The 115,343-nt window shown below is 33.7% G+C and carries 107 protein-coding genes and 1 tRNA gene (2 of these 108 running past the window's edge); 51 read left to right on the top strand and 57 right to left on the bottom strand.

The genetic code is table 11. The annotated features are described in order from the left end of the window. Nucleotides 1-951, top strand: the 3' portion of a protein-coding gene (locus tag GQ47_RS07020) for a glycosyltransferase family 9 protein (RefSeq protein WP_035646886.1). The gene continues 57 nt to the left of window position 1, outside the view; only the last 951 of its 1,008 coding nucleotides appear in the window; the start codon falls outside the window, past its left edge; it ends in the stop codon at nucleotides 949-951. Nucleotides 952-1,037: 86 nt separating this feature from the next. Here GQ47_RS07020 and GQ47_RS07015 read toward each other — a convergent pair whose 3' ends face one another. Next, a complete protein-coding gene (locus GQ47_RS07015; RefSeq protein ID WP_035646642.1) occupies nucleotides 1,038-1,433 on the bottom strand; it encodes a hypothetical protein in 396 nt (131 codons plus the stop codon). Between the two features lie 289 nt (nucleotides 1,434-1,722). Further along, entirely contained in the window at nucleotides 1,723-2,775 is a 1,053-nt protein-coding gene (locus GQ47_RS07010; protein ID WP_035646640.1) for a 2Fe-2S iron-sulfur cluster-binding protein, read from the bottom strand. Between the two features lie 126 nt (nucleotides 2,776-2,901). Here GQ47_RS07010 and GQ47_RS07005 point away from each other — a divergent pair, with 126 nt between their 5' ends. From GQ47_RS07005 to GQ47_RS06915, 19 genes are all read left to right on the top strand, one after another. Next, nucleotides 2,902-4,362 (top strand): DUF5687 family protein, encoded by a 1,461-nt coding sequence (locus GQ47_RS07005; RefSeq protein ID WP_035646638.1) that lies wholly within the window; start codon nucleotides 2,902-2,904, stop codon nucleotides 4,360-4,362. An 81-nt stretch (nucleotides 4,363-4,443) separates the two neighbouring features. After that, a complete protein-coding gene (locus GQ47_RS07000) occupies nucleotides 4,444-5,139 on the top strand; it encodes an ABC transporter ATP-binding protein (RefSeq protein WP_035646635.1) in 696 nt (231 codons plus the stop codon). Between the two features lie 87 nt (nucleotides 5,140-5,226). After that, the gene (locus GQ47_RS06995; protein WP_035646632.1) at nucleotides 5,227-7,836 is read left to right on the top strand and encodes a type IX secretion system periplasmic lipoprotein PorW/SprE; all 2,610 of its coding nucleotides are present in this window, start codon (nucleotides 5,227-5,229) and stop codon (nucleotides 7,834-7,836) included. A 4-nt stretch (nucleotides 7,837-7,840) separates the two neighbouring features. After that, nucleotides 7,841-8,236, top strand: coding sequence for a bactofilin family protein (locus GQ47_RS06990; protein ID WP_035646629.1), 396 nt, complete (start codon nucleotides 7,841-7,843; stop codon nucleotides 8,234-8,236). Further along, the gene (locus tag GQ47_RS06985) at nucleotides 8,217-8,438 is read left to right on the top strand and encodes an AtpZ/AtpI family protein (protein WP_035646626.1); all 222 of its coding nucleotides are present in this window, start codon (nucleotides 8,217-8,219) and stop codon (nucleotides 8,436-8,438) included. Before GQ47_RS06990 ends, GQ47_RS06985 begins: the two co-directional genes overlap by 20 nt. Before the next feature lie 63 nt (nucleotides 8,439-8,501). Further along, entirely contained in the window at nucleotides 8,502-8,894 is a 393-nt protein-coding gene (locus tag GQ47_RS06980) for a hypothetical protein (RefSeq protein ID WP_035646622.1), read from the top strand. A gap of 118 nt (nucleotides 8,895-9,012) precedes the next feature. Beyond that, entirely contained in the window at nucleotides 9,013-10,191 is a 1,179-nt protein-coding gene (gene atpB, locus GQ47_RS06975) for a F0F1 ATP synthase subunit A (RefSeq protein ID WP_035646620.1), read from the top strand. Nucleotides 10,192-10,224: 33 nt separating this feature from the next. Further along, nucleotides 10,225-10,422, top strand: a complete 198-nt coding sequence (gene atpE, locus GQ47_RS06970; RefSeq protein ID WP_008465835.1) for an ATP synthase F0 subunit C — start codon at nucleotides 10,225-10,227, stop codon at nucleotides 10,420-10,422. 88 nt (nucleotides 10,423-10,510) lie between these two features. After that, a complete protein-coding gene (locus GQ47_RS06965; protein WP_026727280.1) occupies nucleotides 10,511-11,011 on the top strand; it encodes a F0F1 ATP synthase subunit B in 501 nt (166 codons plus the stop codon). 4 nt (nucleotides 11,012-11,015) lie between these two features. Then, on the top strand, nucleotides 11,016-11,549 hold the full coding sequence (gene atpH, locus GQ47_RS06960; protein WP_035646619.1) for an ATP synthase F1 subunit delta: 534 nt from the start codon (nucleotides 11,016-11,018) through the stop codon (nucleotides 11,547-11,549). A gap of 38 nt (nucleotides 11,550-11,587) precedes the next feature. After that, nucleotides 11,588-13,165, top strand: coding sequence for a F0F1 ATP synthase subunit alpha (gene atpA, locus GQ47_RS06955; RefSeq protein ID WP_035646617.1), 1,578 nt, complete (start codon nucleotides 11,588-11,590; stop codon nucleotides 13,163-13,165). Between the two features lie 83 nt (nucleotides 13,166-13,248). Next, nucleotides 13,249-14,109, top strand: a complete 861-nt coding sequence (atpG, locus tag GQ47_RS06950) for an ATP synthase F1 subunit gamma (protein ID WP_035646614.1) — start codon at nucleotides 13,249-13,251, stop codon at nucleotides 14,107-14,109. Nucleotides 14,110-14,644: 535 nt separating this feature from the next. Next, the gene (locus tag GQ47_RS06945; RefSeq protein WP_035646611.1) at nucleotides 14,645-15,091 is read left to right on the top strand and encodes a GNAT family N-acetyltransferase; all 447 of its coding nucleotides are present in this window, start codon (nucleotides 14,645-14,647) and stop codon (nucleotides 15,089-15,091) included. Between the two features lie 93 nt (nucleotides 15,092-15,184). Then, entirely contained in the window at nucleotides 15,185-16,645 is a 1,461-nt protein-coding gene (locus tag GQ47_RS06940) for a lipopolysaccharide biosynthesis protein (RefSeq protein WP_035646884.1), read from the top strand. A 25-nt stretch (nucleotides 16,646-16,670) separates the two neighbouring features. Then, nucleotides 16,671-17,105, top strand: a complete 435-nt coding sequence (dut, locus tag GQ47_RS06935; RefSeq protein WP_035646609.1) for a dUTP diphosphatase — start codon at nucleotides 16,671-16,673, stop codon at nucleotides 17,103-17,105. Nucleotides 17,106-17,193: 88 nt separating this feature from the next. Then, complete coding sequence (locus GQ47_RS06930; protein WP_035646607.1) at nucleotides 17,194-18,210, top strand: sugar phosphate nucleotidyltransferase; 1,017 nt, start codon at nucleotides 17,194-17,196, stop codon at nucleotides 18,208-18,210. Nucleotides 18,211-18,261: 51 nt separating this feature from the next. Further along, nucleotides 18,262-19,611 (top strand): tetratricopeptide repeat protein, encoded by a 1,350-nt coding sequence (locus GQ47_RS06925; protein WP_035646605.1) that lies wholly within the window; start codon nucleotides 18,262-18,264, stop codon nucleotides 19,609-19,611. A 6-nt stretch (nucleotides 19,612-19,617) separates the two neighbouring features. Beyond that, nucleotides 19,618-20,400, top strand: coding sequence for a lipoprotein insertase outer membrane protein LolB1 (locus GQ47_RS06920; RefSeq protein WP_035646604.1), 783 nt, complete (start codon nucleotides 19,618-19,620; stop codon nucleotides 20,398-20,400). A gap of 23 nt (nucleotides 20,401-20,423) precedes the next feature. Next, a complete protein-coding gene (locus GQ47_RS06915) occupies nucleotides 20,424-21,677 on the top strand; it encodes a murein hydrolase activator EnvC family protein (protein ID WP_035646602.1) in 1,254 nt (417 codons plus the stop codon). A gap of 46 nt (nucleotides 21,678-21,723) precedes the next feature. On the opposite strand, the gene GQ47_RS06910 is transcribed toward GQ47_RS06915, so the two are convergent. Then, nucleotides 21,724-22,143: a CBS domain-containing protein gene (locus GQ47_RS06910; RefSeq protein ID WP_035646601.1), complete on the bottom strand. Its 420-nt coding sequence runs from the start codon at nucleotides 22,141-22,143 to the stop codon at nucleotides 21,724-21,726. Nucleotides 22,144-22,361: 218 nt separating this feature from the next. Here GQ47_RS06910 and rbfA point away from each other — a divergent pair, with 218 nt between their 5' ends. From rbfA to GQ47_RS06895, 3 genes are all read left to right on the top strand, one after another. After that, nucleotides 22,362-22,754: a 30S ribosome-binding factor RbfA gene (gene rbfA, locus GQ47_RS06905; protein WP_035646598.1), complete on the top strand. Its 393-nt coding sequence runs from the start codon at nucleotides 22,362-22,364 to the stop codon at nucleotides 22,752-22,754. A gap of 1 nt (nucleotide 22,755) precedes the next feature. Then, nucleotides 22,756-23,955 (top strand): ABC transporter permease, encoded by a 1,200-nt coding sequence (locus GQ47_RS06900; RefSeq protein WP_035646596.1) that lies wholly within the window; start codon nucleotides 22,756-22,758, stop codon nucleotides 23,953-23,955. Between the two features lie 167 nt (nucleotides 23,956-24,122). After that, nucleotides 24,123-25,550 carry an MATE family efflux transporter gene (locus tag GQ47_RS06895; protein ID WP_035646593.1) on the top strand — a complete coding sequence of 476 codons (1,428 nt, stop codon included), beginning with the start codon at nucleotides 24,123-24,125 and terminating at the stop codon, nucleotides 25,548-25,550. 42 nt (nucleotides 25,551-25,592) lie between these two features. Here GQ47_RS06895 and dusB read toward each other — a convergent pair whose 3' ends face one another. The 35 genes from dusB to hutH all read right to left on the bottom strand — a co-directional run bounded on the left by dusB (nucleotide 25,593) and on the right by hutH (nucleotide 59,386). Further along, nucleotides 25,593-26,585 carry a tRNA dihydrouridine synthase DusB gene (gene dusB / locus GQ47_RS06890; protein ID WP_035646589.1) on the bottom strand — a complete coding sequence of 331 codons (993 nt, stop codon included), beginning with the start codon at nucleotides 26,583-26,585 and terminating at the stop codon, nucleotides 25,593-25,595. A gap of 150 nt (nucleotides 26,586-26,735) precedes the next feature. Beyond that, nucleotides 26,736-28,025, bottom strand: coding sequence for a flexirubin biosynthesis putative acyl-CoA ligase FlxY (locus GQ47_RS06885; RefSeq protein ID WP_035646587.1), 1,290 nt, complete (start codon nucleotides 28,023-28,025; stop codon nucleotides 26,736-26,738). Continuing rightward, nucleotides 28,022-29,689, bottom strand: coding sequence for an acyl-CoA--6-aminopenicillanic acid acyl-transferase (locus GQ47_RS06880; protein WP_035646586.1), 1,668 nt, complete (start codon nucleotides 29,687-29,689; stop codon nucleotides 28,022-28,024). The genes GQ47_RS06885 and GQ47_RS06880 overlap by 4 nt, the downstream gene beginning before the upstream one ends. A 7-nt stretch (nucleotides 29,690-29,696) precedes the next feature. Then, nucleotides 29,697-31,211: a phytoene desaturase family protein gene (locus GQ47_RS06875; protein WP_035646584.1), complete on the bottom strand. Its 1,515-nt coding sequence runs from the start codon at nucleotides 31,209-31,211 to the stop codon at nucleotides 29,697-29,699. 1 nt (nucleotide 31,212) lies between these two features. Continuing rightward, nucleotides 31,213-34,893, bottom strand: a complete 3,681-nt coding sequence (locus GQ47_RS06870) for a 1-acyl-sn-glycerol-3-phosphate acyltransferase (protein ID WP_035646582.1) — start codon at nucleotides 34,891-34,893, stop codon at nucleotides 31,213-31,215. Between the two features lie 85 nt (nucleotides 34,894-34,978). Then, entirely contained in the window at nucleotides 34,979-36,157 is a 1,179-nt protein-coding gene (locus GQ47_RS06865) for a DUF2062 domain-containing protein (RefSeq protein WP_035646579.1), read from the bottom strand. A gap of 18 nt (nucleotides 36,158-36,175) precedes the next feature. Further along, the gene (locus GQ47_RS06860; RefSeq protein ID WP_035646577.1) at nucleotides 36,176-36,661 is read right to left on the bottom strand and encodes a hypothetical protein; all 486 of its coding nucleotides are present in this window, start codon (nucleotides 36,659-36,661) and stop codon (nucleotides 36,176-36,178) included. A gap of 2 nt (nucleotides 36,662-36,663) precedes the next feature. Continuing rightward, a complete protein-coding gene (locus GQ47_RS06855) occupies nucleotides 36,664-37,035 on the bottom strand; it encodes a hotdog family protein (RefSeq protein WP_035646575.1) in 372 nt (123 codons plus the stop codon). Between the two features lie 3 nt (nucleotides 37,036-37,038). After that, complete coding sequence (locus tag GQ47_RS06850) at nucleotides 37,039-37,644, bottom strand: porin family protein (RefSeq protein ID WP_035646573.1); 606 nt, start codon at nucleotides 37,642-37,644, stop codon at nucleotides 37,039-37,041. A gap of 20 nt (nucleotides 37,645-37,664) precedes the next feature. Next, on the bottom strand, nucleotides 37,665-38,300 hold the full coding sequence (locus GQ47_RS06845; RefSeq protein WP_035646572.1) for a flexirubin biosynthesis protein LolB2: 636 nt from the start codon (nucleotides 38,298-38,300) through the stop codon (nucleotides 37,665-37,667). Beyond that, nucleotides 38,266-38,898, bottom strand: a complete 633-nt coding sequence (locus GQ47_RS06840; RefSeq protein ID WP_035646570.1) for a flexirubin biosynthesis/transport protein LolA2 — start codon at nucleotides 38,896-38,898, stop codon at nucleotides 38,266-38,268. The genes GQ47_RS06845 and GQ47_RS06840 overlap by 35 nt, the downstream gene beginning before the upstream one ends. Then, nucleotides 38,888-39,604 carry a polysaccharide deacetylase family protein gene (locus GQ47_RS06835; protein ID WP_238567954.1) on the bottom strand — a complete coding sequence of 239 codons (717 nt, stop codon included), beginning with the start codon at nucleotides 39,602-39,604 and terminating at the stop codon, nucleotides 38,888-38,890. Before GQ47_RS06835 ends, GQ47_RS06840 begins: the two co-directional genes overlap by 11 nt. A gap of 56 nt (nucleotides 39,605-39,660) precedes the next feature. Further along, entirely contained in the window at nucleotides 39,661-40,725 is a 1,065-nt protein-coding gene (locus GQ47_RS06830) for a beta-ketoacyl synthase N-terminal-like domain-containing protein (RefSeq protein WP_035646564.1), read from the bottom strand. Beyond that, nucleotides 40,725-41,924 carry a beta-ketoacyl-[acyl-carrier-protein] synthase family protein gene (locus GQ47_RS06825; protein ID WP_035646883.1) on the bottom strand — a complete coding sequence of 400 codons (1,200 nt, stop codon included), beginning with the start codon at nucleotides 41,922-41,924 and terminating at the stop codon, nucleotides 40,725-40,727. The genes GQ47_RS06830 and GQ47_RS06825 overlap by 1 nt, the downstream gene beginning before the upstream one ends. 99 nt (nucleotides 41,925-42,023) lie before the next feature. Then, nucleotides 42,024-42,281, bottom strand: coding sequence for a phosphopantetheine-binding protein (locus GQ47_RS06820; RefSeq protein ID WP_035646561.1), 258 nt, complete (start codon nucleotides 42,279-42,281; stop codon nucleotides 42,024-42,026). Between the two features lie 2 nt (nucleotides 42,282-42,283). Beyond that, nucleotides 42,284-42,901, bottom strand: coding sequence for a 3-oxoacyl-ACP synthase (locus GQ47_RS06815; protein WP_035646558.1), 618 nt, complete (start codon nucleotides 42,899-42,901; stop codon nucleotides 42,284-42,286). Between the two features lie 7 nt (nucleotides 42,902-42,908). Next, on the bottom strand, nucleotides 42,909-43,445 hold the full coding sequence (locus GQ47_RS06810; protein ID WP_035646556.1) for a hypothetical protein: 537 nt from the start codon (nucleotides 43,443-43,445) through the stop codon (nucleotides 42,909-42,911). Beyond that, nucleotides 43,442-44,581, bottom strand: coding sequence for a beta-ketoacyl-[acyl-carrier-protein] synthase family protein (locus GQ47_RS06805; protein WP_035646553.1), 1,140 nt, complete (start codon nucleotides 44,579-44,581; stop codon nucleotides 43,442-43,444). The genes GQ47_RS06810 and GQ47_RS06805 overlap by 4 nt, the downstream gene beginning before the upstream one ends. A gap of 101 nt (nucleotides 44,582-44,682) precedes the next feature. Further along, the gene (locus GQ47_RS06800; protein WP_035646549.1) at nucleotides 44,683-45,132 is read right to left on the bottom strand and encodes an acyl-CoA thioesterase; all 450 of its coding nucleotides are present in this window, start codon (nucleotides 45,130-45,132) and stop codon (nucleotides 44,683-44,685) included. Then, nucleotides 45,107-46,390, bottom strand: coding sequence for an ABC transporter permease (locus tag GQ47_RS06795; protein ID WP_035646546.1), 1,284 nt, complete (start codon nucleotides 46,388-46,390; stop codon nucleotides 45,107-45,109). Before GQ47_RS06795 ends, GQ47_RS06800 begins: the two co-directional genes overlap by 26 nt. After that, nucleotides 46,380-47,132, bottom strand: a complete 753-nt coding sequence (locus tag GQ47_RS06790) for an ABC transporter ATP-binding protein (protein WP_051951397.1) — start codon at nucleotides 47,130-47,132, stop codon at nucleotides 46,380-46,382. The genes GQ47_RS06795 and GQ47_RS06790 overlap by 11 nt, the downstream gene beginning before the upstream one ends. A gap of 5 nt (nucleotides 47,133-47,137) precedes the next feature. Next, nucleotides 47,138-48,136, bottom strand: a complete 999-nt coding sequence (locus GQ47_RS06785; protein ID WP_035646544.1) for a BtrH-related acyltransferase DarH — start codon at nucleotides 48,134-48,136, stop codon at nucleotides 47,138-47,140. Beyond that, complete coding sequence (locus GQ47_RS06780) at nucleotides 48,136-48,540, bottom strand: flexirubin biosynthesis protein DarG (RefSeq protein WP_035646542.1); 405 nt, start codon at nucleotides 48,538-48,540, stop codon at nucleotides 48,136-48,138. Before GQ47_RS06780 ends, GQ47_RS06785 begins: the two co-directional genes overlap by 1 nt. 11 nt (nucleotides 48,541-48,551) lie before the next feature. Continuing rightward, nucleotides 48,552-48,800, bottom strand: coding sequence for a hypothetical protein (locus GQ47_RS06775; protein ID WP_035646539.1), 249 nt, complete (start codon nucleotides 48,798-48,800; stop codon nucleotides 48,552-48,554). A 316-nt stretch (nucleotides 48,801-49,116) separates the two neighbouring features. Next, the gene (locus GQ47_RS06765) at nucleotides 49,117-49,581 is read right to left on the bottom strand and encodes a hotdog family protein (RefSeq protein ID WP_152561004.1); all 465 of its coding nucleotides are present in this window, start codon (nucleotides 49,579-49,581) and stop codon (nucleotides 49,117-49,119) included. 7 nt (nucleotides 49,582-49,588) lie between these two features. Then, on the bottom strand, nucleotides 49,589-50,020 hold the full coding sequence (locus GQ47_RS06760; protein ID WP_035646527.1) for a hotdog family protein: 432 nt from the start codon (nucleotides 50,018-50,020) through the stop codon (nucleotides 49,589-49,591). Continuing rightward, complete coding sequence (locus tag GQ47_RS06755; RefSeq protein ID WP_035646525.1) at nucleotides 50,021-51,154, bottom strand: dialkylresorcinol biosynthesis protein DarB; 1,134 nt, start codon at nucleotides 51,152-51,154, stop codon at nucleotides 50,021-50,023. Between the two features lie 19 nt (nucleotides 51,155-51,173). Beyond that, nucleotides 51,174-52,076 carry an NADPH-dependent FMN reductase family protein gene (locus tag GQ47_RS06750; RefSeq protein WP_035646879.1) on the bottom strand — a complete coding sequence of 301 codons (903 nt, stop codon included), beginning with the start codon at nucleotides 52,074-52,076 and terminating at the stop codon, nucleotides 51,174-51,176. Nucleotides 52,077-52,246: 170 nt separating this feature from the next. Next, nucleotides 52,247-53,125, bottom strand: a complete 879-nt coding sequence (locus tag GQ47_RS06745; protein ID WP_035646522.1) for an LpxL/LpxP family acyltransferase — start codon at nucleotides 53,123-53,125, stop codon at nucleotides 52,247-52,249. Further along, nucleotides 53,125-53,379 (bottom strand): acyl carrier protein, encoded by a 255-nt coding sequence (locus tag GQ47_RS06740; RefSeq protein ID WP_035646520.1) that lies wholly within the window; start codon nucleotides 53,377-53,379, stop codon nucleotides 53,125-53,127. Before GQ47_RS06740 ends, GQ47_RS06745 begins: the two co-directional genes overlap by 1 nt. Then, nucleotides 53,372-54,607, bottom strand: a complete 1,236-nt coding sequence (locus GQ47_RS06735; RefSeq protein WP_035646517.1) for a beta-ketoacyl-[acyl-carrier-protein] synthase family protein — start codon at nucleotides 54,605-54,607, stop codon at nucleotides 53,372-53,374. The genes GQ47_RS06740 and GQ47_RS06735 overlap by 8 nt, the downstream gene beginning before the upstream one ends. Before the next feature lie 83 nt (nucleotides 54,608-54,690). After that, nucleotides 54,691-55,422 (bottom strand): flexirubin biosynthesis SDR family reductase FlxB, encoded by a 732-nt coding sequence (fabG, locus tag GQ47_RS06730; protein WP_035646515.1) that lies wholly within the window; start codon nucleotides 55,420-55,422, stop codon nucleotides 54,691-54,693. Nucleotides 55,423-55,459: 37 nt separating this feature from the next. Then, nucleotides 55,460-56,683, bottom strand: coding sequence for a WG repeat-containing protein (locus GQ47_RS06725; protein ID WP_035646513.1), 1,224 nt, complete (start codon nucleotides 56,681-56,683; stop codon nucleotides 55,460-55,462). Nucleotides 56,684-56,725: 42 nt separating this feature from the next. Beyond that, a complete protein-coding gene (locus GQ47_RS06720) occupies nucleotides 56,726-57,835 on the bottom strand; it encodes a WG repeat-containing protein (protein ID WP_035646511.1) in 1,110 nt (369 codons plus the stop codon). Between the two features lie 30 nt (nucleotides 57,836-57,865). Further along, entirely contained in the window at nucleotides 57,866-59,386 is a 1,521-nt protein-coding gene (gene hutH / locus GQ47_RS06715) for a flexirubin biosynthesis tyrosine ammonia-lyase FlxA (protein ID WP_035646509.1), read from the bottom strand. 101 nt (nucleotides 59,387-59,487) lie between these two features. Between hutH and GQ47_RS06710 the strand changes: the two genes are divergently transcribed. After that, nucleotides 59,488-60,738, top strand: coding sequence for an NAD(P)/FAD-dependent oxidoreductase (locus GQ47_RS06710; RefSeq protein ID WP_035646507.1), 1,251 nt, complete (start codon nucleotides 59,488-59,490; stop codon nucleotides 60,736-60,738). A 20-nt stretch (nucleotides 60,739-60,758) separates the two neighbouring features. On the opposite strand, the gene GQ47_RS06705 is transcribed toward GQ47_RS06710, so the two are convergent. The 7 genes from GQ47_RS06705 to GQ47_RS06675 form a co-directional block, all read right to left on the bottom strand. Then, complete coding sequence (locus tag GQ47_RS06705; protein WP_035646504.1) at nucleotides 60,759-61,364, bottom strand: hypothetical protein; 606 nt, start codon at nucleotides 61,362-61,364, stop codon at nucleotides 60,759-60,761. Nucleotides 61,365-61,516: 152 nt separating this feature from the next. Continuing rightward, on the bottom strand, nucleotides 61,517-63,202 hold the full coding sequence (locus GQ47_RS06700) for a sodium/sugar symporter (RefSeq protein ID WP_035646502.1): 1,686 nt from the start codon (nucleotides 63,200-63,202) through the stop codon (nucleotides 61,517-61,519). 288 nt (nucleotides 63,203-63,490) lie between these two features. After that, nucleotides 63,491-64,540, bottom strand: a complete 1,050-nt coding sequence (locus GQ47_RS06695) for a UDP-glucose--hexose-1-phosphate uridylyltransferase (RefSeq protein WP_035646500.1) — start codon at nucleotides 64,538-64,540, stop codon at nucleotides 63,491-63,493. A 17-nt stretch (nucleotides 64,541-64,557) separates the two neighbouring features. Beyond that, nucleotides 64,558-65,718 carry a galactokinase gene (gene galK / locus GQ47_RS06690; RefSeq protein ID WP_035646497.1) on the bottom strand — a complete coding sequence of 387 codons (1,161 nt, stop codon included), beginning with the start codon at nucleotides 65,716-65,718 and terminating at the stop codon, nucleotides 64,558-64,560. Continuing rightward, nucleotides 65,718-68,060: a glycoside hydrolase family 2 protein gene (locus GQ47_RS06685; protein WP_035646495.1), complete on the bottom strand. Its 2,343-nt coding sequence runs from the start codon at nucleotides 68,058-68,060 to the stop codon at nucleotides 65,718-65,720. The genes galK and GQ47_RS06685 overlap by 1 nt, the downstream gene beginning before the upstream one ends. Nucleotides 68,061-68,231: 171 nt before the next feature. After that, nucleotides 68,232-69,269: a glycoside hydrolase family 53 protein gene (locus GQ47_RS06680; RefSeq protein ID WP_035646492.1), complete on the bottom strand. Its 1,038-nt coding sequence runs from the start codon at nucleotides 69,267-69,269 to the stop codon at nucleotides 68,232-68,234. 5 nt (nucleotides 69,270-69,274) lie between these two features. After that, entirely contained in the window at nucleotides 69,275-70,327 is a 1,053-nt protein-coding gene (locus tag GQ47_RS06675; RefSeq protein ID WP_035646490.1) for an aldose epimerase family protein, read from the bottom strand. A gap of 102 nt (nucleotides 70,328-70,429) precedes the next feature. On the opposite strand from GQ47_RS06675, the gene GQ47_RS06670 reads away from it, so the two are divergent. Both GQ47_RS06670 and fsa read left to right on the top strand, forming a co-directional pair. Continuing rightward, complete coding sequence (locus tag GQ47_RS06670) at nucleotides 70,430-71,428, top strand: GntR family transcriptional regulator (RefSeq protein WP_035646488.1); 999 nt, start codon at nucleotides 70,430-70,432, stop codon at nucleotides 71,426-71,428. Between the two features lie 307 nt (nucleotides 71,429-71,735). Beyond that, a complete protein-coding gene (gene fsa, locus GQ47_RS06660; protein ID WP_035646483.1) occupies nucleotides 71,736-72,392 on the top strand; it encodes a fructose-6-phosphate aldolase in 657 nt (218 codons plus the stop codon). Nucleotides 72,393-72,647: 255 nt separating this feature from the next. Here fsa and GQ47_RS06655 read toward each other — a convergent pair whose 3' ends face one another. Then, nucleotides 72,648-73,337, bottom strand: a complete 690-nt coding sequence (locus tag GQ47_RS06655) for an NUDIX hydrolase (RefSeq protein ID WP_035646480.1) — start codon at nucleotides 73,335-73,337, stop codon at nucleotides 72,648-72,650. 558 nt (nucleotides 73,338-73,895) lie between these two features. Between GQ47_RS06655 and GQ47_RS06650 the strand changes: the two genes are divergently transcribed. The 14 genes from GQ47_RS06650 to GQ47_RS06585 all read left to right on the top strand — a co-directional run bounded on the left by GQ47_RS06650 (nucleotide 73,896) and on the right by GQ47_RS06585 (nucleotide 95,836). Beyond that, nucleotides 73,896-76,940, top strand: coding sequence for a SusC/RagA family TonB-linked outer membrane protein (locus GQ47_RS06650; protein WP_081909322.1), 3,045 nt, complete (start codon nucleotides 73,896-73,898; stop codon nucleotides 76,938-76,940). Nucleotides 76,941-76,970: 30 nt separating this feature from the next. After that, nucleotides 76,971-78,533 carry a RagB/SusD family nutrient uptake outer membrane protein gene (locus GQ47_RS06645; RefSeq protein WP_035646475.1) on the top strand — a complete coding sequence of 521 codons (1,563 nt, stop codon included), beginning with the start codon at nucleotides 76,971-76,973 and terminating at the stop codon, nucleotides 78,531-78,533. 132 nt (nucleotides 78,534-78,665) lie between these two features. Then, nucleotides 78,666-79,676 (top strand): arabinan endo-1,5-alpha-L-arabinosidase, encoded by a 1,011-nt coding sequence (locus GQ47_RS06640; RefSeq protein WP_051951395.1) that lies wholly within the window; start codon nucleotides 78,666-78,668, stop codon nucleotides 79,674-79,676. A gap of 61 nt (nucleotides 79,677-79,737) precedes the next feature. After that, nucleotides 79,738-81,285 (top strand): alpha-N-arabinofuranosidase, encoded by a 1,548-nt coding sequence (locus GQ47_RS06635; protein WP_035646472.1) that lies wholly within the window; start codon nucleotides 79,738-79,740, stop codon nucleotides 81,283-81,285. A 12-nt stretch (nucleotides 81,286-81,297) separates the two neighbouring features. Beyond that, nucleotides 81,298-82,923, top strand: coding sequence for an arabinan endo-1,5-alpha-L-arabinosidase (locus GQ47_RS06630; RefSeq protein WP_051951393.1), 1,626 nt, complete (start codon nucleotides 81,298-81,300; stop codon nucleotides 82,921-82,923). Nucleotides 82,924-83,099: 176 nt separating this feature from the next. After that, complete coding sequence (locus GQ47_RS06625; RefSeq protein ID WP_035646469.1) at nucleotides 83,100-84,047, top strand: glycoside hydrolase family 43 protein; 948 nt, start codon at nucleotides 83,100-83,102, stop codon at nucleotides 84,045-84,047. A 54-nt stretch (nucleotides 84,048-84,101) separates the two neighbouring features. Continuing rightward, nucleotides 84,102-86,417, top strand: coding sequence for a glycoside hydrolase family 127 protein (locus GQ47_RS06620; protein ID WP_202965014.1), 2,316 nt, complete (start codon nucleotides 84,102-84,104; stop codon nucleotides 86,415-86,417). A 9-nt stretch (nucleotides 86,418-86,426) separates the two neighbouring features. Beyond that, complete coding sequence (locus GQ47_RS06615) at nucleotides 86,427-87,410, top strand: arabinan endo-1,5-alpha-L-arabinosidase (protein ID WP_035646466.1); 984 nt, start codon at nucleotides 86,427-86,429, stop codon at nucleotides 87,408-87,410. A 259-nt stretch (nucleotides 87,411-87,669) separates the two neighbouring features. Continuing rightward, nucleotides 87,670-89,655 carry an alpha-L-arabinofuranosidase C-terminal domain-containing protein gene (locus GQ47_RS06610; RefSeq protein WP_035646463.1) on the top strand — a complete coding sequence of 662 codons (1,986 nt, stop codon included), beginning with the start codon at nucleotides 87,670-87,672 and terminating at the stop codon, nucleotides 89,653-89,655. Between the two features lie 167 nt (nucleotides 89,656-89,822). Further along, on the top strand, nucleotides 89,823-91,514 hold the full coding sequence (locus GQ47_RS06605; protein WP_035646461.1) for a ribulokinase: 1,692 nt from the start codon (nucleotides 89,823-89,825) through the stop codon (nucleotides 91,512-91,514). Further along, a complete protein-coding gene (locus tag GQ47_RS06600; RefSeq protein ID WP_035646460.1) occupies nucleotides 91,498-92,199 on the top strand; it encodes an L-ribulose-5-phosphate 4-epimerase in 702 nt (233 codons plus the stop codon). The genes GQ47_RS06605 and GQ47_RS06600 overlap by 17 nt, the downstream gene beginning before the upstream one ends. 164 nt (nucleotides 92,200-92,363) lie before the next feature. Then, complete coding sequence (gene araA / locus GQ47_RS06595) at nucleotides 92,364-93,872, top strand: L-arabinose isomerase (protein WP_035646457.1); 1,509 nt, start codon at nucleotides 92,364-92,366, stop codon at nucleotides 93,870-93,872. 105 nt (nucleotides 93,873-93,977) lie between these two features. Next, complete coding sequence (locus GQ47_RS06590; protein WP_035646455.1) at nucleotides 93,978-95,162, top strand: aldose epimerase family protein; 1,185 nt, start codon at nucleotides 93,978-93,980, stop codon at nucleotides 95,160-95,162. A gap of 209 nt (nucleotides 95,163-95,371) precedes the next feature. Next, the gene (locus tag GQ47_RS06585; RefSeq protein WP_035646452.1) at nucleotides 95,372-95,836 is read left to right on the top strand and encodes an OsmC family protein; all 465 of its coding nucleotides are present in this window, start codon (nucleotides 95,372-95,374) and stop codon (nucleotides 95,834-95,836) included. 45 nt (nucleotides 95,837-95,881) lie between these two features. Here GQ47_RS06585 and GQ47_RS06580 read toward each other — a convergent pair whose 3' ends face one another. The 4 genes from GQ47_RS06580 to GQ47_RS06565 all read right to left on the bottom strand — a co-directional run bounded on the left by GQ47_RS06580 (nucleotide 95,882) and on the right by GQ47_RS06565 (nucleotide 97,523). Then, nucleotides 95,882-96,301 carry an arsenate reductase ArsC gene (locus tag GQ47_RS06580; RefSeq protein WP_035646449.1) on the bottom strand — a complete coding sequence of 140 codons (420 nt, stop codon included), beginning with the start codon at nucleotides 96,299-96,301 and terminating at the stop codon, nucleotides 95,882-95,884. 131 nt (nucleotides 96,302-96,432) lie between these two features. Further along, nucleotides 96,433-96,906 (bottom strand): DUF6428 family protein, encoded by a 474-nt coding sequence (locus GQ47_RS06575; protein ID WP_035646447.1) that lies wholly within the window; start codon nucleotides 96,904-96,906, stop codon nucleotides 96,433-96,435. 58 nt (nucleotides 96,907-96,964) lie between these two features. Beyond that, entirely contained in the window at nucleotides 96,965-97,291 is a 327-nt protein-coding gene (locus GQ47_RS06570) for an ArsR/SmtB family transcription factor (protein ID WP_035646444.1), read from the bottom strand. 152 nt (nucleotides 97,292-97,443) lie between these two features. Continuing rightward, a tRNA-Leu gene (locus GQ47_RS06565) sits at nucleotides 97,444-97,523 on the bottom strand. 291 nt (nucleotides 97,524-97,814) lie between these two features. Between GQ47_RS06565 and GQ47_RS06560 the strand changes: the two genes are divergently transcribed. From GQ47_RS06560 to GQ47_RS06545, 4 genes are all read left to right on the top strand, one after another. Then, complete coding sequence (locus tag GQ47_RS06560) at nucleotides 97,815-98,756, top strand: ribose-phosphate pyrophosphokinase (protein WP_035646441.1); 942 nt, start codon at nucleotides 97,815-97,817, stop codon at nucleotides 98,754-98,756. A 51-nt stretch (nucleotides 98,757-98,807) separates the two neighbouring features. Further along, nucleotides 98,808-99,419: a 50S ribosomal protein L25/general stress protein Ctc gene (locus GQ47_RS06555; protein WP_035646439.1), complete on the top strand. Its 612-nt coding sequence runs from the start codon at nucleotides 98,808-98,810 to the stop codon at nucleotides 99,417-99,419. A gap of 430 nt (nucleotides 99,420-99,849) precedes the next feature. Beyond that, nucleotides 99,850-100,479 (top strand): aminoacyl-tRNA hydrolase, encoded by a 630-nt coding sequence (gene pth, locus GQ47_RS06550; RefSeq protein WP_035646437.1) that lies wholly within the window; start codon nucleotides 99,850-99,852, stop codon nucleotides 100,477-100,479. Between the two features lie 140 nt (nucleotides 100,480-100,619). Beyond that, a complete protein-coding gene (locus GQ47_RS06545; RefSeq protein WP_035646435.1) occupies nucleotides 100,620-101,231 on the top strand; it encodes a superoxide dismutase in 612 nt (203 codons plus the stop codon). 774 nt (nucleotides 101,232-102,005) lie between these two features. On the opposite strand, the gene GQ47_RS06535 is transcribed toward GQ47_RS06545, so the two are convergent. From GQ47_RS06535 to GQ47_RS06515, 5 genes are all read right to left on the bottom strand, one after another. Continuing rightward, nucleotides 102,006-103,904, bottom strand: coding sequence for an amidophosphoribosyltransferase (locus tag GQ47_RS06535; protein ID WP_035646430.1), 1,899 nt, complete (start codon nucleotides 103,902-103,904; stop codon nucleotides 102,006-102,008). A gap of 79 nt (nucleotides 103,905-103,983) precedes the next feature. After that, entirely contained in the window at nucleotides 103,984-104,907 is a 924-nt protein-coding gene (locus GQ47_RS06530) for a PfkB family carbohydrate kinase (protein ID WP_035646428.1), read from the bottom strand. 293 nt (nucleotides 104,908-105,200) lie between these two features. Continuing rightward, nucleotides 105,201-106,130: an alpha/beta hydrolase family protein gene (locus GQ47_RS06525; RefSeq protein ID WP_051951392.1), complete on the bottom strand. Its 930-nt coding sequence runs from the start codon at nucleotides 106,128-106,130 to the stop codon at nucleotides 105,201-105,203. A gap of 15 nt (nucleotides 106,131-106,145) precedes the next feature. Next, nucleotides 106,146-106,541: a hypothetical protein gene (locus tag GQ47_RS06520; protein ID WP_035646425.1), complete on the bottom strand. Its 396-nt coding sequence runs from the start codon at nucleotides 106,539-106,541 to the stop codon at nucleotides 106,146-106,148. After that, entirely contained in the window at nucleotides 106,525-107,112 is a 588-nt protein-coding gene (locus GQ47_RS06515) for an RNA polymerase sigma factor (RefSeq protein WP_035646423.1), read from the bottom strand. The genes GQ47_RS06520 and GQ47_RS06515 overlap by 17 nt, the downstream gene beginning before the upstream one ends. A gap of 323 nt (nucleotides 107,113-107,435) precedes the next feature. Between GQ47_RS06515 and GQ47_RS06510 the strand changes: the two genes are divergently transcribed. Further along, nucleotides 107,436-107,783, top strand: coding sequence for a DUF6249 domain-containing protein (locus GQ47_RS06510; protein ID WP_035646420.1), 348 nt, complete (start codon nucleotides 107,436-107,438; stop codon nucleotides 107,781-107,783). A 59-nt stretch (nucleotides 107,784-107,842) separates the two neighbouring features. On the opposite strand, the gene rnhA is transcribed toward GQ47_RS06510, so the two are convergent. Both rnhA and purN read right to left on the bottom strand, forming a co-directional pair. Continuing rightward, complete coding sequence (gene rnhA, locus GQ47_RS06505) at nucleotides 107,843-108,319, bottom strand: ribonuclease HI (protein ID WP_035646417.1); 477 nt, start codon at nucleotides 108,317-108,319, stop codon at nucleotides 107,843-107,845. 154 nt (nucleotides 108,320-108,473) lie between these two features. Next, entirely contained in the window at nucleotides 108,474-109,037 is a 564-nt protein-coding gene (gene purN / locus GQ47_RS06500; RefSeq protein ID WP_035646415.1) for a phosphoribosylglycinamide formyltransferase, read from the bottom strand. Between the two features lie 175 nt (nucleotides 109,038-109,212). Here purN and GQ47_RS06495 point away from each other — a divergent pair, with 175 nt between their 5' ends. The 6 genes from GQ47_RS06495 to GQ47_RS06470 all read left to right on the top strand — a co-directional run. Next, nucleotides 109,213-109,449, top strand: coding sequence for an acyl carrier protein (locus GQ47_RS06495; protein ID WP_007137004.1), 237 nt, complete (start codon nucleotides 109,213-109,215; stop codon nucleotides 109,447-109,449). A gap of 185 nt (nucleotides 109,450-109,634) precedes the next feature. After that, entirely contained in the window at nucleotides 109,635-110,888 is a 1,254-nt protein-coding gene (gene fabF / locus GQ47_RS06490) for a beta-ketoacyl-ACP synthase II (RefSeq protein ID WP_035646414.1), read from the top strand. Between the two features lie 9 nt (nucleotides 110,889-110,897). Continuing rightward, nucleotides 110,898-111,638 (top strand): ribonuclease III, encoded by a 741-nt coding sequence (rnc, locus tag GQ47_RS06485; protein ID WP_035646411.1) that lies wholly within the window; start codon nucleotides 110,898-110,900, stop codon nucleotides 111,636-111,638. 125 nt (nucleotides 111,639-111,763) lie between these two features. Further along, a complete protein-coding gene (locus GQ47_RS06480) occupies nucleotides 111,764-112,252 on the top strand; it encodes an IPExxxVDY family protein (protein ID WP_026727192.1) in 489 nt (162 codons plus the stop codon). Nucleotides 112,253-112,257: 5 nt separating this feature from the next. Next, nucleotides 112,258-113,691, top strand: coding sequence for a pyruvate kinase (gene pyk, locus GQ47_RS06475; RefSeq protein WP_035646408.1), 1,434 nt, complete (start codon nucleotides 112,258-112,260; stop codon nucleotides 113,689-113,691). Between the two features lie 554 nt (nucleotides 113,692-114,245). Next, a protein-coding gene (locus GQ47_RS06470) for an arylsulfatase (RefSeq protein ID WP_238567953.1) crosses the window boundary here: on the top strand, nucleotides 114,246-115,343 show its 5' portion. Its footprint extends 477 nt past the window's final position; only the first 1,098 of its 1,575 coding nucleotides appear in the window; its start codon is at nucleotides 114,246-114,248; the stop codon falls past the right edge of the window.

The raw sequence follows: 115,343 nt of genomic DNA, 5'->3' as shown, positions 1-115,343 counted from the left end.
GTAAAACAATATCCTGAGATAAAAATGACGGTTATTTCTCGTCCATTTTTCAAACCTTTTTTTGACGGAATTCCGAATCTTGAATTTTTTGCTTTTGATGAAAAAGAAAGACATAAAGGTTTTCCTGGGCTTTTGCGATTGTTTAAAGATTTAAAAAAGCTTGAAATTGATGCTTTTGCAGATCTTCATAATGTTTTAAGATCCAAAGTTGTGAGTTTGCTTTTCGCTTTAAGCGGAAAAAAAAGAGCAACTGTTGATAAAGGCCGAGAAGGAAAAAAAGAATTAACTCGTGCTGAAAATAAGATTTTCAAGCAATTGCCAACGATGTTTGAAAGACACGCCAAAGTGTTTGAAGAATTGGGTTTTCCGGTAGATTTATCAAATTCCGAATTTCCTAAAAAAGCAGTTTTAAGTGCTGAAATCACGGATTTAATCGGCGAGAATTATCAAAAATTAATCGGGATTGCGCCTTTTGCTCAATATGATTCTAAGGTTTATCCTTTAGATTTAATGAAGGAAGTAATTGAAAAATTAGCCGAAAACAAAGACCAAACTATTTTGCTTTTTGGGGGCGGAAAAAAAGAAATCGAAATTTTAGATTCGCTTTCTGAGCCTTTTAAAAATGTAATAAATGTTGCCGGGAAAATTAAATTTCAGCAGGAATTAAAATTGATAAGTAATCTGGATGTAATGCTTTCAATGGATTCCGGAAACGCACATATTGCTGCAATGTTGGGCGTAAAAGTAATTACGCTTTGGGGAGCAACACATCCATATGCTGGATTTTTGCCTTTTAATCAGAGTTTGGAAAACGCTTTAACTTCTGATAGAAATAAATATCCAAAACTACCAACATCTGTTTATGGAAATAAAATTGTTGAAGGTTATGAAGATGCGATGCGAACGATTTCTCCAAAGAAAATAGTTAATACTATTCAGTCTCAGTTATAGTAGAAATTCCAATAAATAGAAAATCCAAATTCCAATTACAAAGTTGAAATTTGGATTTTTTTATTTTGATAAAGGTTATGGATGTCTTATAAATTCAGAAAAAGATAGCCCATTGCTTTCTTTTTCTTTCTGTCAACTACAATTTCAACAAAGCGGTTTTCTTGTTCAGTAACAAGTAAAACGTGTTCCAAATTGTTAGTTGAATTTCTATAAACTTTATGAATTAATTCAGATTCTTTAATTTTATTTGATAAAATCTTGGCAGCTTTTAGTTCACTTACATACGGCCAAATATTAAAAAAGTTATCATTTTCGACTGATATTTCTTTCATTTCTTCAAGCGTTGAAGGATAGTTTTCTTTTGAAAGAAGTTTAGGAGCTTTTCTGTTTCTTCTTTTTTTAATTACAAAGTAGACCACGACAAAAGATGATATTACAAAAAGTAATATAAAAGTCAAACGGAGGTAGTGATGCATTGCCATAATATTGAATGTTTTAAAAACGTGTTGACAATTAAATATAGCCTTATAAAATCTATCTTTAAGATAAAGAAGGATTTATCAGGTTCAAGCGCACTACTAATATAGTAAATTTTCAGGACATTTTTTAAAAAATATTTAAATAGGTATAGTCTTTTTTATGTATTATTTAAAATCGCTTTTTGAAAAGGAATCGATATTTTAAACTCTGATAAAAAAGAACGGCATAAAAAAATCCAAATTCCTTATAGTAAATTGGAATTTGGATTTTTTTTATTGGAATTTTAAATGTCTACACGTCGTCGTAATCAACATAAATAGTATCTGATGTTGGGTGCGCCTGGCAAGTTAAAATTAAACCTTCTGCGATTTCGCCATCTGTTAAAATTGAATTTTTTGTCATTTCAGCAGTACCAGCTGTAACACGTCCTAAACAGCTGCTGCAAATTCCGCCCTGGCAAGAATAAGGAGCGTCAACACCTTGTTTTAAAGCAGCGTCAAGAATAGTTTGTTTTTTAGACATTTCGAAAGTAACTTCTTCATCGTCAACTAAAACTGTAATTTTAGTATGACCTTCCTGAGAACCCTGAATTGCATGCTCTTCAGAAGAAGATGTAAAAAGTTCAAACTTAATTGCCGAATCTTTTACATTCTTTTCTTTTAAAATATCTGAAACAGTATTAATCATTTCTTCAGGTCCGCATAAGAAAAATTTATCAAATTGAAGTTCTTTGTGTTTGTTGTTCAAAACAAAATTTACAGCAGATTTTTCAATTCTTCCAAATAAAGCATTTTCCGCTTTAGCCTGACTAAATACATAATGTACGAAAAAACGCCCTACATATTGCAATTGTAAATCATGCAGTTCTTGATGAAAAATAGTTTGTTCCGGAGTTTTATTTCCGTAAACCAATACAAATGAACTTTTTGGTTCGCTTTTTAAAACTGATTTTATGATAGAAAGAACTGGAGTAATTCCGCTTCCTGCAGCAAACGCCGCATAATTTTTTTGTCTGTCAGCTTCTGGTTCAAAAGTAAATTTACCTTCAGGATGTCCTACTTCAAGAACATCGCCAGCTTTAAGCTTTGTGTTGGCAAACTGAGAGAAAAGACCATTTTTTACCGCTTTAACTGCAATTCGCAATTCGCCGCTTTCTGGCGCAGAGCAAATAGAATAAGCACGTCTTATTTCTTGATTATCAAGTGTTAATTTTAAATTTATGTATTGTCCGGCTATAAATTTATAGTCTGATTTTAGTTCTTCAGGAACATTAAAAAGTACTGAAACAGCTTCTGCAGTTTCACGTTTTACCTCTTTAATTATAAGTTTTAAGAATGAAGGCATGATTTATTTTTTTTGCAAAAGTAGCAAACACTAAGTAATTGACACTTACTAAAATAATTTTTTTAACTTTTTTTGTAACGTTTTCCTACATTTGGTCTCTTACTGAAAAACTAAAACTGAATAACCATGATTAAAAAGTTTATTTATCTCGAATGGAAAGCCTTTGTAAGATCAGCTTCATTTGGAGCAAATCTGGCCATGAAAATTTTAATTGGGTTTTTGATGGTTTACTTTTCGGTAATTTTTATTGCAATGGGAGTAGGCGCATTTTATGTACTTAAAAAAATGAATCTCGAACCGTTAGTAACCATTAATAAATTCCTGATTTATTATTTTTTGCTTGATCTTGTGGTTCGTTTGTTAATGCAGGCGATTCCGGTTCTTAATATCAAACCATTATTGGTTTTGCCTTTTAAAAAACCAACTATTGTTCATTTTTCTTTAGGTAAAACGGCATTGTCCTTTTTTAACTGGGTTCATGCGCTTTTCTTTGTGCCTTTTTCAATTGTTCTTATTATTGAAGGATATGATATTTTGGGAATTTTATTTTGGCTTTTGGCGATTTTCTCATTAATCTATATCAACAATTTTTTGAATATTATTTTAAGCAATATCGACAAATTATTTGTTGTTTTTATTGGGCTTGCTTTAGCTTTTGGAGCTGCACAATATTATAAGCTTTTTGATATTACCATTTTCACAACTCCTTTTTTCCAGGGACTTTACACCATAAAAGGACTGTTTTTGATTCCTGTTTTGTTATTAGGAGGGTTGTATGCATTTACATTTAAATATTTCAAAAACAATTTATATTTAGATGCCGGACTTTCTAAGAAAGAAGACATAGCGACGACTGAAAATCTTTCTTGGCTGAATCAATTTGGAACTTTGGGAACCTTTCTTAAAAATGACATTAAGTTGATTAAAAGAAACAAGAGGTCAAAAACGACTATTATCATGAGTTTCTTCTTTTTGTTTTACGGATTGATCTTTTTTGGCAATACACACCAGCCTGCGGTTATGTATATTTTTGCGGGAATATTTGTTTCAGGTGGATTTTTATTTGTCTTTGGACAATTCGTACCAAGCTGGGACAGTTCATATTATCAATTGATGATGACACAAAATATTCCGTATCGCGGTTATATTACTTCAAAATGGTGGTTAATTGTTATTGCCACTTTTGTATCGACAATTTTGGCTTCATTTTATCTTTTTTACGGATGGCAGGTTTATTTGACTATTGTGGTTGGTGCCATTTACAATATTGGAGTAAATTCTCATTTGGTTCTTTTAGGAGGAGCATTTACAAAAACTCCAATTGATTTGAGTAACGCCGGCGGTGCTTTTGGAGATAAAAAAGCATTTAATGTAAATGCAATGTTATTGACTTTGCCAAAATTATTATTGCCTTTGGGACTTTATGGAATCGGACTTTATCTCGGAGATAAAACACTTGGCTTAATGCTGGTTGCAGGAGCAGGAGTTTTAGGATTTGTATTTAGAAATAAAGTTTTTTCAATAATTGAAAAAAGATATAAAGTCGAAAAATACAGTACAATAAGTGCTTATAAACAAAAGAGTTAATTAGAAAATTTGCCACTTTGATAATGAGATAATTTTATTCCATTAAAATTTAAAATCAACAATCTAAAATCTAATATTACCATGATACAAGTAAATCAACTTTCAAAAAAATATAACAATACTACAGTTTTAAATATTAATAATCTTGAAATTCCGAAAGGACAAAGTTTTGGACTTGTCGGAAATAATGGCGCAGGAAAAACTACTTTTTTCAGTTTGCTTCTGGATCTTATTCAGCCTTCGACTGGAAATATAAAAACAAATGATATTCAGGTAAATACTAGCGAAAACTGGAAATCTTTTACAGGTTCATTTTTAGACGAAAGTTTCCTAATTGGCTATTTGACACCAGAGGAATATTTTTATTTTATTGGCGATTTGCGTCATCAGAATAAAGCAGATATTGATGCACTTTTGAAAAAACATGAAGAATTTTTCAATGGAGAAATTTTAAACAACAAAAAATACCTTCGCGATTTATCAAAAGGGAATCAGAAAAAAGTAGGCATTATTGCAACACTTATTGGCAATCCGGAAGTGATAATTTTAGACGAACCTTTTGCAAATTTAGACCCAACTACAGTGAGTCGTTTGAAGAAAATAATTAAAGAATTAGCTGACGATCCGAATGTTACCGTTTTGGTTTCAAGCCATGATTTGCAACACACGGTTGAAGTTTGTGACCGAATTGTTGCGCTTAATAAAGGTGAAATTGTAAAAGATATTCAAACCTCAGAAGAAACCTTACAAGAGCTCGAATCGTTTTTTGCAGTTTAAGTTTCTATATTTCAAAAAGAAGCGTATTTTTACAAGTCATATACTAAAAGTGCTTTTTATAAGTTTATGCTTTAAAAATTAGTTCTATTGAAAAAGAATACTCTTAAATATTGTTTTTTTCTCGGTTTTTTATTCTTTTTGATAGCTTGCTCTACCAAGAATAATACCTTCGTGAACAGAAATTCGCACGCTTTAAGTACAAAATATAACATTTTGTATAATGGTGGAATTGGTCTTGAAAAAGGATTAAAATCAATTCAGAACAATAATCAGGATAATTTTTGGAAAATACTGCCAATTGAAAAAATGCAGTTTGATGAAAATTTTTCGGAAGGAGAAAAAACAAAAAATCCCGATTTTGAACTAGCGGAAACGAAAGCGACAAAAGCCATTCAGAAACACTCCATGAATATTGGAGGAAGAGAAAAAAATTATCAGATTGATGAAGCGTATCTAATGCTGGGGAAAGCAAGATACTATGATCAGCGTTTTATTCCTGCATTAGAAGCATTCAATTATATTCTTTATAAATATCCAAATAGCAGTAATATTTATACCGCAAAAATTTGGCGTGAAAAAACCAATATGCGTCTCGGAAACGATGCTATTGTTATTAAAAACATTAATCTTTTATTAAAGAAAACAGACTTAGACAAACAGACTTTCTCGGATGCAAATGCATTATTGGCGGAAGCTTTTTTAAATACAGAAGAAAAAGATAGCGCTGTTGCCAAATTGAAAATTGCAGAAAATTTTACCAGAATAAACGAAGACAGAGCGCGTTACCGTTTTATTCTTGGACAATTATATCAGGAAGCCGGAAAAAGAGATAGTGCTATTTACTTTTATAACGGCGTAATCGACATGAACCGAAAAGCAGATCGTAAATATATGATGCATGCTTATGCGAAGAAAGCACAGATGTTCGATTATGAAAAAGACGATCATAATTTGTTTGTGGAAGCCTATAATAAATTAGTTGAGGATAGAGAAAACAGACCATATTATGATATTCTTTTTTATGAAATGGGTGTTTTTTTCGATAAAAATAATGAGCAAAAAGATGCATTGGAATTTTATAACCATTCCTTGGCAAGAAAATCTAAAGACCCTTATTTAGTTGCTTCTACCTATCGAAACATTGGAAATATGTATTTTAGAAATACAGATTATACAATGGCGGCAAAATACTATGACAGTACTTTGGTAAAATTAAATCCAAAAACGAGAGAGTTTGCCTTAATTGAAAAAAACAGAAAAAATCTCGATAACGTAATTAAATACGAAGGAATTGCAAAACGCAACGACAGTATTATAAAGGTTTACAATTTACCAGCAGAAGAACGAAAAACATACTTTGAGATTTACATCGCAGAACTTAAAAAGAATGACGATGCCAAAAAATTAGCCGAAGAAAAAGAAAAAGAAAAATTGGCAAACGTTCAGCGTAATACGGATGCAAATAATATCTCTTCAGCAATTAATCCGCAACAGCCTAACAAAACAGATTTGGTTTCGGGAGCATTTAATCCGCCATCTGGAAATGATGTTGCAAGCACTTTTTATTTTTACAACCCAACAACGGTTGCCTACGGAAAACTGCAATTTAGAAAACAGTGGGGAAATCGTGTTATAGGCGGAAATTGGAGATTAGCTTCATCAAAATCAATTGTTAATACTGCTTTAAAAGATTCATTAAATATCAATCAGGATTCTATAAATGCGTTGCAACCGGAAATTCCGGAAAAATATACGACGGCATTTTATGAAAATCAGATTCCGACAAGTCCGACAGTTATGGACAGCATTGGAAAAGAACGAAACTTTGCGTATTATCAATTGGGACTTATTTATAAAGAAAAGTTCAAAGAATATAAATTAGCCAGCGATAAGCTTGAGCAATTATTACAAAATAAACCTGAAGAAAAACTGATTTTGCCATCGATGTATAATTTATATAAAATTTATCAAATTACAAATCCGGCAAGGGCTGAAAGAATAAAGTCTGATATAATAGGTAATTATCCAACTTCAAGATATGCACAGATTTTAAATAATGCAAATTCAGATGATTTGGTTTCTGCCGATAAGGAATATAAAAAATGGTTTAAATTATATGAAGAGGAGCAGTTTATAGAAGTTTTAAACAACATCGATAATCTGATCAATCAATATGCTGGTGAAGATATTGTTTCCAAATTTGAATTGCTGAAAGCAAATGCTTTAGGAAAAGTAGAAGGTTTGGCCGCTTATAAAAAAGGATTGGAAACAGTTGCAGATAATTATCCAAACAGCGAAGAAGGAAAAAGTGCCAGAGAAATTTTGGAAAAACAAATTCCGGATTTAGAAAAACTTGATTTCACGGTAGTTGACGGAAAGAATTGGAAAATTTTATATCCAGTTTCGAATAATGATGCTAAAACGGTTAAAAAAATTGAGGAAGCAATTAAGGTATACATGTTGGTTGAAAATTACGAACGACTAACAACTTCATTTGACAAATACAATAAAACCGAAAGTTTTGTAGTTATTCATGGTTTAAAATCAGAGGCATATGCCAAAGATGTTTCAGGGGTTTTGAGAGAGGATAAAAAATATAAAATCTCGAATATGCCAATTATTATTTCAAGTGATAATTATAAGGTAGTTCAAATCAAAAAAAATCTTGAAACGTATTTAGCCCCAAAAACCCCATAAAACCATGTTTGAAAAAGTCAAAAAAGTCAGTACAGAGAATTTAGGAAAAACCAACAGAATTGTAGAAGGAACGTCCATTGTTGGTGATATTGTTTCAAAAGCTGATTTTAGACTGGACGGCGAACTTATTGGAAATTTTACTTCGCAAGGAAAACTTGTTATTGGCGCATCAGGAATTGTGAAAGGAGAAATTATCTGTCACAATGCTGATATTGAAGGAGAATTTCAAGGAAAATTAAAAGTTTTAGAAGTCCTTAATATTAAAGGAACCGCGCGAATTCATGGAGAAATCGCCGTTGGAAAATTATCGATTGAACCTGGAGCAGACTTTACCGCTTCTTGTACCATGTTAAATTCCAATCAGGTAATATTATTAGAAGATGGAAAAGGAACCGAATAATAATAGGAGAAATAAATGGCTTGCATTAATTAATATTCCATTTCAAATGGGAGTCATTATTTTTTTGTTCTCTTATTTCGGAACCTGGCTTGATGAAAACCATCCGAGCCCAAAAGTTTATTATAATACGATTTTTGTCATGGCCGGTGTAGGCCTTGCATTATATAACGTTATCCGCCAAGTTAACGACATTAATAAATAAAGTAATTTTTTCATTTATAGCAGCTTTAGATAAAAGTTGCATCTTTGCAAAAAATTACCTGAAATGTCATTAAAAAATTACAAACCTGTTTTTCATTTATTTTGTTTTGCTGTTGTTGCCTTTATAGTGCATATAGCCGCTTTCTTTTTGCTGGAAATTAATTTTCAAAAGTTTCATTACAGTATAGAATTACTGTATTTAATTTTCTTCGGATTGTCAGCTTTGCTATACCTTATATTATTAAAGGTAAAAAATAAGAATTTTGAAATCGTAGGGATGGTTTTCTTATTCGGAACTTTTACTCAAATGTTGTTGGGATATTTAATTTTGCAGCCAATTTTAGAAAACAAAACTGAAACGGTCAATGTTGAAAAAGTCAGTTTTTTTATAACATTTATTTTGTTTTTGTTATTTCAGACGCTTTTAACTGTCCGATTATTAAATGAAAAGCGTTAAAATCGCGAATATGTAAAACAAGGTTCAAAAATAATTTTTCATATCCTTTTGAATATTAATAAAAAATGTACCTTTGCACCAAATTTTAGAAACGTAAAAAAATAAGATTTTCCACGATATGGTGATTTCAAACAAACCACTCAGCTTTATTCTAGCAGCTTTTGTAGCTTCTCTACCAATTATGGGTTTTGCAAACTCAGAGAATGATTCAACGCATGTACAAACTGAAACGGCTCACGAAGAGAAAGTAATTTCACATGATGCTCCAGCGGAAGGAGAGCACGCAGTTGCTCTTGACCCAAAAGCAAAAGTAGATGCTTTCATTGATCACCACTTACAAGATTCTCACGATTTTGTTTTCTTCCAAGATGAAAAAGAAAACAAACACTTTGGTTTTCCATTACCAGTTATACTTATTGACGGAGGTTTAAAAGTTTTCTCTTCTTCAAAATTTCATTTCGGTGAAACAGTTGCAGAAGTTGACGGAAACTTCTACAAATTAGTTCACGGTAAAATTTATAAAACTGATGCAGCCGGAACAATTACTTTTAATGAGCACGGTCATCCAGAAAACGAAAAACCTTTAGATTTTTCTATGACAAAGAATGTTGTTTCAATGCTTTTTGTTGCGGTGCTATTATTCTTAATGTTTACTGGTTTAGCAAAATCATATAAAAAAGGACCAATTCCAACAGGATTTGGAAGAGTTTTAGAGCCTCTTATAATTTTCATTAGAGATGAAATCGCAGTTCCTAACATTGGAGAGAAAAAATACCGTAAATATATGGGTTACCTATTAACTGTATTTTTCTTTGTTTGGGTTTTAAACTTATTAGGAATGACTCCGCTAGGAATTAACGTTACAGGAAATATTGCTATTACAGTTTGTTTAGCAGCTTTTACTTTTATCATTACACAATTCAGTGCAAACAAAGATTATTGGGGACACATCTTTTGGATGCCAGGAGTACCAGTTCCAATGAAGATTATCTTAGCACCAATTGAGGTTTTAGGAACATTAACAAAACCATTCGCATTATTAATTCGTTTGTACGCAAACATTACTGCTGGTCACGTAGTAATTATGAGTTTGATCGGAATGATTTTCGTTGGAAAAAATTTAGCAGCAGATTTGCCAATCTCTTTAGGATTAACATTATTTATCTCTGTTATTGAAATTTTAGTTGCATTTTTACAGGCTTTCATTTTTACAATGTTATCATCATTGTTTATTGGTATGGCGGTTCAGGATCATGACCACGCTCACCACCATGAAGATGAAACAGCAATTATTTAATTTAGAAGTTTAATTTTATATATATAAATAGTTATGGGAACAATTCCAACTTTAGTAGGTGCTGGTTTAGTAGTAATCGGTGCAGGTTTAGGTTTAGGTAAAATCGGTGGATCTGCTATGGACGCTATTGCTCGTCAGCCAGAAGCTGCTGGTAAAATTCAAACTGCGATGATTATTATCGCGGCTTTATTAGAAGGTTTAGCATTTGCTGCTTTAATCTTAGGAAAATAATAAAGAGAAAACTAACAACATCTTTAACGGTTGGTTAAAGGTGTTGTTACTTTAAAAAAAGAAATTAAATATTTAATATAGTTATAAAATGGATAAGTTAATTAACGATTTTTCATTCGGATTATTCTTCTGGCAAGCTTTAATCTTGTTAGTATTGATTTTACTTTTAGTGAAATTTGCATGGAAACCAATTATGGAATCTATTACTGCAAGAGAAGAAGGTATTAAAAACGCATTGCTTTCTGCTGAAAACGCAAAGAGAGAAATGGAAAACTTACAAGCTGACAATCAAAGAATTTTGAATGAAGCTCGTGCAGAACGTGACGCGATGTTGAAAGAAGCTCGCGAAATGAAAGAGAAAATGATAGCTGATTCTAAAAACGAAGCACAAGAGGCAGGTCAAAAAATGATCGAGCAAGCTAAAGCTGCTATCGAAAGTGAAAAAAATGCTGCAATGGCTGAATTGAAATCTCAAGTTTCAACTTTATCATTAAGCATCGCTGAAAAATTATTGAAAGAGGAATTATCTAACAAAGAATCTCAAACTAAATTAGTTGAGAAAATGTTAGGTGACGTAAAGTTAAACTAAGACTATGGCAGGTACAAGAGCAGCAATTCGTTATGCAAAAGCAATTCTGGACTTAGCAAACTCTAAAGGTGTTGCCGAAGCTGTAAATAACGATATGAAATCAATTGCAAATGCAATTGAGACAAATACAGAATTGAGTACGTTTATTTTAAATCCAACTACAAAAGTTGAAGTTAAAGAAAGTGCTCTTTTAGAAGTTTTTGCAAATGTAAACGGTGTAACTAAAGGTTTATTCCATTTATTATTTGAAAACAAAAGATTTGAAATTCTAGGTGCAATTGCATCAGAATACAATAAATTATTTGATGAGAGTAATGGTGTTGAAGTAGCAAAAGTTACGACAGCAATTCCTATGGATGCTGCTTTAGAAGCTAAAGTTTTAGCTAAAGTTGCAACTTTATCAGATAAAAAAATTACAATTGAAAATATAGTAGATCCCTCAATTATTGGTGGATTTATTTTGAGAATAGGCGATAATCAATACAATGCCTCTGTTGCAAACAGATTACAAGTATTAAAAAGAGAGTTAAGTAATTAGTTTTATTACACATAAAAGTGTCTAAATTATAAATTAAGATGGCGGAAATCAAACCTGCTGAAATTTCAGCAATATTAAGAAAGCAAGTAGAAGGTTTTGAATCTGGTGCTACGCTAGAGGAAGTAGGAACAGTACTTCAAGTTGGAGATGGTATTGCTCGTGTTTACGGGCTATCTAATGTTCAATATGGTGAGTTAGTAGAATTTGATAACGGTATGGAAGGTATCGTATTGAATCTTGAAGAAGATAATGTTGGTGTGGTACTTTTAGGACCATCAACAGGAATTAAAGAAGGATCTACTGCAAAAAGAACTCAACGTATTGCTTCTCTTAAAGTAGGTGAGCAAATGGTAGGACGTGTTGTTAACACTCTTGGTTTTCCAATTGATGGAAAAGGACCAATCGGTGGAGATTTATACGAAATGCCATTAGAAAGAAAAGCGCCAGGAGTTATTTTCCGTCAGCCAGTAACTGAACCATTACAAACAGGAGTAAAAGCAGTAGATGCTATGATCCCAGTTGGACGTGGTCAGCGTGAGCTTGTTATCGGTGACCGTCAAACAGGTAAATCAACTGTTTGTATCGATACAATCTTGAACCAAAAAGAATTTTATGATGCAGGAAAACCTGTATTCTGTATATATGTTGCAATTGGACAAAAAGCTTCAACTGTAGCAGGAATCGCTAAAATGTTAGAAGAAAAAGGAGCAATGGCTTATACAGTTATTGTTGCAGCTAATGCTTCTGACCCAGCTCCAATGCAAGTTTATGCTCCATTCGCTGGTGCTGCAATTGGAGAATACTTTAGAGATTCAGGTCGTCCAGCACTTATCGTGTATGATGATTTATCTAAACAAGCTGTTGCTTACCGTGAGGTTTCTCTTTTATTAAGAAGACCACCGGGACGTGAGGCTTACCCTGGAGACGTTTTCTACTTACACTCTCGTTTATTAGAGCGCGCTTGTAAAGTAATCGCAGATGATGGTATCGCTAAAAACATGAACGATTTACCAGATTCTATTAAGTCTATCGTAAAAGGTGGTGGTTCATTGACTGCTTTACCAATTATCGAAACTCAAGCTGGTGACGTTTCTGCATATATCCCAACAAACGTAATCTCTATTACAGATGGTCAGATTTTCCTTGACGGAGATTTGTTCAACTCTGGTGTTCGTCCTGCGATCAACGTAGGTATCTCTGTATCTCGTGTTGGAGGTAATGCTCAAATTAAATCAATGAAAAAAGTTTCAGGAACTTTAAAATTAGACCAAGCTCAATTCCGTGAATTAGAAGCTTTCGCTAAATTTGGTTCTGACTTGGATTCTGTTACTTTAAACGTAATTGAAAAAGGAAAAAGAAACGTTGAAATCTTGAAACAAGGTTTAAATGATCCTTATCCTGTTGAAAACCAAGTTGCAATTATTTACGCTGGATCTAAAAACTTATTGAAAAACGTTCCTGTAAATAAAGTTAAAGAATTTGAGGCTGATTTCTTGTCTTACTTAAACAGTAAACATAAAGATACGCTTAACGCGTTGAAAGCTGGTAAATTTGACGATAACATTACAGATGTTATTGAAAAAGCAGCAAAAGAAGTTTCAGCAAAATATAACTAATAAGACAATTAGAAAATTAGATAATTGAAATGAATTTTTCAATTATCTAATTGACTAATTATCAAATTTTCTAATTAGAAAAAATGGCAAATTTAAAGGAAATCCGTAATAGAATTACTTCCGTTTCATCGACGATGCAGATTACATCGGCTATGAAAATGGTTTCTGCAGCAAAGCTTAAGAAAGCACAAGATGCAATCACTGCAATGCGACCTTATGCCGAGAAATTAACAGAGTTGCTACAAAATCTTTCTGCTACACTTGATGGTGAAGTTGGAGGAGATTATACAACTCAGCGTGAAGTAAAAAAAGTATTACTTGTAGCTATAACTTCTAACAGAGGTTTATGTGGTGCATTTAATTCAAATGTAATTAAGGAGATTAAAAACCGTACTGATTTTTATGCAGGAAAGCAAGTAGATGTTTTTGCCATTGGTAAAAAGGGAGGCGACGCTTTAGTTAAGACGCATAAAATTCACGGACATCATAATGCAATTTTTGATCATTTAACTTTTGAAAATGTTGCTGGAATTGCAGACAATTTGACTCAAAAATTCTTATCTGGGGAATATGACAGAATCGAATTAATCTATAATCAGTTTAAAAATGCTGCAACACAAATTGTTCAGACTGAGCAATTTTTACCGTTAGCTCCAATTAAATCTGATACAGCAGCTTCTACAGGAGATTATATTTTCGAGCCTTCAAAAGAAGAAATTGTATTGACTTTGATTCCTAAATCGTTAAAAACACAATTATATAAAGGTATTCGTGATTCATTTGCTTCAGAACACGGAGCGCGTATGACAGCTATGCACAAAGCAACTGACAACGCAACGGAATTAAGAAACCAGTTGAAATTGACTTATAACAAAGCACGTCAGGCTGCTATTACAAACGAAATCTTAGAGATCGTTGGTGGAGCAGAAGCGTTGAACGGATAATAGATATCTAAAAATAAAAAAGAGCCAGCAAATATTTTGCTGGCTCTTTTTTTGTGCAAAAAAGAAGCCGATACCCCCAAACATCGACTTTAACTCTTTTATAGAGAAATTGATTTTTTTTGTCTGTTATAAAATGGTGATTCTCAAATTACCCAAAAAATGAGAATCAATACCATTTTATAAAATTATTGCACAGATTTATCACCTCTGTTTTGCTTTGTCTTTTATGGGAACAAACTAGCTTTATCAATCCCAATGCTCTGTTTTTTTGAGGGTTACATTTCAGCAGAATCAATCCCTAGTGCTTTGTCTTTTGTGGGAACAAACTAGCTTTATCCGTCCCGATGCTTTGCTTTTTTAAAGGGTTGTATTTTAGCTTTTCTCATTCCCTGTGTTACAAAGTTAATACAGAAGCAATTGTAAAAATTTATATAATTTTTTTTGAATTTTATAGATTTCACATATACAGTTGTTTCAGAATTATATAGAAGGCGTAATAAAAATTGAGTAATTTTGAGGTTTATCTTTTATTACAATGGAATTTCAAATACGAGAACTTACTACAATTAACGAAATGCTGGAACAAATTGATACCATGCGATTTCTATATCCTAAAATTTCAATTGAGAAATATGAATCGTTTCTTTTAGAAATGGTGCCTCACAATTATATTCAGATAGGCGTTTTTGATAATGATATTTGTTTAGGAATTACGGGATGTTGGTCGGCAACAAAACTTTGGACAGGAAAATATCTTGAGATTGATAATTTTGTTGTCAATCCAGAGCACAGGTCAAAAGGAATTGGAAAATTATTGACAGACTATATTGATCAGAAAGCTTTAGATTTAGGATGTAGCAGTATTGTTTTAGACGCATTTACCGGAAATTTTGGCGCTCATCGTTTTTACTACAATCAAGGTTATGGACCAAAAGGATTTCATTTTGTAAAAGTTTTGGATGAGAACAAACTGACGCAATAAAAAAACGTACAACTTCTTTTATTGAGCCTGCAAAATCATTAATAAACCAAAGAATTGGTTATTTTTGTTTTACGAACTTTATTAAAAATTATTTTGGGATTATATAAAAATCTATTCAAACAAACTGCGATTTACGGACTAGCAACGGTTTTACCAAGGATGCTTAGTTTTTTATTGGTCAGATTATATACAGGTATTTTACCAACAGCAGAATATGGCGAAGTTTCGATCGTTTTGTCTTGGATGGTTTTCTTTAATGTTGTTCTTTCTTATGGAATGGAAACGGCATTTTTTAGATTCTACAGTGCCGAAGAAGATAAAAAAAATGTAATCGCAACTTCTACAATTTCAATTTTCTGGTCGTCAATTGGGTTTTTATTCGCCGCCTTAATTTTTAGAAATACACTTGCAAGCTGGGCCGAAGTTGATGCTCAATATGTTACTTATTCGGTTTGGATTTTAGTTCTGGATGCTTTGGTTTTAGTGCCTTTTTCTAAATTAAGAGCCAATCAGCGCCCGATGGTTTACGCAGCAATTAAGATTGGAAATGTTATAATTAATTTATTGCTGAATATTTTCTTTTTGATGTATTTGCCAAAACTTGCAGCTTCAAATCCTAATTCGGTTTGGGATAATTTATATATTGAGAATTTCCAGATTGCTTATATTTTCATTGCAAATCTTTTGGCAAGTTTAGCTACTTTTATTGTGCTTTCGCCAAATTATCTTTCGCTTGGACGAAAATTCGATCCGGAACTTTGGAAAAGAATGATGAAATACGGACTTCCAATTTTGGTTGCCGGATTAGCATTTGCAGTAAATGAACATTTTGACAAAATTCTTTTGGGATATTTACTTCCTGAAAATTTAGCAAAATCTGAAGTTGGAGCATATTCAGCCTGTTACAAATTAGGTTTGTTTATGGTTTTATTTGCAACGGCTTTCAGATTAGGAATCGAGCCTTTCTTTTTCAGTCATGCAAAAAATGAAAATGCTCCGCAGACTTATGCTGTAATCACGAAATATTTTGTGATTTTAGGATCATTAATTTTATTGGGTGTTATTGTTTTTGCCGATGTTTTAAAATTTTTATTGTTAGATAACAAATCGTATTGGGAAGCCATGAAAGTAGTGCCGCTGATTATTTTGGCAAATTTCTTTCTAGGTATTTACAATAACTTATCGGTTTGGTACAAACTGACAGACAAAACAAAAATTGGTGCTTATATTTCTATTGTTGGCGCTATCGTTACGTTAGTTTTAAATTATCTTTTAATTCCGAAATACAGCTATTATGGTTCTGCAATTGCGACCATTTCTGCCTATGGAAGCATGATGCTTATTTCCTATATCCTTGGAAATAAATATTATCCAATTCCTTATGATATGAACAAAATTGGTGCTTATTTAGGTGTTTCAATAGTATTCTCAATAATTTCATTTTACGGATTCAGAGAGAAATATTATGTTGGAATTCCGCTTCTTTTAATTTTTATGTATATGGTTTATCATTATGAAAAAGACACTATAAAAGGAATACTAAAGAAAAAATAAGCTCGTTTAAAATTTTAAATTACAAATGAAAATACAAATCATAAATAAATCACAGCACGACTTGCCAAACTACGAAACAATTGCTTCGGCAGGAATGGATCTTCGTGCCAATTTAACAGAATCGATTACGTTAAAACCTTTAGAAAGAACTATTGTAAAAACAGGACTTTTTATTGAATTGCCAATTGGTTATGAAGCGCAGGTTAGACCAAGAAGCGGACTTGCAGCAAAAAAAGGTGTAACAGTTTTGAATTCTCCAGGAACAGTAGATGCCGATTATAGAGGTGAAATAGGAGTGATTTTAGTAAACTTATCAAATGAAGAATTCGTAGTTGAAAATGGAGAACGAATCGCACAATTGATAATTGCAAAACACGAAAGAGCAGAGTGGATTGAAGTTGAAGAACTTTCAGAAACTTCAAGAGGAGCCGGTGGTTTTGGAAGTACTGGAGTGAAATAAGTTTTTAGTCTCAGCTTGCAATATCCAAAAAAAAAAAGAACCAACTCAAGAAGATTTTTAAATCTTCCCCTAAAAAATAAATACAAAAATGAAAATAATCGTTCCAATGGCGGGCCGTGGCTCAAGACTTAGACCACATACCTTAACAGTTCCAAAACCATTAATTCCTGTTGCAGGAAAATCAATCGTTCACCGTTTAGTTGAAGATATTGCCAAAATATTAAAAGAACCAATCGAAGAAGTGGCTTTTATTTTGGGTGATGAAGCTTTTTTTGGCGAAGATGTTGTAACAAGTTTACAAGATTTGGCAGAGGGACTTGGAGCAAAAGCGTCTATTTACCGTCAGGATTTACCTTTAGGAACGGGTCATGCCATTATGTGTGCCAAAGAATCTTTATCTGGTCCTGCAGTTATCGCTTATGCGGATACTTTGATCAGAGCTGATTTCGAATTAGATCCTCAGGCCGATGCTGTAATCTGGGTAAAACAAGTAGATCAGCCAGAAGCTTTTGGGGTTGTAAAACTAAATCAGAACAATGAAATTATCGAATTGGTAGAAAAACCAAAAGAGTTTGTAAGTGATTTAGCCGTTATTGGAATTTACTATTTCAAAGAAGTTGGAGATTTGAAAAAAGAACTTCAAGGCGTTTTGGATAATAATATTCAAAATGGTGGTGAGTACCAAATCAACGACGGAATTAAAGCCATGATGGCTAACGGAAAAGTTTTCAAAACCGGAAGTGTCGACGAATGGATGGACTGCGGAAACAAAGATGTAACGGTTGAAACAAACAGCAGAATGTTAGGATTTTTGCACAACGACGGCGAGCATTTAGTAGATTATAATGTGACGTTAGAAAACGCAACAATTATTCCGCCATGTTATATTGGTGAAAATGTAGTACTGAAAAATACAACAGTTGGGCCAAATGTTTCAGTTGGAAAAGGATGCCGAATTACTGACAGTTCTATTAAAAATAGCTTAATACAAACTTATTCTCAAATAAAAAACGCTAACTTAGACAATGCGATGATTGGAAATCACGTTAGTTATGATGGTAAGTTTACTAGTATTAGTATTGGAGATTACTCAGTTTTAGAATAAAAAAGAGTTTTTCAGAAGATTCTTTTTGGTTTAAAATAAATTATAAAAAGAATGAAAAAAGGCGTTTGGATAATTTTATTTTTCGTTTTGCTTGGCAATTCAAACTCGGTTTTAGCTCAGACTGAACCGGAAGATATTGCTATGGCTCCAGATGAATACCAAGATGCTTTTTACGAATCTTTAAAACAAAAAGGAATTGAAAATTATGATAAAGCCATAGTATCATTAGAAAAATGTGTAAAACTAAAACCTAATGATGCTGTTGCTTATTTTGAATTAGGAAAAAATTACTTTGCTTTAAAAGACTATCAAAATGCAAATACGGCTTTTGAGAAAGCAACGCAGTTAAATCCTAAAAACAAATGGTATTGGCTTGGAATTTATGACGTAAGTTATGAAACCAAGAATTATCCGCTGGCGATAGAAACGATTCAGAAAATTATTGTTTTTGATGAAGAGTACAAAGATGATTTGATTTCATTATATATGATTACAAATCAATTTGATAAAGCACTTATAGCGATAAACGAAATGAATGATAAATTCGGAAAATCGGAAGATCGCGATCGTTATAAAATGCAGATTTTATCACAGGGAAAATATCAAAATGCTGAAATTTCGAATTTGATCGATCAGATAAAAAAGAATCCGAAAGAAGAATCTAATTATCTTAATCTTATCATCTTATATTCAAAATCAGATGATAATGACAAGGCTTTAGAAGTTGCGACAAAATTGGCAAAAGAAGTTCCAAATTCTGAATGGGCGCAGGTAAGTTTGTTCAAAACATATTTAGATGCAAATCAGGCTGATAAAGCAATTAAGGCGATGAATATTATTTTGGCAAGTTCAAAAATTGATTCGAAAATCAAGCATAGAACTTTGAATGAATTTTTGATTTATACCAATAAAAATCCGCAATACGCTCCAGATTTAGAAAAAGCAATTTCTTATTTTGATAATGATCCAAATGTGGATGTTGCAAAAGAAATTGGGAAATTTTATCACAGCAAAGGCCAGTTTGAAAATGCAATTAAATATTATGAAAAAGATTTAAAAGCAAATTCTGATACAGATCGTGAAACCAATTTGCTTTTGCTTGAAGCTTATACACAGGCAAAACAATTTGAACCGATGACCAAAAGAGCCATGAATATGATTGAGGTTTACCCAAGTCAGCCACAATTTTATTATTATGCCGGACTGGGGAGCAATCAGTTAAAACAATTTAAGAACGCAAAAACCGTTTTAGAAATGGGGCTTGATTATGTTGTTGATGATAAAAAATTGGAATCAAATTTTAATATTCAGTTAGGAGAGGCTTATAATGGATTGGGAGACGCCAAGAAAAAAGAGGAATACTTTTTGAAGGCCAATGAGTTATTAAAACAAAAGAAATAGGAAAAGATGAAAAAATATATAGTAATTGTGTTGCTGTCGGTATTTGTGATTTCATGTAAATCAAAAGCCGTGGCTGTACAAAACAATAACAACAAAACAGAAGAAGCGCCAAAAGAAGATAAAAAAGCAATTGAAAAACATTATAACAATAAGTTAGATTTCTCAACTTTAAGTATAAAAGCAAGTGCGAGATATGAAGATGAGAAACAAAGTCAAAATGTTACTGCTGATATAAAAATTGAAAAAGACAAACAGATTTTAATAAGCGTTCGTTTTCTTGGAATCACAATGGCAAAAGCTTTGATTACGCCAACCACAGTTAGCTATTATGAAAAAATAAAAGGTACTTATTACGAAGGTGATTTTACAAGTTTAAGCAAATGGCTGGGAACAGATCTAGATTATAGTAAAGTTCAGAATTTATTGGTTGGAGAAGCTTTAGACGATTTAAGAAAAGGAAAATATACACAGACAATCGTAGAAAACCTTTTTCGTTTAGAAGATGAAAAAGAAGAAAAAGTAAAAAAGATATTTTATTTAGATTCGGAAAAATATTTAATTCAGAAAGAAGAAATTTCACAAGCTTCAGAAAACGTACATCTTGAAATTATTTATTCTGATAGTAAAACCTTTAATCAGGGAACGCTTCCAACAACCATTGAAATTAATGCAGTTCAACCAAAAGGGAAAACAAATATTAATTTAAATTATAATAATATTTCATTTAATGAAGAACTTTCTTTCCCATATAGTGTTCCAAGTGGGTATAAAAAAGTTATAATTAAGTAAATTTGCAAAAAGAAAACAGAAACATGCCAAAATTTCTCCTAAGCCTAATTTTTATTTGTGCCACAACTTTTATGTGGGCACAGGATTCGCAGCAAGAAAAACTTGAACAGCGCAAAGCACAAATTCAGCAGGAAATTAGAGATAATGAAAAAATGCTGCAGTCTGTAAAGAAGCAAGAAAAATCGGCAGTAAATATATATTTAATTCAGGCGAATAAAATTAAGCTGAAAGAAAAACTGATCAATACGACTGCAAAACAGGAAAGGGTTTTGAGCAATGATATGTATATTAATCAGGTTCAGGTTAATAAATTGAAAAAAGAATTGACAGTTTTGAAAGCAGACTATTCAAAAATGATTTTAAAATCATACAAAAGTAGATCTGAGCAAAGTAGGGCAATGTTTATTTTATCTTCAGAGAGCTTTTTGCAAGCTTATAAAAGAGCACAATATTTAAAACAATATACGAATTACAGAAAAAATCAAGGTTTAGAAATTGAGTCTAAATCGGCACAATTAGTTGATTTTAATGCAAAACTGGATGGCCAGAGACAGGTTAAGAAAAAGATTATTGCTGAAAACCAAAAGGAAAAAGTAAGCTTGGAAGTTGAAAAGAAAGAACAGCAAAAACTAGTAAACGCTCTTAAAAAGGATAAAAATAAAATCATTGCCGACACTAGAAATAAACAAGCAGAAGCAAAAAGAATCGACAGACAAATTGATCGTTTGATTCGTGAAGCAATTGCTGAAGCAAATAGAAAAGCAGCTCTGGAACGAGCTAAAGATAATCCTGGATCTACAGCTTCAACAGCGCCAGTTTCTTCTTCAAAAATTGCTTTGACACCAGAAGGAAAAATATTAGCTGCTGATTTTAAAGCAAACAGAGGAAAATTGCCATGGCCGGTTGAAAAAGGATTTGTTTCATTAGGTTATGGAGATCAGCCACACCCGCTGCATCCGTCGATTACAGTTCATAACTCTGGAGTTGAGATTACAACAGAACAAGGCGCAACAGCCCGCGCAGTATTTGAAGGAGAGGTTTCGAGTGTAATTGTTTTATCACCAATCAACAGAGCAGTTATGATTCAGCATGGAGATTATTTTACGGTATATCAAAATTTAAGTTCAGTATCAGTTGTAAAAGGTGATAAAGTAAATACTAAGCAAAGCATTGGAAAAGTAAGAACCAGCGGAGATACAGGAAAAACAACCATTAAGTTTTTGATACTTCAAAATACGACAAATATGAATCCGGAAGGATGGTTGCAAAACAGATAAAAAAAGGGAGCTATTGAGCTCCCTTTTTTATTAAGTTTAAGTTTTATTAATCGTATTGTTCAAGTAAATATTTAATGACATCAGTTGTAGTTACGATTCCTTTAAGTTCGTCATGATCAACAACAGGTAAGGCGTGAAAATCTTCTTTAGCAAAAATTTCAGCTAAATCTTTAATAACCATGTCAGATGAAACTGTTTTTGGTTTTGAAGTCATAACCTGAGAAATATTCAACATATCAAGTATAGCTTCATCGGCACCTTCTTGTCCTTCAAACAAAGCGCCAAAAGTTAACCGGTTTATGTCGGTTCGGCTAATAATACCGACCACTTCTTTTCCTTTAACAATCGGAATGTGACGGATCGTATTTTTCTTTAATTTTTCAACTACTGTTTTTAAATCATCTTTTTCATTTGCAGTCACCACAGTTTTTGTCATAATGTGACTTATTGGTTCTCTCTTTTTCATGATAAATAAGTTGTAATGTTTCGATCAAAGGTCGGAAAAGAAGAGTATAAAAAACATGATTTTTATCAGGTTTACTATTTGAAAATAAGTAAGTTAAGTTTTAAATACAGAAAAAGAAAAAGGATAAAATGATAATAAAATAAGGTTTCATTTGAAAAATCAATCTATATCTTGAGCTGAAGTTAACCGATTGAATTTAAAAATAGTATTTTTGCAGTATGGAAACAAATAGACAGAAAAAAATAGGCGGTGTCATCCAGAAAGATCTGGTTGATATTTTGCAAGGTGAAGTGCGAAAAAACGGAATTACTAATTTAGTAATTTCGGTATCCAAAGTTAGTGTTACTACAGATTTATCTGTGGCAACGGTATATTTAAGCATTTTCCCTCAGGAGAAAGCCAAAGAAACTTTAGAAGGAATTAAATCAAATACAACTTTAATTAAACACGATTTATCACAACGCGTGCGTTTGCAATTGCGCCGTGTACCAAACTTGGTGTTTTTTATCGATGACTCATTAGATTATATCGAAAAAATCGACAATGCTTTAGCAGGAAAAGAAAACCCAATTGAAAACCGTGATCTTTTAGAAAAAAGAAGAAAATCATAAATTGAATTTCCCCCTTTACATAGCCAAACGTTACATTTTTAGCCGAAGCAAAAATAACGCTATCAATATTATTAATCGTATTGCGAGCTTAGGAATTGTTGCCGGCACGATGGCTTTGTTTGTGGTTTTATCTGTTTTTAGCGGATTAAAAGTTTTTAGTTTATCGTTTACAAACGAAATTGATCCCGATTTAAAAATGACAAGTACGTATGGAAAATCATTTTTGATTACACCAGAACAGGAAAGTCAAATCAAGAAAATTGATGGTGTAGTTTCATACACCAAAATTATTGAAGAACGTGTTTTGTTTTTGTTTAAGGACAAACAGAAAGTTACTTATTTAAAAGGAGTTGACCGTAATTATCCAGTGGTCAACGATATCAAAAAAAAGCTTTTCACCGGACAATGGTTAAAACCAGATACATATCAGGTTGTAATAGGCTATGGAATTTCTCGTGACTTTTCGTTAGGAGTTTTGGATTTCGAAAATCCGTTGCAGATTTTTGCGCCAAAACCAGGAAAAGGAGCGATTGAAAATCCGGATGACGCTTTTACAAAAACAGATGTTCTTCCGGTTGGGATTTACTCCATCAGCGAAGATTTAGATTCAAAATATGTTTTTGCCGATTTAGGTTTGGTACAGGAATTATTGGAATATAAAACCAATCAAATTTCGGGACTTGAATTTAATCTGGAAGAAAATGCAAATGAAAGCGCCATCAGATCGCAGCTGGAAAGTATTTTCAAAAATAAGGTCACGCTTAGAAATCGGGCGCAGTTGAATGAATCTTTGTATAGAATGTTAAATACCGAGAACATAGCGGTATATCTGATTTTTACATTGGTTATTATTGTAGCACTTTTTAACTTGATTGGTGCTTTGATTATGATGATTTTAGAGAAAAAAGGAAATCTTAAAACCCTTTTTAATCTAGGAACAGAAATTAGCCATCTGCGCAAAATATTCCTTCTTCAGGGAACTTTATTAAGTGTTTTCGGAGGCATAATCGGACTTATATTAGGTGTCATTTTAGTGTTACTGCAACAGAAATATGAGCTGATTATGATTACGCCAACTTTGGCATTTCCGGTTGTTTTTACAATTGAAAACATCTTGATTGTTTTAGGAACCATTATTTCTTTAGGTTTTTTGGCTTCTTTAATTGCTTGCAGTCGTGTAAGTAAAAAGCTTTTAGATTAATATTTCGGGCTAAAAAATATTTCCTATATTTATCGTCTCAAAAAATTACCGCATATGATAGTTTCTGCCTAATCCTGATTTATTTTTTTAAATAATTAGGATACTTACGTTTTTTCGAGTTCAGATTAGTACATCTGAACCAATTTTTTCATTTATCCTAACTTATCATGACAGAAACTACTATACAGAAAAGTCTATTTTCTAAAATTTTCACTACTTTAAAACAAGCTTTAAAAGGCGACGAATCATTTGATTATACTTCTGGAAGTATAAAAAAAGCTGTAATTCTATTAGCCATTCCAATGGTTTTGGAAATGATGATGGAATCGGTTTTTGCTTTAGTCGACTTATATTTCGTTGGGCATTTGAAACACAGCAGTTTTGCGATTCAAACAGTTGGTTTAACCGAATCAGTTTTAACGATTATTTATTCGCTTGCAATAGGAATGAGTATGGCAGCAACCGCAGTTGTAGCAAGACGAATTGGAGAAAAAGATCCAGTTGCAGCTGCCAAAGCCGGAATGCAAGCTATTATTGTTGCAATTGCCGTAAACGCTTTAATGAGTGTTTTGGGAATTATTTATGCAAAAGATATTTTGATTTTAATGGGTTCTTCAATAGAATCAGCCGAACACGGTTTCCGATTTACACAAATCATGATTGGATCCAGTTTGTGCATTATGCTTTTGTTCCTGATAAACGGAATTTTCCGTGGAGCTGGGAACGCCGCAATTGCAATGAAAAGTCTTTGGATTGCCAATATCTGCAATATCATTTTATGTCCAATTTTAATTAATGGTCTTGGACCAATTCCTGCTTTCGGATTGATTGGAGCTGCTTTGGCAACTACAATTGGAAGAAGCATTGGCGTTTTGTATCAGGTTTATCATTTGTTTTTCGGAAACGGAATTTTAAAAATCAAGATTCCATATTTCGCTCCCGATTTCACACAAATAAAAGCTTTAGTAAAAATCGCAGCTCCGGGAATTTTGCAGTTTGTAATCGCTTCCTGCAGTTGGATTTTCTTGGCACAATTAGTAGCAACAACAGGTGGCGATCATGGTTCTGCAGGTTATCAAACGGCTCTCAGAATAATGATGTTTTTTATTCTTCCAGCTTGGGGATTGAGTAATGCCGCCGCAACTTTGGTCGGACAAAATTTAGGTGCAAAACAAATAGAACGTGCCGAAAAATCGGTCTATACAACTGCACGATATAATGTAATTTTTATGGCTTCGATTATGATTATTACGTTGGTTTTTGGACAATATATTATTTCGTTTTTTACGAATGACAATCAGGTAAAAACTATTGCGATTGAAGCTTTACAGATCATGAGCATCGGATTTATTTTCTACGGAATAGGAATGGTTTTAATTAATACTTTCAATGGAGCAGGTGATACTTGGACGCCAACTGGAATTAATTTTTTCGGGTTTTGGTTGTTCCAAATTCCGCTGGCGTTTGTATTGGCAAAACATTTCAACATGGGGCCAACAGGAGTTTTTATTGCAATTCCGGTTGCTGAAACTGCTATTACTTTGGCTGGAATCTTTTTCTACAAAAGAGGAAAGTGGAAACGTGTTCAAGTATAATAAACAAAAAGGCCTTCAATTTTGAAGGCCTTTTTTATGTTTTTAAACAAACTCATATCCCGCATAAACCTGTTCAATTTCTTTCATAATTGCGAATAAATCTTCAGGAGCATCAGTAGTAACTAATTTTTGTTTGAATTCTTTGAACGAATGAATTCCTTTGAAATAGTTCGTATAATGACGACGCATTTCTACAATTCCTAAACGTTCACCTTTCCAATCCATCGACCATTGCAAATGATTTCTGGCAGCTTCAACACGATCAATAACTGTTGGAGCAGGTAAGTGTTCACCCGTTTTGAAATAATGTTTGATTTCATTAAAAATCCACGGATAACCAATCGCAGCGCGACCAATCATGATGCCGTCAATTCCGTATTCGTTTTTATATTTTAATGCTTTTTCCGGACTGTCAATATCGCCATTTCCGAAAATAGGCATTGTAATTCTTGGGTTGTTTTTTACACGTGCAATATGCGACCAATCTGAATGGCCTTTGTACATTTGGGCGCGGGTTCTGGCGTGAATTGTCAAAGCCTGAACGCCAATATCTTGAAGCCTTTCAGCAACTTCATCAATATTAATAGAATTGTCGTCCCAACCTAAACGTGTTTTCACGGTTACAGGTAAATCAGTTCCTTTGATAACCGCTTTGGTCAAACGAACCATCAAATCAACATCTTTTAAAACTCCTGCACCGGCACCTCTGCATACAACTTTTTTTACCGGACATCCAAAGTTAATATCTACTAAATCTGGTTTTACAGTTGAAACGATTTTAGATGACATTTCCATCGCTTCTTCATCACCACCAAAAATCTGAATTCCAACCGGACGTTCGTAATCAAAAATATCCAGCTTCATTCGACTTTTTATAGCATCACGAATTAATCCTTCCGATGAAATAAATTCAGAGTACATCATGTCAGCACCGTGTGTTTTGCATAATCTGCGAAACGGCGGATCGCTCACATCTTCCATCGGAGCAAGTAGTAAAGGAAATTCGGGTAATTCTATGTTGCCAATCTTGACCATCTTCATAATTTTTTGCAAAATTACAACATTTTAATCGAATTTGTACAATTCGAGGGACAAAGGCTCAAAGTGGCAAAGGTTCAAAGGCTTTTTTATCAGACAATTAAGAAACCTTTGTGCCTTTGAACCTTTGCCACTTTGTACCTAATACTAAGATCTATAATCAAAAAACCGAATTGGTTTTCTACTCATTGGATTAAAAACCAAAGGATTTAAAACTTCTTTTGAAGCGAATTCTATTTTTGGAGTAACTCTTAATTTGGCTCTAAAATGATCTTTTATTTCTTGTAGAAATTCTGGAGTTTGGTTTTTTACGGCAATTTTAATCAGGATTTCATCTGTGCCTAAATCGTTTGTAGAGATTTCGATTAAATGATTTTCGATATTGTCAAAACTGCTCAAAACATCATTCATCGCTGGCGGATAAAGTGTTGTGCCTTTGTATTTTATCATTTGTTTTTTACGGCCAACAACTGGGCCAACACGCAACGTATTTCGTCCGCAAGCGCAAGGTTCGTCGTGAAGCTGAACAATATCTCCGGTTTTAAAACGCAATAACGGCATGGCTTCAATTCCTAAAGTAGTAAAAGTAAGTTCGCCAGTTTCGCCATTTTTCACCGGAATATTATTTTCGTCGAGAACTTCAACAATGATCAATTCCGGATGATGATGCCCACCTTTTCCATGTTCGCATTCTGTAAAAGCGGTGCTCATTTCGGTAGAAGCATAAGTCGAAAACAACTTAATATTCCATTTGTCCGTGATTTTTTTGGATAAAATATTCATTGAAAAATCTTGTTCTCTCAACGATTCTCCAATACAGATGGCACCTTTTATGCTTGAATTATTATAATCGATTCCGTGAATTTCGGCGTATTCAATTAATTTCAAAAGAAAAGAAGGAACCGTAATTAAATAACTCGGATTGTATTTTAAAATCGAATCCCATTGCATTTCCGGAATTCCGGCACCAACTCGGATCACGCCAACTTTCAATTTTCTTAAACCAAGAAAATAAGCCAATCCGGCCATAAATTTTCGGTCAATTGTGGTCATTAATTGTACAACATCGCCTTCTGCAATTCCCGCGCAGGCGAAAGAAATCGCTTCGTTATAAGCCAATCGGTCTAAGTCAGAATCGGTTAAACCAAAAGTCACCGGATCGCCCAAAGTTCCTGATGTCGAAGCGTAATCAATAATTTTATGTTGCGGAACACACAAAAAATCATCATTATATTGTTGCAAATCTTCTTTTGTAGTAACAGGCAAAAATTGTAAATCTTCTAAAGTTTTTACTTTCGAAATGTCAATATTTTGTCCGGCAAAAAGTCTTTTATAAAAAGGAGAATTCTCGCTGATGTAAGCTAAAAGTTCGACTAATTTTTGTTCCTGAAAAACTTTAATTTCTTCTAAAGAATCTTTTTCTATTGCTGGAATCATTGTAATTTTCTTTTGAGTTTTTTTAAATATTTTTCAATTTTTGCTTTTTCAGGAGCGGTAGTAATTTCTTTTGTAAGTGCTTTTTCAAAATTAATCTGAGCAGCGCGGAATTGTTTTTTTTGATAAAAGTACAACCCTGCTTTGTAATATACAACCCAATAATCAGGGTTTAACGATTGATATTGCTGAATAAATTCGGGCGAAATTGTTTCTTTGTTTTTCAGATACAAATCCATTTGATGATTTTCGGCTTTAAACTTTTTAAAGTTCTGGAAAGCTTCGGTTTTTATAAAAGGATCTTTGGCAATATTTAGATTTTCCTGCTCAAATGAAATTGTGGTATTTGTCTTTTTTCCGTTAAAAATCGAATCCAGATTAAAACAAACAAATTCACCCAATTGAAACGGATTTGCCGAAACCCAAACCAATTTTTCTTTCGGTTTAAAAATAATTCCGTGATGCGCCAATAATTGATTCAGCGCTTTTTCGTTGCCAAAACCAAGCGGAATGTCATTCAAACCATTTTTGTTTCTAAGAATTTCAGAAGCAATTTCAGGATTTATTTTTTTGTTTTCAGAAAGAAGTTCCTGCATTCTTTCAAAACGATATTCCGAATGACTGTCTGCAATTTGCCCTAAATTTCGTTTTTCATTTTTAAAAGTCTCACTCTGAAAATGATTTGAACATACTAATTGATTGCTGTTTGGAACTTCATAAACGTCCATTTTTTTTGGAGAAACTTCAATTAAAACCGCTTTATTATCCTGTGCACTTCCCACCATAATTGATTCGGAAACAAATACTAATCGTTTTTTTGCAATGGCAATTGCTTCGTCAATATTTTGTGCGTGCTGTAAAATTTCGCGAGTTAAAATTGAAATTGGTGTTTTTGCAGTCAACGGAATTTCCGATTTTGCAGCATTTATAGTAACCGTCAAACCTTGCTGATTCATGCCAGAAACAGCGCCAATCATTCCGGGCCAGGAAACCATCATAAAATTATGTCCTTGTTGGGGTTTTATAAACGCAATGATTTTATTTTCCGCGAAAGCGTCATTTACATAAAAATCAAAATTACGTCCGAGGATTAAATTCCCGTCTTCCGATTTTTCTCCCCAAGCGGCAAATGAGGAACAACCAACTAAAGCCAAATCCTGTAAAGCGTGACCAATATCGTGCGCTGCATGCAGGTACAAACCACGTTGATATTGTGGCGCGATGTTGTCAAATTCATGCGAAGTATATTGTGAAACGCCAAAAATTTCCGTTTGATATTCTTCGGGAACATTGGCATATAATTTCCGATTGTACCATTTTAAGAAATGACGCAGCATCTTCTGTTCGAATTTCGATGGAACTAAATCTTTTATTTTAGAGAAAAATATTTGCTGTTGTTTTTGCAAAAGTGAATCAGACAAAGCGCCAGTATTGAGTCCAATTTCTAATGGATCACCTTCAACATATAATTCCCAAAGTCCTTGTTTGTTTTTTAAAAGCGAATTGTTTCCAGCTATAAAAATGCTGTCAGAAAGTTTCGTAACAACAGGTTTTGTAGCATTAAATTTTGAAACATCGGGCTGATGATTTTTTGATTTTGCCGTTCCGCAAGAAATCAGAATTCCTAAAAAACCAATGCAGAAAAGATATATGATTCGGTTTTTCATAATTCAATTATTCTGCCTGATTAATTTTGGTAATCAAATATTCTTTTCCTAAGATTTCGGAGCAAGTTACAACTGCGCCAATTGTAACGCCCAAAACACCATGCATATTGATGCTTTGACCCGTAAGATATAAATTGTCTATTTTGGTTTTTGACGGAATAAGTGTTTTCAAAGGATTGTTAGAATCTTTGACATAACCATACATATTTCCATTATCACCACCAATATAATCGCGATACGAAAGCGGACTTGAAGTATGAATCGACTTAATACAATCTCTGATTCCGGGAAATTTTATTTCTATTTCATCCAAAAATTTCGCTGCTTTTCTAGCTTTGAACTCTTCGTAGCTTTCGCCGCGGTCGTTTTTTTCTACAGTTGTATTGAATGTTTCCGCCCAAGGCAAAACATCGTCAAAATTCATGTAGGTTATAAACGTCATTCCGTCTGCCCAAATTTCATCTTCTTTAGAAGCATTCATAGAAGCCATATAAGTTTTTGGCCAGGAATTTTCGTCGTATTCGTGTGCCGTCCAGACTTCATTGCTATTTTTAAAATGATAATAATTATGGTTGATATATTTGAAAGTTTCCGGTTTAAAAACCAAATACAAACTGAAAGCAGAAAGTACACCTTCAAGACTTTGAATTCGGTTGAAAAATGGTTTTCTGAAGTTTTCTTCACCAGCCATTTTCAAAGTCGTTTTAGGTTCGATATTCGAAATAAAATAAGTTCCGGAAACTCGAGTTCCGTCTTTCATTTCAACCGAATTTACTTTATGATTTTCAACATCAAAACGCGTAACTTCTTTGTGTTTGTAAAATTCGCCGCCGTATTTTTTTAATTGTTTTAAAAGCTGTTTTGTAATCTGGCTTCCGCCGTTGATACAGCGCCACGAACTCTGAATATAAGAATTCACAATTAAGGCATGAACGTAAAAAGGTGATTTATCTGGAATGCCCGCATAGAGAAAATTAGAACCCGCCAAAACAGCTTTTAGTTTTTCATTTTCAGTAAACGAATCGATGGTTTCTTTCGCGTTGAGCGTTAAAATTTCGGGATCGTATTTTCCTTCCCATTCTAAATTATAAAGCGGAAAAGAGTCGCAAATGGTTTGTAAATTTTGGCAGTAATTCTCAATGTTTGTTTTTTCTTCCGGGAAATATTTTGTCAGTTGCGCAACAAAATTCTCATAACCTTGTGCATGCGGATATTCGGTTTTATCATCTTCAAAAGAGATAATATCGAAAGCATTTTGATCTAATTGCTTCAGATTTAATTTATCGATAATACCCAAATATTTAAAATATTGATGCAGATTTTGGCCTTCGCCTAAACCTCCGATATAATGAATTCCGGTATCAAAAATAGTTTTATCGCGAACAAAAGTCTGAAGATTTCCGCCGTACTGATTGTTTTTTTCGAGCACACAAACGCTGTAGCCTTCTTTAGCCAGAATTATGGAAGCCACTAAGCCACCCAAACCGCTGCCGACAATTACTACATCGTAATGCTCTTTCATTTTATTTTTTCTTAAAAATAATAAGTTCGTTTTCTTCTAAAATACAATCAAAACCAAATTTAAGGATAGTGTTTTTTAAACTCGGACAATTCATTAAAATTACACACGAAGTGAGAACGATTAATTTCTGAATTTCATTTTCTGAATTTTCCTCCGAAATTAAAAGCGTATCATAATTGTTTTCAGGCAGAATTTCTAAATTTTCGAGATACGATATTTTTCTCTTATTAACGATATAATTGATTTTGGCAACATCGCGTTTTTCTTCATCAGCAATGTACGAATGAATTTTTCGCTGCGGTTCCTGCAGTGTCAATAAAACATCTAATTGCCCGTAATCATTGGCCAAATGCAATATTTTGGCTTTCGCCGATAGTTGTTTTCCAAGAAGAAAATAAGTTTCTAGATGGTTTTTCAGATCTTTTTTTACACTGTTTACAACTTCAATTTCTTTATAATCATAACTGTGAAGCAGCATTGGCTTAAAATAATCTGCGCCTTCTAATTCCTGGCGAATTTTACGATATTCTGCTTTAAAGAAAGTACTTATTTGTTTCGTTCTTTCGGCATAATTTTTCCCGAATGCAAGATTTTCAGGTTTGATTCTTTCTAAAATCGTAACCGTTAATTTTCCGTTATGAATAACAAAATCGCCTTTCGGAATTAATTCAGAAGCGCCATGAATAACGACTGGAATGATATCCAGATTAAATTGTTCTGCAAGAAAAAATGCACCTTTATGGAATCGTTTTACAACATTACTTTCTGAGCGTGTTCCTTCCGGAAAAACCATTAAAGAATAACCTTCTTCAACTTTTTTACGCAAATGTTCAACACCGCTTTCCAAACCTTCAGAAACAGGATAAAAACCGGCTTTTCTAACAACGCCGCCAAAAATAGGTGAGTTGTAAACCCAGTCGCTTACCAGAAAAATAATTTTTGGACTCAGCATTCCGATCGATAAAATGTCTAGAAATGAAGAATGATTGGCAATTATTATGGCTGGTTTTTCGAAATTTTCGTTGAAATTATTAACGACTCTTTTTCGAATAAACGGATTCGAATACAATACCGATTTCATGAATTTTGAAACTACATATCGAAAAGCTTTCATTTTCGTTTTTGCACTCAATGGCAAAATTGGCATTAGCGTAAAACTGAAAATCGACATTACAATTCCGCCCAAACCATAATAGGCAAACGAAATAATTCCGTGGATAAAAGTTCGTAAATGAAATGGTGGATTTCCATTTTTTGAACGATTTGATATAAAAAGTTTGAAAAGAATCGGGTAGAAGATAAACGTGATAATCAGCGCTGCGAAAACCCCAATCAAAGAAACCGATGAAATTGAAGTCAATGCTGGATGTTTGGCAAAAATCATGGCGCCAATTCCTAAAATTGTTGTGATTACTGCCAGAATTATTGAAGTTCGATAAATGGCAATCTCGTTCTTTCCGGTTGTATATTCTTTTTGAAGTGCGCTTGTCATGAAAATGCTAAAATCAACACCGTGACCAAAAATCAAGGTGCAGACAATCATGCTGAAAATATTCATTTGAATGCCAAAAATGCCCATAATTCCGGCTGTTACAATTCCGGTCAATGCAATTGGAATACAGCTTACGATTACCAATTCGATTCTTCGGAAAAAGAAAAACAGAATTAAAATCACAGCCACAAATGAATAATTGACAAGCGAATTAAAATCGGTTTTCAAAGTACTGAAAAACGTTTCGTTCATTTGCTGGCGGTCAATGGCAATTAAATTATTTTTGGCTGAAGCTGATTTTACAAATGCATCGCGCTGTTCTGGCGAAACCTTTACTAAAGTCGAAATCGTGTAAAAACCATTTTTTTCGGTTACAAATTCTTTTAATTGTAGCGCCTGAATTTTTAAATAATCATTAGAAGAAATTGGTTTGAAATCAAAATTCAAATGATCAAAAAAGGCCGAATAAGTAGTTGGCTTAAAGCCGAGTTTTGAACCTTCGGCAATTAATTGCGATTGTAAAACTTGCTTTTTATTGGCGTCCCAAAACGAATTCCATTTTTCAATTTTTTCAATTTGCTCTTTTTGTGAAAGCATAATTCCTCCGACAGAACTGAAATTCAGAATTTTGTTTTGTGTTTTTTCTTTGGATAAATCAGTAAAAAGTTTGCTGTTGGTTTGCAAAACTTCGTCCATACTTTTTCCGTACGAAGCCACATAAATGGTTTTTGACGTTAAGCTTGTGCTTTCTTCGAGTTGTTTTTCGGCTGCTTTGATTTCCTTCGGAACAAAATTTAATTGCGATAAATCGTTATTGAAACCAACATTATTATAAGTAAAACAGCAAATAATCGTAATTAAAATGCAAAATCCAATCAGGAATTTATTGTTGTGAAAGGAGAAATGCGCCATTTTATCAATGACATTTTTCTTGTGTTCCGCTGGATTTTCTTTTGGCTTATATAAATGCGGAACAATCAAAAGCGAGAAAAATGCAGACGCCATCACAATAACTGCAGCGAAAATTCCGAGATCATTTAAGGCATCCGATTTTACAAAAAGAAGACATAAAAAAGCAACCGCCGTAGTCGAACTGCTCATAATTACGGGCATTGTAATGTCTTTGTACAACGTTTTTACATCGCTGTTGTGTTTGTAATGTGTGAGAATATGAATGGAATAATCAATCGTAATTCCGAGTAAAATAGATCCAATTCCGAGAGAAATTGCTGAAATCTGTTCTTTCACAAAATATAAAAACGCAACGGCGAATAAAGCTCCAAAAACCGTTGGAAGAAAAATAATCAGCGGAATCAATATTTTTCGGTAAAATAAAATCAGAATCAGCATTAATGTGAACATTGCAATTGATGTCGTTAGGACAATATCGCTTTTGATTTGATTGGCATTAGCAACTGCGATTAAAGCCGAACCAAAATAACTGATCGAAGTTTTGCCTTTGTATTTCTGATTTAAATTTTCCTGAATTGATTTTAGCTTTGCGGCAAAAACAGTATTTTTTTCGGTTTCGCTTGACGGAAGATTTGAGGTTATAAAAAGCAAAAGTTTCTTTTTGTCTTTCGTCATTACAAAACCATTGTCGAGCGTAAAATCGTCACCAATATTTAATTGCTGTAATTTTTTTAAGGCGATAAACGAAATCCCAAGCGGATCTTGCAGAATAAAATCTTTTGTAATAAATCCCGAAGGAGAAATAATCGATTTGTAATTTCCCTGAACAGTTGCTGTAATACTGTCTTTTTGCAATTTATTCTGAATCGCTGCATAATCTTTATTTTCAAGAAAAAGCGGTAAATTATTGTTAACAAAATCGATTGTTTCCTGAATATTTTCTTCGTCAATTTTTCCCTGAATTCCGGTTACATAGGGTTTGCAGGATTTTGAAACACTGTCTGAAAAAGTGCTTGCCATTTCTTTTAAATCTTCTGCAGAACCGTTTTTTTCGAGTTTGAAAATGACGGTTATTTTATCGGCAAAATTTAATTGTTTTAAGACTTTTGCTGTAACATCAGCTTTGTCATTGGCGGGAATTAATTTGGTAATATCTTCTTCAAATTTGATTTGAGAAGCAAAAAATCCAAAAATAAAAAGCATCAAAAAAGCCAATAAAACCGACAAAGATTTTCTTCGGTTAACAAATAAATGAATGGCGTAAAAATATTGATGCATAGTTATGATTTAAGTTTTTTTCGCCACGAATTCACGAATTAATACAATCAGATTAAAAATAAATTCGTGAATTCTTGGCGAAAAATTATTCGATGGGTTTCTTGCTAAAAGCGGTTAAAAGCAAATAACTTATAAAACCAACTGTTAGCGCGGAAACGGATGCTAAAATAAGACTTCCTACGATATATTGTGTAGCATTTTTTTGAATATCGTCGAGTGTAATCGAACTGTCTAAAACTAAAGGCGCGTCACTCGACACAAAAATGCTTCCAACTTGAAGTGAAGCGTAAATAATAAACGGAATAAATGGAGGAAAACTCACATTTGAAGTCAAATATGCAATGACTTTGTTAAGTCTGAAAATAGCAGCAAAAGTAAAAAGTAAAATAGTTTGAAATCCCCAAAAAGGTGAAAATCCAATAAAAATACCAAGTGCGATTGCGGCTGATTTTTTGAAATTAGAATCGTTGCTTTCTAGAATATCTTCAAGAAAGAATTTTTTAAAACCTTTTTTTTTTGCTCTTCTAAAAAAATCTCTCGGTTTGATATACAACAAAGCATTCGTAACCAAAACCGTATTTAAAATACTGATTCGGGTAAAATCACGAAACGGACGAAAATGCGAAACGCGTTCTGCGGGATCGTACAAAACCTGAATCGGAATGTTTTTTACCACAATTCCTTTCCACGCCGCACGCACAATAACTTCAATTTCAAACTCAAATTTATTGGTATAAAATTGTTTCGGAAGCAATTGTAAAGGATATAATCTGAAACCAGATTGTGTATCATCAAGTTTGATTCCGGTTTCGAACTTGAACCAAAAATTTGAAAATTTGTTTCCGAAACTGCTTTTCTTCGGAACATTTTCCTGCGTCATATTTCGGCTTCCAATCAAAAGTGCATTTGGTTCTTTTTGAATTGCTGAAATAAAACTTGGAATGTCAGATGCAAAATGCTGCCCGTCAGAATCGATTGTGATGGCGTATTCAAATTTCATTTCGATTGCTTTTCTGAAACCATTTCTTAGCGCACGACCTTTTCCTATATTTTTAGGATGATGAATTTGCGTAAGCTCGGAATATTGTTTTAAAATTTCAGAAGTAGAATCTGTAGAACCGTCGTTGACAATAATAATATTTGTAGTGAAATCTAAAATAGAATCCAGCACTTTTTTTAGCGTTTTCTGATTATTGTACGTTGGGACAATAACACAAAATGAGGTGGTATTTAATAAATCGTGCTGATGTAAATTAGGTTCCATGGAAAATGATGCTTTCGCTTACTTCACAAATTGTTTCTCCTTTTCAGAAAAACTTTTTGATTGTAAAATAAAGTCTTTTAGATATTCTTTTAAAGCACCGCTTTGATCACCATAGTGCTCGGTTAGATATTTTTTGTCTTCTTTTATATTCTTTTTGTAACCCGTAATTCCTGGAACATTTTCCTGAATGCTCAAGCGAATCATTCTGATTTCGATATTATTAGGCTCGCTTTTTATAGTTGATTCAAGCAATTTTGCACCTTCTTTAAAACGGTCAATTTTATCTTTTAATTTCTTTTTAAAATTAGAATCCAAAAGAATAGAAGCTGCTTTGTAAGCAACTAAAGTTTTATTACCTTCTTCAGAAATGTCAGCTAGTTTTTCTGAAAATTCTTTTGCATTACTTTCCGATTTAGTAACAGTTGTGTACATTTTTCTTATGGACGCCAAATCTGGAGTGCCCACAAAATTTACCCATAAAAGCAATGTCAATAGCAGTTTCATAATTACATTTTTTTGTACACATTGCTTAATTTCAAGGCAACTGTGTCATTAAAATAAGTTGTGTTTTTTACTTTAACCAAATTATCTTCGGTTGTTGTAATGTCAAGTTCTAAACGCAATTCAGGGTTAACTTCCGGATTAATGAGTGCCATAAATTTTACATTGGCAAGCGTTTGAATCATTAAAGTTTCCTGCGTAATTTTCTCTGTTAATTCTTTAATAATTTGTATCATGCAAACACCCGGCATAATTGGGTTTCCCGGAAAATGACCTTTGAAAACTTCATGTTTTTCATTGACCAAAATCGTAATCGTATATTTAGAATCTGATATTTTTTCTTCCGAAAGTATTTTGTAAAAATCTTTTAAAACCATTTTTTATTTTACTTTAAAAGTATAACTAATACCAAACTGCAATACCTGATTTAAAATAATTTGGTCATAATAATAGTCATCATAATCAATACCGTCATAACCGTAAATATCGATTAAACCTTGTTTAAATCTTGCTTCAAAAGTCAATCCGTTTGGTAACGTATAGCCAATACCGCCAACAAATGAAAAATCTGTACCAATTGGATCATATCCGTAACGCCCAAAATTGTCACTTGTCTTCAAATCAAGTGATGGTCCTGCCAATACATGAAAACCTTTTCCTCCAAAGTTAAATTTTGCAACAGCTCCAAGCGTTACATAATTCAACTCATATTTTGCATCCTGAAAAGCATTTGATCCGTTATAATATTCTCTTCCTTCGGCACCTTGTCTTGAATATGTGATTTCAGGCTGAAGTGTAAAATACCTATTGAATTTTATTGCCACTAATCCTCCAATATAATAATCAGCTTTCATACTGTTGTTATCAATATTGGTTAAACTTGTAAGGTTTAAACCACCTCTAATACCTGGATTTACTGATACTTGTGCTTGCATTGAAGCAACACCAATAAATAGTACAAATGCAAATAAGGTTATTTTTTTCATAGTTGGTTTGGTTTATATTTTTACTCTGATTTAAAATAATTCAGTTCAATTTTCAACTTGATATTCTGATGTAAAATGACGACTTTTTTAGCAAAATTATCGTTTTCTAAAGTAAAAGTAATTGTTATTTTATCTTTTGTTTTAGAAGAACGTACTACTTTTTCTAATTTTTGGTCTTTTTTTGAAAAGAAAAGATAATTGTCACGAGCGCCATCTGCCGATTTATAAATGTTAAAATCTACATTTTCAAACTCTTCCTGAATCAGAAAATCTTTTTTAAGAAGAATTCTGAAATCTTCAGTTAATGTATTAATTAGGATTTTTCGATCCAATTCAGAAACTATCGAATTGACTTTAAAAGTCTTTTCAGCAATTTCGAAATCCAATAATTTGTTTCCAAATTCAGTGGTAAAAACTACTCGATGCGTTGTGTCATTTACTTTCTTGGCAATAAAAATTCCGGACAATTCATGACCGTAAACTGTGATATTTGTTTTATAAACATAATCAGCATTTGGGTCAGAGAAATAAGGAACTTCTATCTTCGTTTTGTCTAATTTTTTAGGCGTATAATTTTTTGTGACCGAGCCACAAGAAACTAAAAAAATTGCCAGAAAACAATTAATTAGTAAAAACTGAATCGTCGATTTTTGCATTGATCACTTTATTTTTAAGTACAATTCGGGTATAATCTTCAGATGATTCTAATAATTTTACCTGAACCACTGTTGCTTCTTCTTTGTCGAAAGTCAGTTCGATTTGTTTGATGTATTTTTTCAGCGTCGCATCTTTTGGAACAAATTTCGCTAAGTTTTGACCTTTCAATTTAAAATATGAAATCGTAAATTCTTTATCGTCAAACATATTTCCGCTCACACTTCCAATAATTAATTTGTTGATTCTTGCGAAGATTTTGCTGTTGCCAATATCAACCGCACTTTTCTTTCCTTCGTCGTTAATCAGGATTTTTCCGTTTTTGAAAACAATGCTATAATTGTATGGTTTTTTATATTGCCAAGATAATAACGCCGGTTCTTTAAAAATCATTTTTCCAGAAGTTTCAATGTCTTTCGATAAAAAATCCAAATGTTTGTATTGAACAAAATCAGTACTTAAAGTTTTGATTTTTTTCGAAACTACATTTACATCTTGTTTGAAAGATGCAATTTCAGCATCAGTCATTTTTTGTTCCTGAGCGAAAACAGAAATGCTGAAAATATTTAGGAAAAGGAAAATATATAATTTAGTCTTCATAAGCTTTAAGGTTCAAAAGTTCTTCTATCGAAATAACTTCGTAATTATTTTGCTGTAAAAATTGCAAAAACTGTTCCAATACCAAAACAGAGTGTGGCGCAGTATCGTGCAAAAGTACAATTCCGCCGGGAGAAATGTGTTTTTTAATTCGGTTCAAAATCAAATCCTGATTTTTTGTTCCTCCGTCAAGTGAACGAATATTCCAGCCAATAACTTTGTGTCCGGTAACTTTTAATGCTCTGCGAATTGAAGGTGTCGTAACTCCATAAGGCGGACGGAAAAAGTTGATTTTTTTTGAAGTGAATTTTTCCAGCAATTTATCTGTCTTGCGAAGTTCATCTGTTATTTTGTCTTCATGATAAAAATCGAAAAACTTAGAATGAGAATAAGAATGATTTCCAACCAAATGACCTTCGTCAATAACTTGTTTTAAAATTTCCGGATGTGCTTCAATGTTTTTTCCAATACAGAAAAAAGTCGCTTTGGCATTGTATTTTTTCAGAAGTTCCAAAACTTCCAAAGTAAATTCACTTGGTCCGTCATCAAAAGTTAAGGCAATTTTTTTTTCTGTTTCCGAAGGATTATTACAGAACGCTTTTACATGATAATTAGAAGAAATTTGGACAGAACCAAAAGCATTTATTCCAAGCCAAATCAAAACAATTAAAACAAACCACCAAAAATTAATTGCTGTATAAAAATTCAAAAGAAATAATACGAGCAATAAAAAGATAAAAAAAACAGATATGTTTTTATGCGTTATCATTTTGAAAGCAACGTAAAACTATGATTTTTTCCATTTACCTGATTGTACAATAAAATGGTATTATAAGCAGGTTTTTCAATTGAATTCACTTTTATAATTTCAGGAATTTCCTGAGTTTTTATGATTTTTGAAGCCATCCACAAAGCAAAAGCAGAAGCCGTGTCATATTCTCCACTTAAATGTTTGTAATACAATTGAGGTGTTTTTGCGAAAGCATTTTCACTTAAATTTCGATAATAAGAATCAGAATCTGAGTTTCCATCAAAGCCAAAAACGACAGCATCAAGATCTGAAATTTGTAAATTATTATGTTTTAAGAAAGTGATAATAGTATTTTCAATTTCATTTTCTTCCAAAGTATTTACGATTTCAACATCAAGAATTTCGGCATACGTATTTTCTTTTCTTTCATTTTCCAAAACAAAAAAACTCGCGCCTTCACCATAAATAACACCGCTGGAATTAGCATTTAAAACTTCAGAAGGAAGATCGTTTTCTTTTTTAATTCTTCCGGCCAATTTAAAAAGCGATAAAGTATAATCTCCGTTTTCATCAACTCCACCAACCAAAATTGAATTTGCTTCGTCTTCTTCAATCTGCATTTTAGCATCCAAAAGTGCCGATTCAAAAGAAACCGCGCCATTTACATACGTAAAATTATAACCTTTACATTGTAAAGAAAGTGCAATTTGTGCACCAACGGTATTGTGTGTCGATTGAATAAACGAAGTTGGCGTTAAAAATTCTTCGTTATTATCGAGAATGTTTTTCAGGAATTTTTCAGAATCTTCGATGCAGCCTAATCCAGTTCCGGTAATAATTGCATCAACATTTTCAACATTCGCATCTTTCATTGCCAAAGCCGAAGCTACAATTCCGTTTTTCACTCCTTTTGCCATTCTTCTGATCATCGCAGGAGAAATATAATCTTTGTAAACTGGAGAAACGATTGAAAGAACCGTTTCATTTTGATTGTAAACAGCTTCTTCTAAAAAAACAGTATCAAATGTTTTTTGAGTCGAAATACAGCCTACTCCATTTATATATGTCTTTTTTGTCATTAGCTTTTAGAAAATATAAGGGTTGAACAATTTCCGCCAAAACCAAAAGAATTGGATAAAACGTGTTCGATATTTTTCATTTTTAAAGTTTTTTGAGGCTTCAATTCAAATTCTTCCATTGGCACTTCAAAATTCAAATTTGGATAAACCACACTATTCTGAATTGCCAAAACAGAATAAACGGCTTCAATTGCCGCCGCCGCCGCTAAAGTGTGTCCTGTAAAAGGTTTTGTAGAACTGAAATCCGGCACTTTTTCATCTTCATAAATTCGCAATAATGCTCTTCCTTCAGATAAATCATTGTTTGGTGTTGCGGTTCCGTGAACGTTGATATAATCAATTTCAGAAGGTTTTAAACCCGAAACTTCAAAGGCTTTTTTCATGGCCAAATAAGCGCCGTCGCCGTTTTCTGAAGAAGCAGTTTGGTGAAAAGCATCATTTGCATTTCCATAACCAGAAACTCTTGCCAGGACTTTTTTGTTTTGTTTGGCAACAATTTCATCTGATTCTAAAACTAAAAAAGCAGCCGCTTCACCAAGATTTAGCCCTTTTCGATTATTGTCAAATGGTTTGTTATAATCGTCAGATAAAATCATCAAAGTCTTGAATCCGTTGATGGTGAATTTTGCCAAAGCATCAGTTCCCCCAACAATTACGCGATCCAGTTTTCCAGATTTAATTAGTCGTGCGCCTAACATGATTGAATTTGCCGCCGAGGAACAAGCCGTACTGATTGTCGTAACCATTCCTTTTAAACCTAGTTCAGAAGCAATTTTTTCAGCCACATCGCCGCCGTCATGACAAGTTATGTATTTGACCAATTCCGGTTTTTCGAAATAATCGAAATAATGTTTTTCCGTCATGTCCATTCCGCCCACACTTGTAGCCGAAATAAGTCCCGTCCTGAATTCGTTTATAGAAGTAATTCCAGCATTTTCAACAGCTTGTTTGGCTGCCAGAGCACCAATCATTGCTGTTCTCGAAAAGTTATTATTTTCTGAAAGCTGCAATTCCGAAATCAATTCTTCATTTGTTTTTTTGATTTCACCAACTTTGATTACATCAGCATGAACCGTCGGAATATTTTCAATTCTGGAAATACCAATTTTATTTTCGATTAGGGAAATATAATTTTCTTCGACTGAATTTCCAATCGAAGAGATAATTCCCATTCCGGTTATTGCGACACCTTTTGCCATTTTAGATTTTAGATTTATGATTTTAGATTTGTAGAACATTAATTAGATTTTAATATTTCTGCCAAAGAAATCTAAAATCTGAAGTCTAAAATCTAAAATTTATTTCGTTCTGTTCGCGCTAATATATGCCGCCATAGTTTCGATTGACTGGAAAATTGATTTTCCTTCTTTCGGGTCAACCAGTTTAATTCCATAATCTTTATCTAAAATCACGATTAATTCAAGTGCATCAATCGAGTCTAAACCTAAACCGTCTCCAAACAAAGGATCGTTATCAGCAATGTCTTCGATATTGATATCTTCCAGGTTTAAAGTCGTAATGATTTTATTTTTTAATTCTTCTTTTAATGCTTCCATGATTATTTATTGTATAATGTATTGATATTTTCGTTTGTATATTTTTCGTTTTCTTCTTTACTAAAGATGCAAAGAAACGCTTTATAATTGTCATTGTAAAATTCTACCCAACCGCACAGAACTGAATCTGCTTTATTTGTGTTTAATAAAATCTCAGAATAGTTCAACAAAAATTCAGAATTGAAAGCATCAAATATAAAAAAAGAATTTTCACTTTTCAGCTGATGACGAATACTTATTTCGCCCAAACAAATATTTGGCAACGTATAAACAAAAACCGCCGGACTCGGATAATAGTTTTCTTTATCAGAAATCGATTCCTGATATTTTACATCGGTATCTAAACTTGATGATTTATTCGCCAAAACCAAAGCGATATTATTTTCTTCTTCAGCAGAAACAATCGGACTCAAAAGCAATTCTGATCCTAAAAAAGCCAGTTTGCTCAAAGCATCCATTTTGAAAAACTTTGGATATTGAATTTCAAAATTGCGTAATGCTTGTTTCGAGAAATCTGCAAAATCGGTTGGTTCAATTTTGAATACCGAAGTTCCGTTCAAAACAATTTCGTTGTTTTGGATGGTGATGTAGGACTGTATGTAGGTTTTAGTTTGAGTCATTTTGTTTTTAAGAACATAATTTTTTAATATCCCACTTTAAAATTATTTGTGAAATAAGAACAGGAAAATTTGTTTTATGACCTTCTTTAATCATTGTTATATAAATATCATTTTTGTCCAAAATAAATATCCTGCTTGATTGATACAAATTATTAATAGCAAGATTGTCAGATTTATTATAAATTACTAAATTTTTTGAACTTACGGCCTTTTGAAATCCAAATTTCTTACAATATTCAATAATAATTGTTCTGTTTTTTTCAAGGTCATATTTACTTATAATTTTCGTAAGATGCTTTTCGGTCAATTTTCGATAAATTGCATAAGCAAAAAAGAAACTCATAAAAAAAAGTAGATAATCTTCGCCTCCGGTATTTGAATAATCTCGATATGGATCGAAATAAACCAAAAAAGGACAAATAAATCCAAAGCTAAAAAACATTAGAAGAAGTATGGTGTCAAATATATCAGACCAGCTTTCAGTATAAACTAGCTTGCTCTTTTCTATACTTTTCTCAATATCTAAGTCTTTTAAACTTCTCATTTTATTTTCTCAAATATAACCGCCGTATTACAACCTCCAAATCCAGAAGCCGTTTTCAAAAAATACTCAATATTTGCCTCTTTATTTTTCTCAATAACATTTACAACTTCACTAACTCCAATTTGATCAAAACCTTTCGATTCAAAAAGCATATTTCGATTTGCTGATTCAATTGCGATTACCGTTTCCAATAATCCTGAAGCGCCTAAAGTATGACCATAAAATCCTTTTAAACTATTGACTGGAACATTTTGTAAATCCAATCGGTTTAAAGCAATTGCTTCCATTTCGTCGTTGAAAGGCGTTGCGGTTCCGTGTGCTGAAATATAATCTAATGTATTGGCTTCAATATTTGCTTCTTTCAAGGCATTTTGGATACTTCTGAACAAACCTTCGCCTGTTCTTGAAGGACCCGAAATATGATTGGCATCGTTTATTGAGCTATCTCCAATTACTTTTATTTTGGCGTTTTTGGCTTCCGCCGAAACTAAAACTGCAGAAGTTGCTTCGCCCAAACTTACTCCGGTTCTGTTTTTAGAATAGGGTTTGCAAGGCAATTCACTCATCGCCTGAAAAGCATTAAATCCAGACAAAACAAATTCTGAAACTTCGTCGCCAGCCACGACAAAAATATTGTCATAAAGCTCCGATTGAATCATTCTTTTAGCAACAGAAACAGCTAAAATTCCGGAAACGCAGGCATTTGAAACTACAATTGGCTGTGTCGTAAATCCGAAGAAATTGGCAACATTTTTAGCTAAAACATCTAAATGTGCATTGTTGAAATTTTCTTCTGAATTTTCTTTTAAAGCCGTCACATTTCCTTTTGTAGTAGAAAGTATAAAAGCAGTTTTCGAATTCAATTCAACTCCCGAATTTTTGATAATCTGCTCTAAAGCCAAAATCATCATTTTCTCTAAACGGGAATATTTTATTTCAGAACTGATTTTTGAAAAAGCACTGTTTATTTTTTCATCAGAAATAATCGAAGCATAAAAGGAATTGGGCATCAAAGAAATATCATTGTGAAGCTGAATTCCCGAATCACCGCGCAAAATCGCTTCGATGTTCGATTCAACATCAAAACCCAAAGGCGTGATACAATTCGTTTGTGTGATGTATATTTCTTTTAACATTTTATGATTTATTTCTTTGCGATTTTATGGCACGCAGATGACGCAGATTTAAGCAGATTTACACGGATTATTAATTTGTGTTAATCCGTGAAATTCGTGTTCTATTTCAATAGCCCCACTTTCCTTTTCCATTCTTCATAAAAAGGAGGATTGGTCAGCATTAAATTTCCTTCTTTATCTAAAAAGACCTGAACAGTTTCGCCCGTGCAGGCAACTTCGCCTTGAGCGTCAATAATTTTAAAACGGTAAATTATTTTCGCAGCCGGAGTTTCGACAACTGTGGTTTCGATTGTTACAACATCGCCGTAGCGCAAAGACAATTTATGTTCGCATTTTGATTTTACAATTGGAGTAGTGTAACCCGTTTTTGCAATGTCCAAATACGTAAGTCCGTGTTGGCGTCCAAAGGCTTCCCGGCCGTCTTCAAAATAGGTAATATAATGGCCGTGCCAAACAATTCCAAGCGGATCAGTTTCGTTAAAACGAATTCTGATTTCGTGTGAAACGGTTAAGTCTGAAGCTTCGTTATACTGTTCTTTTCTTTTTGTCATAAAATAAGGCAATGGAAGTGGTGATTATAAAGAACAAAAATAACAAACTTATTTTTGGAATGATTTCAACAAACGAAACGTTGCGCAATAAAACATCATAAAACGCTTCTAGACCCCAATTCATAGGTGATGATTTTGCAATGATCTGCATCATTTTTGGCATCACAAAAACAGGAACCCAAACGCCTCCAATAGCAGCTAAAATAATAACACTTGTCGCGCCAAACGGTGCAGATTGTTCCTGAGTATTCGCAACAGTTCCTAATAAAATTCCGAATCCGATGGCGGCAAAACCTGAAAATAAAGCGACAACACTCATTAAAAATAAATGTCCTTCGATATTTAAAGGAGGCAGACCAATATGCGGAAACAGGAAAATCGCAACGGCAACCATCATATAAAACTGAATCATGCAAATGACAGAATACGTAATGGTTTTGCCAATAATGACAATTAAATTAGAAGTTGGATTCGTCAACAAACGAACAAAAGTTCCCTGCGATTTTTCTTTTACGATATTAATCGAAAGCGGAATCACGATAAAAAATATCGCAAAAAGCGTCCAGGCCGGAACGTTGTGCTGAACTGAATTGGGCAAAATTTCTTTATTATTTATTTTTGGAATTATTTCTTTGAACGTAATAAAACTCGTTTGATCGAATTTGGTATTTTCTTCGCCTAACTGATTTTGAAAAGTAGTGTAAATCGATTTGGTTTCGATTTGCGAAATCATTTTGTCAATCGCATTTATGACCGAATTTTTGAAACTCAGCTGAACCGCCGGATCAAAATATAATTTTACTTCTTTTTGCGTGATAACTTTTGGTTTCTCCGGTTTGGCAACGCTGTCTGTAAAACCCATTTTGCTCACAATGTTTTCGACATTCTGATCGACTTTGGCTTGCAAATCAACGCTTAGATTTTTCGGAATTACGATGGCCAATTGAAATTTTCCTTTGTATACATTTTCTCGGGCAACTTCTTCAGTAATCGGTTTATTGTCAATTTGAGTGACAACGGTGAATAATTGGTTTTTTTCTAAATTATCAAAAACCGTTTTCGAAACAGTACCTTTGTCATAATCAACCAATAAAATCGGAATTTTAGTATTGCTTGCCGTTTTAAAACTGCTGTCCTGAATTACGGTCACCGTGATGACCAAAACCAACGGCATGATAAATAAAATAATCAAACCGCCTAAATCTCGTTTCAGCAACAAGAATTCTTTTACTATCGACATCCAAATTTTATATAGCATCTCTCAAGTCTTTACCGGTTAATGAAATAAAAACATCTTCGAGATTTCGAGCATTTTCTGTCGTTTCAATTAAGGTTGAAGGCGTTCCTTTTGCATAAATCTTGCCTCGGTCTAAAATGGCAATATTCGTGCAGAAGTCTTCGGCTTCAGCCAAATGATGCGAGGTATAAATAATTGTAGTTCCGTTTTGATTTAAGATTTTCAGATAATCTAAAATGGCATTTTTAGACTGAACATCAACACCAACCGTTGGTTCATCCAAAAATAAAACTTTAGGGTTGTGCAGAATTCCGGCAATCAAATTCACACGGCGTTTCATTCCGCCAGAAAAAGTATGAATTTGTTTATCGGCGAATTTCAATAAACCCAAAAGATCTAAAGTTTCGATGACTTTATCTTTCAAATCAGCACCTTTCAAACCGTACATACTTCCAAAATAATGTAGATTTTCTCTCGCGGTCAAAGTCGGGTACAAAGCATATTCCTGAGGAACAACGCCAATGATTTTTTTGATTTTGGATGAATGATGATGATAGTCTAAATCATCAATTGAAAAATGACCTGAAGTGGGTTTTATCAATCCACAGAGCATTGAAATTAAGGTTGTTTTTCCGGCACCATTCGGACCTAATAATCCAAAAATTTGGCCTTCATTTATCTCCAACGAAACATCGTTCAAAGAAAACTGATCGGCATCTTTGTATTTTTTCGAAAGGGATTCTATTTTTATAATGGGATTCAAAATAATTAGCTGATTGCTTTTTTTAGTTTTTTGAAAAAGATTTCTTCGCGATTGGCAATGTCCAAAAGTTCATCGGCAATGGCGTTGTAAGCGTCTTCTTTAGCACTTCTGTTTTTATAAATTCTGGAAGCTTCAACGGCAAAATCTCGCCATGAATCTCCAATTTGTGTCATTTCTTTCGAAAGTGTTTTCAATTCTTCATTTCCTAAAACAACTGAAGCTTCCTGTAAAAATGCCGCATAAATAAAACGGAAACCTCCGCCTCCGGTTCCAATTTCTTCCTGCATACGAACCATTTGCGCCAGATAATGATTGGCTTTTCTGACACCGTGTTTTTTCGGCCATTTTCGAATTTGGCGGGAAACCATTTTAATTCCGCGAACGCCTACAATTGGCATTGGCGCCAGCATATCGCGACAGGTATTTTTGATTCCTTTTATAATGGCACTTTTTAAATCAACATTCGACGGAATCTGAATGGGATAATACATTTGTCCTCGTGGAGCAAAAGCACCTTTGGCAAAACGAACTTTGTCCATTTCCTCATGCGTCAAAGTGGTAACGGTTTCCATCACGGGATCGCTGATCAAATAATCGGTTTCGGTTTTGCCGTAAACAACTAAATTATGGGCATTGAAATGAAAGCGATATTCATCAGGAAAATAACTCAAATGATAAACACCAACTTGCAATCCAGTCGGAATATTATTTTTTAAATTTTCTTCTAAAGCTTTGTTTGCATTACTTACAGAAGAAAATTTTTGTCTTTTTATTTTAAGATTTAAACGATTGGCAACTTTATTAAAAATATGTCCAGGCAAAGTTCTATAGCTGATTGCCGGCGCATGATTTACTTTTAAAAAAGGCAAATACACGAAAAAAAGCCCCGAACCAATTCCGAAAACCATCGGTTCGCTGATATTGAGTCCGCTGTTTTTTAAGAGGTTTGAAGCTACTCCATTTTCACAATGAGCAGATTGATGATGTGTAAAAGTAACTTGCATTAATCTGTTTTAAAGTTTTTTAATTCGGCTAATGAAATGTCAAAAGCGTCGGCATATTTTTGTAAAGTTTTGTCGTTTAGTTTGGCAAAAACGGAAGGTTTAAAATGTCTTTTTACGCGCCATTTCCACATTTCCACATATCCGGCAAGAATCGAAAGATCCATTTTGTTGAGTTCCATAAAATAACAAATCGGACTCAATTCTCCGCTTTGAACTTTCATTTTTGCTTCTTCGGCACGTTCTTTTATATCGTCGATCGCGTTCGAAAGTGCAATCGCTTTTGGTTCCCAGCCCGTGCTCAAAGCGGTTGTATAATTGCCGTTTTCATCGGTCGCATAAACCAATTCTTTGAGATTTTTTTTGCTTAAATTTCCATCGTGCTGAGGTACATTTTCTTTTTCCATGACGGTTTTATTTATCTGGAAATTAATATTAATAAAATTATAATCAAAGCAACGTAAACCAAATAGGTCCAAGTGGTATATTTTTTATAAATTTCTTTCACTTCATCTGTCATAGAATCACGAGAAGGAATTTTGGAGTAATTAAAAATAGCACCAACGCATCCTTTAACACAATTAATACAAATAGTTTTTTCTTCATCTCTTATATAAGATGTACTTGGATCGTTAGTTTCGCAAAACATACATTTTACATTTTCCATTACATTATTAATTTTAGAAAGTAAGAAAATATTAGAATAAGGCTAATTATAATGATGTGGGAAAATAAAATTTTCTTGTTTTGGATTTCGACAACTTTTAGTAATTCCGGATCAAATTGCATCAAATCTTGCTCAATACTGACTTTGTGTAATCTTAGTACACAACTTGAACAAATAATTATTTTTGTGTCGTTGACATGTACTTCATTAGGTTTTATCTCTTTTTGGCACCATTTACAGTTTTCCATAGAATTATAATATAATAAGTGAGGCAGTTTTTATTTGAATTTTCTATCAAAAGGTTTAAAAAATGGTATTATTCTATTACAGAAATTGTCTTTTGAATAAACAGATTAATTTCGCATTCTAACAGTTTTTTGTCTTCGAATAAACTTTCACAACTCATGGTGCATAAAGTATAATCGTCGCCAACAAATTTGGAAACCAAAGTTGCTTTGGTCGTTATGACATCGCCAACTTTTGGTAATGCATGTATTTTTAGATTTTTTAAAGCGCTGATAAAACCAATCACATTTACGTTTTCATTTTCAGTTCCGTCCTCTTCAAAAAAATACTTTTTTCCAACAATTGAAGAACAAGTTTGTGCTGTGTTTTCGATTAAACCGGCTTCTATTAAAATGCCGTTATCAACAAAAATATTGTCTTCTTTGATTAAAAATTCGGTTTCAACTGAAGTGGCATCAATTTCCAAAATCAAATCAACCATCAGCATTGGTGCTCGGTGCGGTAAATAATTTTGTATGTCGATTCCAACTTTCATCATTCTATTATTTTGCTAAAACGGTTTTCATTTGTCCGCTTGCAATTTCTTCATCATTTAAAAAAGTTATAATATCAACTAGAGTTACGCCTGCAAATTCCTGCAAAATGGTAACATTCGACTGAATTGTATCGTTGGCTTTAGGCAATTTTTTAATTTGAATGTCTTTAATAGAACCAATATAACCTGTTGGAGCAGTTTCGTTTTTTAAGAAAAACTGATAACCGGTATGCAAAGCAACAGATTGCGCCATATGTTCAATTAAACCGGCTTCTAGAAAAGTATTTTCTTCTAAAAATATATTATCATTTTGAATGTTTAATCCAGAAGTCAATTCGGTTTCAGAATAAGAAAACATACGATCCACCATTACAAAAGGAAACTTTTGCGGAAGCAGATTTTCTACAGCTTCTTTCTCTAAAAGTATAGAAGCATTCATTTAGCAGACAGTTAAATACGCGTAAGCAAATGAAAATCTTCCGCTTTCCGGAACTGAAAGGAAAATTTTATCTCCTTTTTTCAATTTTCCAGAATTTATTAATTCTTCAACAGCAATGTAAATAGAAGCTGATCCAACATTTCCAACTCTCAAAAGATTCATAAACCATTTTTCATCAGCAATGTCAATTCCTTTTTCTAATAACCCTTTCTTAAGGCCATCAACAAAAAAGTGAGAAGAAACGTGCGGTAAAAAATAATCAATATCGTCTGCTGTAACATTGTGTTTTGCCATGGCATCGCTCATACTTTCGACACCTTTTGGCAAAATAAATTCGTCAAGTAGTTTTACATCCTGTTTTACTGCCAGAATAGATTCGTTTAGTAATTGCTCAGGTTTGTACTCACTCCAGGGTTTTATTTCTCCGTTTTCTAATTTATCTCCACCGGCATACATGCAGGTTTCTAATTCGAATGCATATGAATAGGCTTCCATCCATTCGATTTTTAATGAGACTTCTCCGGTTGGCTTATTTTCTAATAAAAAAGCACCAGCTCCGTCCGATAACATCCAGCGCAAGAAATCTTTTTTGAACGCAATAATAGGCTGTTCTTCCAGATTTTTTAAGTTGATGATTTCCTGATTATATTGTTGTGCCGAAAGCCAGGTTGAAACTTTTTCAGAACCTGTGCAAATAGCGTTTTTTGAATTTCCAGATTTTACAGAAAGAAAACCATATTTTAACGCATTCATTCCAGAACAACAAATTCCGGAAGAAGAGTTTAACTCAACCGATTTATTTTTCAATAATCCGTGAACCATTGCAGCGTGTGAAGGCGCAAAAACATCAGGTGAAGAAGTCCCGCAGGAAAGAACTTCTAAATCCTGATCGGTGAAATTTTCATCAAACAACTGTGAAATCGCATTTTTTGCCAGTTCAGCGTTGCTGTGCGTGCTTTTGCCATTTTTGTCAACGGCATAATATCGGGTTGTAATTTTATTATTGCGCAAAATAATACGTCTTGCTTTTGAAGCAGTATCGTTTATCAGTCCTAAATAATTCTCCATTTCATCGTTTGAAACAGCTTCATTAGGCAAGTATTTTGCGGCTTTGGTAATATATACGTCAAACATAATATAATTTTCTCCTCTTCTAAACTCCTTGATAGTATTGAGTTTCTTTTTTTATAGTTTTAATCTTAAACGGATAGCTAATAACATGCAATATATATACTATTGGCGAGATTACCCATATTGCAAGGAATAAATAAACATAAAATAATTTAAGAAGCAGTTTTCTGTTTTTTTGGTTCTTATGAATGAAATTAGACCATTTATTAAAGATTTTGTTAGCCGTTTTGTCTACAGTTACTAAATACGGACTGATTTTTACGGCCCCAATTTCGGCTAATTTTGGCTGTAAATCTTCTAATTTATTTTGCTTGAATTCTGAAAGCATGATTTCGCCGAATTTATCCGATTCCTGAATGTCTTTATCGGAAACTCCAGGCAACGGAAAAAATCCTAAATAGCGTTTTTTAACTCCCGAAAACATCCAGTTTACAATAGTGATCACACTGATTAAATTCCCAACACGATCAACTAAAGCAACATTTCCAACCAATTTTGCATTGGCTTCCTGCAATAAAACTTTGACTTTTTCCTGTGCCATTATCCACATATTTCGGGAACCATTTATAGTAATAACGGGAGTATTGTTTAGAATATTTTTACCGTCAGCACTTTTTAGAAAAGAGTTCATCGGAATTGAAGGTGTCAAATACCAAACCTGATAATGCAGTAAAATAAGATCGAATTTTGTGTTTAAAATTTCTTCCGGAACTGGTTTTAAAGCCGTTGGAATTTGTAGAAATGATTCTGGGAAAGCATCAAAAAAAGTAGTTTTATTCCACGGAAATGGAAAAGGTTTTTCCAATTGAATTTCATGAAAAGTTACTTTTATTTCATCTGAATTTAAAAAGGGTTTGGCAATATTACGCGCAATGGATTCTAGTTGTCCGGATTGAGAATAAAAAATAACGAGAACATTTTTCATTTTAGGTTTACTTTCTTTGGTTGCGAACAAAAATAAGTAAATTATTTTAAACGAATTTTCTTGTTTAATGTTTCGTTTTTTGGCCACAGATTTTACGGATTAAACTGATTTAATTTGAAATGAATTTAATTCGGTGTAAATCAGTTTAATCCGTAAAATCTGTGTGCAATCTATTTAAGCTGATTCCAAAAATCGAAATAATTGAACCACTGCAAAGGATATTTCTGCAAAATGCTTTCAACGCTTTTTACGTATTCTTTTAATAAACCTTTTTCGTCGCGATGTTTTACTGTGGCTTCGCGTGCGTATAAATGATAATGAAGATTTGGTTCTTTCATAACATAAACAAAAACAACAGGAACTTTTAATCTTGAAGCGATTAAAAATGGGCCCGCAGGGAAATTAGCTTCTTTACCAAGAATTTCTTCAGAAAGGGATTTTGTTCCTTCAAAATAACGGTCGCCGGTAAAACAAACCAATTCGTTATTGGCCAAAGCAGCATTGATCTCAAAAACATGAGATAAATCGTCTTTTATGATAATAAATTTTACGGCAGATTTTTGTGTAACGCTTTCCAGATAATGCTTAATTGCCGAATGTTCCAAATCTGTTGTTACAAGATTGATTTGGAAATCAAGATCGATGTCGCCAAAAAAATGTTCGGCGATTTCAAAATTTCCAACGTGAGCACTTATTAAAACTCCGCCTTTTTTCTCGGCTAAAAGTTTTTTCAGAATTTCGATTCCGTCAAATTCATAGGTGAATTTATTTCGCATTCCAGCTGAAATCGAAACTTTGTCAATAATAGTTTGTCCAAAAGTGTAATAACTTTTGAAAACCATTTTTTTTGACTGAAAATAAGAATACTGAAGTCTTTCTTTGAAATAGTAAGAAATCGCCTTATTACTTTTCTTTAGAAATAAGAAATAATAAGAAGCAACAAAATAAAGTAAGACATAAGCAGATTTGACACCCGCTTTTTGTATCAAAAAAACGAATATTCTATAACCTAAAACAGTACCTTTTGATTTGCCATCCCATTGACTCATTAAGCAGCTTTAGCTTTTAGTTTGGCTTCAATAAGGTCATAGAAGTTTTGAAAAGTTGCAATTCCAACGAAATCAGCTTCAACCAATTTTACACCAAAGTTAGCTTCAATAGAAACTACTAAATCAACATAATCTAAGCTGTCTAACCCAAGTGTATCTTTTAAATTAGCATCTGGTTCAATTTCATCATTATCTACTTCAAACTCATCAACCAAAAAACCATTAATTCTCGCTATAATCTCTTCTTTATTCATTGTCCAATTTAAACTTTTTAACCACCAACGCAGAGTTGGTTCCTCCGAAACCGAAAGAATTGGACAAAAATATGTCAAATTTTTTGTTTAACGTAGTTTTAACTAAATTTAATTTCATCGCATCTTCATCTGGATTCTCCAAATTGATGTTTGGTGCAATGAAATCGTTCTGCATCATTATAATAGAATAAATGATTTCGCTTGCTCCGGCCATCCAGCATTCGTGGCCTGTCATTGATTTTGTAGAACTTACAGGAGGATTTTTCTCACCAAAAACTTCAAAGATAGCTTTGGCTTCGTTTGCATCACCAACCGGAGTTGAGGTTGCGTGTGCATTTATATATTCAATATCTGATGCATTTAATTTAGCATCATCAAGTGCGCGTTGCATTGCTGTGGCTGGTCCTTCAACATTTGGAGTTGAGATATGCCCGCCGTTTGATGAAAATCCGTAACCGGAAACTTCGGCGATAATAGTAGCTCCTCTTGCAATTGCCGATTCGTAGTTTTCTAAAATTAAAGTCGCGCCACCGCCACTCGGAATCAATCCGTCGCGTCCGGCGTCAAAAGGTCTTGAGGCTTTTTCTGGCTCGTTTTCTCTATTCGAAAAAACACCTAAACCATCAAAACTGCTCATCGCATATTTGTTGATTTCCTGAGCTCCGCCAGTAATTATAATATCCTGAAAACCGCTTTTTATTAAAAAATAAGCCAATCCGATAGAATGAGATCCGCTTGCGCAGGCTGCACTTACAGTTAAATTGATTCCACGAAGTTTAAAAATCGTTGAAAGATTCATCGTTACCGTTGAATTCATTGATTTGAAAATCGCTCCAGAACCGATTAATGCAGTATCTTTTTTCTCGCGGACAATATCTGTAGCATCAATAATTGCTTTAGAAACGCTGTCGTTTCCGTACATAATTCCAACTTCTCTTTCTTCAAAAAAAGCATCGTCTATATTGGCATTTTTCAATGCTTCGATAGTAGCCATATAAGCGTACTCGGTTTCTTCACCAATGCTCATACGCTGTCTGCGTGTCAATAAATTTTTCAAATCAGCTTTTGGAACCATTCCGGTCAAAGCCGACTGGAAACCAAATTCTTTTCTTTCTGGATCAAATTTAATTCCGGATTTTCCTTCGTATAAAGATTCCTTTACTTCATTTAAAGAAGTTCCGATACAAGAATAAATTCCCATTCCAGTAATTACAACTCTCTTATTCATTGTCTTTCAAAGTAATTTTTTATCCTTAAAGTGTAATTTTCTATGTTTAAAAAAACTTAAAATATTATGCAAACATAGTATTCTTAAGAATATATTCCTCCGTTTATATTAATAATTTCTCCGGTAATATAACTTGATTTTTTAGAAATCAAAAAGCTTACCAAATCGGCAACTTCTTCGGCTTCTCCAAAACGATTTACGGGAATTAGTTTTAATAATTCTTTTTCGTCGAGTTGGCTTGTCATATCAGTCTTGATAAAACCTGGTGCAACAGCATTTACTGTAATGTTTCGTTTTGCTACTTCCTGAGCCAAAGCTTTTGTAGCGGCAACAATAGCGCCTTTTGCAGCCGAATAATTAGTTTGTCCAGCAGTTCCTTTAACTCCCGAAACCGAAACCATATTTACGATTCGGCCATATTTATTACGCAGCATTTTTTGAATGAAAAACTGCGTTACATTAAAAAATCCGTTTGTACTTGTATTCATTACACGATTCCAGTCTTGTGGCGTCATCCACATAAAAAGACCATCTTTTGTAATTCCTGCATTGTTTACAATCGCTTCAACAAGTGCTTCAGGATTGGCGTCCTGCCATTTTGTTAAAACATCTTGTACTTGCTCAAAATTAGAGACGTCAAAACCCAGAATTTCTCCGGTTGCTCCTAATTTTTGAATTTCCTGAAGTGTTTCTTCAGCAGCGATTTGGTTGGAATGATAATTAATCAGAATATGATAATCAGATTCAACGGCTAATTTTTTACAAATTGCACTTCCAATTCCTCTTGAACCGCCTGTTACTAATACACATTTCATTATGTAAGATTTTATATTTTATTGGGACTAAATAGTATTATTTTTTCTTGCTGACCGGCTTTTTTGCTGGTTTTGCAGCAGTTTTTGCCGGCTTGGTTTCTTCTTTAGGTTTTTCCGCTACAGCTTCAACTGCTTGATTTTTTTCTGATTTTGAAAATAATTCAGCATTTTCAAACCATTGATTGCTTAAAACTGTTCCGTCTGGTTTAAGAAAACCCCATTTTCCTTCGTTTTTTACTCTTGCAACGCCATCGATAAATCCTTTGTCTTGTTGCGTAAACATGGCGATAATGGCATTTGTTGTAATTCCGTATTGTGTTGGAATTACTATTTTTCCTGTTTCATTTATGAATCCCCAATTGCTTTCTTTTACTGGAGCCAATCCGTTTGAACTGAAAACTTCGGCATCATTGTAAGTAGGTTCAATTACAAATTTTCCTTCCGTATTGATAAATCCCCACTTTTTTCCAACTAAAACCGGAGCCAGGTTTTTTGAGAAAGCTTTTCCTTTATCATATATAGGTAGAATTGCCCAATTTCCTTTTAAATCAATATAACCGATTTTTCCGTTCTTTTTAGCAAATGTCAAATCCTGAGTTTCGAAATCCCAGATTTTTTCAGCACCATCAACAGGAATAAATTTCCCTGCGCTTACAAGGCCGAAAGTTTTATCTTTTCTTGCCCAGGTTGTGTTTTTGAAATAATTTCCAATTTCAGAATAAACAGGCTCAACAAGTTCTTTTCCGGTAGTGTTTATAATTCCCCAGTTTTTGTTCAGTTCAACTCTGGCAAAACCATTTTCAAAAGGTTTGATCTGATCGTATTTTGGTTCTAAAACAACAGTCATTTTGTTGTTGATCAATCCAACTTTGTTGTTTTGTCTGATAAAAGCAACGCCGTTGTCAAAATCAAATAATTTTTCTGAAGCCGGAGCTTTCTGAATTTCGCCTTTTGTATTAATGTAAACCCACTCTTTATCTTTTTGTACAATTGCAATTCCGCTGTTAAAATCTTTGGCATTACTAAAATCGGCTGGAATTACCCAAGTTCCTTTTGCATCAATAAATCCCCATTTTCCGCCATTTTCTACAGCAGCTAATCCTTCAGAAAAACTTCTGGCAGATTTGTATTGAGGTTCGATTTTAAAAGATCCGTCTTTGGAAATATATCCGATTTTTGAATTCTTTTTAACTAATGCCAGTTCTTGACTATTAACAAATTGAATGAAAACTAGCAACAAAAAAATAAGCGGTTTTTTCATGATTTTAAGATTCAATAATTAATATGTAAAATTTTATTCTTACTATTTCTGAAAGAGCTCGGCATTCTGAGACCAATCAATCAAAAGATCTCCATTTGGTTTAAGAAAGCTCCATTTTCCTTTACGTTTAACTCTTGCTAATCCGTTGATAAACCCTTTTTCGTTACGTGTATAGCCTCCAAAAGCTGCAGAAATTTCATAATCTGCCGGAATAACTAAATTTCCTGTTTTGTCTATAAATCCCCAGTTACCAAGAATTTTAACAGCTGCCAGACCATTTTCGCTGAAAGGGTCTGCATCATTATACATTGGTTGAACAATACATTCTCCTTTTAAATTGGTATAACCCCATTTTTCTCTCAACAAAACTGGTGCTAAATCATTAGAAAATCCTTTTGCTTTTTGAAACATCGGTTTAAGAACCCATTGTCCTTCGAAATCTACAAATCCAAATTTTCCGCCTTTTTTAGCCGCTATAAAATCTTGAGTGCCAAAAGGTCCGAATTCTGTAACATCTGGTATTTCAATAAAAACTCCATTGTGTACTAGTCCATATACTTTTTCTTTTTTTGCCCATGTTGTATTATTAAAATAATCACCAACTTCATCGTAAACAACTTCTGCAACTTCTTTTCCTGATGTATCAATAATTCCCCACTTGTCATTTAGTGCTGCTCTCGCATAGCCTTTGTAAAAAGCTCTGATGACATCATATTTTGGAGCAAGAACAATTTCAAATTTATTATTGATTAATCCAACTTTGTCATTTTGTCTAAAAAATGCGACACCATAATGAAAATCAAATAATTTATCAGATTTCGGATTACCTTCTAATATTTCACCTTTTTTATTGATGTAATGCCAAACAGCATCTTTCTCTATTACGCATATTCCGCTGTCAAAATCTTTAGCATTGTCAAAAGTTGGCGGAATTACAAAGGCTCCTGTATTGTCTACAAATCCCCATTTTCCATTTTCTTTAACAGCTGCTAAACCATCTGAAAAATCTCTTGCGCTGTCAAATTTTGGAGCAATAGCAAAAGTTCCGTCGTTTTTGATAAGTCCAAATTTGCCTTCTTTTTTTATTAAGGCAAGTTCTTGAGCATTGATTAATTGGATAGATATTAAGAGTAAAAAAAATATTTTTTTCATAGTTGTTTAAAGCTGTATTAAGGTCTTAAATTAACTGTTGATCAGATAATCTTTTACTTTTTGAACAAAAGGATACATAACCTGATCTTCCTTAAATTCCGGAATAATATGACGAACATCATCGTACCATTTTTTAGTAATCGATGAAATTTTATCTTTCTGACCTAAATAATCAATTGCCTGAACGATGGTAATCATTTCGATAGCCAAAACTTCAAAAGCATTTTCGATCACTTTTGAGGTAATTACTGCGGCATTTGTTCCCATACTTACAATATCCTGATTGTCGTTGTTGTTTGGAATTGAATGCACGTACATCGGGTTCGACAACATTTGACTTTCGGCAGTTGTTGAGGTTGCTGTAAACTGAACGCCCTGCATTCCGAAATTAAATCCTAATGTTCCTAAGTTTACGAATGGAGGAAGAATTTCGTTGATTTTTGAATTCAATAAATAATTCAATTGACGTTCTGCCAACATCGTTAATTTTGTAATAACGATTTTCAGTTTATCCATTTCAAGCGAAATATAATCGCCGTGGAAATTTCCTCCGTGATAAACGTGTTGGTTTTTTACATCGATAATTGGGTTGTCATTTGCCGAGTTGAATTCGTCTTCTAAAATTGAAGCGACATTATTTATAGTTTCTAAAACCGGTCCCAAAATTTGAGGAACACATCTTAAAGAATAATATTCCTGAACTTTTTCTTTGAAGATTTCTTCTGTGTTTTCGCCAGAATATAAATGGTCTTCTCTTTTGCGGATTAAAGTACTGTCAGAAAGATTTTGTCTCATTCTTTCTGCGATTTCCTGTTGTCCTTTATGACGTTTGGTTTGATTTAATTCTGCCGAAAAATGATCGTCATATGCCTGAACCAATTCGTTTATAGCACAAGAAGATTTTAATGACCAGTCTAATAATTTTTTAGCATGATGAACATTCACAACACCAATTCCTGTCATTACTGAAGTTCCGTTGATTAACGCCAAACCTTCTCTAATTTCAACCTGAATTGGTTTTAAACCTTCAATATCAAAAACATCTTTGGTTGGTCTTCTTCCGCCTTTGTAAAAAACTTCGCCTTCACCGATTAGTACTAAAGCCAAATGCGACAATTGAACTAAATCACCGCTAGCACCAACTCCTCCATGTTCAAAAATTAACGGAGTAATATCTCTATTAATTAATTCCGCCATTAAATGAATTACTGACGGATGAACTCCAGAATTCCCTAAAGAAAGTGTGTTCAAACGTGCCAGAATTGCCGCTTTTGCACAAACAGGACTTAATGGTTTTCCGGTTCCTGAAGAGTGGCTTCTGATTAAATTATATTGCAGCTGAATTTGGTCTGACTCTTTAATTCTATATTGAGCCATTGGTCCAAAACCAGTGTTTACACCATATATTATTTTGTTTCCCGAAAATTCTTTCAGGAAATTAAAGCTTTCATTTACTCGATTTAAAACTACATCACTGATTGCAACTTTGTTATTTCCAAAAATGATTGACTCGAATTCTGCTAAACTTAAATATTCATTAATTGTGTTCATTAAACCGTATTTGATTGTGCTAATTTAATTTTAATTATCAAAATAATTGTAGTTATTTTGATGAACGCAAATGTAAGTTAATAATTCATAACATTTTTATTATGACAAAGGAGTTTGTTGATGTTTTAGTGATTGGTGCAGGACCTTCAGGATGCGTTTCAGCATCGTATCTTCATAAAAATAATGTCAAGGTCAAAGTTGTAGAAAAAACAAAATTTCCGAGACTTGTGGTCGGCGAAAGCCTTATTCCGCGAGTGATGGACCATTTTGCAGAGGCAGAGCTGTATGATGCGCTGAATGCAATGAACTTTGAAAAAAAATTGGGAGCCCGTTTTATCAGAGGCGAAGAAATTTGTGTTTTTGATTTCAGTCAGAAATTTGGAGAAGGCTGGGATTGGACCTGGCAAGTGCCGCGCGCCGATTTTGATAACACAATGGCGCAGGAAGTAGTTCGAAAAGGAATTGACTTAGAATTTGAAACAGAGGTTTTAGAAGTTTCTTTTGAAGGAAAAAATTCGAAAACAATTGTAAAAGATAAGGACGGAAATTTAAAAGAAATCCACGCCAAATTTATTGTTGATTCCAGCGGATACGGTCGTGTTTTGCCACGACTTTTAGATTTGGATACACCGTCAAAACTAGATCCGCATTCTTCTATTTTTACACATGTTAAAGATATAAACAGAGAAGAAGGCGAGGAGGGAACTCAGATTTCTTTTGATATTTTGGAAACTGAAGTTTGGCTTTGGGTAATTCCGTTTTCGAATGGAAATACAAGTTTAGGTGTTGTTGGTCCGACAGATTTTATTAATTCGCTTTCAGAAAATAAAGATAACGCTGAAGCTTTGCGAAATGCGATTCAGAAATCAGATTATTATATTAAAAGATTCAAAGGAACAGAATTTTTGTTCGAACCCGTTAAATTAGAAAATTATTCAAGAGCCGTAAAAAGAATGTACGGTGACGGTTTTGCTCTAACAGGAAATAGCTCTGAATTTTTGGATCCTGTTTTTTCATCAGGAGTTGCTTTTGCGACTGAATCCGGAATGTTAGCAGCGAAATTATATTTGAAAGAATCACAAGGAATTGAAGTAGATTGGGAAGTTGAATTTACGCAATATATGAAACGCGGAATTGCAGTTTTCACAACATATGTTCAGGAATGGTACACAGGAAATCTTCAAACATTGTTTTTTCATCAGCCTGAAAACCCTGAAGTAAAAGAGAAAATATGTTCGGTTTTAGCAGGATATGTTTGGAATGAAGAAAATCCGTTTGTGAAGAAACATGATCATGTAATTGCAAATATGGCGTATTTATTGAATATGCAAAAAGAACAAAGCCCTGAATAATCAGGGCTTTTTTTATGATTTTATTTGAATGCTTTTTTCAATAAAAGTTTAGATAATGATTTTGCTGTTTTAGCATATCCTTCTCCAATTCTGGTTTCGTTATTAAAATTATTTCCCCATTGATCTCCCGGAGCTTCCATACTTGAAATTTCTAATAAAACATTAGACTTGTTGGTTGTTTCTACAAAAGACAAAACAGTCGTAACTTTTGCTGGTTGCTTCATGATTCCAGCATCCCAACCTGGGTAAATCCAAACTGTTTTTACAATCAAAGTATAAGGAGTGTTTAAGCCTTCCTGAAAATTTACTTCTTTACCTGCTTTGGCTAATACAACATTTCCGATTTCTAAAAATTTTGGAGTCCAGATTTGGTCTTTAGCAACGACCCATCTTTTGTGCCAAAGATTTCCGTTTCCTTTTGCTTTTTTATCTAAATCAGCTTTATGTTCTTCAACATATTGTGCTTCCGGTTTATTTTCTTTCATCATAGTAAAATTGCTATAATCAAATTCTACGTTGATTTCTTTTTGATCTTTTAAAAAGTCAAAGCTTCCATTTAAAACTTCCATATCCTGGCAGAAGGCAGTTGCTGAAATAAAGAAGCAGGCAATAATTAGTTTTTTCATTTGTTAGGTTTGTTAGTTTATTTTTTTGGCCAAAAATAACCAAATCGGTCAGATTATGGTTTTTTCTTTTAAAATTTTATCAAATAAAAAAAGGCTGTTTAATCATCAAACAGCCTTTTAATCTTCAAAAAATAATATAGTAAAAAATTATACTACCAGAATTTAACGTACAGTGCAACAATAATCAATAATGTAATTACGATTAAAACTGTAGTTTGTGGTTTTACTTTAAACATTTCAGAGTCAATTTCAAACGCTTTTGGATTTACTTTTGGACCAGCAAAACTGATTCCGATCATCGCTAACATTGTAAAGAAGAATGATAATCCCATACAAATGTGGAAAGGAATTTCAAAAGCTCCTTTTCCGTTAGGATAAGCAGTATAAAGTAACGTGTCGTTTCCGAATAAAGCAGGTGCATATTCGTTGAATAAAACAGATAAAACAAATCCTAAAATTACACCTACGATAGCTGCAGTTCCAGTTGTTCTTTTCCAGAACATACCTAAGAAGAACATAGCAAAAACTCCAGGGCTAATGAATCCAGTGTATTTTTGGATGTAAGTGAATCCACCAACTCCGCCAATTCCTAAAATATCATTCCATGTAAATAATACAGCTAAAAGCATTGCAGCAAAAACCGCAATTCTACCAATGTTTACTTGTTGTTTTTCACCCGCTTCTTTTTGGATGTATTTTTTATGAACGTCTAATGTATAAATAGTCGAGATACTGTTTACTTTTCCAGCTAACGAAGCTACAATTGCAGCAGTTAAAGCGGCTACAGAAAGTCCTTTTAAACCTGTTGGCAAGAAAGTCAATACAGCTGAGTAAGCTCCATCTTTTCCTCCAACTAGTTGAGGTAAATGTCCGTTTTGGTATAAAACGTAAGCCGCAATACCAGGTAGCATTACAATTAAAGGCATTAATAATTTTAGCATACCAGCAAATAAAATACCTGTACGTGCTGTTTGTAAATCAGCACCTAAAGCTCTTTGTGTAATGTATTGGTTACATCCCCAATAGTTTAAGTTGATGATCCAGATACCAGCAAGGTAAGACATCAAACCTGGGAAAGTTAAATATTTATCGATCTCCAATTGAGATGAAGTTGCAGTTGGTTTTGGGATAATCATTTTGAAATGCTCAGGAGCTTCTTTCATTAAAACTTTAAAACCTGCAATTGCATTTTCTCCAACTCCAAAATATTGTCCAACAGTAGTCAAAGCAATATAAGAAGTTACCAAACCTCCAATAATTAAAACCGCAACCTGAATAACGTCTGTATAAGCTACAACTTTCATACCTCCTAAAGAGATGAATAAAGCAAAAACAGCCAATCCAATCATGATTACGTGCAGATATTGACCACCTGCAAGTCCGTTAATAGCAACAGCTCCTAAATAAAGAATAGAAGTTAAGTTTACAAAAACATATAAAAACAACCAGAAAACTGCCATAATCAAAGCAGTCGATTCGTTGTAACGTGTTTTTAAGAATTGGGGCATCGTGTAAATCTTATTTTTAAGATAAACAGGAATAAACCAAACTGCTACTATAATTAAGGCAACAGCAGCAAGCCACTCATAAGCAGCAACAGCGATTCCTAAAAAGAAACCTTCACCGCTCATTCCGATGAATTGTTCAGCTGAAATATTTGAGGCAATTAATGATGCTCCAATAGCCCACCAAGTTAAGTTTCCTTCAGCCAAGAAATAAGCTTTAGCATCATGTTCGTCTTGTTTACGCTTGCGGTAAACACTGTAACCGTAGGCAGAAACTACGATGAAATAAATAATAAAAACCGCATAATCGGCGAAAGCGAGGTTCTGGTTCATTGTTAATAGTATTTTAAAAAATTAGTATAGGTGATTGTTTGTAAAGTGGTTTTATGAATTCATTTTTAATTATAATTTCCGAAACCTATTATTTTGTTGTTTTATCTTGTTAAAACTAAGATATCTGTTTTTATTCTGTTATTTTTTTATGAAAATAAGAACGAAAGCCAAAAGTATAATAAAATTCCATATCTACACCATTTACAAATGTGTTTTTTACATTTATAATCGATTTATTATGTTAAATTTTAAAACAGTTTCGATTTTGACACAATTTCAAGTCTATTTTTAAAGACTTTTATAGTGTACATCTGACTGCTGTCTTAAAATTTCGGCACTTTTTTCAGGAGTTATGTCTCTTTGTGATTCGCCCATCATTTCATAACCAACCATGAATTTTTTAACCGTTGCCGATCTCAATAATGGTGGATAAAAATGCATATGGAAATGCCATTCAGGATGTTTCAAGCCATCTGTCGGCGCTTGGTGAATTCCTGATGAATATGGAAAAGAAGTACTGAATAAATTATCGTATTTAATTGTAAGCTGTTTTAAGATTTTAGCAAAAGCAGTTGTTTCTTCTGAAGTAAAATCAGTAATTTTTCCAAAAGCTCTTTTGCTTAAAATCATGGTTTCATAAGGCCAGATTGCCCAAAACGGAACTAATGCCACAAAATGATCGTTTTCGATTACAATACGTTCACCTGATTTTAATTCAGCCTGAAGATAATCTTCAAGAAGCGTTCTGTTGTTTTTATCGAAATAAGATTTTAAGCTGTTTTGTGTTTTTTCAACTTGCGTTGGCAAAGAGGATTGCGCCCAAATTTGTCCGTGCGGATGCGGGTTAGAGCAACCCATAACGCTTCCTTTATTTTCAAAAATCTGAACGTGGTTGATATATTTAATATTTCCTAAATCAGTATATTCTTTTTGCCATGTTCTGATGATATTTTCAATTCCATCAACTTCCATTTCTGGCAAAGTCAGATCGTGTCTTGGCGAAAAACAAACTACTCTTGAAATTCCTTGTTCTGGTTTTGCTTTAAAGAAAGTGTGTTTGATATCTTCTTCAAAAATAATTTCATCCTGTTTCATGGCAGCAAAATCATTTTCGAAAACAAAACTGCTTTCATATTTCGGATTGTTCATTCCGTTGGCACGAACATTTCCAGGGCATAAGTAACAAGTTGGATCATACTTTGGCAAAGCTTCAGTAGCGATAGTTTCGTTTTGCCCTTGCCAAGGACGTTTTGCGCGATGAGGTGAAACTAAAACCCACTCGTTAATTAAAGGGTTAAAACGTCTGTGAGGATCTTCGTTAATGTCAAAATTTTTCATTGTAATGTGTTGTGGTATTAAAGTAGTTGTGTTCCGTTTGATATTTTTACATCATAGAATTTTAATTCAATTCCAAATGTATCTAAATAAAGATTTGAAAACTTACGTTTTATCTCATTTTCATATCCTTTTTTAATTAAATTTATCGTACAGCCACCAAAACCACCGCCCATTAAACGAGAACCAATTACCGCATCATCAGCTTTTGCAGTATCTACAAGCATATCCAATTCTTCGCAGCTTACTGCATATTCCTGTGATAAACCATAATGTGTTTCAAAAAGCAATTGTCCTAAAAGTTCTATATTTCCTTTGTCAAGCGCCTCACATGCTTTGATTACTCGGTTGATTTCTTTTACAACAAAATGCACTCTTTTAAAAACAGTTGAATCAAATTTATCCTGAATGCTTAAAAGCTGTTCTTCTTTACAGTCTCTAAAAGTTTTTACTTCTGGAAAATGTTGTTTTATAATCGCTAAACCTTGTTCGCACTCGATTCTTCTTGTATTATATTCTGAAGTGAAAAGAGAATGTTTCACGTTGCTGTCCATTAAAATCAAAGAATAATCTTTGAAATCGGCATTGTGATATTCAAATTCCAAAGTGTTGCAATCTAATTTAATTACTTTGTTGTCAAGTCCGTGAACACTTGAGAACTGATCCATAATTCCACAGTTGATTCCAACCCAGTGTTCAGCTTTTTGTCCTAATAATGCTATGTCTTTCTTTTCAGTTTTTAAGTCGAAAAGTGCTGCAATTCCGAAAATCATTCCGCATTCTAAAGCTGCCGAAGAAGACAATCCAGAACCAACCGGAATATTACTACTGAAAACACAGTTGAAACCTTCAAAAGCAAAACCATTATCCTGAAGTTGTTTGATAACGCCACGAATATAATTTGTCCAAACGGCATCATTCAATTCAACTTTCTCTGTCAAATCAATTTCAAATTCTTCATTTAAATCGATGGCGATTATTTTAGATTTTTGAGTATTGTTTTTCTCAAAAGCAAAACAAATTACTTTGTCAATTGCGGCTGGCAAAACGTAACCGTCGTTATAATCAATATGTTCTCCAATGATGTTGATTCGTCCTGGAGAAAGTACAATTTTTTGAGGAGCAGACCCGAAAGTTTTCTCAAAAAATGCAGTGGTGTTTTGAATTAAAATCTCATTCATTATTTAGTAATTGTAATAGTGTTGTCTTGTAGATTATTTGATGTTGCTTTTAGCACAATTTTCTTTTTCAGGTCTTTGGTTTTAAGAATAATGGTTGCAATTCCGGCTTCGGCCTGAACAGGATTTTGACCAATAATCTCTGCATTTCCTTCGCTTAAAGTAAAAGTTACTTCATTTGTAGCAGTTGGAATTATTGTTCCGTTTGCGTCAGTAATTTTGGCATAAACGAAAACCATATCTGGAAATTCCGGATTGATTTTTACCGAAGAAAGATCATAACTCAATTCAATTTTTGAAGCTTTTTCTGGCGTTTTCACACTGTTTGAAGCCACTTTTTTTCCTTTGATAAATCCTTCAGCGCGCAAAGTCCCCGCTTGAAATGCGCTCACTTTAAAAATGAACGGAGCATGTTCCAGTTTGTCGCTGTTGTTATTTAAAGTTGGTTTTTCCTTAGAAATTAAAATATCATTTACATATAAAGCCACTTCATCACAATTGCTGTAAACGGTAACATTTAATGGCGATTCTGGCGTCCAGAAATTGGCAATATTGACCATTGGTCCAGAGAATAATTTTTTATCCAAAACCACATTAGCATCGCGCTGACTTTGATAAAAATAGTAAGCGAACTTCGGAATTCTGAAAATATCACTGATTCCAGAACTTTCTAAATCTGGGCTGTAACCTCGGTTGTAATCAAACATAACCCAGTTTGCTTCTCCAATTGTTGATGCTCCTTTTCGGTTAGAATTTGAAGCTTCCTGAAAATTATAAGCTTGTTGTAAAAGTCTTTTTTCTCCGGCTCCGCGCAATTGTCTTGATGTTCTTTCTTCTTCTTTTAAGTTGGCAAATTCGGTTTGATTGAAACCTGCGTTTTGAGCATAATATTCCCAATCACCATATTCGGCAATGAAAATTTTACGATTTCCTTTGTTGTATTTTGTCCAATAATCTGGCGCTTTTGCATGCTGGCGCGCCGGAATAAAGATGTCGTAATTGTCGTTGTCAATCCAGCTTGCACTGTAATTATGATCAAAAGGCAATTCTTCTTTAAGTGTTTTTGTCGCTTCTTTCATAAATTCTGGCGACATATTGGTTTCGTTTAATGAAGCTTCCCAGAAAATAATACTCGGATGATTTCGGTCTCTTCTTGCCATATCGCGAATGTCCTGATACGCGCTTTTTTGAAATTGTTCTCCGCCAAAAAACTGCCAGCCCGTTAAACTGTTCATAACCAAAATTCCCAATTCGTCGCAAGCATTTAAGAAAGCTTCGGCGTGCGGATAATGTGACATACGTACAAAATCGAAACCGGCATTTTTGATTTTTACTGCATCACGATATTGTGCTTCATCAGAAATGGCATATCCTAAATAAGGATATTCCTGATGCTCGTTTGTTCCAGTTATGTAGATTTTTTCGTCATTCAAATAATAACCATCGGCTTTTATTTCTGATTTTCTGATTCCGATTTTTTCAGAATGAGAATCTACAACTTTATTATTCGAAATAATCTGAACTTCTAATTTGTATAAATTCGGATTGTGAATCGACCATAATTTTGGATTTGCAACCGAAATATTTTGAGTCAAGACAAAATCAGCATTCGGTTTAACCGAAAAATTATCCGATTTGATTTCGGTTTTTTTGCCTTTATTATCCGTTAAAATAAATTTTAAAGATGCTTTTTGTTCTGCTTCAAAATCATTTTGCAAATGCACCTGAACCGTTCCTGAAGCTTCGGTTTTTGTAATGTTTTTGAAGTTTACATAAAGACCGCCGCTCGCCACTTTATTAGCATTTACAGCATCTGTAATGTGTAATTTTGAAGTGGTAACGAAATAAACATTTCTATAAATTCCACCATAATAATTAAAGTCTAAATCCTTGATTGGTTTTCCAGGTAAAAAATCAGGATTGTCTTCGTTGTTGACTTTTACTTTAATTGTGTTTTCATTGTTGGCATTCAAATATGGCGTAACATCAACAGTAAAAGGCAAATAACCGCCTTTGTGATTGGTTACTTTTTTATCGTTGATCCAAACGTCTGCTTCTTGCATCACGCCTTCAAAATAGATAAAGGCTTTTTGATCTTTTGAAATTGTTGTTTTGAATTTTTTCTGATACCAAGACGTTCCCTGAAATTGTTTAATTACAACTAGTTTTTCAAGTCTGGCTGTATGCGGAATCGTTACTTTTTCCCAATCCTGAGCTGGAGTTTCTTCTCTTTTAAATTCCCAGTCGGCACCAAAATTTACTTTTGTGCGTGACTGTGCCTGAACTTTCCCGAAAGAAAAATTCAGTAGAAATAGGAAGAATATGGATTTAAAAATTAATTTCATTTTCTGTTTTTTTTAACCATTAAGATATTAAGAAAATTAAGTCTAAGCTTTGTCAAGAGAATTAAGCCAAGCTATAAATGTATTTTAAGTAAACACAAAACTTAATGATCTTTCATTCAACACAAAGCTTAATGAGCCTTAATGCCTTAATGGTAAATTTTTAATTGTTTATTATTTAAAAGCATCCAAAGCCGGTGAAGGTTTTCCATCAGAAAGCCAAGCACTTAATTGATAACCGCTCCAGCTTTTTTCGCCTTCTGGTTCCCAATAAATTACGCCTAAACCTTTGTTATTCGGAACACTTTTAACCGCTTTTATAGTAGCTTCAAGCATTTCCTTTGTGTTTTGTACCAAAGTATAATCACCACCAACTTCAACTACCATCACTTCTTTATTGTAACGTGAAGCCATATCTTTCAGATTGTTTTCTAAATCTAAAATGGTGCTTTTGTAATCGGTTTTAATCCAGTATGGATAATATGACATTCCAATTACATCGTATTTCACGTTATTAGTAGTTGCTTTGTCAAAAAACCATCTGAATTTTTCGCTTTTATTTCCTTCGTCAAGATGCACGACCACTTTTATTTTTGAATCGATTGCTTTTGTTGCATCATAACCTTTATTAAGTAATTGTGCCAATTGTCCAAAATTGTCTGAACTTCCTTCCGGCCAAAGCATTCCACCCGGAATTTCATTTCCAACCTGAACCCATTCTGGAGTAACGCCGGCCTTTTTTAATAAAGTCAATACATCAAAAGTGTGATTGTAAACATCATTTAAAAGCTCAGCAAATGAATGTTTTGCCCAAGCGGCAGGTTTGTTTTGTTTCCCAGGATCTGCCCAAGAATCGCTGTAATGAAAATCGATCATAATGCGCATTCCCATTTTTTGAGCACGAACTGCCATCACAACTGTTTCTTCCGGACTGCAATGTCCGCTTGCTTTATCATTATTCGGATTTACCCAAACGCGCAAACGAATCGTGTTGATTCCTCTGTCTTTCAATAATTGCAGACAGTCTTTTTCTTTTCCGTCTATATCATAAAATTTATAACCTGTTGCTTCCATTTGCGGAAGCCAGCCAACATCGGCTCCTTTTGCAAAACCTTTTTCTTGAGATTTTGTTTCCTTGCTGTCTTTTGTTGTAGTGCACGAAGCAAAAACAGCAACAGCAAAAAGGCTTAATAATAATTTGATCTTCTTCATAAATCTTAAATTACATTTTCAAATTTGTATATTGTTTTTTGGTGATATTCTTCTCCTTTTTTCAAAACTGAATTTGGAAAATGTTCCTGATTTGGCGCATCGGGAAAATTTTGTGTTTCAAAACAAATTCCGCTTGACGGATGATAATTTGCATTTTCTTTTCCTTTCAAAGTGTCAAAACAATTTCCGCCTACATATATATGCACACTTGGCTGATCAGTGTAAACACTCATTTTTAATTTTGTTTTCGGACTGTATAATGTTGCTACAACCTCATTTGAAGGTTCAATTACAAATGAATTGTCAATTGATGCCGGACAGTTTTTTACTGTTCTAAAATCAAAACTATGACCAGAAACAGCTGTGAATTTTCCTGTCGGAATATTATCTGAATCTGTTTCTAAAAATTTATCCGAAACAATTGTCATTTCCTGATCCAAAACAGTCGAATCGTGACCATTTAGGTTGAAATAACTGTGATGCGTTAAATTAATTACTGTATCTTCAGTAGTTGTTGCTTTGTATTCCAATTGAAGTTCGTTTGCTTCTGTCAACATATATTTTAAATCAACGTGCAAAGCACCCGGATAATTTTGGTCCAAATCTTCACTTAAAAGACTAAAAGTAATTGATGGATTTTCACCAGAAGTTATATCAGTTACATTCCATGCTTTTTTTCCAAAACCAACATTTCCGCCATGTAAAGCATTTCCATTATTATTTCCTGCCAATTGAAATGTTTTTCCATTTAATGTGAAAACACCTTTATTAATTCTTCCTGCATAACGGCCAACAGTTGTTCCGAAATATGGAGCGCTCGGCAAATTGTATGAAGCGATATAAGATTCTAATGTATCAAAACCTAAAACCACATCAACCAGTTTTCCATCAACAGGAATTTGCAGCGAAGTAACAGTCGCTCCGTAATTGATCAACTGTACTTTCATTCCGTTTTTATTTGATAATTCAAAAGAGAGAATTTCTTCGTTATCAAGGGTTAAACCAAACGATTTGAAAGCAGATGAATCTTGAAAATGCGATATATGTTTTATTTCCATGGTATTTTTGACAAAAGTGAAATTCAAAATTAGAAACATTTTCTACTTTTGCATACCAGTACCTACCAGTTTTTCGTATATTGCGCCAAAATTTCAATTTCCATGAATATTATTTCTATCCAGAATAACATTGGCTTGCCAAAATATAAGCAGATAATTCTTTCAATTGAAAAGGCGATTGATGAAGAAAAATTGGTGAAAGGCGATCGTCTTCCGTCGGTCAATAAAGTTTGTCTGGCTTTTTCATTGTCACGCGATACGGTTTTATTAGCCTATGACGAATTGAAAAAAAGAGGAATTATTTACGCCATTCCTGGCAAAGGTTATTATGTTAAAAGCGTTGAAACCACTATAAAACAGAAGGTTTTTTTACTTTTTGATGAATTGAATATTTTCAAGGAAGACATTTATAATTCGTTTTTAAAAAGTATCGGAAAAAATGTTCAGGTCGATATTTTCTTTCATCATTTCAATATTCAGGTTTTTCAAAAGCTCATAAATGACAGTAATGGCAATTACACAAAATATATTATCATGCCAACAAATTTGCTTGATACAGCGGCTTCAATAAAAACCCTACCAGTAGGTGATGTTATTATACTGGATCAGACCAATCCCGATTTGAAAGCGTATCCTGCTATTTATCAAAATCACGAAAAAGATATTTTTGAAGGTTTGTATAACGCAAAAGGAAGATTGAAAAACTACAAAAAACTGATTTTAATTTTCCCCGGATTTAGAGAGCCGCTTGGTATGAAATTGGGTTTTGAGGCTTTTTGTTACGAATACAATTTTGAATATGAAATTATAAACGAATTTACAGATCGAAAAATCAATATTGGCGATGTTTATATTATTCCAACTGATCGTGAATTGGTTCATGTAATTGAGAATGCAAGAAATCAGAATTTGAAATTAGGAATTGATTTCGGAATAATTTCTTATAACGAAACACGATTAAAAAAGATCGTAGCAAACGGAATTACAACAATTTCGACTCATTTTGAAACGATGGGAAAAATTTTAGCCGAAATGGTTTTGAAAGGAAAAAAAGAACAAATCGAGAACAAATCGTCTTTGATTATGCGTAATTCTTTGTAATCTTCAAAAAAGAGTATTTTCTTTTTCTTCTAAATTATATTTCAAGCAAATTTCTTTTTGCTTGATAAATCAGCATCTTTTTAATTAAAAAAATAAGGAAACAATTTTTTTGTTTTTGTGGAATTATTTTGCATACATTTGTAAATGTAAATTTTACACTTATTATTTATTTCGTTTTGACAGAATGATTTTCTTTCGAAATTCTGTAAAAAGAAACATTTTAAGGCCATTTTTTTATTTGAAATTCCGGATTTTCTATTAAAAATAGCGGCACAGAAAACATTATAACCAATCAAAAAAAAGACAAATGAAATTTTTTATAGATACAGCAAATTTAAAAGATATTAAAGAAGCCAATGATTTAGGGGTTTTAGATGGAGTAACTACAAATCCGTCATTAATGGCGAAAGAAGGAATAACAGGAGCGCAGAACATTTTAGACCATTACATAAAAATTTGTGAATTGGTAGAAGGCGATGTAAGTGCCGAAGTAATTTCGACCGATTTTGAAGGTATGATTGCCGAAGGCGAAAAATTAGCAGCGTTGCATCCTCAGATTGTAGTTAAAATCCCGATGATAAAAGACGGTGTAAAAGCAATCCGATATTTTGCCAATAAAGGAATTAGAACCAATTGTACTTTGGTGTTTTCTTCAGGTCAGGCGTTATTGGCTGCAAAAGCTGGAGCAACTTATGTTTCTCCGTTTATCGGGCGTTTGGATGATGTTTCGACTGACGGGATGAATTTGATTGAAGAAATCAGATTGATTTATGACAATTTTGGATATGAAACTCAAATTTTGGCAGCTTCAGTTCGTAACGTAATGCACATTATCAATTGTGCAAAAATTGGATCTGATGTTATTACCGGACCATTAAGTGCAATTGAAGGGTTGTTGAAACATCCGTTGACAGACATTGGTTTAGCACAATTTTTAGCAGATTACCAAAAAGGGAATAGTTAATTTTTATGGCCCACGGGTTCTACGGATGAAACAGGTTTTCACGGTTTTTCTATAAAAACTTAATCTGTGGTAATCCGTTTAATCGGTGTAATCTGCGGGCAATTTTAAAAAGAAAATTTGTTTAGTTTTTTAATAAGTAGTTTTATTGAAGTAAAAACCCTGAAAGTTTGTGGCTTTCAGGGTTTTGTTTTTTTTAAAATATAAAAAATAATCTGTGTAAATCAGTTTGATCCGCTCGATCTGCGGGCCAATCATTTATAAATTCAGCACAAAATCGTTAAGTAATTTTTCTTCATATTTCTCTTTATTGAAAGTATAGAGGTAAGATCCTTTACGAGAAGATCCCATATCTTTTTCATCCAGTTTATTCAGGATTTCTAAAGAATTGATTTTGCTTATAAAGTTTCGTTTGTCTAATTCTTTGCTCAAAATAGCTTCATACAATTCTAATAATTGACGCATGGTGAATTTCTCCGGCAACAATTCAAATCCGATTGGTTTTATCGAAGTTCTGTATCGAAGTCTTCTAATGGCATGTTCCACCATTTCGTTGTGGTCAAAAATCAGATTTGGCGCATCGGTAATACTAAACCATTGCGCATGATAATTTTTAATCAATTCAGCATTATGATTTTCGATATTAATCAAAGCATAATAGGAAACCGAAATGGTTCTTTCAACAGGGTCTCGATCAATTTCAGAGTATGCATAAAGCTGCTCCATATAAATATCGTTTAAACCTGTGTATGTATTTAAAATTCTTGTCGCGGCATTATCCAGTACTTCATCACGCTTTAAAAACCCCCCAATCAAAGACCATTTGCCCTTTTCTGGCTCAAAGTCCCTTTTGATCAAAAGTATTTTTAAACCCTGATTGTCGAAACCAAAAATGATACAATCTACCGCTAATAACGCTTTATCAGCAGAGCTATAACTGTTTAGCATAAATCTATATTTTGTGGTAAATATATAAACTTCCTAATACGTTTCATAATTTATTAATGTAGATTTCACACTTAAAACCAAAAATTATCAAAAAAAGAAGTTAAAACAAATCATAATAAAACAGCAAATAGAAGCTTATTTTATCATTTTCAAACGTTTTCGAAACAAAAATAAGGTGTTTTTTTAATATTCGAAGCAATTCTTGCAGAAAATTAAACTTCATAAACAAGATTTTATTTACAAATAAAATATGTTTTAAACCGCAAATTATTCTAAAACAGCCTATTTATAATTTTTTTTTCAGAAGTCGTTTTTTTGATTAAAAAGTGGCTTTTTGATAAAAAGTGTAAATTTTACACAAATAACTCTTTAAAAAGGTCTTTTTTTTGAAAAAAACATCAATTTATTAATGTGTATTTCACACTTAATTTATGATATGTATTTTTTTTAAGCGGTTTTTTTGCCATATTAATTTGTTTTTGAGGTTTTTTTTTAGTTAAATTTACAAATGTAAAATTAACACTTATAATTATACACTAACCAACTTAATTAAACCTTATGATAACAAACCAACGATTATTTTTTTATTGCAACTTTTTGTTGCCAAAAAAAGAATGGCTTTTAGCATTAATGATGCTATTATTCTCTGCTAATCAAATGTCGGCTCAAGGCAAAGCGATTAGCGGAGTTGTTACCTCGGCTCAGGACAAATTACCATTGCCGGGAGTGAATATTATGATAAAAGGAACCAAAACCGTTACAACAACTGGTTTTGATGGAGAGTATTCGATTAAGGCATCACCAAACGATGTTTTAGTTTTTTCATTTATAGGATTTCAGAACCAAGAAATCACAGTAGGAAATCAATCAAAAATTGACCTTGCCTTAAGAGAAGACACAAATAAACTTAATGAAGTAGTAGTGGTAGGTTACGGTACACAAAAGAAAGCCGATCTTACCGGTTCAATTGGTGTAGTTGATATGGAAGCGGCTAAGAAAACCGTAACGTATGATCCTGCAAAAATGCTTCAGGGACAGGTTGCGGGTGTAACCGTGCAATCATCAGGAGAGCCTGGAGGATTTGTGAATGTTAAGATTAGAGGTATCAACTCGTTTACAAATAACAACCCTCTTTTTGTTATTGACGGAATGATCGTATCAAATCCGAATGACTTTGCACCAGGAGATATCGAATCGATGCAGGTTTTAAAAGATGCATCTGCAGCCGCTATTTATGGAGTTCAGGGAGCAAATGGAGTTATAATTATTACGACTAAAAAAGGTAAGTCAGGCAAACTGGACATTAAATACAAATCGCTTGTAGGTTTTCAGAATGTAGCTAAAACATGGGATGTAACGGATCGTGTAGGGTATCAAAAAATCACATCGGCTGCTGAACAAAATGCTGGATTAGGAATTGCGCCAGGAAATGATCCAAACAGCCCTTCATACATTAAAAATGTAGATACAAATTGGCAAAAAGAAGCTTTTAAGACAGGTCTTGTTCAAAATCACTCGCTTACTTTTAGTGGAGGAGCTGAAACGTTGGGCTACAACTTAAATACAGATTATTTCAAAAATACAAGTTATTTGAATTCGCCTCAAGATTACGAAAGATATTCTATGAATTTGAATTTATATGGTAAAAAAGGAAAATTCAAATACGGTTCAAAAATTGGATATACAAAATCAGGTAAAGAAAACTTTAATGAATACAATGGTGGACAATCTGCAATTGTTGATTTATTAGGAGCGGTTCCAACAATGCCAGTTTACGATTCAAAAAGACTTGGTGGTTACGGTGGAACTGACAACTTAACACAGAGAGCAATCTCTATGAACGTTATTGGATATAATAATCTGATTACAAACAATGGACAAAGAAGCCGTTTTATTGGGGATCTTTGGGGAGAATTGGAAATTATCAAAGGCTTAAAATACAAATTAGATTTAAGCTACGATAGATTAGATTTTCAAAATAGAAAATTCATTCCGCCAAGTGATTTGGGATGGTATTATATTACAACAAATGATGAAGCTTCTTTAGATGTTGATAATGGAAACCAACAAAGAACTTTCGTAAACAATTTATTGACTTACGAAATTACTTTGGACAAACATAAAATCGATGCTTTAGGCGGATGGATTCAAGAAAGAAATGATTACTACAGACATTGGTCAAGAGGTGTTGGATACACGCCAGGCGAAATCAGCCAAATTCAATATGCTGATGCTACAAGTGCTGGTGAATACAAAAACACACTTACAAATATCTCTTACTTAAGCCGTTTGAATTATTCTTACGATGATCGTTATTTCATTACAGGAAACTTCAGACAAGACAAAACGTCTCTTTTTAGTGAAGACAATAATACAGCAAATTTCTACTCTTTCTCTGGAGCTTGGAAATTAAGCAACGAGAAATTCATCCATTTGCCAGATTGGTTTAACACAATTAAATTAAGAGGAGGTTACGGAGAATTAGGAAACAATACACTTGGTGTTTATGCATATTCGCCAACGATCAATGCTTTTGCAGGATACGATTTCAATAATACTTTAGCGCCTGGAACTACAGTTGTAAGTGCTATTGACCCAAATGTTCACTGGGAAAAAACAGCTACTTCAAACGTTGCTGTTGAGCTTGGATTCTTAGATAACGATTTACAGATTACAGCTGAGTACTATCAGAAAAAATCAACAGATTTATTGATTGGAGTTCCGTTGCCTTATTCAACTGGAGCATTCCCAGCAAGTATTACAACAAATGCAGGAGCGGTTAAAAACAGTGGTTTTGAGTTTACAGCAACGTACAACAACAATCACCACGAATTTAAATACAATATTTCGGCAAACTTAGGAACCTTGAAAAATGAGGTTTTACAAATTGGTCTTGACGGAAATCCAATTTATGGAGCAGCTTCAAAAACAGAAGTTGGAAGATCTATCGGAGAACTTTATACGTATCAAGTTGCTGGAATTTTCCAAAATGCTGCGGACTTAGCTTCTTCACCAACTCAGACTAATGCAGGTGTTGGAGATCTTAAATTCGCTGATTTAAATGGTGACGGCCAGATTACAGATGCTGATAGAAAGTTTATGGGAGTTACAATTCCGAAATACAGCTACGGAATCAATTTTGGTGCAAATTATAAAAATTGGGATTTCTCTATGTTCTGGCAAGGTTCAGGAGGAAACAAAGTATTCAACGGATTGTATCGTAATTTAATGACAGAGCAATATGGAAATCATAGTGTGGACGCATTGAACTACTGGACGCCAACAAATACAAATACAAATGTTCCTCGTCCGATTATTGGAGATCCAAACGGAAACGCAAGAGATTCTGACAGATTTATTGAAAGTGGTGATTATATCAAATTGCAGACATTGGAAATAGGATATTCAATTCCAATGCCAAAAGATTTGTTTATTCAAAGAGCGAAAGTATATGTAAATGGTCAAAACTTATGGATCATTAGCAAATACAGAGGTTACGATCCAGATTTTAATTACAATGATGGATTATTCTCTAGAGGATATGATGCTGGATCATTCCCAAATCCAAGAACAATTTCTTTGGGTGTTGAAGTAACTTTTTAAACTAGCCTAACCAATTTAAAACGAATTAAAATGAAATATAAAGTATTTAACTATATAACAGTTTTCTTTTCATTAGCACTTGTTACCACAAGCTGTGTTGATAATGAAGACTTGAACCAGGTGGACCCAAACGTTGAAACTGCAGGTTCATTTTGGAAAACAGATCAAGATGCTATCGAAGGAGTAAATGCCGCTTACGGAAGTTTGCTTACAGATGGAACTTATATGAGAAGCACGCCATTGCTTTTAGATTTAAAAGGTGATGATACGCGCAGTAATAGCCCTTGGGGAGCGATGTACAATGTAGGTCGTTTCAACTCAAACCCAACAGATCCTGCAATTTACGGTTGGGCTTTTGAAACCTATTATCAGGGAATTTACCGTGCAAATCAAGTTTTGACAAATGTTCCAGAAATACAATTTGAAGATGCAGCTCTTAAAAACAGAATTTTAGGACAAGCTTATTTTTTAAGAGGTCTATATTTCTTCCATGCAGTAAACATGTTTAAAAATGTTCCGTTGCCAACAGAAATAAAACTTTACACTCCACAAAAAACAGAAGCAGAAGGTTGGGCTCAGGTTATTGCCGATTTTAAGGCTGCTGCCGAATTGCTTCCAACATCTTATGACGCAATTACAGGAATAGATAAAGGGCAAAAAGGACGCGCAACAAAAGGAGCCGCCTTAGGATATTTAGGAAAAGCCTATTTGTTTACTAAAGATTTTGCAAACGCAAAAACAACTTTCAAACAAGTAATTGATTTAGGAGTTTACTCATTAGTTTCAAACTACAGAGACAACTTTACTACTACAAATGAAAACAATTCTGAATCTCTTTTTGAAGTGCAATTCAGTAGAGATGCAGGTGGAGTTGATTTAGGATGGGGCGGTGCACCTGCTTCAGGTTGGGGAAAAACTTCTGCCCGCGCTATTACATATGCACCAAGAGCTTTTGGATGGACAGACGTTCAGCCTTCATGGACATTATTTAATGAATATCAGCAGGAAAAAACAAAAACAAATGCTGTAGATCCTCGTTTAGACGCGACAATATTTTATAATAAACCAGGCGGAATGCAATTGTACGGAAAAGATTTTGCCACTTTTTATGCAACAAGTCCAGCCGATTTAAATGATATCTTCTGCAGAAAATACCAAAATTCAGATGGTCAATTTGCCGATGAATACGATTGGAGATCAGGAATTAACGAACGTTTGTTAAGATATGCTGATATCTTATTAATGTATGCTGAAACTTTAAATGAAACCGGAGATACTCCTGGAGCTTACACGTATATTCAAATGGTAAGAAACAGAGTGAACTTGCCAGATTTAGCAACAGCAAAACCAGGAATGAATCAGGCTCAAATGAGAGATCAAATTGGACACGAAAGATTCTTAGAATTCCCTCTTGAAGGACACCGTTTTGACGATATCCGTCGTTGGGGATGGTTGCAGGATGCTACAAAACTAGCTTGGTTAAAAACAAGAGATGTTGAGTTTAACTCATATGCGCCAGGAAGAGAATTTTTCCCTATTCCACAATTGGAAATGGATAACAACCCGGGAACAAAACAAAATGATAGTTATTAATATTTATTTGAATTAGTTAGAATACCTAATATCATATGGCAGATTTATAAAGTTTGCCATGTGATATTATCTTTAAAAGAGCATGAGATTATAGAGAGTTTAATTTATTAACATTTACTAAAATTATAACAAATGAAAACAATTGCAAGTTTGGTTTTATTCGCAATATTATTAGGAAGTTGTCAAAATGAAGATACTATAATCCCTTCGAATGATGAGGCGTCTGCAACAGTAGAAACTCAAAATTCTCAGGTAAAAAATTTAACAGCAAAAACGGTCAGCGGAAATGTCCCTTCGCATGATCCCAGCACAATAGTAAAAAGCGGTGTGAATTATTATGTTTTCACAACAGGAGATAATATTCCAATGACATATTCAACAAATTTGACAAGCTGGACTTGGGGGACATCAGTCTTCTCGTCAACGCCAAGTTGGATTGCAGGATATGTACCGGGTTTTACCAAAACATTTTGGGCGCCAGATGTAGCTTGGTTTAACAATCGATGGAACATGTATTACTCTTGTTCCACTTTTGGATCAGCGACTTCTGCAATTGGATTGGTTACTACACCTGCAATTTCACAAAGCGCAGGAACAACCTGGACAGACAGAGGCGTTGTAGTTTCTTCTTCAACTGCTTCAGATGTAAATGCAATCGACCCTTCAATTTTAGTTGATGGTTCAAATGTTTACATGGCTTATGGTTCTTGGCATGCCGGAATTGGAGTTGTTCCAATAAACGTTTCAACAGGAAAACCTAGCGCAACAAGAACAATAGTTGCTGGCGGAAACAGCGCATCTTGGGAAGCTCCTTGTTTAATAAAAGAAGGAAGTTACTATTATATGTTTGTAAACAGAGGAACTTGCTGTAACGGTGTTAATAGCACTTATTATATTGTAGTTGGACGCTCAACAAATGTATATGGACCTTATCTGGATAAAAACGGAGTAGCTTTAACAAATGGCGGAGGCACAACTGTTTTAGCAACTCAAGGAAACTATATTGGCCCTGGACATTTGTCAAGAATAGTAGGAACCCAAAAAGGAGCTGTTCATTATTATGACGGAGCCGATAGCGGAAATCCAAAACTAGAAATTGTATATTTTACTTGGTCATCAGGATGGCCTACACTTTCTTATTAATTTTAATATTTAGAGGAAAGTTCTCAAAAGCTTTCCTCTTTATAAACTTTATAAAACCATTATGAAAAAAGCACTTTTAATCACATTTCTTATTACCCTTTGTAATCAGGTTAGTTTTGCCCAAAATCAAACCACAGTTGTAACCATAAAAAATAATGCTGATGCTCCGGTAATCAACAAAAACATTTACGGACATTTTGCCGAACATTTAGGACGTTGTATTTACGGCGGATTTTTTGTTGGAGATACTTCAAAAATACCAAATACAAAAGGAGTTAGAAATGACATTATCGCTGCTTTAAAAGATTTAAAAATTCCGAATTTAAGATGGCCTGGCGGATGTTTTGCCGATACTTACCATTGGAAAGATGGAATTGGCCCGCAAGAACAAAGACCAACTATTGTAAACAAATGGTGGGGCGGTGTAACAGAAGACAACAGTTTTGGAACTCACGATTTCCTAAACATGTGTGAACTTCTAGGAGCAGAACCTTATTTATCAGGAAATGTTGGAAGCGGAACCGTTCAGGAATTAGCGGATTGGGTTCAGTACACGAATTTTGGAGGCAAAAGTCCGATGAGCGATTTGCGTGTAAAAAATGGAAGAAAAGAACCTTGGAAAGTTAAATTTTGGGGAATTGGAAATGAAGCCTGGGGATGCGGAGGAAATATGACAGCAGAATATTATGCTGGAGAATATAGAAAATTTGCAACATTCATGTCGGATTGGGAAAATACTGGTGGATTAACGCGTATTGCGTCAGGTTCAAACAGTGCCGATTATAATTGGACAGAAGTTTTAATGAAAAACATTCCAAATAATATGTTAGGCGGACTTGGTGTTCACCATTATGCTGTAATTGAATGGGCTAAAAAAGGTGATGACAGAGATTTTACAGAAGAAGGTTATTTCAAAACAATGAAATCGGCTTTAAAAATGGAAGAATTGGTTACCAAACATGCCGCTATCATGGATAAATACGATCCACAGAAAAAAGTTGCCATGATTGTAGACGAATGGGGAGGCTGGTACGAAGTTGAAAAAGGAACAAATCCAGGTTTCTTATATCAGCAAAATACAATGCGTGATGCAGTTTTAGCTGGAGCAACATTGAATATTTTCAATAACCATGCTGACAGAGTTAAAATGGCAAACTTAGCACAATGTGTAAATGTTTTACAAGCTGTAATCTTAACAGATAAAGCAAAAATGATTACAACGCCAACCTATCATGTAATGAAAATGTATAGCGTTCATCAAGATGCAAAATTATTGCCGGTAAGTTTTACTTCACCAAATTATACATTTAATGGAGAAACACTTCCTGCCGTTTCAGCAGCAGCATCAAAAGATAAAAATGGAGCAGTTCATATTTCTTTAGTAAATGTTGATGCAAAAAACAAAAACAAAATAGAAATTGATGTAAACGAACTTGGCGTTAAAAACTTCACAGGAATAGTTTTAACATCGGCTAAATTACAAGATTACAATTCATTCGATACACCAAATAAAATTGTTCCAACAGTTTTTAAAGGTTTCGAAAACAAAAAAGGAAAACTTGAAATCACAATTCCTCCTTTCTCAGTTGTTGTTTTAGAAGGAAAATAAAAAGATAAAAACATGAAAAAATCAAATTCCATTCTAAAAATAGCGCCATATATCGGATTGTTTTTAGGTGCGTTATTGGTATTTGGCTGTTCAAGTGACAGTCCGGATACACCAGTAACTCCAGATCCGCCGGTAGTGGTCGATCCGCCAGTGGTTACACCAGCTTTTCCGGGGCCAACTTATGCTGATAATTATACTTCAATTTCAAGTTGGGGAAACAGATCGCAATGGAATTTGGCTAACGTGCACGATCCATCTGTAGAAAAATCTGGAGAATATTATTATATGTACCAAACTGATGCTTCTTACGGAAATGCACACGAAGGCAACGGACATTTTTTCTACAGAAGATCAAAAGATTTAATCAATTGGGAATTTATGGGATCTTCGATGACTACAGCTCCAGCTTGGGTAAAAGATTCTTTGAATAACAAAAGAGCCAGAATGAATCCGGCACTTCCTCCAATCACAAATCCGAGTTACGGATATTGGGCGCCATGCGTTCGAAAAGTCGGAAACAAATTCAGAATGTATTACAGCATTGTCGTAACGAATCCAATTACAGGAACAGATACCAATACTTCTTGGTCAGAGCGTGCTTTTATTGGTTTGGCCGAAACAGATGATTTGGCTTCAAATAATTGGGTTGATAAAGGAATGGTAGTTTGTTCTGAGCCAGACGGAGTAAAAAGTTACGTTCGAAACGGCGGAAACGATTGGGATGCTTATTTTAAATTCAACGCCATCGACCCGAGTTTTATTCAGACTCCAGAAGGCGATCAGTATTTAATTTATGGTTCTTGGCATTCAGGAATCGCAGCTTTAAAACTAGATCCAGCAACCGGAAAACCAGCAAAATTAAAAACAATTGACGATTACGGAGTTCGAATTGCAGGTCGCGGAAACGTGAGCACAAATCGCTGGCAAGCCCTTGAAGGACCAGAAATTATCTATAATCCAGACACACAATATTACTATTTGTTTTTGGCATATGATGAATTGTCGGTTGCTTATAATACCCGTGTTGCACGTTCAAAAAGTATTTTAGGTCCTTACTTGACAATCAGCGGAAGCAGTATCACAACTGGATCAGAATGTTATCCAATGGTAACGCATCCATACCAATTTAAAAATCATACAGGTTGGGTTGGATTCTCGCATTGTGCTGTTTTTCAGAATCCAGATACGAAGCAATGGTATTATGCTTCTCAAGCACGTTTGCCTGAAGGTGTTGCTGGAATTGCAGTTTCAAATGCGGTAATGATGGGACACGTTCGCGCCATTCAATGGACAGAAGATGGCTGGCCAGTTGTCGAAGCGGAGCGTTATGCAGGAGTTCCGACAACCACAATTACCGATGCAAATTTCGTAGGAACTTGGGAACAAATCACAATGAATTACCAATACAAAACCATGCAAAAAGCAGGAACAATTTATTTGACTGCCGATAAAAAAGTAAGTGGTGACGCAACAGGAACTTGGTCGTATGACAGCACTAAAAAAATCTTAACGGTAAACGGAGTAAAATGTAATGTATCCGATGCTTGGGATTGGGAACTAGCAACCAGAAAAGTGACTTTGAGTTATTCCGGATATACAGCAGCTGGATTGCCTGTTTGGGGTAAAAAGATTAATTAGAAAATTAGAAAATTAGAAAATTAGAAAATTAGAAAATTAGAAAATTACAATTTTTAAAATTCTAAAATAAAAATCTGCTCAATCTGCGAGAGAAAAAATAAGCCACGAATTGTACAAATTCCAACAAATTAAAATTTGAGAAAATTTGTGCAATTCGTGGTAAAAACAAAATCATAATGAAGAACCTATTTACAAGCCTTTTCATTTTAGTTTTATCGATAGCGGGAAATGCACAATCGGTAAAATTCAATAATCCAATTATAAAAGATCAATATACAGGCGATCCTGCGGCATTGGTTTACAAAGACAAAGTGTATTTGTATGCTGGTCATGATGAAGCGCCAAACGACTTTAATTTTTATAAGATGAATGAATGGGTTGTTTATTCTTCTTCGGATATGAAAAAATGGGAATCGCATCCAGTTCCCTTAAAAGTAACTGATTTTAAATGGGCAAAAAGTGATGCTTGGGCTTCGCAAGTAATTGAAAGAAATGGAAAATTTTATTGGTATGTAACGGTTGAACACGGAACAATTCCTGGAAAATCTATTGGTGTTGCGGTTTCAGATAGCCCGATTGGTCCTTTTAAAGATGCTTTAGGAAAAGCCTTAATTACAAATGACATGACCAAATATACCAATATAAGCTGGGACGACATTGACCCGACGGTTTATATCGATACTGATGGACAAGCGTATTTGTTTTGGGGAAATACTGCCTGTCATTACGCCAAATTAAAAGAGAATATGACGGAAATAGACGGAGAAATTCATCACATAAAACTTCCAAATTATACAGAAGCACCGTGGATTCATAAACATAAAGACTGGTATTATTTGTCATACGCTTACGAATTTCCAGAGAAAATCGCCTACGCCATGAGCAAATCAATAAATGGTCCATGGGAATTCAAAGGAATTTTGAATGAATTGGCAGGGAACAGTAATACCAATCATCAGTCAATAATTGATTTTAAAGGACAATCGTATTTTATTTATCACAACGGAGCGTCAATTCCGCATGGAGGAAGTTTCAGAAGATCGGTCTGCGTTGATAAATTATTTTATAACAAAGACGGAACAATGAAAAGAGTAGTTATGACATCTGAAGGAATTACAGAATAATCAGGAAAAGGTTGAGAAAAAACACAAACATTTTAACAATTATATTTTAAACACATGGTTTTCTCCTATATGAAAGTGAGTTTGAAAAAAATAACGATTAAATCATTTTATTTAATCGCAACTCTCTTAATTACTATTCCTTCAATCGCACAGATGCAGGAATTTAAATTGCAAGAGATAAAACTAACTAGTGGTCCTTTCAAAAATGCTCAAAATGTTGATCTTAAATATTTATTAGACCTAAATCCAGATCGACTACTAGCACCTTATTTGATAGCTGCCGGCTTACCTACAAAAGCAGATAGATATGGCAACTGGGAAAATATAGGTCTTGATGGACATATAGGAGGTCATTATTTAGCAGCATTATCAATGATGTATGCTTCTACGGGAAATAAAGAAATTAAAGACCGTTTGGATTATATGATTTCTGAATTGGATCGTTGCCAGCAAAAGGACGGAACTGGTTATGTTGGAGGTATTCCTGAAGGAAAAGTCTTTTGGGATAGAATTCATAAAGGAGATATAGACGGTAGTGGTTTTGGTTTAAATAATACCTGGGTTCCAATCTATAATATTCATAAACTTTTTGCAGGTTTAATTGATGCCTACCATTATACGGGTAATGAAAAGGCAAAAGAAATTGTAATAAAATTAGGAGATTGGTTTATCGAATTGATCCGACCTCTTTCTGATGAGCAAATTCAAAGAATCTTAAAAACAGAACATGGTGGTATAAACGAATCTTTTGCTGATTTATATAGCATCACAAAAAACAAAAAATATCTTGAAACGGCTGAGAAGCTTTCGCAAAAAGCCATTCTCGATCCATTAATTAAAAAGGAAGACAAACTAACGGGTTTACATGCTAATACACAAATACCAAAAGTTATTGGTTTTGAGAAAATTGGAAAGCTATCGGATAATAAACAATGGTCCGATGCCACGCAGTTTTTTTGGAAAAATGTAACCGAAAAAAGAACTGTCGCTTTTGGAGGAAATAGCGTTGCTGAACATTTCAATCCTATAAATGATTTTAGCGGCATGCTAAAATCAAATCAAGGCCCTGAAACTTGTAATTCCTACAATATGGAACGTTTAAGTAAAGCGTTGTTTTTAGACAAAAATGATGTGAGTTACCTTGATTTTTATGAGCGTACACTTTACAATCACATTCTTTCTAGCCAAGAGCCTAATAAAGGTGGTTTTGTGTATTTTACTCCAATTCGACCAAATCATTATCGCGTATACTCGCAGCCAGAAACCAGCATGTGGTGTTGCGTTGGGACGGGACTTGAAAATCATTCTAAATATGGAGAATTAATTTATAGCCATTCAGAGCATGATATTTTTGTAAATCTTTTTATTCCATCCACTTTAAATTGGAAGGAAAAAGGAATAGAATTAGAGCAAACCACAAAATTTCCTTATGAAAATAATACTGAGATTGTTCTAAAACTTAAAAATCCTAAATCTTTTGTTTTGAATATTCGTTATCCAAAATGGGCAACGAATTTCGAAATTTTAGTCAACGGAAAATTGCAAAAAACAGATACCAAACCAGCTAACTATGCTAGTCTGGCAAGAAAATGGAAATCAGGAGATAAAATAATTATTGCATTCCAGACTTCAACTCATTTGGAAAAGTTGCCCGATGGATCTAATTGGGCCGCATTTGTAAATGGTCCTATTGTATTAGCTGCTAAAACCTCTACTGAAAATTTAGATGGTTTGTTTGCCGATGATAGCCGAATGGGACATGTTGCTCAAGGAAAATATGTTTCGTTAGACAAAGCTTATGCACTAGTAGGACAAGAGGGAAGTTATGTTTCAAAACTTAAAGATTTAGGTAATATGCGCTTTAAGTTAGATTCATTAGAATTACAACCCTTCTTTGAAATACACGATGCCCGTTATCAGATGTATTTTCAAACCTATAAACCAGAAGAGTATAAAGAAAAACAAGCATTGTTAAAACAACAGGAAATCGAAGCTATGGCTATTGAAGCTAACACGGTCGATAAAATAAATTGTGGAGAACAACAGCCTGAAGTAGATCACCATTATAAAGGAGAAAAAAGTGAATCGGGCTATGAGGAAGATGGTTTTTGGAGAAATACCAGCTCTTATATTTCCTATCAAATGGTAAATAAAAATCTGGAGGGTAAATTTATTGAAATTAGTTTTTTAGGAGACTTTAAAACGGATAACCTTGATGTTTTTATTAATGAAAAACCTGCTGCAATTGTGGTTAAAAAAGACAAAATAATTCAATTCAAATTAGACAATACTCAAATTATTGATTTAAAAATTAAGTCTAAAGACGGCAAAAAAACGTCTAAAATTTCTCAAATAAGAATTGTAAAATAAAAAATAATTATGGAAGTGTACACCAAAATAAAATCAATATTTTCACTCCTATTCATTCTAACGGGATCCGCAGCAATAGCACAAGACATTGTTGTTCACGATCCGGTTGTGATCAAACAAAAAGATACTTATTATTTATATTGTACCGGAAACGGAATTAGTGTCTTTAGTTCAAAAGATTTAAAAAAATGGGACAAACAGCCACAGGTTTTCCAAGATAAACCGGTTTGGGCAGATGGCGTTGCCGCCGATTTCAAAAATCATATTTGGGCACCAGATATTTCATTGCACAACAATGTTTATTATCTGTATTATTCAGTTTCGGCTTTCGCCAAAAATACTTCGGCAATTGGAGTTGCTACAAATACGACTTTAGATCCATCTGATAAAAATTACAAATGGGTCGATCAGGGAATTGTAATTCAATCACAGCCTAATCGTGACATGTGGAACGCCATTGATCCGAATTTGGTTTTTGATGAAAACAATACACCTTGGCTTTCATTTGGTTCTTTTTGGGAAGGCTTGAAAATGGTAAAATTAAATCCCGATCTAAAATCGATCGCCCAGCCTCAAGAATGGCACACGATCTCAAAACGAAAAAGAACTTTTGAATTAGCCGATTCAGATCCGGGCGACGGCGCACTTGAAGCTCCATTTATTTTTAAGAAAAACGGATATTATTATCAATTTCTTTCTTGGGATTTATGCTGTCGCGGAGAAAAAAGCACCTATAAAGTTGTGGTTGGAAGATCTAAAAATGTAATCGGACCTTATGTTGATAAAGACGGAAAATTATTAACCGAAGGCGGTGGAACCATCGTAGTTCAAGGCGATGAAAATTATTTTGGAGTAGGACATAACAGCGCTTATACATTTGATGGAAAAGATTATATTTTTTATCACGCTTATGAAAAGAAAACGAACGGAACACCAAGATTAGTAGTAAAAGAAATGAAATGGGATACTGATTTATGGCCTGTTTTGAAATAGAATATAGATTATAGAAAATAGAACAAAGAAGCAAGATTTTAGACTATTTAGATAAAAGATTAAAATAGATCTGCCTAATCTGCGAGAGAAAATTTAAACACACAACTATGTGTATTTTAAATAAATGAAATGCCTTTTTTAGACAATGTACAACTATGATTCTATGTGTTTAAGTTAAAGCCACAATAGAAAACAAAATTAAAAACCCGTTTTATCCGCGTCATCCGTGTGCTATAAAACACATTTAAATAAATAAAAAATGAAGTCCAATTTAATTACAAAAATTACCCTTTGCGGTTTAATGCTGAGTGGCGTTTATGCATCGGCACAAAAAAATAATCTTCAAGTTGATGTTGCGAAAACAGTAACAAAAATTCAGCCTACCATGTACGGAGTGTTTTTTGAAGACATCAATTTTGCTGCCGATGGAGGTTTATATGCCGAAATGATTAAAAACAGATCGTTTGAATTTTTGTTTCCAATGATGGGTTGGCAAGAACCAAACAGCGACCGACATAAATTGAACGAAAAATCCGGAATTGCAAATGTGATTCAGTATTCTCAAAAAGGAACAAATCATAATTATTGCAGAGTTACAATCAACGATGCTTCAGGTTATGAATTGATAAATGAAGGTTTCAGAGGAATGGGAATCAAGAAAGATTTAAAGTACAATCTGACTTTAAAAGCTGCAAAAATTTCAGGAAATATTTCTAAAATTAAATTCCAATTTATTGACAAAAACAATAAAGTTTTAGGCGAAACTTCGGTTGTGCCAACATCAAATGATTGGTCCAATTATTCGGCTCAATTAACCTCTTCAGCAACAGAAGCCAAAGCAAAATTAAAAATCACTTTTGAAGGAAACGGTGTAATTGATTTAGATAATATTTCATTGTTTCCAGAAGATACTTGGGCAGGAAGAAAAAACGGACTTCGTAAAGATTTAGTACAATTATTATACGATTTGAAACCAGGATTTTTGCGTTTCCCTGGAGGCTGTATTGTTGAAGGAAGAACCTTGGCAGAACGTTACCAATGGAAAAAATCGGTAGGAAATGTTGAAGACAGAGAAACTGCAGTAAACCGTTGGAACATGGAATTTTCACACCGTCCAGCACCAGATTATTTCCAAAGTTTTGGTTTAGGATTTTTTGAATATTTCCAGCTTTCAGAAGATATTGGAGCTTCTCCGCTTCCAATTTTGAGTTGCGGAATGGCGTGTCAATTTAATACAGGAGAATTAGTTCCGATGGATCAAATCGATCCATATGTTCAGGACGCTTTAGATTTAATTGAATTTGCAAACGGCGATGCAACTACAGCTTGGGGAAAACTTAGAGCCGATATGGGACATCCAAAACCATTCAATTTAAAATTCATTGGAGTTGGAAATGAGCAATGGGGACCCGATTATATTGAGCGTTTCAAAGTGTTTCAAAAAGCGATTAAAGCTAAATATCCAAACATCACAATCGTATCTGGAACAGGACCTTTCCCTGACGGAGATTTTTACGATTACGGCATGAAAGAACTTAAAAAACTGAATGCTGAAATTGTTGACGAACATTATTATAAAGATCCAGCTTGGTTCCGTAAAAATGTAACGCGTTACGACAATTACGATCGAAAAGGACCAAAGATTTTTGCTGGAGAATATGCTGCACAAAGTGTTGCAATTGCAAGTCCAGACAATAAAAACAACTGGGAATGTGCTTTCTCTGAAGCGGCTTTCATGACGGGAATGGAACGTAATGCTGAGGTAGTTCAATTAACTTCTTATGCGCCATTATTAGCGCACGTTGAAGGCTGGCAGTGGACACCAGATATGATTTGGTTTAATAATCTTCAGTCTTACGGAACACCAAATTATTATGTTCAGAAATTATTCTCTAATAATAAAGGAACCGATTTAATCAACATTACAAAAGACGGAAAAGCAGTTACAGGCCAAAATGATTTGTTTGCATCGGCAGTAAAAGATGTGAATTCTAAAGAAGTGATTTTGAAAATTGTGAATGCAAATGCGACTTCTCAAAATGTTTCAATTGATTTAAAAGGAGCAAAATTAGAGGCTAAAGGAACAGCAATAATTTTAAAAGGAGACGGAATAAATGATGAAAATTCTTTTGAAGCTCCAACTAAAATCAGTCCGAAAGAAAGCGAATTTAAAGTAAGCGGAAACAAAGTTCAGTACGATTTTCCAGCTTATTCAGTAACGGTTTTGAAAATTAAGATGAAATAATCGCAATAGAATAAATGTTAAACCAACATTTATTTTCTGTTTTTGTCATAATTGCTTGTTTTGATGCATTATTTGTAAAAATTCAAAGCTCAATTTTTATTAAGTGTTTATTGTACACTTATAAATGAATTATAATTATATTTGTCATTATTAAAAATGAATTTCGAATGAAAAATTACGTTATAGGATTGGACTACGGAACAGATTCTGTTCGAGCGGTGCTTATCGATACTGAAAATGGGCAGGAATTGGCATCGAATGTTTCTCATTACAAAAGATGGAAAAACAAACAATATTGTGACGCATCAATAAATCAGTTTCGTCAGCATCCTTTAGATCATATCGAAGGATTAGAAATCACGATTCAAAATGTTATAAAAGAAAGCAAGGTTGATCCGTCGTTAGTTCGCGGAATTTGTATTGATACCACTGGATCTTCTCCAGTTCCAGTTACAAAAGATGGAACGCCATTAGCATTAACAAAAGGTTTTGAAGAAAATCCAAATGCAATGATGGTTTTGTGGAAAGATCATACTTCTATTAATGAAGCAAACGAAATCAACGAACTGGCAGTAAGCTGGGGAGGAGAAGACGTAACAAAATACGTTGGAGGAATTTATTCATCAGAATGGTTTTGGGCAAAAATCCTTCACATTGCAAGACAAGATGAAGCGGTTCGAAATGCAGCGCATACTTGGATGGAACACTGCGATTTAATGACGTATTTATTAATTGAAGATAAAGATTTAAAAACATTCAAAAGAAGCCGTTGCGCTGCAGGTCACAAAGCAATGTGGCACACAGACTGGAACGGATTGCCACCAGTTGAATTCTTAGAAAAATTACATCCATATTTAGCACAGCTTCGCGGTAATTTATATGATGAAACCTATACATCAGATTTAGTTGCTGGAAATTTAAGCAAAGAATGGGCAGACCGTTTGGGGCTTTCAACAGATACTGTTGTTGCCGTTGGAACTTTCGACGCACACTCTGGAGCGGTTGGAGCTAAAATTGGCGAAAACACTTTAGTTCGCGTTATGGGAACTTCAACTTGTGATATTCTAGTGGGTTCGTATGATGAAGTGGGAACAAAAACCGTTCGCGGTATCTGCGGACAAGTTGATGGTTCGGTTATTCCAGGATTTATTGGTCTTGAAGCAGGACAATCTGCTTTTGGCGATTTATTGGCTTGGTACAAAGAATTATTAATGTGGCCAACGGAACATTTACTAGAAACTTCTTCTGTTTTAAATGATGCTCAAAAAGAGCAGTTAAGAGAAGAATTCAGTGATAAATTAATTGTAGAGTTGACGAAAGAAGCAGAGAAGATTCCGGTTTCAGAAAGTCTTCCAATTGCTTTGGACTGGATCAACGGACGTAGAACTCCGGATGCCAATCAGGAAGTAAAAAGTGCGATTTCGAATTTATCTTTAGGAACAAAAGCGCCTCATATTTTTAAAGCTTTAGTAAACGCAATCTGTTTTGGAGCGAAGAAAATTGTAGACCGTTTTGAAGAAGAAGGTATAAAAATTGATAGCGTGATCGGAATTGGTGGTGTTGCTCGTAAATCTCCTTTTATCATGCAGACTTTGGCTAACGTTTTAAACAAGCCAATTAAAATTGCTTCTTCTGATCAAACTCCAGCTTTAGGTGCAGCAATTTACGCAGCCGTTGCAGCCGGAATTTATCCAACCGTAATCGAAGCAAGCCAAAAAATCGGAAGTGATTTTGACGGAGAATATTTCCCTCAATTAGACAAAGTTGCGGCTTATAATAAACTGCTAATTGCTTACGAACAATTAAGTGTTTTTGCAGATCCAACCATTAAAATATCTCAAAATGAGTTCTCAGTATAAAGATTTAAAACAAGAATGTTACGAGGCCAATATGCAGTTGAATGCATTGAATTTGGTTGTTTATACATTCGGAAACGTGAGTGCCGTGGACAGAAAAAATGGTGTTTTTGCCATTAAACCAAGCGGTGTTCCTTACGAAGATTTAAAACCTGAAGATATCGTAATTGTCGATTTTGATAATAATGTTATTGAAGGAACTATGCGTCCGTCGTCTGACACAAAAACGCATGCTTATTTATATAAAAATTGGCCAAATATTGGAGGAGTTGCGCATACACATGCAACATATTCTGTGGCTTGGGCGCAATCGCAAAGAGATATTCCAATTTTCGGAACCACACATGCTGATCATTTAACAGCAGATATTCCGTGTGCTCCGCCAATGGCAGATCATTTAATTGAAGGTAACTACGAACACAATACCGGAATTCAGATTTTGGATTGTTTCAAAGAAAAAAATCTTTCATACGAAGAAGTAGAAATGATTTTGATAGGAAATCACGGTCCGTTTGCCTGGGGAAAAAATGCTGCAAAAGCGGTTTACAACAGTAAAGTGTTAGAAGTAGTGGCAGAAATGGCGTACTTGACTTTACAAATAAACCCAAATGCACCAAGATTAAAAGATTCATTAATAAAGAAACATTACAATCGTAAACACGGAAAAGATTCGTATTACGGACAATGATAAAATTTGTTTAAGGTTTCAGGTTTTTTTTGTTTCAAGTTTCAAGTTGTTGGAACGTGAAACTTGGAACGTGAAACAGACATAAACAAAACAATAAAATAACAATTCAAGTTTTTTAGATTCCAACAACGTGAAACCTGAAACTTGAAACAAAATAAACAAAAATGATAGACATTTCTCAAAAAGAAGTATGGTTTGTAGTAGGAAGCCAGGAATTATACGGTGAAGAAACACTTAGAAAAGTAGCGGAACATTCTCAGATTATTGCAAAGGGATTAGATGCTTCATCAAGTATTCCAGTAAAAGTGGTTTATAAAGATGTGGTGAAATCGCCTTCGCAGATTTTAGATGTTTGTTTGGCTGCGAATTCAGAGAAAAACTGTATCGGAATTATTGCCTGGATGCATACTTTTTCACCAGCAAAAATGTGGATTGGCGGTTTGAGCATTTTGAAAAAACCATTATGTCATTTACATACACAATATAATGCTGAAATTCCATGGGGAAGTATCGACATGGATTTCATGAACTTGAATCAATCGGCTCACGGAGATCGTGAATTCGGGTTCATTATGTCAAGAATGCGTAAAAAACGTAAAGTTGTTGTGGGACATTGGGAAGACGAAAGAGTTCAGAAAAAATTAGGCATCTGGTCAAGAGTTGTTCTTGGATGGGATGAACTTCAAAACTTAAAAGTAGCTCGTATTGGTGACAATATGCGTGAAGTTGCCGTAACAGAAGGCGATAAAGTAGAAGCTCAAATTCGTTTTGGAGTTTCAGTAAACGGATTCGATTCATCAGATGTTACCAAACATATTGAGAAAGTTACAGACAAACAATTAGCTGATTTATTAGCAGTTTATGAGTCTTCTTATACTTTAACTGATTCTTTAAAAGAAGGCGGAGCGCAAAGAAGTTCTTTAGCGGAAGCGGCAAAAATTGAATTAGGTTTAAGAGCTTTCCTTGAAGAAGGAGGTTTCGGAGCTTTTACAGATACATTTGAAAACCTTGGAGTTTGGAAACAATTACCAGGAATCGCAACACAAAGATTAATGGCCGATGGTTATGGTTTTGGTGGAGAAGGAGACTGGAAAACCGCTGCAATGGTAAGAGCTTTAAAAGTAATGAACATTGGATTGGAAGGCGGAACTTCTTTCATGGAAGATTATACGTACCATTTCACACCACAAAAATCATATGTTTTAGGTTCTCACATGTTGGAAATTTGCCCTTCTATTGCTGATGGAAAACCTTCTTGCGAAGTACATCCGCTAGGAATTGGCGGAAAAGAAGATCCAGCTCGTTTGGTGTTCAACTCTCCTGCAGGTGACGCTATCAATGTTTCTTTGGTTGATATGGGAACACGTTTCCGTTTAATTGTAAACGAAGTTGAAGCGATTAAACCATTGGCTGAATTGCCAAAATTACCAGTTGCAAGAGTTTTATGGGATTGTAAACCAAACCTTGATATTGCAGCTACAGCTTGGATTCTTGCTGGAGGAGCGCATCACACGGTTTACAGCCAATCATTGACAACTGAGTATATGGAAGATTTTGCTGATATTGCAGGAATCGAATTGTTGGTTATTGATGAAAAAACTACGGTAAGAGATTTCAAAGATAAAATCAACGCTAACGAAGCGTATTATCATTTGTTTCAACACGGACTTTAATCTAAGATACTAAGGTTCTAAGTTGCTAAGATTCTAAGTTTTTTGTTACTTTTAAGTTTTTAACACCTAACATTTTACTTTTTACAAATCAAAAAAATATCATCTATGAATGTATTAAAACGTTGTGTTTTCGGATTAAGCCTTTTGAGTTTGGCTGCAGTTTCAGTTCAATGTAAAAGCGATAAAAAAGCCGATACAGAAAAAGTTGCTGCTGAAGGAAAAGATTTAGTTTCAATTGAAAAATCAGAATACGGAACTACTGCAAAAGGAGAAAAAGTCGAAAGTTATAAACTGAAAAACCAAAATGGGATGGAAGTTGACATCATCACTTTTGGCGGAAGAATTACAGATTTGAAAGTGCCAAATAAAGAAGGAGTTTCTGAAAATGTAGTAATCGGATTTACTTCTTTGGCACAATATGAAAAAGAAAATCCTTTCTTCGGAGCTTTGATCGGAAGATATGGAAACCGAATTGCAAAAGGTAAATTTTCATTAGATGGAAAAGAATATCAATTGGCAATAAACAACGCACCAAATGCTTTGCATGGTGGTCCGCAAGGATATTTTAACGTCGTTTGGAAAGCCGATGAGGTTAAGTCTGGCGAAAACGCTTCTCTAAAATTATCTTACGTAAGTAAAGATATGGAAGAAGGTTATCCTGGAACCTTGAAAGTTTTTGTGACTTATACTTTAACAAATGATAATCAGTTAGAAGTTTTATATGAAGCTACTACAGACAAGAAAACAGTTGTGAATTTGACGCAACATTCATATTTCAATTTATCTGGAGATTTTACAAAAACCATCTTAGATCACGAATTGACTTTAAATGCAGATAAATTAGTTCCGGTTGATGCGACTTTAATTCCGACAGGAAAATTGGATGATGTTGCTGGTACTCCTTTTGATTTCAGAACGCCAAAATTAATTGGAAAAGACATCAATGCTAAAAACGAGCAATTAGAAAGAGGAAAAGGTTACGATCACTGCTGGGTGTTGAACAATCCTGAAAAAGGAAAAACAATTATTGCAAAAGTATACCACGCACCAAGCGGAAGAGTTATGGAAATGACAACTGATGAACCTGGAATTCAATTCTACTCAGGAAATTTCCTTGACGGAACTTTACCAACGCGCGACGGAAAAACATACGCACACAGAACTGGACTTTGTTTAGAAACAGAACATTATCCAGATTCTCCAAACCAGAAAAACTTCCCAACAACGGTTTTAAACCCGGGAGAAAACTATAAAACGAAAACTACATTTAAGTTTTCTGTTCAAAAATAATCTTAGAATTTGTTTAGTTAGTTCTAATTCTCTGAAAAACCTCGAAAGTATTAAGCTTTCGAGGTTTTTTTATTGGAGATTTTTTGCCACGAATTCACGAATTTCTGATTAGAAAACACGGATTTTAATTAGTGAAATTCAAAGTATAAGATTTTAGATGCGATTCAATTTGCGTAAATTCGTGAATTCGTGGCGAAAAAAAAATAGTTATGGCATTCAAACATTTATTCAAAGCCCAATTAAATTGGACATCAAAAAAAGAAGAATCAGCTTCAAAGTTTTACAGCAAAACCCATCAAATTAAAATTGAAGGAAAATCAGTTTTGGATATTTCAGCTGCCAAAGCTTTCAAAGGCGATCCATCATTATATAATCCAGAAGATTTATTATTGAGCAGTTTGGTTTCCTGTCATATGATGTCCTATTTATATGTTTGCTCTCAAAACGGAATCGAAGTTCTCGAATATTCAGACAACGCTGAAGCAACACTTGAAGTTGCTCCAGACGGAAGTGGAAAATTTACCGAAGTTATATTAAACCCGAAAGTAAAAATCTCAAATCCAGATCAAATTGAATTGGCTTTAGATCTGCATTTTAAAGCAAATCAATTGTGTTTTATTGCCAATTCTTGCAATTTTCCGGTTTTGCATAATGCTAGTTGTGAAATAGTATAAAATGAAAAAACCTCTTCTTAAAGGAAGAGGTTTTTTATGCAGTTATTAAACTAAATTTTCGTCAACAAAATTTTTACAATATTCTTTTATCAATTGTCTGACACTTCTAAATTGCTCCGTTATTTCTAAATCTGTTCCAGATGCTTTTGCAGGATCAGGAAAATTATAGTGAAACTTAAGTGCTTTTGTTGGAAAAAACGGGCATCTTTCTTTAGCATTATCACACACCGTTATTACATAATCAAAGTCAATATTGGTGTACTCATCAATATTGTTGGATGTGTGATTTGAAATATCTACGCCATCTTCTTTCATGATCGAAATGGCTTTCGGATTGACTCCATGAGTTTCTACTCCGGCACTGTAAACTACCGCTTTGTTGCCTGCAAAATATCTCATATATCCTTCTGCAATTTGGCTTCTGCAGCTATTTCCCGTACAAAGTATTAATATTTTCTTTTCCATAATTTTAAACAAACAGCCAAATGATGTTTATGATGCAGAATTTTGGGTCAAAGCCAAAAATAAGCTGTAACACAACAACGGCTGTCGTGATAATAATTGGTTTTTTATATTTAATAAATTTTTCTTTCATATTAGCAACATCCAGAATTTGGAGTACAGCATGAAGAAGCTTCATTGTTTAGTTCAATTAAATTAATCTTTTGTTTTTCGGCAGGAATTCCACACGAATCTTGTGCTAAACAAGCCGTTGATTTGTTTTGAAGAATAAAAGTTTTTCCGTTGAAAGCCAAATCATATTTTCCAATGGTGTCGCTTTGATATTCAACTTCGATTTCAAGATCTTCAATATTTAGTTTGTCTTCTGAAAGTTGAATGATATGCAATAATTTAGTTGGTTTTAAGCGATGTTCAAAATCGTTTGCATTCCAAAGCTGAAAATTGACAACTTTTTCATTTCTAATAACACCACCACAATCGATGAAGTGTTTTGTGATGCTTCCAACTTCAGTTACATGAAAATGTTCTGGTACAAAAGCTCCGTTTTCTAATTGAAATTCAACATTGTCTAATGTTGGTAAAATCTGTTTTATTTCTGATAATTTCATTTTTATATAGTTTATTGTTTTAATGCAATATTGCGATAATAAATAGTAAAAAAAATGCCTAACAGCATTTAGATTTCGAAATAGTGGCTGAGATATTTAAAATATAACCACTTAAAATATCGATTGTTTTTTCGTCAAGACAATAACAGATTGCATTTCCTGAAATGTTTCCTTTAATAATACCAGCATTTTTTAATTCTTTCAAATGTTGGGAAACAGTTGGTTGCGCAAGAGGGAGTTCGTTGACAATATCGCCACAAATACATTCGTTAACTTTTAGCAAATATTCGATTATCGCAATTCGTGCAGGATGCCCCAATGCTTTTGCAATCGTTGCTATTTGATTTTGTGCATCTGTAAAATGTTCGGTTTTTGTAGCTCCCATTTTGTTTAGTTTAATATTGCAATATTACGATTAAAATATGAGCAAGCCAAATTTATTTGCAAAAAGCAGATATACAGCAGATTAAATTAGAAGTGTTTTGTTGAAGAAGTGAATAAATGAAAAAACCTCTTCCGTTAAGAAGAGGTTTTTCGTACCCGGAGCCGGAGTCGAACCGGCACGGTTTCCCACAGGTGTTTGAGACCAGCGCGTCTACCAATTCCGCCATCCGGGCGTAGCAGACGAAAAAATAAATCATAAATAATCTATTTTAACGCAATAGAATGAAGTCATAAATGGCGTCATTCCTTTAACACGGTGCAAATGTAAAAAATAAAATTAAACATTCTAATAAAAATACTTAAATTTTTGCTTTCAGTGTTCAATAAATTTTATAAATTTGCACCTCGTTAAAACGACGCACACACAACTAACTACACCCGAGACATTTATGAATGTTTTGCTTTACCTAAAATGATAAAGCCGAATTATACTAAGCGTAGCGGAGCAAAAACAACAAATTATAATGTCGCACCTAGAACCAGAAGCTAAAATTTTTGCTTGTTCACAAAGTGTTTATCTTGCAGAAAAAATTGCAGAGCAGTACGGAATTCCGTTAGGAAAAGTAACGATGTCAACGTATAGTGATGGAGAATTTCAGCCATCTTACGAAGAATCAATAAGAGGTTTACGAGTATTTATCGTATGTTCAACTTTCCCATCGGCAGATAATTTGATGGAATTGTTATTAATGATTGATGCTGCAAAACGCGCATCAGCTAGACATATTACAGCTGTTATGCCTTATTTTGGTTGGGCAAGACAGGATAGAAAAGATAAACCAAGAGTTCCAATTGGAGCAAAGTTAGTAGCAAATCTATTGACAGCTGCAGGAGCAACAAGAATCATGACAATGGATTTGCACGCAGATCAAATTCAGGGATTCTTTGAAAAACCAGTAGATCATTTATTTGCATCTACAATCTTTTTGCCTTACGTGCAAAGTTTAAAGTTAGAAAATCTAACAATTGCATCTCCTGATATGGGAGGTTCAAAAAGAGCATATGCTTACTCTAAGTTTTTAGAATCAGATGTAGTAATCTGTTACAAACAAAGAAAAGCAGCCAACGTTATCGATACTATGGAACTAATTGGTGAAGTAAAAGGTCGTAACGTAATCTTAGTAGACGATATGATCGATACAGGAGGAACTTTAGCGAAAGCAGCAGACCTAATGATCGAAAAAGGAGCGCTAAGTGTAAGAGCAATTTGTACACACGCTATATTATCTGGCGGGGCGTATGAGAAAATTGAAAATTCAAAATTAACAGAATTGATCGTAACCGATTCTATTCCGTTAAAGAAACATTCAGACAAAATTAGAGTAGTGAGTTGTGCACCTCTTTTTGCAGAAGTTATGCACATGGTGCACCACAACAATTCAATTAGCGGAAAATTCATTATGTAATTTTCGCTATAGCAAAATAGAATATTTATTTAATAACTATATTTTTTTACAATGAAATCGATTACAATTAAAGGATCAGAAAGAGAAAGCGTGGGCAAAGTGTCAACTAAAGCCTTACGTAATGCTGGAGCGGTTCCTTGCGTGTTATACGGAGGAAATCAAGCAGTACACTTCTCAGCAGACGCTGCAGCGTTCAAAAACTTGGTTTACACTCCAAATGCACACACAGTTGTGATTGAGCTTGGAAAAGGAAAATCATTCAATGCAATTTTGCAAGATATCCAGGTTCACCCAGTTTCTGACAAAATTTTACACATTGACTTCTTCCAATTATTTGATGATAAAGAAATCACAATGGAAGTTCCTGTGAAAATCGTTGGTACATCTAAAGGTGTTCTTGCGGGAGGTGTTTTACGTTTAAACCAACGTAAATTAAAAGTTAAAGCTTTACCAGCAAATCTTCCTGATTTTGTTGAAGCTGACATCACTCCACTTGAAATGGGTAACAAATTATACGTTACTAAAGTTGGAAAACCAGAGTACAAAATTATGCACCCAGACAACACAGTTGTTTGTCAAGTAAGAATCTCTCGTGCTGCTATGAAAGCTGCTCAAGAAGCTGCAAAAGCTGCAAAAGCTCCTGCAAAAGGAAAGAAAAAATAATTTTTTTCAAACTATACAAAAAGCCTCAATCTTACGATTGGGGCTTTTTTTTTAAGATGCTAAGTTGTTAAGGTGCTGAGATGCTAAGTTTTTTTAGAAGCAGAAAATCCTGTTTTCATAACAAGTGATGTTCCTGCCATCCGCTAAATCTTTTCCTGGCTAAAGAAGCCAGAAAAAGGATATCGCTCCTGTCAGGGCTAAAGAGAAAGTATCTTTTTCATGAGTTTCTATCCCGATAGCTATCGGGACTGAGATGCTAAGGAAAAATCAGCTAAATCTGCGAAAGGTATTTTCTTTGTGTTCTTAGGGGTTCTTGCGTAAACTCTTTGCGCCCTTTGCGGTTAAACTACAACCAACAGAAATTATCTAATTTTCACATTTTCAAATTATCTAATTGTTACATTCTCTAATTAATCTTACTTTTGCAAACATGATAAAATGGATAACAAAACTGTTTTCATCAACACCAAAAGAAGAGAACGCAGAAGACATTATGAAAAAATACTTAATCGTAGGTTTAGGAAATATCGGAGCCGAATATGTAAATACACGACACAATATCGGATTTAAAGTACTTGATTTTTTAGCCAAAAAAGAAAGTCTTTCATTCGAAACAGTAAAATTAGGCTCACTTGCAGAATATAAATTTAAAGGAAGAACTTTTTTTCTTTTAAAACCAAACACTTATATGAACTTGAGCGGAAAAGCAGTAAAATACTGGATGGACAAAGAAAATATTCCGTTAGAAAATATTCTTGTGATAACGGACGACTTGAATTTGTCATTCGGAACCATCCGCATTAAGCCAAAAGGCAGCGATGGAGGGCATAACGGACTTAAAAACATCAATCTTGTCCTAAATACACAAAACTACACTCGTTTTAGATTCGGTATCAGCGATCAGTTCAAAAAAGGACAACAAGTAGATTATGTTTTAGGTGAATGGAACGATGAAGAAAACGCAAAATTGACAGAACGTCTTGAAACTTCAGCTGAAATTATAAAATCTTTTGGAACTGCCGGATTGGAAAATACGATGACGACTTTCAATGGAAAGTAAAGATTTTTAGGTCTTTAACTTTTTAAAAATCGATTTATCGATTAATTTAATTGAATTATAACGAAATAGTATTTTCAATTCCAAAGTTAAATGTCTAAATTTGGGATAAATTATTATAAACCATAAAAATTAGAAATATCATGGCTTTTGAATTACCACAATTACCTTATGCATATGATGCATTAGAACCACATATTGATGCTCGTACAATGGAAATCCACCATACTAAGCACCACAATGCATATACAACAAATCTAAACGCTGCAATTGCAGGAACAGATTTAGAAGGAAAAACAATCGAAAACATCTTAATCAACTTAGATAAATCTAACGCTGCAGTTCGTAACAATGGTGGAGGTTTCTACAATCACAACTTATTCTGGACTGTAATGTCTCCAAATGGTGGAGGATTACCAACAGGTGATTTATTAGCTGCAATCGAGGCTTCTTTTGGAACTTTCGAAGAGTTTAAAGCAAAATTTGCTAAAGCTGGTGCAACTCAGTTTGGTTCAGGATGGGCTTGGTTAACAGTTCAAAAAGGAGGAAAATTAGAGGTTGTAGGTACTCCAAATCAAGATAATCCATTAATGCCAGAAGTTGCTGGTAACGGTGGAACTCCAATCTTAGGAATGGATGTTTGGGAGCACGCTTATTATTTAAACTACCAAAACAGAAGACCAGATTATATTGAAGCTTTCTTCAGTGTAATTAACTGGACAGAAGTTGCAAGAAGATTTGCTTTAGACAAATAAGAAAATAGAGTAAAGAATAAAGAGAAAAGACGGATAGCGTATTGTTATCCGTTTTTTTTGTGATTCATATTTTTGTCTTTGTTCTATAATCTTGCTTCTTTTCTCTCTAAATAAAAGAAAATAAAAAAGGCGGAATCTCTTCCGCCTTTTTTGCCCCAAATCTACCATAAACTTAACCTACTAATGTTATGGTTCGGTAAATGTATAACGAGTATATTTTAAAAAAAACTTTTTTAGACGAATGGCAAATATATCCGATTAAGTAAACTGAAAAAAGAAAATAGAGCAAAGAATAAAGAGAAAAGACGAGCTGCTTATGGTACTCGTCTTTTTTTATTATCTATACATTTTGTCTATAATCTTTTTTCTTTGCTCTTTCTTCTATTTTTCTTGTTTCTTTTCTCTAAATAAAAGAAAATAAAAAAGGCGGAATCTCTTCCGCCTTTTTTGCCCCAAATCTACCATAAACTTAACCTACTAATGTTATGGTTCAGTAAATGTATGGCGACTATATTTTAAAAAAAAACTTTTTAGATGAATGGTCGATATTTTCGACGAAGTGATTGTAGGAGTCTGTTTTGTAAATACTTATCTGAATAAAATAAAAAAGGTGGAATTTCTTCCACCCTTTTTGCCCCAAATCTACCATAAACTTAACCTACTAATGTTATGGTTTCCCAAAAGTATTGTAGCTTTTCATTTTTACCAAACAAACAGGATGAACGGCAAAAATAATCGATGAAATGCACAAATTAACTTTTTCTTAGCGTTTTCTTAGTATGCTCGAGCATCTTTTCCTTCGTAAAAATTCATAAATGCACGATTTACAACACGATTTCCTCCCGGAGTTGGATAGTCTCCTGTAAAGTACCAATCGCCTAAATTTTTAGGACATGCAATATGTAAATCTTCTACTTTTTGGAAAATGATTTTTACTTCGGCATTAATTTCCGGAGAACTTAACATTTCTGCTATTTTATCTGAAATTTCTTCTGGAGTAAATTGATCGTAGATTGCAGTAACATAATTTACAACATCTTTATCAGCGAAGTTTTCCTGCGCTTTACATTTCGCATACACTTCGTCAACAATATGATATAAGTTTCTTTCTTTTAATAAAGTCAAAGCAGCTCTAAAAGCAACAAGTCCTTCTAGTTTTGCCATGTCAATTCCATAACAATCTGGATAACGAATTTGTGGTGCCGATGAAACAATTACGATACGTTTTGGATTTAAACGATCCATCATTTTAATGATGCTCATTTTTAATGTCGTACCACGAACAATACTGTCGTCGATAATAACCAAATTGTCCTCTGGTTTAATTACGCCATAAGTAACGTCGTAAACGTGAGCTACTAAATCATCACGGCTGCTGTCTTCAGTAATAAAGGTTCTGAGTTTAGCATCTTTGATAGCCACTTTCTCAGTACGAATTTTTACAGCTAAAAGCTCCTGAAGTGTCTCGGCAGTAAGTGTGTTTCTGTTTTCCAGAATATAATTATTTTTTCTCTGATTTAAGAAATCCTGAGCAGCTTCAACTAAACCATAAAATGAAGTTTCAGCTGTATTCGGAATATAAGAGAAAACTGTGTTGTCTGTATCGCTATCAATTGCGTCAAGAACTGCAGGCAAAATTAATTTCCCTAAGTTTTTACGTTCTTGATAAATTTCGGCATCACTTCCTCTTGAGAAATAAATTCTTTCAAACGAACATGCTTTTTTAACGGTTGGTTCCAAGATTTGATTCATGGTAACTTTTCCGTTTTTCTTGATGATCAAAGCATTTCCTGGATCAATTTCCTGAACGCTTTCAAAAGGTACATTAAATACAGTTTGAATAACAGGTCTTTCAGAAGCTACGACAACTACTTCGTCATCTTGATAGAAATATGCTGGACGAATTCCTGCTGGATCTCTAAAAACAAATGCGTCACCGTGACCTAATAATCCGGCCATTGCGTAACCTCCATCTAAGTTTTTAGCAGAACGAGCTAATATTTTTGCAATATCCAAACGCTCAGCAATTACTGGAGAAGCTTCTCTTTTAGAATAACCTTCAGCTTTACAATCTTGGTACAATTGCATTACTTCTTTATCTAAAAAGTGGCCAATTTTTTCCATTACCGTAACCGTATCGGCCATTTCTTTAGGATGCTGTCCAAGTTCAACCAGATTTTCGAAAAGCTCTTTAACATTTGTCATGTTAAAGTTTCCTGCCAAAATCAAGTTACGGTGCATCCAGTTGCTTTGGCGCAAAAATGGGTGAACGCTTTCGATACTGTTTTTCCCAAAAGTTCCATAACGAACGTGTCCTAAAAACAATTCGCCAACATATGGAATTTCTGATTTTATTTTATGAATATCATCAGCAATTTCTGGTTTTGCTTTTAATTCCTCGCTGATTCGCTCATTGATTTGTTTAAAAACATCTTGAATTGGTTGTGCATGATTCGAACGAACTCTGCTGATGTAGCGTTGTCCAGGTTCAACATCTAATTTAATGCTTGCAAAACCAGCTCCGTCTTGTCCGCGGTTGTGCTGTTTTTCCATCATTAAATACATTTTCTGAATCCCGTAAAAAGCAGTTCCGTATTTTTCTTTATAATATTCAAGCGGTTTAAGAAGTCTAACTAAAGCTATACCACATTCGTGTTTTAAAGCGTCGCTCATTTTTTTTGTTTTTTTGTGTGTTGTAAGTTGTGTGTATTAACGTAATAAAAAAGCCCCGTTTTACCGAGGCTCTTAGGCATTATATTTCTATGTCAAACTGAGTTAACGACTTAAATTGTTGTAATCGAATCGCTACTTCTGCTTTGCTTAATGTTTCCATCCTTTCAGTTCCAAATTTCTCTACGCAGAACGAAGCTAAATTTGAACCGTAAATAATTGCATTCTTCATGTTTCCAAAAGAAATGTTTTCGCTTTGCGCAATAAATCCAGAGAATCCACCTGCAAAAGTGTCTCCGGCTCCAGTTGGATCGAAAACTTCTTCTAATGGTAAAGCTGGTGCAAAGAATACTTCTCTATTGTGGAATAAAAGTGCTCCGTGCTCTCCTTTTTTGATCACCACATATTTTGGTCCCATGTCCTGGATTTTCGCAGCTGCTTTTACTAATGAATATTCACCAGAAAGTTGTCTTGCTTCTTCGTCATTGATTGTAATAACATCTACACGTTTAATAACGTCTAATAATTCAGGAAGAGCGCAGTCCATCCAAAAGTTCATTGTATCTAAAACAACTAATTTTGGTTTTTTCTCCATTTGATCTAAAACACTGCTTTGAACTAATGGATGTAAGTTTCCTAACATCACAACATCAGCATCTTTATAGTTTTGAGGAACTTTTGGCTGAAAATCTGCCAAAACGTTTAATTCAGTAACAAGAGTGTCTCTAGAATTTAGATCGTTGTGGTATAAACCGCTCCAGAAAAAGGTTTTTCCGCCTTTTACAATTTCGATACCAGAGATATCAATATTTTTTGAAGTCAATAAATCTAAATGTTCTTGAGGAAAATCATCACCAACTACAGAAACAATAGCTGATTGCAAGTTAAAAAATGACGCTGATAATCCGATGTAGGTTGCAGCACCACCTAAAATTTTATCTGTTTTTCCGAAAGGAGTTTCAATCGCGTCGAAAGCAACTGTTCCAACAATCAATAGTTTATTCATTTTATGAATTTCGAATTAGGGTGCAAAGATACTCTATAAGTTACAATATTGCAACGGTTTAGGTTCTCAAAATTTTCTTAAAAAAAGAATATCGATTTCGGGGTTAAAACTATTGTAAATGAGTAAATTATCTGAGATTCTTTTGAGTGCTCAAAATATCATTTTCAGAATTAAATTGCAATATTTATTTTGAAAAAAAGCTTCAAGATTTTATTTAAGTTTTCTAAAAGACGAAGCTTTTCTTTTCTGTACAAAACAACGTCCACATAGAAACTCGGTTGTTCAAAGTGTTTCTAGTTTTTTTGTTTATGATTCTTTGATTTAGCGATATTTTTAATCCAATTGATTGCATCGTTCATGGGTTCTTCATCGTCTGAAAATGCTGTATTGTGTCCCAAGTCTGGAAACAATTTATATTCAAAATGTTTTCCTTTAGATTTTAATTTGTTAAGATATTCGATTGATAGATTCGCAGGAACTTGAATATCTTTACTTCCAAAAATCCAGATTCCTGGAATTGATAATTTAGAAAGAACATCATTGGGATTTGTATCAATAAACTCATATTTGTCTGGGTCATTGAATATGTGTTTTCTTGCCTCTTCTTCTGAATGTGTATCCCAAAAATTTTTATCTCCATTGGTATAAAATTGGAATCTCAATTGTTCTTTAACCGTTATAAGAGCTCCGCTAAATATTGTCATAAATTTAACTTTCTTGTTTTTCGCTGCAGCCAATGGAATTATCCATCCGGCTTGGCTACCGCCTATTAAGCCTATTGGAGTTTTATCATTTGATAAAAAATTAGATAAAGTATTTACAGCAGCACTCGCATCTAAAGACAAAAGATTTAGATTTGAAAAATCAACATTGTTAGTTCCTACTTCTGGTCCAGCATATACACCAGCTGATTCTCCGACTCCACGTTTATCATACGTTAAAACTGCAATTCCATTATTGGCAAGGATTGTAGCAAAGTCTGTCATTCTTTTTTCTTGTCCAGATCCATGAATAATCACAACGGCTGCCTGTGCATTGTTGGGCGTAAAAATAGTTCCAGCGAGTGTAACTCCTTCGCTAGTAAATTTTATTTCTTTAGTAGTAAAGTTTGAGGGAAGGGCAGATGCATAACTAATGACAAAAAGCAATAACATTGAGAGGAAATACGTCTGTGTTTTAATTTTCTTTAGAGATAAATTATTTTTGATTTTACTACTTTTCATTTCTTTTAAACAGGATTACAACTGATACTTCTTATCAAAATAATTCTTCAGAACTCCAACCTGAATCAAAATCATAAAAGGAACAATTAAAATAGAATACAATAAAGTTTTTGAAATATGAATTCCGGAAACAATTGCTGAAATTTTATCTGTGTATGATTTTCCGATTTCTAAATTATTTTCTGCTCCAGCAAAAAATATATTGTAAATAACCAAAAGGATCAAAGCAATTCCAATAAAAATCCATGTTGAAATCGAAATCAAAGGTTTGTAAGGTTTGATTTTTGTTTTTTCGGCAACAAGAATTTGCGACATTAAGTTTGAAGTAAAGTCGGCAGATGGCGATTGTAAAGTGTCTTCGGCCATCATTCTTTCAATAAGATTTTCTAAATTTTTATCTTCCTCTTTCATAATACTCAACTATTTCAGGTTCTAATTGCTTCTTTAAAATGGTAGCTAATTTTTGTCGGCTTCTAAATAGTTTTACTTTGACATTATTAGCGTTAATGTTCATGATTTTTCCAATTTCTTCTAAACTTTGATCTTCAAAATAAAAGAGCGTCAAAAGGAAATTATCATCACTTGGTAACAAATTTAAACAATTTTGAATGGCCTGCTTTCGTTCTGTGTCAACTAAAGCGCTCAAAGCATTGTCCATTGTTTTAACTAAATGAGAAGAAAATTCATCTATTGAAATATTATTTTCTTCTTTTTTGTTTTTCTTTAAACGGTCTAAACAATTATTGTAAGAGATTTTGTAAATCCATGTTGAGAATTTAGAATCGCCTTTAAATTTGCTCAAAGAATTAAATACTTTAATAAAAGTATCTTGTGCTGCTTCTTCAGCTTCTTCTCTGTTTTTGACCATCTTGAGTGACAAAGTAAAGATCATATCTTTATAACGATCTACCAGCACGGCAAACGCATTTGTCTCGCCCTGCAGAATTTTATCGATATAATGTTGATCTGGAATTGTACTCATATTATATAGGACGACGGTTTATTATTGTAGGTTACAAGAATTTTGAAATAATTTTTAATTTTTTAAAATTCCATATTCCAACTTTTAATTTTGAAATTCTACATATATATAAAGGATTAAACTTTGTCAAAGCTTAATCATAATATTGTCCTTTCGACTCGTATTTGTTGCTAAATACTTTTAATAAAACTCAAAATTAGTTCATAATCAGCAAGTTTTAGAATTTGGGATTTATTTTTTAAAAAATTTTACCGAAAGTTGTAACCTCAATTTAAAAGGCGTCGTCATATGGAGTATCAATCAATTATAAAAACATAAAAATTATGGGACCACAAGTTTTAGTACCACTTAGTCTTTTTGCGATGATCTTTGGGATTGTCTATCTTTTTTACTCAACAAGAAATAGAGAGCGTTTGGCTCTTATAGAAAAAGGTGCAGATGCCAGCATATTTTTAAAAGGTAAAACAAATGGAGTTCCAGCATGGAAAATCTTTATTTTGAATTCAGCTTTTCTTTTAATTGGAATAGGACTTGGCTTTTTTATTGCTTTACTGCTTTCAACGTACACAGATATGAATTCTGATGTCATTTATCCGGCAACAATTATTACAATGTCTGGAGTTGGATTGTTAGTAGGATTTCATAGAGCAAAAGATTTAGACAAAGAATAAATCGTAAGTAAGAATTTAAGTTAGTAAAAAAAACGCATCAAGTAATTGATGCGTTTTTTTTATTCTTTTGAACCGATGGTTTCGTAATATTCGTCAATGGAAAGTTTAGGTTGCATTGACGCCATAACAGCTAGTTGATCACAACGTTCGTTCTGTGGATGATTGTTGTGGCCTTTTATCCATTTGAAATCTACCTGATGTTTTCGGTATGAAATTAGAAAGCGTTTCCACAAATCTGGATTTTTTCTGCCTGCAAATTTCTTTTTTTCCCAGCCTAAGACCCATTTTTTTTCAACAGAATCTACAACGTATTTAGAATCTGAAATAACAAGAACTTTCATGTTTTCTTTTTTCAGTTTTTCCAAGCCAACAATTACCGCCAAAAGTTCCATTCTGTTATTAGTTGTCAAACGAAAACCTTCGTAGAATTCTTTTTTATGCGGAGTTCCTACCAATTCCATCACAACGCCATATCCGCCATTTCCTGGATTTCCTTTTGCGGCGCCATCTGTATATATATGTACTTCGTGATTCATTTAATTTTAGACTTCTTAGATGTTAGATTTTTAGACTTCTTAGATTTTTTTTTGGACTTCTTAAATTTTAGATTCCAGACTTCTTAGATTTTTAAAATGTTTTAGATAAAAAATCTAATAATCTAAGAGGTCTTATGTCTAAGAAGTCTAAAATCTAATCGTTTAATATTCTATGAATAATCTCAGGAAAATGTTTTTGTTCCAATTCATGAATTTTTTCGGCTACTGTTTCCGGCGTGTCTTCGTCTGTTAATGCTACATTGGCTTGGAAGATAATGCCGCCTTCATCATAATTTTCATTTACATAATGAATAGAGATTCCGGTTTCTTTTTCCTTATTATTAACTATAGCCCTGTGTATATGCATTCCGTACATTCCTTTTCCTCCATAATTAGGTAAAAGCGCTGGATGAATGTTGATTATTTTATTAGGATATTTCTCGATTATATTTTCAGGAAATTTTAGCAAAAATCCGGCAAGAACGATTAGATCTGGGTCGATTTCTTGTATTTTTTGTAGTACATTTCGTTCTAAAAGTTCGTTTTTTGAGAAGATTTCGACCGGAATTTGATGATTTTTTGCTCTTTCGATGACTTTTGCTGAAGCATTATTTGTAAATACAGAAACGACCTTTGCAATTTCAGTATTCGAAAAATATTTTATAATGTTCTCTGCGTTAGTTCCTGATCCTGAGGCAAAAACGATAATTTTTTTCATAATTCGCTGTGTTTTGAGAATGCAAAAAACGGAATAAAAAACGAAAATAAATAGCTTTAAAACGGCTTTCTTGAAATTAATTTTATAAATTAGTGTTACATTTATAAACTAAATCGTGGTTTTAAAATAAAGTTTTTTATTTTTGCCAACAAATTAAATTCTAAAATTAAAGATTATGTCAGACATTGCATCAAGAGTAAAAGCGATTATCGTAGACAAATTAGGTGTTGACGAAAACGAAGTTGTAACAGAAGCAAGCTTCACTAATGATTTAGGAGCTGACTCATTAGACACTGTTGAGCTTATTATGGAATTCGAAAAAGAATTTGATATTCAAATTCCAGACGATCAAGCAGAAAACATTGCTACTGTAGGTCAAGCTATTTCTTATATCGAGGAAGCTAAAAAATAATAATACCACACCCGATTTCTAGATTTATTTTTAGACATCGGGTGTTATTATTTTTTTTAAAATTTAAATTTCGATTGATTTTCAATCAAAAAGATATATTTATATTGTAATGCCCATGGCTCTTAAGTAACATTACTGTTAAGAAAGCGTGGGTTTTATTTGTTTAAAGTACAAAATACATATTTATGGCATTAAGGCGAGTTGTTGTAACAGGATTAGGTGCACTTACCCCTATCGGGAATAATATCCAGGATTATTGGAATGCACTTGTGAATGGAGTAAGCGGAGCCGCTCCTATCACATACTATGATACAGAGAAGCATAAAACGAAATTTGCCTGCGAAGTAAAAAACTTCAATATTGAAGATTACATGGATCGCAAGGAATCTCGTAGACTAGATAAATTTGCTCAATACGCAATTGCTGCCAGTGATGAAGCTATCAAAGATGCTGGAATTACTAATGATAATATTAACAAACAAAGAGTTGGTGTTATTTGGGGAGCAGGTATTGGAGGTTTAGAGACTTTTCAAGAAGAAGTAATGTATTATGCGAAAGGCGATGGAACTCCAAAGTTCAATCCGTTTTTTATCCCAAAAATGATCGCTGATATTGCTCCTGCACATATTTCTATGCGTAATGGTTATATGGGACCAAACTATACAACAGTTTCTGCATGTGCATCTTCTGCAAATGCATTAATTGATGCTTTCAATTACATTCGTTTAGGAATGTGCGACGTTATTGTATCAGGCGGATCTGAAGCTGCAGTTACAATTGCTGGTATGGGAGGTTTTAGTTCAATGCATGCTTTATCAACAAGAAATGAAAGTCCGGAAACAGCTTCTAGACCTTTTGATGCAACCAGAGATGGTTTCGTTTTAGGTGAAGGAGCAGGAGCTTTGGTTCTTGAAGATTACGAACATGCAAAAGCAAGAGGTGCAAAAATTTACTGCGAAGTTGGTGGTGGAGGAATGTCATCTGATGCTTACCATTTAACTGCACCACATCCGGAAGGAATTGGAGTTATTGCTGTAATGGAAAACACTTTGAGAGATGCAGGAATGAAACCTGAAGATGTTGATCATATCAATACTCATGGTACTTCTACACCACTTGGAGATGTTGCCGAATTAAAAGCAATCAGTGCTGTTTTTGGAAGCCATGCAAAAAATATCAATATCAATTCAACAAAATCAATGACAGGACATTTACTTGGTGCGGCTGGAGCTATTGAGGCAATTGCTTCTATTTTGGCTATGCAACACGGAATTGTTCCTCCAACGATTAATCATAGTGTTGTGGATGAAAAAATTGATCCATCATTAAATCTTACCTTAAACAAACCTCAAAAAAGAGAGGTTAATGTTGCCATGAGTAATACTTTTGGTTTTGGTGGACACAATGCTTGTGTATTGTTTAAAAAATTGGTTGACTAATTTTCGTATATGAATATTATCAAAAAAATATTTTCTAAATCCCGTTCTCTAGAAGACGGGATTTTTTTTGACACTATTCAGAAAATTCTTGGTTTTCCGCCGGTTAATGTGGAATTTTACAGGAAAGCCTTTACACATAGATCATCAAATAAGTTAGATGAAAATGGACAGCCAATCAATTATGAAAGGTTGGAATTTTTAGGCGATGCGATGTTAAGTGCCGTAATTGCTGCACATTTGTTTAATAAAGCACCAAACGGAGACGAAGGTTATTTGACTAAAATGCGATCAAAAATTGTAAGTCGTGAACATTTGAATGAATTGGGTAAAGATTTAAATCTGGTTCGCTTTGTGGAGAGCAAAGTGCCAATTCAACATTTTGGCGAGAACATACACGGTAACATTTTTGAATCTTTAGTTGGAGCAATTTATTTGGATAAAGGCTATCCTTTCTGCGAGCGTTTTATTCAAAAGAGGGTAATTACTCCTTATGTTGATATTGCCCGACTTGAAGGAAAAGTTATTAGTTACAAAAGTTTAGTTATCGAATGGTGTCAGAAAGAAAAGAGAATCTTTCATTATGACATTTTTGAGGATAACGGTATTGACGGTCAGCGCTTATTTGGCGTAAAATTGAGCATAGACAATAAAGTAATCGCAAGAGCGCGAGCAACTTCAAAAAAGAAGGCAGAAGAAAAAGCATCGCAAAGAGCTTATTTTGCATTTCAGGAGAAAATAGACAAGAAATAGCTACAAAAATGCTGTAACTATCTTAAAGCTATAACGTTTTCGTTTATAAATTAACAAAAACAACCACGTCATAACTATTGATGCTCCGTTAGAAATAGTATATTTACAACTTGATTTTTCATGACATGGCTATTCATAGATTGGATTTAGACGAATTTGACGAAATTGATTATTATTTAATGGCAATTCATACTTCATTAGAAGATTATAGACTGGCCTATTTTATCAATAAGATCCTTCCGATAAACTTAAGTAAGAGCAAAAACGAGATACATGCTCAGACTAAAGAAGGAGAGGCAAATTTTTCTAGATTTTATTATTATGATTCCGAAAAAGCAGTTTCATGGAATTTAATTCAGAATAAAAATGAAATCATTTCAGTGAGTACAAATGATTTCCAGAATTTGTTTTCTAATGAAACAAGTGAGGTTTCAACAACAATTCATTTACTTCCTGAATTCAAAAAAGTAGATTTTTTCCTGAAAATAGAGAATAGCGAGGAGACTCTAAATTTTTCAGAAATTCAACAACAATTAAATACCATAGAGAGTGTTGCGGCTATTTATGCCGTCGATACAAATAAAATAAAATCAAAAAACAATCTAATTTTTTAAAAAAAATGTTAACAAACAAGAAAACCAAAATTGTTGCTACACTTGGTCCCGCATGTAGTACAAGAGAGATTATCAAGGATATGATCGAGGCAGGGGTTAATGTGTTTAGAATCAATTTTTCGCATGCAGATTACGAAGGAGTAAAAGAAAAAATCGATATCATTAGAGGTCTAAATGAAGAGTTTGGTTACACTACAGCAATTTTAGGAGATTTGCAAGGACCAAAACTTAGAGTTGGTGTAATGGAAGAAGGAACTGTTGTACATGATGGTGATGAAATTACTTTCACAACAGCAGAAGATATTATCGGAAATGCGAAAAAAGCATTTATGAAATATCAAAATTTCCCAAATGATGTAAATGTTGGAGAGCGTATTTTGCTTGACGATGGTAAACTTATTTTTGAAATCGTTTCTACAGATAAAAAGACAGAAGTTGTTGCTAAAGTTATTCAGGGTGGAGAATTAAAATCTAAAAAAGGAGTTAATCTTCCAAACACAAAAATCTCTTTACCGGCTTTAACTGAAAAAGATATTGCAGATGCGATTTTTGCAATTGAGCAAAAAGTAGATTGGATCGCACTTTCATTTGTGAAAACTCCTCGCGATTTACAAGATTTACAAGAACTTATCGCTAAGCATTCAGAAGTTAAAATCCCAATTATTGCTAAAATTGAAATGCCAGAAGCTTTAGAGAACATGGACAAAATTGTAGCATATTGTGATGGATTAATGGTTGCTCGTGGAGATCTAGGTGTTGAGCTTCCTGCTCACGAAGTTCCATTGGTACAAAAAGATTTGATCCGTAGAGCTAAAACGGCTAGAATTCCAGTTATCGTTGCTACACAAATGATGGAAACAATGATTACAAGTTTAACTCCAACAAGAGCTGAAGTAAACGACGTTGCAAATTCAGTAATGGACGGTGCAGATGCTGTAATGTTGTCTGGAGAAACTGCAACAGGAAATTACCCTGTACAAGTAATTCAAAGAATGGCGCAAATTTGCGAGGCTGTTGAGGATTCTCCGCTAATTCAAGTACCACAAAATACACCACAAATCAAAACAAAACGTTTTGTTACTAAAACAGTTTGTCACCAAGCAGCTTTATTAGCTAATGAAATCAGTGCAAAAGCAATTTGTACGTTAACAAACAGCGGTTATACTGCTTTCCAGATTTCAGCTTGGAGACCATCTTCTGCTCATATTTTAGTGTTTACTTCAAACAGAAGAATTTTAACACAATTGAATTTATTATGGGGAGTTAAATCTTTCTTCTATGATAATGAAGAAAGTACAGATGATACTGTAACAGATGTAAATAAAATTGCAGTTGAAAAAGGATATGCGACTAAAGGTGATTATTTAATTAACCTTGCAGCTATGCCTATTAAAGATAAAGGAATGGTAAATACCATGAGAGTTTCTGAAATAGAATAGTTTTCTTTTTAAGATATACTAAAAGCCATTCGAAAGAATGGCTTTTTTTTTGCCCTTTTTTGAAAACTTAATTCAAGTTGTAGAATCGGAACAAAAACTTCTTCTTTAAGAGTAATAATTTAAGATAATCAAAATCTCCTCTTTTGTTTAAGAAATTTTGCAAAACGCTATAACAATTTCTTATAAAGTTCCTTTTTTAACGTTTCATTTTATAAAATGAAACCACGTCGTGGCTCAAAAATACTGTAGTCAGGTTTTTTATTAGCTAATTTTGAGTTCTTTAAAAAAAAAATTAAGAAAATTCTTGATTTCATTTTTATCGGTTTTTACTGCCAATAAAATTTTGAAACAGTGATTTTCTCGAAATGATTTTTAAAGAAAAGCCCTGACATTTTTGCTTTTATAAGCACATCTCTTTATAACACTAATTATTAACAAATTTTATTACCATGAAACAAATTAAGTTTTACTGCAGATTTAATAATGCGATGATAATATTTGCATTAATATGTTCAAGCCTGTCACTTTCGGCCCAAAACAAAAAGCCTAACATTTTGATACTTTGGGGTGATGATATTGGAACTACTAATATTAGTGCTTATAGTGATGGAGTTATGGGTTATACAACACCCAACATTGACCGTTTAGCAAATGAAGGATTACGTTTTCTTCATTATTATGGAGAACAAAGCTGTACAGCAGGTCGTGCCGCTTTTTTAACAGGACAGCACGGTCTTAGAACCGGACTTACAAAAGTTGGTTTTCCGGGAGCGCCAATGGGTATGAGTCAGTTAGATCCTTCTATTGGTGGAATAATGAAAAACTTGGGTTATGCAACAGGACAATTTGGTAAAAACCACGTTGGAGACCGAAACGAAAGTTTGCCAACTGTGAATGGTTTTGACGAATTCTTCGGAAATCTGTATCACTTAAATGCAGAAGAAGAACCAGAATTGCCAGATTATCCTAAAGATCCCGAATATTTGAAAAAATTTGGACCAAGAGGCGTTTTAAAATGTACGGCAACAAATGTTGATGACGCAACAACTGATCCACGTTTTGGAAGAGTTGGAAAACAAAAAATCGAAGATACCGGAGCGCTTACTAAAAAAAGAATGGAAACAGTTGATGATGAAACATCAGCAGCAGCTATTGATTTTATTAAAAGACAAAACGCTGCTGGAAAACCATTTTTCTGTTGGTTCAACGCAACACGTATGCACCTTCGTACACACGTTAGAGCAGAACACAGAGGAAGATACACACACGGAGACAGTGAATATATTGATGGTATGATTGAACATGACGAAACTATCGGAAGTATCTTAAAAGCATTAGACGATTTAGGAATTGCTGATAATACAATTGTTGTTTATTCTACAGATAATGGTCCTCACATGAATACCTGGCCTGATGGTGCAATGACACCATATCGTTCAGAAAAAAACACAAACTGGGAAGGAGCTTTCCGTGTACCTTGTATTGTGCGTTGGCCAGGTCATATTAAACCAGGAACTGTAACTACTGAATTAATGAGCCATAATGACTGGATGCCAACTTTGGCTTCAATTGCTGGTGAGCCAGATTTAACTAACAAACTTTTAAAAGGTTACACTGCAAACGGAAAATCATACAAAGTCCATTTAGACGGT

Origin of the sequence: Flavobacterium sp. ASV13 (genome assembly GCF_000745775.1) — a bacterium.
In the GTDB taxonomy this organism is placed as follows: domain Bacteria; phylum Bacteroidota; class Bacteroidia; order Flavobacteriales; family Flavobacteriaceae; genus Flavobacterium.
The sequence above is the reverse complement of the archived record's forward strand: the minus strand, read 5'-3'. Positions and strand labels throughout refer to the sequence as shown.

What these genes read in the sequence shown, in the direction of transcription:
- GQ47_RS07015 (WP_035646642.1), bottom strand. Translation starts at nt 1,433, where the DNA reads ATGGCAATGCATCACTACCTCCGTTTGACTTTTATATTACTTTTTGTA.
- purN (WP_035646415.1), bottom strand. Translation starts at nt 109,037, where the DNA reads ATGAAAAAAATTATCGTTTTTGCCTCAGGATCAGGAACTAACGCAGAG.
- GQ47_RS06555 (WP_035646439.1), top strand. Translation starts at nt 98,808, where the DNA reads ATGAAATCGATTACAATTAAAGGATCAGAAAGAGAAAGCGTGGGCAAA.
- GQ47_RS06570 (WP_035646444.1), bottom strand. Translation starts at nt 97,291, where the DNA reads ATGGGAGCTACAAAAACCGAACATTTTACAGATGCACAAAATCAAATA.
- GQ47_RS06885 (WP_035646587.1), bottom strand. Translation starts at nt 28,025, where the DNA reads ATGATTCCAGCAATAGAAAAAGATTCTTTAGAAGAAATTAAAGTTTTT.
- GQ47_RS06865 (WP_035646579.1), bottom strand. Translation starts at nt 36,157, where the DNA reads ATGGAACCTAATTTACATCAGCACGATTTATTAAATACCACCTCATTT.
- GQ47_RS06720 (WP_035646511.1), bottom strand. Translation starts at nt 57,835, where the DNA reads ATGAAAAAAATATTTTTTTTACTCTTAATATCTATCCAATTAATCAAT.
- rnc (WP_035646411.1), top strand. Translation starts at nt 110,898, where the DNA reads ATGAATATTATCAAAAAAATATTTTCTAAATCCCGTTCTCTAGAAGAC.
- GQ47_RS06535 (WP_035646430.1), bottom strand. Translation starts at nt 103,904, where the DNA reads ATGAGCGACGCTTTAAAACACGAATGTGGTATAGCTTTAGTTAGACTT.
- GQ47_RS06680 (WP_035646492.1), bottom strand. Translation starts at nt 69,269, where the DNA reads ATGAAGAAGATCAAATTATTATTAAGCCTTTTTGCTGTTGCTGTTTTT.
- atpG (WP_035646614.1), top strand. Translation starts at nt 13,249, where the DNA reads ATGGCAAATTTAAAGGAAATCCGTAATAGAATTACTTCCGTTTCATCG.
- rnhA (WP_035646417.1), bottom strand. Translation starts at nt 108,319, where the DNA reads ATGAATCACGAAGTACATATATATACAGATGGCGCCGCAAAAGGAAAT.
- GQ47_RS06795 (WP_035646546.1), bottom strand. Translation starts at nt 46,390, where the DNA reads ATGCTATATAAAATTTGGATGTCGATAGTAAAAGAATTCTTGTTGCTG.
- GQ47_RS06775 (WP_035646539.1), bottom strand. Translation starts at nt 48,800, where the DNA reads ATGGAAAATGTAAAATGTATGTTTTGCGAAACTAACGATCCAAGTACA.
- GQ47_RS06600 (WP_035646460.1), top strand. Translation starts at nt 91,498, where the DNA reads ATGAGTTCTCAGTATAAAGATTTAAAACAAGAATGTTACGAGGCCAAT.
- GQ47_RS06725 (WP_035646513.1), bottom strand. Translation starts at nt 56,683, where the DNA reads ATGAAAAAACCGCTTATTTTTTTGTTGCTAGTTTTCATTCAATTTGTT.
- GQ47_RS06980 (WP_035646622.1), top strand. Translation starts at nt 8,502, where the DNA reads ATGTCATTAAAAAATTACAAACCTGTTTTTCATTTATTTTGTTTTGCT.
- GQ47_RS06560 (WP_035646441.1), top strand. Translation starts at nt 97,815, where the DNA reads ATGTCGCACCTAGAACCAGAAGCTAAAATTTTTGCTTGTTCACAAAGT.
- GQ47_RS06625 (WP_035646469.1), top strand. Translation starts at nt 83,100, where the DNA reads ATGAAGAACCTATTTACAAGCCTTTTCATTTTAGTTTTATCGATAGCG.
- fabF (WP_035646414.1), top strand. Translation starts at nt 109,635, where the DNA reads ATGGCATTAAGGCGAGTTGTTGTAACAGGATTAGGTGCACTTACCCCT.
- GQ47_RS06850 (WP_035646573.1), bottom strand. Translation starts at nt 37,644, where the DNA reads ATGAAAAAAATAACCTTATTTGCATTTGTACTATTTATTGGTGTTGCT.
- GQ47_RS06855 (WP_035646575.1), bottom strand. Translation starts at nt 37,035, where the DNA reads ATGGTTTTAAAAGATTTTTACAAAATACTTTCGGAAGAAAAAATATCA.
- GQ47_RS06880 (WP_035646586.1), bottom strand. Translation starts at nt 29,689, where the DNA reads ATGAAAAACCGAATCATATATCTTTTCTGCATTGGTTTTTTAGGAATT.
- GQ47_RS06910 (WP_035646601.1), bottom strand. Translation starts at nt 22,143, where the DNA reads ATGAAAAAGAGAGAACCAATAAGTCACATTATGACAAAAACTGTGGTG.
- GQ47_RS06480 (WP_026727192.1), top strand. Translation starts at nt 111,764, where the DNA reads ATGGCTATTCATAGATTGGATTTAGACGAATTTGACGAAATTGATTAT.
- fsa (WP_035646483.1), top strand. Translation starts at nt 71,736, where the DNA reads ATGAAATTTTTTATAGATACAGCAAATTTAAAAGATATTAAAGAAGCC.
- atpH (WP_035646619.1), top strand. Translation starts at nt 11,016, where the DNA reads ATGGCAGGTACAAGAGCAGCAATTCGTTATGCAAAAGCAATTCTGGAC.
- GQ47_RS06845 (WP_035646572.1), bottom strand. Translation starts at nt 38,300, where the DNA reads ATGCAAAAATCGACGATTCAGTTTTTACTAATTAATTGTTTTCTGGCA.
- GQ47_RS06990 (WP_035646629.1), top strand. Translation starts at nt 7,841, where the DNA reads ATGTTTGAAAAAGTCAAAAAAGTCAGTACAGAGAATTTAGGAAAAACC.
- GQ47_RS06860 (WP_035646577.1), bottom strand. Translation starts at nt 36,661, where the DNA reads ATGAAACTGCTATTGACATTGCTTTTATGGGTAAATTTTGTGGGCACT.
- GQ47_RS06740 (WP_035646520.1), bottom strand. Translation starts at nt 53,379, where the DNA reads ATGAATAAAGAAGAGATTATAGCGAGAATTAATGGTTTTTTGGTTGAT.
- GQ47_RS06920 (WP_035646604.1), top strand. Translation starts at nt 19,618, where the DNA reads ATGAAAAAATATATAGTAATTGTGTTGCTGTCGGTATTTGTGATTTCA.
- GQ47_RS06700 (WP_035646502.1), bottom strand. Translation starts at nt 63,202, where the DNA reads ATGAACCAGAACCTCGCTTTCGCCGATTATGCGGTTTTTATTATTTAT.
- GQ47_RS06615 (WP_035646466.1), top strand. Translation starts at nt 86,427, where the DNA reads ATGGAAGTGTACACCAAAATAAAATCAATATTTTCACTCCTATTCATT.
- atpA (WP_035646617.1), top strand. Translation starts at nt 11,588, where the DNA reads ATGGCGGAAATCAAACCTGCTGAAATTTCAGCAATATTAAGAAAGCAA.
- GQ47_RS06925 (WP_035646605.1), top strand. Translation starts at nt 18,262, where the DNA reads ATGAAAAAAGGCGTTTGGATAATTTTATTTTTCGTTTTGCTTGGCAAT.
- GQ47_RS06635 (WP_035646472.1), top strand. Translation starts at nt 79,738, where the DNA reads ATGAAAAAAGCACTTTTAATCACATTTCTTATTACCCTTTGTAATCAG.
- GQ47_RS06985 (WP_035646626.1), top strand. Translation starts at nt 8,217, where the DNA reads ATGGAAAAGGAACCGAATAATAATAGGAGAAATAAATGGCTTGCATTA.
- GQ47_RS06750 (WP_035646879.1), bottom strand. Translation starts at nt 52,076, where the DNA reads ATGAAAAATGTTCTCGTTATTTTTTATTCTCAATCCGGACAACTAGAA.
- dut (WP_035646609.1), top strand. Translation starts at nt 16,671, where the DNA reads ATGAAAATACAAATCATAAATAAATCACAGCACGACTTGCCAAACTAC.
- GQ47_RS06830 (WP_035646564.1), bottom strand. Translation starts at nt 40,725, where the DNA reads ATGACAAAAAAGACATATATAAATGGAGTAGGCTGTATTTCGACTCAA.
- GQ47_RS06640 (WP_051951395.1), top strand. Translation starts at nt 78,666, where the DNA reads ATGAAAACAATTGCAAGTTTGGTTTTATTCGCAATATTATTAGGAAGT.
- GQ47_RS06610 (WP_035646463.1), top strand. Translation starts at nt 87,670, where the DNA reads ATGAAGTCCAATTTAATTACAAAAATTACCCTTTGCGGTTTAATGCTG.
- GQ47_RS06495 (WP_007137004.1), top strand. Translation starts at nt 109,213, where the DNA reads ATGTCAGACATTGCATCAAGAGTAAAAGCGATTATCGTAGACAAATTA.
- GQ47_RS06670 (WP_035646488.1), top strand. Translation starts at nt 70,430, where the DNA reads ATGAATATTATTTCTATCCAGAATAACATTGGCTTGCCAAAATATAAG.
- GQ47_RS07000 (WP_035646635.1), top strand. Translation starts at nt 4,444, where the DNA reads ATGATACAAGTAAATCAACTTTCAAAAAAATATAACAATACTACAGTT.
- GQ47_RS06695 (WP_035646500.1), bottom strand. Translation starts at nt 64,540, where the DNA reads ATGAAAAATTTTGACATTAACGAAGATCCTCACAGACGTTTTAACCCT.
- GQ47_RS06685 (WP_035646495.1), bottom strand. Translation starts at nt 68,060, where the DNA reads ATGAAATTAATTTTTAAATCCATATTCTTCCTATTTCTACTGAATTTT.
- GQ47_RS06525 (WP_051951392.1), bottom strand. Translation starts at nt 106,130, where the DNA reads ATGAAAAGTAGTAAAATCAAAAATAATTTATCTCTAAAGAAAATTAAA.
- GQ47_RS06655 (WP_035646480.1), bottom strand. Translation starts at nt 73,337, where the DNA reads ATGCTAAACAGTTATAGCTCTGCTGATAAAGCGTTATTAGCGGTAGAT.
- GQ47_RS06630 (WP_051951393.1), top strand. Translation starts at nt 81,298, where the DNA reads ATGAAAAAATCAAATTCCATTCTAAAAATAGCGCCATATATCGGATTG.
- GQ47_RS06585 (WP_035646452.1), top strand. Translation starts at nt 95,372, where the DNA reads ATGGCATTCAAACATTTATTCAAAGCCCAATTAAATTGGACATCAAAA.
- GQ47_RS06875 (WP_035646584.1), bottom strand. Translation starts at nt 31,211, where the DNA reads ATGAAAGAGCATTACGATGTAGTAATTGTCGGCAGCGGTTTGGGTGGC.
- hutH (WP_035646509.1), bottom strand. Translation starts at nt 59,386, where the DNA reads ATGAACACAATTAATGAATATTTAAGTTTAGCAGAATTCGAGTCAATC.
- GQ47_RS06515 (WP_035646423.1), bottom strand. Translation starts at nt 107,112, where the DNA reads ATGAGTACAATTCCAGATCAACATTATATCGATAAAATTCTGCAGGGC.
- GQ47_RS06735 (WP_035646517.1), bottom strand. Translation starts at nt 54,607, where the DNA reads ATGAATAAGAGAGTTGTAATTACTGGAATGGGAATTTATTCTTGTATC.
- araA (WP_035646457.1), top strand. Translation starts at nt 92,364, where the DNA reads ATGATAGACATTTCTCAAAAAGAAGTATGGTTTGTAGTAGGAAGCCAG.
- GQ47_RS06840 (WP_035646570.1), bottom strand. Translation starts at nt 38,898, where the DNA reads ATGAAGACTAAATTATATATTTTCCTTTTCCTAAATATTTTCAGCATT.
- GQ47_RS07010 (WP_035646640.1), bottom strand. Translation starts at nt 2,775, where the DNA reads ATGCCTTCATTCTTAAAACTTATAATTAAAGAGGTAAAACGTGAAACT.
- GQ47_RS06605 (WP_035646461.1), top strand. Translation starts at nt 89,823, where the DNA reads ATGAAAAATTACGTTATAGGATTGGACTACGGAACAGATTCTGTTCGA.
- fabG (WP_035646515.1), bottom strand. Translation starts at nt 55,422, where the DNA reads ATGAAATGTGTATTAGTAACAGGCGGTTCAAGAGGAATTGGAAGTGCA.
- GQ47_RS06510 (WP_035646420.1), top strand. Translation starts at nt 107,436, where the DNA reads ATGGGACCACAAGTTTTAGTACCACTTAGTCTTTTTGCGATGATCTTT.
- GQ47_RS06650 (WP_081909322.1), top strand. Translation starts at nt 73,896, where the DNA reads ATGATAACAAACCAACGATTATTTTTTTATTGCAACTTTTTGTTGCCA.
- GQ47_RS06645 (WP_035646475.1), top strand. Translation starts at nt 76,971, where the DNA reads ATGAAATATAAAGTATTTAACTATATAACAGTTTTCTTTTCATTAGCA.
- GQ47_RS06870 (WP_035646582.1), bottom strand. Translation starts at nt 34,893, where the DNA reads ATGCATCAATATTTTTACGCCATTCATTTATTTGTTAACCGAAGAAAA.
- GQ47_RS06765 (WP_152561004.1), bottom strand. Translation starts at nt 49,581, where the DNA reads ATGAAAGTTGGAATCGACATACAAAATTATTTACCGCACCGAGCACCA.
- GQ47_RS06545 (WP_035646435.1), top strand. Translation starts at nt 100,620, where the DNA reads ATGGCTTTTGAATTACCACAATTACCTTATGCATATGATGCATTAGAA.
- GQ47_RS06815 (WP_035646558.1), bottom strand. Translation starts at nt 42,901, where the DNA reads ATGACTCAAACTAAAACCTACATACAGTCCTACATCACCATCCAAAAC.
- galK (WP_035646497.1), bottom strand. Translation starts at nt 65,718, where the DNA reads ATGAATGAGATTTTAATTCAAAACACCACTGCATTTTTTGAGAAAACT.
- atpB (WP_035646620.1), top strand. Translation starts at nt 9,013, where the DNA reads ATGGTGATTTCAAACAAACCACTCAGCTTTATTCTAGCAGCTTTTGTA.
- GQ47_RS06825 (WP_035646883.1), bottom strand. Translation starts at nt 41,924, where the DNA reads ATGGCAAAAGGTGTCGCAATAACCGGAATGGGAATTATCTCTTCGATT.
- GQ47_RS06810 (WP_035646556.1), bottom strand. Translation starts at nt 43,445, where the DNA reads ATGAGAAGTTTAAAAGACTTAGATATTGAGAAAAGTATAGAAAAGAGC.
- pyk (WP_035646408.1), top strand. Translation starts at nt 112,258, where the DNA reads ATGTTAACAAACAAGAAAACCAAAATTGTTGCTACACTTGGTCCCGCA.
- rbfA (WP_035646598.1), top strand. Translation starts at nt 22,362, where the DNA reads ATGGAAACAAATAGACAGAAAAAAATAGGCGGTGTCATCCAGAAAGAT.
- GQ47_RS06620 (WP_202965014.1), top strand. Translation starts at nt 84,102, where the DNA reads ATGGTTTTCTCCTATATGAAAGTGAGTTTGAAAAAAATAACGATTAAA.
- GQ47_RS06675 (WP_035646490.1), bottom strand. Translation starts at nt 70,327, where the DNA reads ATGGAAATAAAACATATATCGCATTTTCAAGATTCATCTGCTTTCAAA.
- GQ47_RS06805 (WP_035646553.1), bottom strand. Translation starts at nt 44,581, where the DNA reads ATGTTAAAAGAAATATACATCACACAAACGAATTGTATCACGCCTTTG.
- GQ47_RS06760 (WP_035646527.1), bottom strand. Translation starts at nt 50,020, where the DNA reads ATGAATGCTTCTATACTTTTAGAGAAAGAAGCTGTAGAAAATCTGCTT.
- atpE (WP_008465835.1), top strand. Translation starts at nt 10,225, where the DNA reads ATGGGAACAATTCCAACTTTAGTAGGTGCTGGTTTAGTAGTAATCGGT.
- GQ47_RS06705 (WP_035646504.1), bottom strand. Translation starts at nt 61,364, where the DNA reads ATGAAAAAACTAATTATTGCCTGCTTCTTTATTTCAGCAACTGCCTTC.
- GQ47_RS06580 (WP_035646449.1), bottom strand. Translation starts at nt 96,301, where the DNA reads ATGGAAAAGAAAATATTAATACTTTGTACGGGAAATAGCTGCAGAAGC.
- GQ47_RS06755 (WP_035646525.1), bottom strand. Translation starts at nt 51,154, where the DNA reads ATGTTTGACGTATATATTACCAAAGCCGCAAAATACTTGCCTAATGAA.
- GQ47_RS06530 (WP_035646428.1), bottom strand. Translation starts at nt 104,907, where the DNA reads ATGAATAAACTATTGATTGTTGGAACAGTTGCTTTCGACGCGATTGAA.
- GQ47_RS06965 (WP_026727280.1), top strand. Translation starts at nt 10,511, where the DNA reads ATGGATAAGTTAATTAACGATTTTTCATTCGGATTATTCTTCTGGCAA.
- GQ47_RS06780 (WP_035646542.1), bottom strand. Translation starts at nt 48,540, where the DNA reads ATGGAAAAAGAAAATGTACCTCAGCACGATGGAAATTTAAGCAAAAAA.
- GQ47_RS06785 (WP_035646544.1), bottom strand. Translation starts at nt 48,136, where the DNA reads ATGCAAGTTACTTTTACACATCATCAATCTGCTCATTGTGAAAATGGA.
- GQ47_RS06800 (WP_035646549.1), bottom strand. Translation starts at nt 45,132, where the DNA reads ATGACAAAAAGAAAAGAACAGTATAACGAAGCTTCAGACTTAACCGTT.
- GQ47_RS06930 (WP_035646607.1), top strand. Translation starts at nt 17,194, where the DNA reads ATGAAAATAATCGTTCCAATGGCGGGCCGTGGCTCAAGACTTAGACCA.
- GQ47_RS06520 (WP_035646425.1), bottom strand. Translation starts at nt 106,541, where the DNA reads ATGAAAGAGGAAGATAAAAATTTAGAAAATCTTATTGAAAGAATGATG.
- GQ47_RS07005 (WP_035646638.1), top strand. Translation starts at nt 2,902, where the DNA reads ATGATTAAAAAGTTTATTTATCTCGAATGGAAAGCCTTTGTAAGATCA.
- GQ47_RS06710 (WP_035646507.1), top strand. Translation starts at nt 59,488, where the DNA reads ATGACAAAGGAGTTTGTTGATGTTTTAGTGATTGGTGCAGGACCTTCA.
- dusB (WP_035646589.1), bottom strand. Translation starts at nt 26,585, where the DNA reads ATGGTCAAGATTGGCAACATAGAATTACCCGAATTTCCTTTACTACTT.
- GQ47_RS06575 (WP_035646447.1), bottom strand. Translation starts at nt 96,906, where the DNA reads ATGAAATTATCAGAAATAAAACAGATTTTACCAACATTAGACAATGTT.
- GQ47_RS06915 (WP_035646602.1), top strand. Translation starts at nt 20,424, where the DNA reads ATGCCAAAATTTCTCCTAAGCCTAATTTTTATTTGTGCCACAACTTTT.
- GQ47_RS06945 (WP_035646611.1), top strand. Translation starts at nt 14,645, where the DNA reads ATGGAATTTCAAATACGAGAACTTACTACAATTAACGAAATGCTGGAA.
- GQ47_RS06820 (WP_035646561.1), bottom strand. Translation starts at nt 42,281, where the DNA reads ATGGAAGCATTAAAAGAAGAATTAAAAAATAAAATCATTACGACTTTA.
- GQ47_RS06895 (WP_035646593.1), top strand. Translation starts at nt 24,123, where the DNA reads ATGACAGAAACTACTATACAGAAAAGTCTATTTTCTAAAATTTTCACT.
- GQ47_RS06590 (WP_035646455.1), top strand. Translation starts at nt 93,978, where the DNA reads ATGAATGTATTAAAACGTTGTGTTTTCGGATTAAGCCTTTTGAGTTTG.
- pth (WP_035646437.1), top strand. Translation starts at nt 99,850, where the DNA reads ATGATAAAATGGATAACAAAACTGTTTTCATCAACACCAAAAGAAGAG.
- GQ47_RS06745 (WP_035646522.1), bottom strand. Translation starts at nt 53,125, where the DNA reads ATGAGTCAATGGGATGGCAAATCAAAAGGTACTGTTTTAGGTTATAGA.